The sequence below is a fragment of the Citrobacter youngae genome (assembly GCF_003818115.1).
Taxonomy (GTDB): Bacteria; Pseudomonadota; Gammaproteobacteria; order Enterobacterales; family Enterobacteriaceae; genus Citrobacter; species Citrobacter youngae.
Window position 1 is genome coordinate 230,687 of sequence record NZ_RPOI01000016.1, and the last position, 115,343, is coordinate 346,029.

Genomic DNA, 115,343 nt, shown 5'->3' on the forward strand with positions numbered 1-115,343 from the left:
CAGTACGCGCTCAATCATCCGCCGTTCTTGTGGTGCAAAAATCTGGCCTTCATGATGATCCGCCAACATAGCGGCAGTTTCGGCATCCAGCTCGGCATCTTCTTTTTGACCGCTTATCAGACGCATCACCGCCTCGGCGGTACGCTGGCGTAACGTGTGGTTAGCCGACAGGAAGCGACGACGGTTAAAAATAGCCAACTGGTTCAGGGCTTCTATCATGACCGAGAAGCCGATAGCCGCGTACAGATAGCCTTTCGGTATGCGAAAACCAAAGCCTTCCGCGACCAGGCTGAAACCAATCATCAACAGGAAGCTCAGGCACAGAATAACAATAGTTGGGTGGCTGTTAACAAAGCGGGTCAACGATTTACTGGCCAGCATCATCAGGCTGATGGCAATGATCACCGCCGCCATCATGACCGCCAGATGATCAACCATACCAACAGCGGTGATCACCGAGTCCAGTGAGAAAATGGCATCAAGTACCACAATTTGCGCGACCACGCCCCAAAATTTCGCACCCCGACGTTGGGTGGGATTGTCGCTGTCTTTCCCTTCCAGCCTTTCGTTAAGCTCCATCGTCGCTTTGAATAGCAGGAAGAAACCGCCAAATAGCATGATCAGGTCGCGGGCGCTGAAGCTGAAGTCCCGAATGCTGAACAGAGGTGTGGTCAGCGTCACCAGCCATGATATTGATGCCAGCAGCAGCAGGCGCATAACCATCGCCAGCAGTAGCCCGGTAATACGCGCCTTATCCCGCTGGGATGGCGGGAGTTTCTCCGCGAGGATGGCAATAAAAACAAGATTATCAATGCCAAGAACGAGTTCAATCACGATTAGCGTGACGAGTCCGGCCCAGATTGACGGATCGGCAATCCATTCCATAGTAAATGCTATACCCATAGTTATATGACAATTGTCACAATTCGATCATGGGTAAAACCGACGAAAAATGCAATGGCGAGAAGGGATTTCTCTGCCCTTTATATCAGGACAGAGGCGAGAGAATAGTCGGAAGGTAACTGCAAGAAATGGCTTTATTTATGCAGTTATATTTAGGAAATATCGCAGGCTGGATATTTATATATTAACATTGTCAACATCAATAAAATCCTAAAAATATACATACCTTATGCTTAATATTAATCTTAAAAGGCTACGTTTCAGGGCTTGTTATCTTGCCTGCTATTCGGTTAGCTGCAACAATTCTTCCCGTAATAATCAAAAGAGAAATATGTTGCCAGTATCGCACCATGCTATTACTGATGGGCAGGCGCTATGAATATGATGACAACGGCGAGGATGGTAAAAATATAAATTAATCAGTGCATTGGTAGCCAATAAAGCCAGGGGCGGTAGCGTGCCTGGTCGCCTGATGATAAACCTAAATTATTCTGTCAAGAGACTGCAGATGGATTCATTTTTTTTAGGACTGATGCCAGTTAAATTTCTATTCAATTAACGGCAAGGTGAATGCAAACAGGCGTAATCGCTATTTAAAACGCACGTGATAATGACTCTGCCAAAGTGATAAATAATCAATGATGAAATCCAAACTTAAATTGATGCCAGTATTGGTGTCGGTAATATTGATCAACGGTTGTACCGTGTTTCCGGGCAGCAATATGTCTACCATGGGCAAAGATGTGATTAAGCAGCAGGATGCCGATTTTGATATCAACCGGATGGTGAATGTTTATCCGCTTACCCCTCGACTGGTTGAACAATTGCGTCCGCGACCGAATGTTGCTCAACCTAATATGTCGCTGGATCAGGAGATCTCCGGGTATCAGTACCGGGTCGGACCCGGCGATGTCCTGAATGTCACCGTCTGGGATCATCCCGAACTCACCACGCCTGCGGGACAGTATCGTAGCTCAAGCGATACAGGAAACTGGGTGCAACCTGATGGCACCATGTTTTATCCCTACATTGGCAAAGTTAGCGTAGTGGGAAAAACGTTGGCAGAAATTCGTAGTGATATTACCGGGCGCTTAGCGAAGTACATCGCAGACCCGCAGGTGGACGTTAATATCGCCGCATTCCGCTCGCAAAAGGCATATGTCTCCGGGCAGGTGAATAAATCCGGTCAGCAGGCCATCACCAACGTACCTCTTACTATCCTTGATGCTATTAATGCCGCAGGCGGCCTCACAGAAGCGGCCGACTGGCGCAACGTTGTGCTGACTCACAAAGGGCAGGAGCAACGCATTTCACTGCAAGCGCTAATGCAAAATGGCGATCTGAGCCAGAACCGTCTGCTCTATCCTGGCGATATTCTGTTTGTCCCACGAAATGACGACCTGAAAGTGTTCGTGATGGGTGAGGTGAAAAAACAGAGCACCCTCAAGATGGACTTCAGCGGTATGACACTCACCGAAGCGCTGGGTAATGCGGAGGGCATCGACCTGACCACCTCCAATGCCAGTGGCATCTTTGTTATTCGTCCATTAAAAGGCGAGGGTGGACATAACGGCAAGATAGCCAATATCTACCAGCTTGATATGTCTGACGCGACATCGTTGGTGATGGCGACCTCTTTCCGACTCCAGCCTTACGATGTGGTGTATGTCACGACCGCGCCGGTTGCTCGCTGGAACCGTTTGATCAATCAGTTGCTGCCGACCATTAGCGGTGTTCGTTATATGACGGATACGGCCAGCGACCTTCACAACTGGTAATCGCCATGTTTAACAAAATCTTAGTTGTCTGTGTGGGGAACATTTGCCGTTCTCCGACGGCAGAGCGCTTGTTAAGGCAATTTCATCCGGCGTTGACGGTGTCTTCCGCTGGTCTCGGCGCGCTGGTAGGCAAGGGCGCCGATCCGTGCGCCATCAGTGTGGCGCAGGCACATAACTTGTCGCTGGAAAATCATTGTGCACGGCAAATCTCGGGACGGATGTGTCGGGAGTATGACCTGATCCTGACCATGGAAAAACGCCATATTACGGCGTTGTGTGAAATGGTGCCGGAGATGCGCGGCAAAGTAATGCTGTTTGGCCATTGGGACAGCGAACGCGAAATACCTGACCCGTATCGTAAAAGCCGTGATGCGTTTGATGCGGTGTATGCACTACTTGAGCGGTCTGCCCACCAATGGGCCCAGGCACTGAATGCGGAGCAGGGAAAACAATGACAGAAAAAGAAAAACAGTCTGCCACGTCGGCAACAGGCAGCGATGAAATCGATATCGGACGTCTGGTGGGGACCGTAGTCGAAGCACGCTGGTGGGTACTGGGCATAACCGCTGCATTTGCGCTATGTGCGGCGCTCTACACCCTGTTTGCCACGCCGATCTACAGTGCCGATGCGCTGGTACAAATAGAGCAAAACACCGGCAGTTCGTTAGTTCAGGATATTGGCTCGGCGTTATCCAACAAGCCACCTGCTTCTGAAGCAGAAATTCAGCTTATTCAGTCACGGCGGGTATTGGGCAAAACGGTAGACGATCTTAATCTGGATATTTCCGTCACTAAAGATTCATTTCCTCTTTTTGGTGCCGGCTGGGACCGTCTGATGGGCCGCCAGAATGAAACGGTCAATGTAACGACTTTCGCCTTGCCAACGTCAATGAATGAACAGACCTTCACGTTGAACGTACTGAACGACAAAAGTTATCAACTGGCGAGTGACGGCGGCTTTAGCGCTCGTGGCCAGGTTGGGCAGTTACTGAACCATGACGGTGTAACGATGCTGGTTGAGGCGATTCATGCCAGTCCGGGTAGCGAATTTACCGTCAGTAAGTTCTCCACGCTTGGCACGATCAACAATCTGCAAAATAACCTGATGGTGACGGAAACAGGTAAAGATACCGGGGTGTTGAGTCTGACCTTCACGGGGGAAGATCGTGAACAAATCCGCCAGATCCTTGACAGTATTACCCGCAACTATCTGCAACAGAACGTGGAGCGTAAATCTGAAGAGGCCGCTAAAAGCCTGGCATTTCTGGCAAAACAATTACCGGAGGTGCGCAACCGTCTGGACGTTGCCGAAAACAAACTGAATGCATTTCGTCAGGATAAAGACTCCGTCGATTTACCGCTGGAGGCCAAAGCGGTGCTGGACTCGATGGTAAATATTGATGCTCAGTTAAATGAACTGACCTTTAAAGAAGCTGAAATCTCCAAACTGTTCACCAAAGCGCACCCGGCGTATCGCACGTTGCTGGAAAAACGCCAGGCGCTGGAAGATGAAAAAAACAAGCTTAACGGGCGCGTGACGGCGATGCCGAAAACGCAGCAGGAAATTGTCCGCCTGACGCGTGACGTGGAGTCCGGCCAGCAGGTCTATATGCAACTGCTGAATAAACAGCAGGAGCTGAAGATCACGGAGGCCAGTACGGTTGGCGATGTGCGCATTGTCGATCCTGCCATTGCCCAGCCTGGTGTCCTGAAACCGAAAACGGCGCTGATTATTCTCGGCAGTATCCTACTTGGTTTGATGCTTTCAGTGGTTGGCGTGCTGCTACGGTCGCTGTTCAATCGCGGTATTGAAAGCCCGCAGGTGCTTGAAGAGCACGGCATCAGCGTGTATGCCAGCATTCCCCTGTCAGAATGGCAAAAAGCGCGTGATAACGTTCAGACCATCAAAGGTGTGAAACGCTACAAGCAAAGTCAGTTACTGGCTGTGGGGAATCCGACCGATCTCGCGATAGAAGCGGTGCGCAGCCTGCGTACCAGCCTGCACTTCGCCATGATGCAATCACGTAATAATGTGCTGATGCTTACCGGGGTCAGCCCGTCGATCGGCAAAACATTTGTCTGTGCCAACCTGGCTGCGGTTATCAGTCAGACCGACAAGCGCGTACTGCTGATCGACTGTGATATGCGTAAAGGCTATACCCATGAGCTGCTCGGGACCAATAACGTCAACGGTCTGTCTGAGATCCTTAGCGGCAAGGGTGACATTCCCTCCTGCGCAAAACCAACTTCAATTGCACATTTTGACCTGGTCCCTCGCGGGCAGGTTCCCCCTAATCCTTCAGAACTGCTGATGAGCGAGCGCTTTGGCGAGTTGATGACCTGGGCCAGTGCGAACTATGACCTGGTGCTGATCGATACGCCGCCAATACTGGCCGTGACCGATGCGGCTATCGTTGGTCGCCACGTCGGAACCACGCTGATGGTGGCGCGTTACGCGGTCAATACGCTGAAAGAGGTGGAAACCAGTCTGAGTCGTTTCGGGCAAAACGGAATTCAGGTGAAAGGGGTGATCCTCAACTCCATTTTCCGGCGCGCCAGCGGGTATCAGGATTACGGTTACTACGAATACGAATACACGTCGGATTCGAAATAGATAACTAACAGCAACGCATATCGAATGTAGGCCTGATAAGCGTAGCGCCATCTGGCAACTTTATCTGGGACAAAAAAATGACGACAGACAACCCGCTAATTTCTATTTATATGCCCACCTGGAACCGCCAGCAGTTGGCTATCCGGGCGATTAAATCGGTGCTGCGCCAGGACTATAGTCACTGGGAAATGATCATTGTCGATGATTGCTCTGCCGAGTATGAGCAGCTGCAACAGTTTGTTGAGGCGTTAAACGATCCACGCGTGAGCTATACGCATAACGAGATGAACTCCGGCGCGTGCGCAGTACGCAATCAGGCCATCATGCAGGCCAGTGGGCAGTACATTACGGGGATTGATGATGACGATGAGTGGACGCCGAATCGCCTGAGCTCATTCCTTCAGTCTCGTCATCAACTGGTAACGCATGCTTTTCTATACGCTGATGATTATGTCTGTGAAGGTGAGGTTTATTCACAGCCAGCCAGTCTGCCGCTGTATCCAAAATCGATGTACTCACGTCGCCGATTTTATAAACGCAATATCATTGGTAATCAGGTCTTTAGCTGGGCCTGGCGTTTCAAAGCATGCCTGTTTGATACGACGTTAAAAGCCGCGCAGGATTACGACATTTTTCTGCGCATGGTCGTGGCCTACGGTAAACCCTGGAAGGTGAAAGAGGCGACGCAGATCCTGCATGTGAATCACGGCGAGATGCGTATTACCTCATCCCCACATAAGTTCTCCGGTTACTTCCAGTTCTATCGCAAACACAAAGGTAAATTTGACCGGGCGAGTAAAAAATATCAGCTGTTTACTCTTTATCAGATCCGTAACAAGCGGATGAACTGGCGCACATTGCTGACGTTGCTTTCCATCCGTAACGGCAAACGCCTGGCTGACGGTCTGCGAGGACGTTAAGTATGCTGAGTCAACATGTGAGAGCAAAGGTAATGCAATGAATATTCTGCAATTTAATGTTCGGCTTGCCGAAGGCGGGGCGGCCGGGGTCGCGCTGGATTTACACCTGCGCGCGCTGGAAAAAGGGTGGGTGTCGCGGTTTGTATACGGTTATGGCAAAGGAGGCAAGAGAAGCGCCAGTCACGGAAATTATCCGCACGTGATTAAACATGCGCCGCGTTTGACGTCGGCGGCGAATATTGCCCTGTTTCGCCTCGCAAATCGCGATCTGTTTGGCAACCTCGACAGTATGTATCGCACAATCATCCGCACCGCGGGCCCGCTGGTTCTGCATTTCCATGTGCTGCACAGTTACTGGCTGAACCTCGAAGAGGTAGTGGCGTTTTGCCAAAAGGTGAAGGCACATAAGCCCGATATCACCTTTGTGTGGACGCTGCACGATCACTGGAGTGTTACCGGACGCTGCGCCTTTACCGATGGCTGCGAAGGCTGGAAAACGGGCTGCCAGAAATGTCCAACGTTAAGCAACTATCCCCCGGTTAACGTTGATAAAGCGCATCAGCAGCTGCCCGGGAAACGTCAAATGTTTCGTACGATGCTGGCGCTTGGCTGCCAGTTTATCTCGCCCAGTCAACATGTGGCGGAAGCATTTAACAGCCTGTACGGTGCCGGGTGTTGTCACATCATCAATAACGGTATCGATGTGGCGACGGAAGCGATTCTTGCTGACTTGCCGGTTCAGCATGAGCCGCTGGGCAGACCGAAAATTGCCGTGGTGGCCCATGATTTGCGCTATGACGGCAAAACAAGCCAGCAACTGGTCCAGGCGCTTATCGCGCTCGGTGACAAAATAGAGCTGCATACCTTCGGTAAGTTTTCCCCGTTTGCCGGAGCAAACGTCATCAACCATGGGTTTGAAAGTGACAAACGAACCTTGATGGGGGCGCTAAATCAGATGGATGGGCTGGTGTTCAGTTCGCGGGTTGATAACTATCCGCTAATCTTGTGCGAAGCGCTTTCTATCGGTGTACCGGTTATCGCCACGCACAGTGAGGCGGCACAGGAAGTGCTGGCAAAATCAGGCGGCAAAACATTCAGTGAAGCGGATGTTCTGCATCTGGTACAACTGAAAAAATCAGAAATTGCACAGGCGGTATTTGACACCTCGCTGGCTACCTTTAGCCAGCAGAGCCGGACAGCATACAGCGGACAACAGATGCTGGAGGAATATGTCTCGTACTATCAGGGTCTGTAGCTATCTGGTGTTGCCGCTGCTTTATCTGCTGGTTAACGTCAAGCTTGCGCAACTGGGTGAAAGTTTCCCTGTCACCGTTGTCACTTTCTTACCACTGTTGCTACTGCTGTTTGTTGACCGTATCAATATTAAAAAGCTGTTGATTGCGTTGGGAGTGGGTGGGGGGCTGGCGGTGTTTAACTACCTGTTTGGCCAATCGCTGGATGCCAGCAAGTATGTAACATCTGCCATGTTGTTTATCTATACCGTGATCATTATTGGCATGGTGTGGAGTATTCGCTTTAAAACCATTTCGCCACATAACTATCCTAAAATTTTGCGTTTATTCTGGCTGGTGGTGGGGTTAGTGGTCGGTGTGGCTGCCATTGAAATGGCACAGATCATTCTCAGCGGTGGCAGCAGTATAATGGAAGCTATTTCGAAATATCTTATTTACAGCAATAGCTATGTGCTGAACTTTATTAAATTTGGTGGGAAGCGTACCACCGCACTCTATTTTGAGCCTGCATTTTTCGCTCTGGCGTTAATCTCAATTTGGCTCAGCATCAAACAGTTTGGTATCAAAATGCCCAAGACCGATGCTATGATTCTGGCAGGGGTGATATTGTCAGGATCGTTTTCAGGGGTGATGACATTTATTTTGTTTTACCTGCTGGAGTGGGCGTTTCAGTATCTGAATAAGGATGCGATAAAAAAGAAGTTACCCTTGGCAATTATTTCGCTGAGTGTGTTTATGGTGGGCGTGATATTTGCCTTCCCCTACATCACGACGCGTCTTGGTGATTTAGGTACTGAAGGCTCTTCATCTTATTATCGCATAGTAGGACCGTTGGTCATGGTTGGCTATTCATTACTGAATGTCGATGGTGTAGTGAGATTTGGCTCACTTTATGAATATGTTGCATCATTCGGAATCTTTAACGGTGCAGATGTAGGTAAAACGATAGACAATGGTTTGTATTTGTTAATTATCTATTTTTCGTGGTTCGCCGTAATATTATCCCTGTGGTACATGGGAAAAGTAACGAAAATGATGATGAATGCGTTTGGTGATAATCAGAATTATCGGGTGCAGCTTTATCTTTTTACACCGTTGTCGCTGTTTTTCACCGGTTCAGTATTTAGTCCGGAATATGCGTTTTTAATTGTATGTCCGTTTATTTTGCGCAAGGCGCTGAATATCGCGAGGTAATTTACATGCTGCTGAGTATTATCACCGTCGCTTTTCGCAATCTGGACGGGATCGTCAAAACCCATGCGTCACTGGCGCATCTTGCGCAGGCGAGCGATATCAACTTTGAGTGGATTGTTATCGATGGGGGGTCAACAGACGGTACTCCGGCGTTCCTGGAAAATCTCAATGGAGAGCACCAGTTACGTTTTGTCAGCGAGCCTGATAACGGTCTCTACGATGCAATGAACAAAGGTATCGCTATGGCGCGCGGGCGCTTTGCACTCTTTCTCAACTCTGGAGATATTCTGCATGCCGATTCTGCACATTTTATCCGCCAGTTAAAAACGCAGAGTGATAAAGCGATGGTGATTGGCGATGCTTTGCTGGATTTTGGTAATGGTAAAAAAATGACGCGCCGGGCTAAACCGGGTTGGTATATCTACCACAGTTTGCCAGCCAGTCATCAGGCAATATTTTTTCCGCTGACGGGGCTGCAAACCTGGCATTATGATTTGCAATATAAAATATCATCGGATTATGCGCTGGCAGCAAAATTATACAAGTCCGGGTTCGCGTTTAAAAAACTGACTGGTTTAGTGTCGGAGTTTTCCATGGGCGGCGTATCGACTACGAATAATCTGGAATTGTGTCGGGATGCCAAAAGAGTCCAACGTCAAATATTGCGTATGCCCGGTTTTTGGGCTGAATTTTCTGAATATATACGTCTGCGTACAACCGGTAAGACAAAACACTTATATGGTAAAACGTAAGGTCACACTATGCAGGATTTAAACGGCTTCGCGGTGCCGAAAGGTTTTCGCGGCGGTGGTGCAATTAAAGTGCAATTATGGTGGGCGGTACAAGCAACATTATTTCACTGGTCACCACAGGTGATGTACCGCTGGCGTGTTTTTTTATTAAGGATATTTGGCGCAAAAATAGGAAAAAACGTAGTTATTCGGCCTTCAGTAAAAATTACTTATCCGTGGAAATTAACACTGGGTGATTACGCCTGGGTAGGGGATGACGCGGTTTTATATACGCTGGGTAATATTACGATTGGGGCTCATACGGTTATTTCGCAGAAAAGCTATTTATGCACCGGAAGTCATGATTATGCCAGCCAACACTTTGATATTAGTGCCACGCCAATTGTGATTGGCGAGAAATGCTGGCTGGCGACAGATGTTTTTGTCGCGCCTGGCGTGACGATAGGCGACGGCACCGTCGTGGGTGCACGTAGCAGCGTTTTTAAATCGTTGCCGGCCAATGCCATATGTCGGGGTAACCCCGCAGTAGTTACGCGTAAACGCGTCGAGAACGTTACTCCCTGAAGGGAAATTTTAAGAGGTAATAACATGTCAAAAGTTGCTCTCATTACTGGCGTAACCGGGCAGGATGGTTCTTACCTGGCAGAGTTTCTGCTGGAAAAAGGTTATGAAGTTCATGGTATTAAGCGCCGGGCCTCGTCATTTAATACCGAACGGGTAGACCATATTTACCAGGATCCACATGCGGGTAATCCCAAATTCCATCTGCATTATGGTGATTTGACGGACTCCTCTAATCTGACCCGCATTTTGAAAGAGATTCAGCCGGATGAAGTCTATAACCTGGGCGCAATGAGCCACGTGGCGGTGTCGTTTGATTCGCCAGAATATACTGCTGATGTTGATGGGATCGGCACGCTGCGTTTGCTGGAAGCGATTCGCTTCCTGGGTCTGGAAAAGAAAACCCGTTTCTATCAGGCCTCCACCTCTGAACTGTACGGTCTGGTTCAGGAGATCCCACAGAAAGAAACGACGCCGTTCTATCCGCGATCGCCCTATGCTGTCGCCAAACTGTATGCCTACTGGATCACCGTCAATTACCGTGAATCTTATGGCATATATGCCTGTAACGGCATTCTGTTTAACCATGAATCTCCGCGTCGTGGCGAAACCTTCGTCACACGCAAAATTACCCGTGCAATTGCCAACATCGCCCAGGGGCTGGAGTCCTGTCTGTACCTCGGCAATATGGATTCGTTGCGTGACTGGGGACATGCCAAAGACTACGTCAGGATGCAGTGGATGATGCTGCAGCAGGAACAGCCGGAAGATTTCGTGATCGCCACTGGCGTGCAGTATTCCGTCCGTCAGTTTGTGGAAATGGCTGCTGCCCAACTCGGTATTAAGCTGCGCTTTGAAGGTGAGGGCGTGAATGAAAAAGGCATTGTGGTTTCGGTGACTGGGCATGATGCGCCAGGGGTGAAACCGGGGGATGTGATGATCGCCGTCGACCCGCGCTATTTCCGTCCTGCAGAGGTTGAAACGCTGTTGGGCGATCCGACAAAGGCACACGAAAAACTGGGCTGGAAACCGGAGATCACATTGCGCCAGATGGTTTCTGAAATGGTTGCTCACGATCTGGAAGCAGCGAAGAAACATTCACTGCTGAAGTCCCATGGTTACGATGTTGTTATTGCACTGGAGAGCTAATGATGATGAAGAAGAAACGTGTTTATATTGCGGGACATCGGGGAATGGTGGGCTCTGCTATTTACCGACAACTTGCACAACGTGAAGATGTCGAGTTAATCATCCGTAACCGTGAACAGCTCAATTTATTAGACACAACGGCGGTTAATGATTTTTTTACCAGTGAAAATATTGACCAGGTTTATCTTGCCGCGGCAAAAGTTGGCGGGATTATGGCTAATAATAATTATCCATCTGATTTCATTTATGAAAACATGATGATGGAAAGTAATATCCTTCATGCGGCTCATAATTCAAATGTCGGGAAGTTATTATTTTTAGGCTCATCATGTATTTATCCTAAGTTTGCGCAGCAACCAATCAAAGAGAGCGAGTTGTTGCAGGGATCACTGGAGCCGACAAATGAGCCCTATGCCATCGCTAAAATTGCAGGAATAAAACTGTGTGAGTCCTATAACCGGCAGCATCGCCGGGATTACCGTTCAGTGATGCCGACGAACCTGTATGGACCTAACGACAATTTCCATAAAGATAATTCCCATGTGATCCCTGCGCTATTGCGTCGTTTTCATGAAGCCACCCAACGGGATGACAAGTATGTTGAGGTTTGGGGTAGTGGAAAACCCATGCGTGAATTTTTGCATGTCGATGATATGGCGGCAGCAAGCATCCATGTGATGGAGTTAGACAATGAGGTTTGGCAGGAAAATACAGAGCCAATGCTTTCTCATGTCAATGTAGGCACGGGTGAAGATTGCACTATTCGTGAACTATCCGACGCCATTGCAAAAGTTGTTGGTTTTCGCGGTGATATTATTTTTGATGCTTCTAAACCTGATGGGACACCACGAAAACTGCTCGATGTCAGTCGCCTGAGAAGACTCGGTTGGCATCATGAAATAGGACTTGAACAGGGGTTGGTTAATACTTATCGCTGGTTCCTTGATAATCAGCAGCGGTATCGGGGTGAGTAATGTTTCTCAATAATGAAGACTTCGCTAATGCGGTGCGCACGACGCCGCTGATCTCTCTGGATTTTATCATTGAGAATGAGTTTGGGGAGTTTTTAGTTGGGAAAAGAACTAACAGGCCTGCTCAAGGATATTGGTTTGTGCCCGGCGGCAGAGTATTAAAAGATGAAACGCTGGAACAAGCATTTATGCGTTTAACGGAAGAAGAATTAGGTCAGCAGTTTCCCATAACACACGGTCAGTTTTTTGGTGTCTGGCAGCACTTTTATGAGGACAATTTTTCTGGTTCTTCATTTTCAACGCATTATGTGGTGCTGGGTTTTCGACTGAAGATTAATACCAGTACATCAATGTTGCCGTCAAAACAGCATGATACCTGGCGTTGGGCTAAAACAGATGAGCTGATTGCCGATGGGAATGTGCATAAGAATACGCAGGCATATTTCTACCCGGCGATGAAAGATCGGGTGCCCGGGATATGAGAATTCTGGTTTATGGCATCAATTACTCTCCCGAATTGACCGGAATTGGTAAATACACGGGAGAGATGGTGGAGTGGATGGCGAGCCAGGGGCATGAGGTTCGGGTGGTCACGGCACCCCCTTATTATCCGCAGTGGCAAGTCGGCGAACCTTATTCTTCCTGGCGCTATCGTCGGGAAGTTGGTATCACCACTGTCTGGCGCTGTCCATTATATGTACCAACTCAACCTTCAACGTTAAAGCGGTTGTTACATTTGGGCAGTTTTGCCCTGAGCAGTCTTTTTCCCCTATTGGCTCAGTATCGGTGGAAGCCTGAATACATTATCGGCGTGATACCCACGCTATTCTGTACACCAGGGATGCGTTTGCTGGCAAAACTGTCTGGCTCTCGCACCGTGCTGCATATTCAGGATTATGAAGTTGATGCGATGTTGGGGCTGGGATTGGCGGCAACCGGAAATTCCACAATGATTGCGCGAATAGCCAAAGCATTTGAGCGTAGCAGTTTGTTGAATGTGGATAATGTTTCCACGATCTCCCGCTCTATGATGCAAAAAGCGCAGGAGAAAGGCGTTGCTGCAGAAAAACTTATCTTTTTCCCGAACTGGTCCGAAGTGGAAAGATTTAGCAAGGTGGATAGTGCTGATATAGAGCAAATTCGTCAGCAGTTTGATTTGCCAACCGATAAAAAAATTATTCTGTATTCCGGCAATATTGGTGAGAAACAAGGCGTTGAAAATATCGTTGAGGCTGCAAGCCAGACTCAGGATAAACCATGGATATACGTTATTGTGGGTCAGGGAGGGGGGAAATCCAGGATGGAACAAATGGTCAAGGAACGAGCCCTAACGAATGTTAAGTTCTATCCCTTGCAACCATACGAAATGTTGCCAGCGTTATTAAGGTTGGCAGATTGCCATTTAGTCATCCAAAGACGTGGCGCTGCAGATGCGGTCCTTCCTTCTAAGTTAACGAACATATTGGCGGTCGGGGGAAATTCCGTGATTACAGCAGAGATCCACACCGAACTGGGGCAGCTTTGCCAGAAACATCCCGGTATTGCTATCTGTATTGAGCCAGAATCAGTTGAGATGCTTGTGGCCGGAATTACAGATGCAATCACTATGCCTGAATACAATATGATTGCACGTTCCTATGCAGAGTCTGCACTTGAAAAAGATAATGTCTTAAATCAATTTATTAATCATTTGAAGGGTTGACTTATGAGTCAGAATAACATTCATCCGGTAATTATTGCAGGTGGGTCCGGTAGCCGTTTGTGGCCATTATCCAGAACATTATATCCAAAGCAGTTCTTGTGTCTGGATGGGAAAAATACAATGTTGCAATCGACAATTTGTCGCCTTGATGGATTGGATTGTTCACCACCGCTGGTAATATGTAATGAAAAGCATCGATTTATTGTTGCTGAACAATTGCAAGAAATCGATAAGCTAACGGGGAATATTATTCTTGAGCCACAAGCCAGGAATACCGCACCAGCAATCGCGCTGGCAGCAATCGCAGCATGTAACAATAATTCCGATCATAACCCGTTGTTGCTGGTCCTGGCAGCTGATCATATTATCGAAGAAAATAAATTCTTCCACGATGCAGTGACCTCAGCCATTCCGTTAGCCGAAAATGGCAAGCTGGTAACATTTGGTATCGTCCCGGATGCACCGGAAACAGGGTACGGTTATATTCGACGCGGTGAAGTCAGTAGTACCCAGATTCAAGTTGATTCTGTTGCTTTCAATGTTGATGCTTTTGTGGAAAAACCTGACCTTGAAACAGCCGAAAAATATATTTCTGCTGGTGAATATTACTGGAATAGCGGTATGTTTTTATTCCAGGCCCGACGCTATCTTGAAGAGCTTGAAAAATATCGCCCGGATATTCTACAGGCCTGCTTGTTAGCGATGGATAACGCTGAACTGGACAATGATTTTATCCGTGTCAGTCGGGACGATTTCCAGGCTTGCCCAGAGGAATCGATCGACTATGCCGTGATGGAGAAAACCACGGATGCCGTAGTCCTGCCGATGAACGTTGGCTGGAGCGATGTGGGGTCATGGTCATCACTTTGGGAAATCAGCGATCGTAACGACGAGGGCAATGTTTATCATGGCGATGTCATTGACCATAATACAGAGAACAGTTATGTCTACGCCGAGTCGGGATTGGTAGCAACCGTCGGCGTAAAAGATCTGATTGTCGTCCAAACTAAAGATGCAGTATTAATCGCAAATAAAACGGATGTACAAGATGTAAAAAAAATCGTTGCGCAAATTCAGGCGGATGGTCGCTCGGAACATCATATTCACCGTGAGGTTTTTAGACCCTGGGGAAAATATGATTCTATTGATGAAGGTGATCGTTATCAGGTTAAAAGGATAACCGTAAAACCCGGGCAGGGCTTTGCATTACGTATGCACCATCATCGCGCTGAACACTGGATTATTGTTGCGGGAACGGCAAAGGTCACGATCTGTGATGAGGTCCAATTATTAAGTGAAAATCAATCAGTGTATATTCCTCAGGGTACTATTCATTGTCTTGAAAACCCAGGAAAGGTTCCGCTGGAGATGATTGAAGTTCGTTCAGGAGTCTACCTTGAAGAAGATGATATTGTAAGATTTGGCACACATCATGAGCATATATAGAAATCTATTATTCATTTCTGTTAACTGACTCTCTGCGAACTTTTATGAAATAAAGATAACAGAATCTGGACTTTGTTACTTATTTATTTAGGCAATCAGGCCCGAGCTAACTGTTGCCTGAAGAAGGAGATAACATGAGCCAAATAATCCGCGTTACTACTTGTGATATTTGTTACGGGTCAGTTGGTGATGTACGCCTGAACGTGCGAACGCGCACTCTCCTGGCATTGCTAAATCAGTAATGCTGGTATTTCCCTTGCCCGATAAGGGCAAGTGGTGACTAACAGGAACCACGATGACACATCTAAAAAAGCGCGAACGAGCCAAAACCAATGCGTCGTTAATATCGATGGTGCAACGCTTTTCAGATATCACCATCATGTTTGGTGGATTATGGATAGTCTGCGAACTGAGCGGTTTGCCTTTCCTGTATATGCACCTGCTGGTCGCGTTAATCACGCTGGTCGTTTTTCAGATGCTGGGCGGGATAACGGATTTTTACCGCTCCTGGCGCGGGGTAAAAATTTCAACTGAGTTGGTGCTGCTGCTGCAAAACTGGACGCTGAGTCTGATTTTTTGCGCGGGTCTGATTACCTTTAATAACGATTTTGATAACCGGTTTGCTCTATGGCTGGCATGGTATCTGCTTTCAAGTATTGGCCTGGTGCTATGCCGTGCGTTTATTCGCTACGGGGCGGGATGGTTGCGAAATCGTGGTTATAACACGCGTCGGGTAGCGGTAGCAGGGGACCTTCCTGCCGGACAGGTGCTGCTGGACAGCTTTCGCCATGAGCCGTGGTTGGGGTTTGAGGTCGCGGGTGTTTATCACGACCCCATACCGGGGAAAAACGCCCGGGATTGGGCGGGAAATCTGCAGCAACTTGTGGATGATGCCAAAGCTTCACGCATTCATAACGTCTATATCGCTATGTCGATGAGCGATGGAGCGCGGGTAAAAAAACTGGTACGCGAACTGGCTGATACCACCTGTTCAGTGCTCCTGATTCCTGATGTCTTTACCTTCAATATTCTGCACTCGCGGATTGAAGAAATGAACGGTGTTCCTGTGGTACCGCTGTATGACACACCGCTTTCAGGCATTAATCGTCTGCTGAAGCGCGCGGAGGATATTGTGCTGGCATCGCTAATCCTGCTGCTTATTTCTCCTGTGCTATGCGCCATTGCGCTGATGGTAAAGCTGACCTCAAAGGGGCCGGTAATTTTTCGTCAGACCCGTTATGGGATGGACGGGAAACCGATCAAAGTCTGGAAGTTTCGTTCCATGAAGGTAATGGAAAACGATACGGTGGTTACCCAGGCCACGCAGAACGATCCGCGAGTGACTCGCGTGGGTAACTTCCTGCGGCGGACGTCTCTGGATGAATTACCACAGTTTATAAATGTGCTGACAGGCGGGATGTCTATTGTCGGGCCGCGTCCACATGCGGTGGCGCATAACGAACAGTATCGCCAGTTGATAGAAGGGTACATGTTGCGCCATAAGGTGAAGCCAGGCATTACCGGCTGGGCGCAAATCAACGGCTGGCGTGGTGAAACCGATACGCTGGAAAAAATGGAAAAACGCGTAGAGTTTGACCTCGAATACATTCGCGAATGGAGCGTGTGGTTCGATATTAAAATCGTTTTTCTGACGGTGTTTAAAGGCTTCGTCAATAAAGCGGCATATTAATATGAGTTTACGAGAAAAAACTCTCAACGGTGCCAAATGGTCAGCCATTGCTACGGTAATCATCATCGGTCTGGGGCTCATTCAGATGACGGTGATGGCACGGATTATTGATAATCATCAGTTCGGGTTATTAACCGTGTCGCTGGTGATTATAGCGCTGGCCGATACGCTGTCTGATTTTGGCATCGCCAACTCGATTATTCAGCGCAAAGAGATAGGTTATCTTGAACTAACCACCTTGTACTGGTTAAACGTTGGGCTGGGGATAGTCGTATGTATTGCTATGTTTGCGCTCAGCGAAACAATTGCCAATGCACTTAATAACCCTGAGCTGGTGCCACTGATTAAAACCTTAGCGCTGGCGTTTGTGGTGATCCCGCATGGGCAGCAGTTCCGTGCGCTGATGCAAAAAGAACTGGCCTTCAACAAAATTGGCATGATTGAAACCAGTTCAGTACTGGCCGGTTTTACTTTTACCGTGGTTAGCGCGCATTTTTGGCCGATCGCTATGACTGCCATTGTTGGGTATCTGGTGAATAGTACGCTACGTACACTGCTATTTGGCTATTTTGGTCGCAAAATATATCGACCAGGGCTATGTTTTTCACTTTCATCCGTGTCGCAAAATCTGCGCTTTGGGGCGTGGCTGACGGCGGACAGCATTATCAATTATGTGAATACCAACCTTTCGACGCTGGTGCTGGCCAGAACCCTGGGTGCTGGCGTGGCAGGAGGCTTCAATCTTGCCTGGAACGTGGCAGTTGTACCGCCAATCAAACTGAATCCGATAATTACCCGAGTACTGTTTCCTGCGTTTGCCAAAATTCAGGACGATACCGAAAAACTACGGGTCAATTTTTACAAGCTGTTATCTGTTGTCGGCATTATCAATTTCCCGGCCCTACTGGGACTGATGGTGGTATCAAATAACGTCGTACCGCTGGTGTTTGGCGAAAAGTGGAACAGTATTGTTCCGGTGCTGCAACTGCTGTGCATTGTGGGTCTGCTGCGCTCAGTCGGTAATCCGATAGGCTCACTGCTGATGGCCAAAGCACGGGTTGATATCAGCTTCAAATTCAATATTTTCAAAACCTTTTTGTTTATCCCCGCCATCCTGGTTGGCGGAAATATGGCGGGTGTGATTGGCGTCACGCTGGGCTTTTTACTGGTACAGGTCATAAACACCATCCTGAGCTATTTCGTGATGATCAAACCGGTACTGGGACCGAGCTATCGGCAGTACATGCTCAGCCTGTGGCTACCGTTCTATCTCTCTTTACCCACGCTGGTGGTGAGCTACGCGCTGGGAATGACATTGCAAAATAAATTGCCGTTAAGTGCGTTGCTGAGCCTACAGATAACCGCTGGCGCGCTGGTGTTTGTCGTGATGATTGTGCTGTCGCGTCATCCGCTGGTGGTGGAAATCAAACGCCAGTTCTGCCGTGGTGAAAAAATGAAAGCCTTGTTCCGCGCAGGGTGAATTGCGTTTGTTGTCGTCCGGAGACGGGAAAACCGTCATCCGCACTGATTTTAAGAGGTCATGATGAAATTACTGATTCTGGGCAACCACACCTGCGGTAATCGCGGGGACAGCGCCATTTTGCGCGGTTTGCTGGATGCCATTAATACGCTCCAGCCAGAGACTGAAGTGGATGTGATGAGCCGCTACCCGGTGAGTTCCTCCTGGTTACTAAACCGACCGGTGATGGGCGATCCACTGTATTCACAGATGAAGCAGCATAACAATGCTGCAGGCGTTATGGGCCGCGTAAAGAAAGTGCTGCGTCGTCGCTATCAGCATCAGGTGCTGCTCTCGCGCGTCACCGATTCCGGGAATCTGCGCAATATCGCTATCGCTCAGGGGTTTACTGACTTTGTCCGCTTGTTGTCGCGTTATGACGCCATTATCCAGGTTGGCGGATCGTTTTTTGTCGATCTGTATGGCGTGACGCAGTTTGAACATGCCTTGTGTTCGTTTATGGCTAAAAAACCGCTGTACATGATTGGTCACAGCGTAGGGCCATTTCAGGATGCACAGTTCAATCAGTTGGCGAACTACGTTTTTGGGCACTGCAATGCGTTAATTTTACGTGAATCGGTCAGCCTGGAACTGATGAAACGCAGTGAAATAACGACAGAGAAAGTCGAGTCGGGTGTGGATACCGCCTGGCTGGTAGACAACCATCACGATGACTTTGACCCGGGTTATGCCGTACAGCACTGGCTACAAACGGCTGCAAAGCAGAAGACTGTCGCCATTACATTACGTGAACTGGCGCCGTTTGATAAGCGTCTTGGAACCACACAACAGGCCTATGAGCAAGCCTTTGCCGGCGTGGTTAATCGGATCCTTGATGAAGGTTACCAGGTGATGGCGCTCTCAACCTGTACCGGTATTGATAGTTACAACAAAGATGATCGCATGGTTGCACTGAACCTGCGTCAGTACGTTAACGATCCGGCCCGTTATCACGTGGTCATGGATGAACTAAACGATCTCGAAATGGGAAAAATATTAGGCGCATGTGACCTGACGGTGGGCACACGCCTGCACTCTGCCATTATCTCGATGAACTTTATGACGCCGGCGATAGCCATTAATTATGAGCACAAATCGGCGGGAATTATGCAGCAACTGGGGTTAGCGGAAATGGCGGTTGATATCCGCCATCTGCTGGATGGTAGTCTTGAAGGCAAGGTTGCCGATAACCTGGGACGGCTCGCTGAACTTAACGTCAGGGTGGCGGAGGCGGTTAAGCGTGAACGTGAACACGGTAGGCGTATGGTGCAATCGGTATTAACGCGTATTCAGGAGGGGAAATGAAAGTCAGCTTTTTCCTGCTTAAATTTCCGCTGTCCTCTGAAACCTTTGTGCTGAATCAGATCACCGCGTTTATCGATATGGGGCATGATGTTGAAATTATCGCGTTATATCAGGGCGATCTTGATAACACCCATGCATCCTATATTGACTACCGCCTGGGCGAAAAAACACGATGGTTATTGAAAGAACCGGCTGGCAGGTTGGCAAAGCTGAAATATCGCACTACGACGATTTTACAAGGCATCACCCGAACAGCGACCTGGAAAGCGCTCAATGTTCCACGCTATGGCGATGAGGCGCGTAATCTGATTTTAGCGTCCATCTGTGCGCTAACCCCACGAGCATTCCAGGCCGATGTCTTTATTGCGCACTTTGGATCCGCTGGCGTAACGGCGGCCAAACTACGTGAACTCGGCGTGCTCCGCGGCAAAATAGCCACTGTCTTCCATGGTATTGACGTTTCACATCGGGACATCCTTTCCCGCTATACCCCCGAATATCAGAAGCTGTTTCAGCGCGGTGATTTGATGTTGCCCATCAGCAATCTCTGGGCCGGACGTTTGCGGAATATGGGATGCCCACCGCATAAAATAGCGGTATCGCGTATGGGGATTGATATGACGCGTTTTACACCCCGTGAGGTGAAAGCGCCGGGCACGCCGCTAGAAATTCTCTCCGTTGCACGGTTAACCGAGAAAAAAGGGCTGCATGTCGCTATCGAAGCGTGCCGCCAGTTGAAAGAGCGGGGTATCTCATTTCGTTATCGCATTCTGGGAATTGGCCCTTGGGAGCGTCGATTACGTACGCTTATCGAGCAATATCAACTGGATGACGTGATTGAAATGTCAGGATTTAAACCCAGCCATCAGGTCAAAGAGATGCTTGAGCAGGCGGATGTCTTCCTGTTGCCCTCCGTCACGGGAATTGATGGTGACATGGAAGGGATCCCGGTGGCGTTGATGGAGGCCATGGCCGTAGGGATACCGGTCGTCTCTACTGTGCACAGTGGGATCCCTGAGCTGGTGGAATCTGGAAGGTCCGGTTGGCTGACACCAGAGAATGATGCTCAGGCCCTGGCGGAGCGATTAGCGACGGTCAGCGTGCTAGACAGTGAGCAAGTGAAGCCGGTGGTGGCGTGCGCCCGCGAAAAAATAGCCGCTGAATTTAACCAGCTTGCGATCAACAAACAGCTAGCCAGTCTGCTGCAAACGATGTAAATCGAGGTTGTATGCCAGAGAAAAAACTCTCCCGACGTACTTTTCTGACGGCAGGCTCTGCGCTTGTCGTACTGCATTCTCCCGTTGCCCGGGCGCTTGAATCACCGGGCAGCGTCAACATTCAGGATTACAATCCACAGGATTGGGTGGCTTCCTTCAGGCAGGCGTTTTCAGAGGCGCAAACCGTTGTCGTGCCTGCTGGTCTGGAGTGCAGGAATATCAATACCGCGATCGGGATCCCGCCTGGTAAAACGTTGCATCTGCAAGGCGGGGTCAGTAGCAGCAGTCGTGGGCGCTTTATTCTGCAGGATGGCTGTCGCGTGACAGGGGAGCAGGGGGGGCGCTTGCGAAATATTACCCTTGATGTTCGGGGATCCGACTGTGTGATAAAAGGCATAGCCATGAGCGGTTTCGCCCCTGTGGCACAAATTTATATCGGGGGGAAAACGCCGCGAGCGATGCGTAACCTCACCATTGACGACATTACCGTCGCTGATGCGAATTACGGGATCCTGCGACAGGGGTTTCATAACCAGATGGATGGGGTACGGATAACCAACAGCCGCTTTAGTGATTTACAGGGTGACGCCATCGAGTGGAATGTCGCGATAAACGACAGTGACATCGTGATTTCAGACCATGTTATAGAACGCATCAATTGTACGAACGGAAATGTTAACTGGGGTATCGGTATTGGGCTGGCAGGTAGTACATACGACAACACCTATCCAGACGAACTGGCGGTGAAAAGATTTGTGGTAGCCAATATAACGGGCTCGGATTGTCGGCAGTTAGTCCATGTCGAGAACGGCAAACATTTTATCATTCGTAATATTACCGCGCGAAATATCACCCCGAATTTCAGCAAGAAAGCGGGTATCGACAATGCTACAGTCGCTATTTATGGATGTGATAATTTCGTTATCGATAATATCAATATGAAAAATAGCGCAGGGATGTTGATTGGGTACGGTGTGATCAAAGGACGATATTTGTCCATCCCACAAAACTTTAAGTTAAATAATATTCAACTGGATAACACACATCTCGATTATAAATTACGTGGTATTCAGATTTCCTCAGGTAATGCAACTTCATTTGTGGCCATTACCAACGTGGAGATGAAGCGCGCGACGCTGGAGCTGCACAACAAACCTCAGCATCTTTTCTTGCGAAATATCAAGGTGATGCAGAAATCTACCATCGGGCCAGCGCTGAAAATGCACTTTGATCTGCGCAAAGATGTACGCGGTAAGTTTATGGCCAAACAGGAGACCTTGCTCTCGCTGAACAACATTCATGCAGTTAATGAAGCTGGGCAAAGCTCGGTTGATATTGACAACGTAAACCACCAGGTTGTGAATGTCACGGCAGTGAATTTTCGACTACCGGGCCGGTAATTTTACGACCATTCCTGGCTAAAAATCTACCCGGCTAAGATTATGATTACTGCATTCTGCCGATAAGCGGCGTAACATGCGTCCTAACTGAGCAATGTAATTCATACTGGCTAAAACAAGCTAAAAAGCTATAATTCAGCAACTATTGAATAGGTGAATGACTTAATGATTAATTTGAAAGCAGTTATTCCGGTAGCGGGCCTCGGGATGCACATGTTGCCTGCCACAAAGGCCATTCCAAAAGAAATGCTACCGATCGTTGATAAGCCGATGATTCAATACATTGTCGACGAGATTGTAGCTGCAGGTATCAAAGAAATCGTTCTGGTAACACATGCGTCTAAGAACGCGGTTGAGAACCACTTCGACACCTCTTATGAACTTGAATCGCTGCTTGAACAGCGTGTTAAACGCCAGTTACTGGCCGAAGTGCAGTCCATCTGCCCTCCCGGTGTGACTATCATGAACGTCCGTCAGGCACAATTACTCGGCCTGGGCCACTCTATTCTTTGTGCACGCCCGATAATAGGGGACAACCCTTTTGTGGTGGTCTTACCTGACGTCGTTCTGGATACGGCGAGTGCGGATCCGCTGCGCTACAACCTGGCCGCAATGGTGGCCCGCTTTAATGAGACCGGGCGTAGTCAGGTGCTGGCAAAACGTATGGCTGGCGATCTTTCCGAGTATTCCGTTATTCAGACCAAAGAGCCTTTAGACAACGAAGGTAAGGTCAGCCGCATCGTTGAATTCATTGAAAAACCCGACCAGCCGCAAACCCTTGATTCGGACCTGATGGCCGTAGGGCGCTATGTGCTTTCTGCTGATATTTGGGCAGAAATTGAGCGTACGCAACCTGGTGCGTGGGGGCGTATTCAGCTTACGGATGCTATCGCTGAACTGGCGAAAAAACAGTCTGTTGATGCCATGTTGATGACCGGCGATAGCTACGATTGTGGTAAGAAAATGGGCTACATGCAGGCATTTGTGAAGTACGGACTGCGCAACCTGAAAGAAGGGCCGAAGTTCAGGGATCAAATTTTAAAACTGCTGAGCTAGTGCCATTGCTACCCTCGTTGCCTGTGATTTGAACCGAGTATCGTAGCAGTATATGTAAAGAGTCATGATTTGTCTGATACCCGCAGAATGCTGCTATAAATGTTTTTTTATAAATTTCAAATACTAAAAAAGGTAGATCGGTAAGAAATTACCGGTCCGCCGTAGGACATTTTTCTTGTCTACACAGTGAATAAATAAGAGAATATTCGGTTGAGATATCCCTTATTCGTTGAGGGTTATCAGCAATTTGTTTGCCCAACATAAAATGAGCAGTGCCCTGGTAGCTGTAGAGCCAGTGCGGTAGCGTGCCCATTTGTCATTGAGCGACGATGAAACTTTTTCGTTGGTTTAGTATAACGCATTGATATTTAAGGACCCAAGATGTTACTTCCTGTGATAATGGCCGGTGGTACCGGTAGTCGTTTATGGCCGATGTCGCGCGAGCTCTACCCAAAACAGTTTCTTCGTTTGTATGGACAGCGTTCAATGCTGCAAGAAACAGTGCTCCGTCTGGATGATGTCGATGCACGGGAACCGGTAGTCATTTGCAATCAGGAACACAGATTTCTTGTTGCTGAGCAACTAAGACAAATTAACAAGCTCTCGCATAATATCATTCTTGAACCCGTTGGCCGCAATACTGCGCCAGCAATAGCGCTGGCAGCATTAAGCGCAATAGAGAATGGCGATGACCCAATTCTTCTGGTATTAGCCGCAGATCACATCATTAACAATAAACCGGCATTTCACCAGGCGGTAAAGTCAGCATTTAAATTTGCCATGCAGGGGCGCCTTGTCACATTTGGGATTGTACCAACCGGTGCAGAAACAGGTTATGGCTATATTCACCGCGGTAAGGAAGAAGTTCTTGGTGAGAATATCGCTTACCAGGTTAGCCGTTTCGTGGAGAAACCGAACAAAGAAACCGCGGAAAGTTATTTAGCGTCTGGTGAATATTACTGGAACAGCGGAATGTTCATGTTCCGGGCCAAGAAATATCTTGAAGAACTGGAAAAATTCAGACCCGATATTCTTGAGTCCTGCAAGGCGGCAATCCGCGGTTGCAAAGATAGCGATGAGTTTATCAAGATTGATCGCGATCTGTTTATCGCTTGTCCGGATGAGTCTGTTGACTACGCGGTCATGGAGAAAACGACAGACGCTGTCGTCGTTGGGCTTGATGCAGACTGGAGTGACGTGGGTTCCTGGTCGGCACTATGGGAAGTGAGCCCTAAAGATAAAAAAGGTAATGTCCTGACGGGTGATACCTTCATGCACAACGCAAATAACTGCTATATCAACACTGATGAAAAATTGGTTGCCGCTATCGGTGTCGATAATCTGGTGATCATTAATACAAAAGATGCCGTACTGGTCGTTGATAAAGATCAGGTGCAGGATGTTAAGAAAGTTGTTGAGTATCTTAAAGCTAATCATCGCAGTGAATATAAGCGTCACCGGGAAATATACCGTCCGTGGGGGCGATGCGATGTGGTGGTACAGACCGAGCGTTTTAATGTAAATCGGATCACCGTTAAACCGGGGGCAGCATTTTCGATGCAGATGCATCATCACCGGACCGAACACTGGGTTGTGCTTTCAGGCACGGGTGAAGTAACGATTAAAGATCAAAAATTCCTGCTGACTGAAAACCAATCAACCTTTATTCCCATCGGAGCACAACATCGACTGGAAAACCCAGGCAAGATTCCATTGGAACTGCTTGAGATCCAATCCGGCTCCTATTTAGGGGATGATGACATTATTCGTATTAAAGACCAGTATGGTCGTTGCTAATTTTGAAGGTATAAAGATCTATGTCTAAGCTGACTTGTTTTAAAGCCTATGATATTCGTGGAAAATTAGGCGAAGAATTAAATGAAGATATTGCGTATCGCATTGGTCGCGCATACGGTGAATTCCTCAAGCCTAAAACAATCGTGGTGGGCGGTGACGTACGCTTAACCAGCGAGAGCCTGAAACTGGCATTAGCGAATGGCCTAATGGATGCGGGTACCGATATCCTAGATATTGGTTTAAGCGGGACAGAAGAGATCTATTTTGCAACCTTCCATCTTGGTGTAGATGGCGGCATCGAAGTTACCGCCAGTCATAATCCGATGGATTATAACGGAATGAAACTGGTTCGCGAAAATGCGAAACCTATCAGTGGTGACACAGGACTACGCGATGTGCAGCGTTTAGCCGAAGAAAATAATTTCGCGCCTGTTGATGCCCAACTGCGCGGAAGCTACAAGAAGATTTCTATCCTTGATGCTTATGTCGATCACTTAATGGGCTACATTGATTTCGCGAACTTCACTCGTCCAATGAAGCTTGTGGTTAACTCTGGCAATGGTGCCGCTGGTCACGTCATTGATGCGATTGAAAAACGTTTCGTTGCTGCTAGTGTCCCCGTTTCATTTATTAAAGTTCATCACCAGCCGGATGGCACTTTCCCTAATGGGATCCCTAATCCTCTGTTACCAGAATGTCGCAAAGATACTGCCGATGCTGTTAAAGAACATGGCGCAGATTTAGGGATCGCATTTGACGGCGATTTTGACCGTTGCTTCCTGTTTGATGGGGAAGGGCAGTTTATCGAAGGTTATTACATTGTAGGTCTGTTAGCCGAAGCATTCTTACAAAAAGAACCAGGCGCGAAGATCATCCATGACCCGCGACTGACCTGGAATACCATCGATATTGTGACTAAAGCTGGCGGCATTCCTGTGATGTCTAAAACGGGCCACGCCTTCATCAAAGAGCGTATGCGTAAGGAAGATGCGATCTACGGCGGAGAGATGAGTGCTCATCACTACTTCCGTGATTTTGCATATTGCGATAGTGGGATGATTCCGTGGTTACTTGTTTCTGAGATGCTGTGTGTGAAGAAACTATCTCTTACCGATTTAGTTAGACAACGCATGCAGGCTTTTCCTGCTTCCGGTGAAATTAACCGTAAACTTGAAAATGCTAATACTGCGATTCAACGTATTTCCGATATATATAAGTCAGAAGCACTAAATATTGACCATACTGATGGCATTAGCATTGAATATGATGATTGGCGTTTCAACCTTCGTTCGTCAAATACTGAGCCTGTTGTAAGATTAAATGTAGAGTCAAAAAATAATATTGCATTAATGCAAATGAAAACAGATGAAATTTTAGCGTTAATGGCAGAAAAATAAATGAAAGATTTGCTGCTGATTATATATAAATATCGTTGGTTTATACTTGGAAGCGTTAAGCGAGAATTCCAGGTAAAGTATAGAACAAGTATGCTAGGTGCTATGTGGCTGATATTGCAGCCACTAGCTATGATATTGGTATATACACTGGTATTTTCCCAGGTTATGAAAACCAGGTTGCCTGGTACTGGGGGAGTATATATGTATAGTATATATTTATGTATTGGTATAATTACATGGGGATTGTTCGCTGAGATCGTAACTCGTTGTACGAATATATTTATTGAAAGCGCAGCTCTTTTAAAGAAACTTAATTTTCCAAGGATTTGCTTGCCAATAATAGTAACATTCTCAGCAATAATTAATTTTGTTATTATTTACACATTATTTGTTTTGTTTTTACTATTTACAGGAAATCTTCATCCTCTGAATATAATTCAAATAATACCTCTTTTAGTGGTTCAAATTATATTTTCAGTAGGGCTTGGTATGGTTCTTGGTATTCTTAATGTATTCTTCAGGGATATCGGTCAGTTTGTTGGCATCTTATTACAATTTTGGTTTTGGTTCACACCGATAGTATATGTGCTTGATGCACTACCGGAAAAAGCACGGGAAATATTAAGCTATAATCCATTAGCAATTCTTGTTGAAAATTATCAACGCATTTATATTCACCAGCAGCCAATAGATTGGATGAGTATTTTACCTGTTTTGATATCAGGTGGAGTATTATGCGTATTGGGACTTTCATTGTTTAGAAAACACGCATCTGATATGGTGGATGAATTATAATGGCAAAGATTGTAGTGCAAAATGTGAGTAAAGCCTATAAGGTTTACCGCACCAGATTTAGTCGCTTGCTTGAATGGTTTTCACCAACAAATGCTATTCGACATGATAAAAAATGGATATTAAAAGGCATTAACTTCGTCGTGCAGCCTGGTGAGGCTGTTGGTATTATTGGCATCAATGGCGCAGGCAAAAGCACACTTCTCAAGCTCATTACTGGTACGATAAAACCGACGACTGGTAAGATCGAACTTACTGGTAGGGTTGCTGCATTACTTGAGTTAGGTATGGGATTCCATCCTGATTTCACCGGCCGACAAAATGTTTACATGTCAGGGCAACTATTAGGACTCAGTAATGAAGATATCGAGCGTTTGATGCCTGAAATCGAAGAATTTGCAGAGATTGGTGATTATATCGATCAACCAGTAAGGGTGTACTCTAGTGGTATGCAAATGAGGCTGGCATTTAGCGTAGCAACTGCTGTTAGACCAGATATTTTGATTATTGATGAAGCGTTGTCAGTGGGGGATTCTTATTTTCAGCATAAGAGCTTCGATAGAATCCGTCAGTTCAGGACTGAGGGGACGACGTTGTTAATTGTTTCGCATGATAAACTGGCAATACAGTCTATATGCGATAAAGCCATTCTCTTAAATGCTGGTGAGATTGAAATTCAAGGAGATCCAGAAACGGTAATGGATTACTACAATGCCATGTTATCGGAGAAGTCAACATCGGCAAAAAATATCAAACAAGAAGTCGAAAATGGAATAACAAAAACCATATCTGGAACCGGCGAAGCTAAGATTGAAAGTGTTTCTTTGTTGAATAAAGAAGGCAAAGAGGCTGAGATTTTAGGTGTGGGTGAAAAAGTAACATTAGATATATCTGTAACCATACATAAGGATATTAAAGAGTTAGTTCTGGGTTATATGATTAAAGATAGATTAGGGCAACCTGTGTATGGAACTAACACTTATCACAATAATAAGCAGTTGAAAAACCTTCAGGCGGGACAAAAATTTAAATACCGTTTTGACTTTGATCTAAATATAGGGGAAGGCAGTTATTCTGTTGCGATAGCATTACATGATAAAGACACACATATAGGTAATAACTACGAATGGAGGGACCTGGCATTAGTATTTAATGTAATTAACTTTAGTCAAAGTCCATTTGTTGGGGTTGCGTGGTTACCACCCGAGGTACAGGTAGATGAAAGATAGCTTCTATAGTTCGTTCGAAGGGATGCATCGAGGTGATAGGGAAGATATTAAAAATCGCTTGCGCGTTTATCTTCCCTTTATTAAGCCCTTCTCAGTAACATCAAGAGATCCTGTGCTGTTGGATCTTGGATGCGGTAGAGGCGAATGGTTGGAACTTGTCACTGACGTGGGGTTTACTGCCAAAGGGGCTGATTTAGATGAGGGCATGCTGTCATACTGTACTGACCTTGGCCTTGATGTTGTTCAAGATGATGCAATTAGCTTTCTAAAGCAATTTCAGGATAATTCTGTCGATGTTGTCTCCTCGTTCCATGTTGTAGAACATATCGGGTTTGATAATGTTAAATTACTTATCCACGAGTCACTACGCGTACTTAAGCCTGGTGGGATTCTTATTCTGGAAACACCAAACCCTGAGAATATTGTAGTTGCATCAAGTAGTTTTTATTTAGACCCAACTCATATACAGCCAATTCCAAACCAGCTATTGTCATTTTTAACTGAATATATAGGTTTTGCAAGAACAAAAGTATTAAGACTTCAGGAAAATAAAATACTGTACAGCAAAGAAAATATTGAGCTAATCGATGTCATTGCAGGTGTAAGTCCCGATTATAGTGTCGTTGCACAAAAGAAATCTGATGATTCTGTAATGGCTTATTTTGATGAGGCATTTAATTTAGAATATGGGTTGTCATTTAATGCTCTTGCCAATAAATTTGACTCAGGTTTAAATAATAAATTCCATAAGCTCTCAATCGAAATTGATGCGCTCAAACGAGAACTTAATTTAATTTCAGAAGCATGCAGTATACTTAGAGAAACAAACTCTGAATTGCAATCTCAGATTGTGAGACAAGTTTCAGAAATTACAAGACAAAATTTAGAAATTTCCAGGCAAGGCTCTGAAATTAATGAGATTAGACATTTAATAAGTAGAAGTATTTTTAATAGGATTAAGTCAAAAATAAGGTCGATTAGGCGTTAGAAATACTTCAAAATCAGGTGCGGATCAATGAAAATAATTTTGTCAAGAATCATTATGCGATTATTTAGAATTATTAACTCGAATGAAAGGTTAAGGGAACGAATCATTAGGCTTTTGTTAAAATCGAATTTATATGATTCGCTGAAGAGAATTCATGCCAAAATTAGTAAGTCAGTCTATGTTCATAAAACCCCTGAGTCTCAACCTTCATTAGCCATGAGGAAAAATGTTGTAATTGAATATAACTTGTCTGAGCAAACACAGCGGATGTTCGAAATTTTAAAAAATAATAAAGAGTAGTGATATATGCGTATTGTAATCGACATGCAGGGATTGCAGGCAAGCAACTCAAAAAGAGGGATTGGCCGATATATCTTAAACTTTGTGAAATCATTTGTTCAGCAAAATAAAGATAATAATATAATTTTGCTATGCAATGGAATGCTACAGGAGTCTGTTGGCGCTATTAAAGATGAGTTTTTCGAACACGTTGATGACATATCATTTCGTGTATGGTATTCAACACCAGGCGTTTCATATATTAATATAGAGAATAAATCTAAGATTGAAATCGCTGAAAGAATTCGTGAAAACTATATATCCAGACTCGAACCCGATTTAGTAATTTTAACTTCACTATTTGAAGGCTTAGTTGATGATGCAGTAACAAGCATCAATACCTATGAAAAGCCGGTGAAAACTGCCGTTATTCTATATGACCTCATTCCATTAATTCATGAAAATATCTATTTAGAGAATCCAGTTGTTAAAGACTGGTATCTTAAGAAAATAGTAAATCTTAAAAGAGCAGACTTTGTTCTTTCTATATCGCAGTCGTCAGGTAAGGAAGCTGTAGATTACCTACATTTTGATGCTAATAAAGTATTTAATATTTCTACTGCAGCCTCATCATTTTTTGAAAAGCATGTTTATTCAGAGGGTGATATCAATGATTGGAAAATTAAGTTTAATATAACACGGAAGTATATACTTTACACTGGCGGTATTGATTTTAGAAAAAATATTGAAAGGTTAATTGAAGCTTATGCATTGTTAAGTTTTGTTCAACGCAAAGACTATCAATTGGCAATTGTTTGCTCAATTACAGAACAAGACCTTACAAGATTGAAGAAGCTCTGCAAAAAGGTCGGTTTGAATCATGATGAGGTTATCTTCACTGGTTATATTAGTGAAGATGATTTGCTAATCTTTTATAATTTATGTGAGTTTTTTGTATTTCCTTCATGGCACGAAGGATTTGGATTACCTATTCTGGAAGCTATGCAGTGTGGAAAGGCTGTAATCGGTGGGAAATACTCTAGCATTCCAGAAGTAATAAATAATAAACAAGCATTGTTTGACCCTTATGACATTGCAGATATCTGCTCAAGTATGTCAAATTTAATTAATGACAATTGTTTTCGGGAAGAACTTGAAAAACACTCCAGTAAACAATGTGAATGTTTTTCATGGGAACAAACTGCTAATTTAGCATGGGCTGCAATTAATAATAATATCAACTCAACTAAACTGAATGCGACTGCTTTTGTCGAAAGCAATAGGACATTAAAAAAACTTGCATATTTTTCACCGCTTCCACCGATGAAAAGTGGCATCGCACATTATAGTGCAGAACTGTTAAGAGAACTGACTGCCTTTTATCATATAGATTTGATCACCATATCTGGTGAAGAAATTAATGATCCTTTTCTTCATTCAGTTTGTGGTATTCAGACTATTGAATGGTTTAAAGCGAATGCCGAAACGTATGATCGAATAGTATATCATTTTGGCAACTCGAGTTTTCACTGGCATATGTTTGAACTCTTGAGAAACTATCCTGGCGTTGTAGTATTACATGATTATTACTTATCCGGAATAGTTGCTCATATGGATCTGCATCTACATCATACAATTAATGGGTGGGAGAAGGAGTTATTCAAATCAAGTGGCTGGCCAGCTGTTTCTATGCGCTATAAATCCGAAGATACTGCTGATGTGATTTATAAATATCCATGCAATATATCAGTCCTTCAAAATAGTTTAGGTGTAATAACTCACTCGGAATACTCTAGACAATTAGCCATCAAAGAGTATGGCGCCAGCTCGTTACCAAAATGGGAGACGATACCCCTCTTACGTATTCCAGCTAAAAATTTTAGCAAAGCAGATTCGCGTAAAGTCTTAGGTCTTGATTCTGAAGCATTGATCGTCTGTAGCTTTGGACTCATGGGACCTACGAAATTAAATAAAGAACTAATTCAGGCTTGGATTGATTCCCCTCTATCAAAAGACAGTAAATGTTGTTTGGTTTTTGCAGGCGAAAAACCGGGTGATCGATATGGTACAATTATTGATAAGCTGATTAATAATTGCAAATGCAATATAAGAGTAACTGGCTGGCTAAGCAATGAAGAGTACAGCCACTGGCTGTCAGCAGCAGATATTGGGGTTCAATTAAGATCAAACTCCCGTGGTGAATCTTCTGCTGCAGTATTGGATTGCATGAATTATGGGCTTGCAACGATTGTAAATGCGAATGGGTCAATGGCCGAGCTGAAACGTGATTGTGTTGAGATGCTACCTGATTCTTTCGATAACGAGGAGCTTGTTCAAGCATTAAGCAAATTATACACTGATCCTTCTTATCGTTCGAAAATATCTAACTCTGCATTTGCTGAATTGCGAAAATATTACCATCCAAGGGTATGTGCTGAAAAATATGTGTCTGCAATTGAAGATTTCTATCGTAAGCCTTCACCACAACCACATCATATAATACATGCTGTTACTAAGTTGTTAGGAAGTAACGATAATGATTGTTTAAGTGTTTGTGAGAGCATAGCCAAGAACTTTGTGCCGACGCCAAGAAAGAAAAAATTATTTGTAGATATCTCAGAACTGATTCAAAGAGATGCAAAGAGTGGTATTCAGCGGGTTGTAAGAGAAGTTATAAGTAGTTTGCTGACTGAATCACCTAGTGATTATAATGTTGAGTTAGTCTATGCAACAAATGAATCAGAAGGTTTCTTTAATGCTAGAAAATATGGATGCAAACTTTTAAATATTCCAGCTAACTGGGCTGAAGACAACCCAATTGACTATTATGAAGGTGATGTTTTTTTAGGTCTGGATTTGCAGCCGGAAATAGTGAAGTCACAATATAAAAAGCTGAAGGAAATGCAAAATGGTGGAGTGCATATTAGCTATGTAGTATATGATTTATTGCCGGTGAATCAACCGCAACACTTTTTCCCCGGCGCTAAAGAAGCATATAACGAATGGTTTTCAAGGATTACAACATTTGATTCTGCAATTTGCATTTCTAATACAGTTGCAAATGAACTTAGAGAGTGGGTTGCAGAAAATAAACCAGATAACTTAAAACGTCTGTCTATTGATTACTTTCACCTAGGTGCTAATCCTGCTGTTAAGCCTCCAGTTCATAAAAACAATGATGATCTTTATAACGCCATTAGCAGTCTTAAAAATAAAAATACATTCCTTGTTGTTAGCACTATAGAACCACGCAAGCAACATGCAGAAATTCTGAAAGCATTTGAGCAATTATGGCTCGATAATTTAGATGTAAATTTAGTGTTTGTTGGCAAAGAAGGGTGGATGGTAGAAGGTCTTGTGAACAAGATTAAAAATCATCCTCAGCTTAATAAACGTTTTTTCTGGTTTTCAGGTATTGATGATAATCTTTTAGCTGAGATTTATGAAATGTCCACTTGTCTAATTTGTGCTAGCACTGGTGAAGGGTTTGGGTTGCCAATAATAGAAGCGGCACAACATAATTTACCTGTCATCGCCAGGGATATTCCTGTGTTCAGGGAGGTCGGCGGTGATGCAGTTTATTATTTTTCAGGGAATTCATCTCAAATTGCAGTGGCTATTAAAGAATGGATTTTGCTGAAAGAAAATCATAAAATACCAAAGATTAAAAATCTCAATTGGCTAACATGGTCACAAAGTACTAAGCAATTGATTAATGCTGTACTTAAAAATGTTCAACAGTTAAACGGTGAGTAAGAATAACATGGCTAAAAAAACTGCAATTATTACTGGCATTACTGGTCAAGATGGTGCCTACCTTGCTGAGTTGTTACTAGGAAAGGGCTACGTCGTATACGGAACTTACCGCCGTACAAGTTCTGTCAACTTCTGGCGTATCGAAGAATTAGGTATCAAAGATAATGCGAACCTCCACTTAGTTGAATACGATCTTACAGACTTGTCTGCAAGTATCCGATTGATGCAAACAACTGGTGCTACAGAAGTTTATAACCTCGCGGCGCAAAGTTTTGTAGGCGTATCATTTGACCAGCCGGTGACCACTGCTGAAATTACAGGTATTGGACCGGTCAACTTGCTCGAAGCTATTCGTATTGTAAACCCTGAGATTCGTTATTATCAGGCATCAACGTCTGAAATGTTCGGTCTCGTTCAGGCGGTACCGCAGAAAGAAGATACTCCATTTTATCCGCGCAGTCCGTATGGCGTTGCAAAACTGTATGCTCACTGGATGACCGTGAACTACCGTGAAAGCTATAATATTTTTGCATCAAGCGGGATTCTGTTTAACCACGAATCACCATTACGTGGCCAGGAATTTGTAACGCGTAAGATCACTGATTCTGTTGCTAAAATCAAACTTGGCAAACTTGATGTCCTTGAACTTGGTAATATGGACGCCAAGCGTGATTGGGGCTATGCAAAAGAATATGTCGAAGGTATGTGGCGTATTCTGCAGGCAGAAAAACCCGATACCTTTGTGCTCGCAACTAATCGTACAGAGACCGTGCGTGACTTTGTCAGCATGGCTTTCAAAGCAGCAGGATTTACGCTGCGCTTCGAGGGGAAAGACGAGCAAGAAGTGGGTATTGATGTTGCGACAGGGAAAACATTAGTTCGCGTAAATCCTAAATTCTTCCGTCCTGCTGAAGTGGATTTGCTGATTGGTAACCCTGCCCGTGCAAAAGAAATTCTGGGCTGGGAGCCAAAAACCTCGTTAGAGCAGTTATGCCAAATGATGGTTGAAGCTGATTTACGTCGTAACCAGCAAGGGTTTTCTTTCTGATGTTCGGCGCCGGCAAACATGCCCTGGTAACAGGGATTAATGGTTTTACCGGCCGCTATGTGGCAGCGGAGTTATCCGCTGCCGGATATCGGGTATTCGGTATTGGTGCAATGCCTTTTGATGGGCCTGATTATTATCAGGTTGATCTAATGGATACTGCGAAGTTGCAGGATATTGTGGAGCGCATACAACCAAACGTTGTTGTCCATTTGGCCGCTATCGCATATGTCGGGCATGGTGATGCAGATGCTTTCTACAATGTTAATTTACTTGGTACGCGTAATTTGTTGCAGGCTTTGAGTACCTGCAGCACCATCCTGGATGGTGTGCTTCTCGCCAGTAGTGCAAACATTTATGGAAATGGTACCGCAGGGCAACTGAATGAATCTGCGACAGCAAATCCAGCGAACGATTATGCCGTCAGCAAGTTAGCCATGGAATATATGTCTCGATTGTGGATGGATAAACTACCCGTATTCATTACGAGACCATTTAACTATACAGGTGTTGGTCAGGCGGAAAACTTCCTTCTGCCAAAGATAGTTAAACACTTTAAATCAAAATCACCGACGATCGAGTTAGGAAATATTGATGTTTGGCGTGATTTTACAGATGTTCGTGCATTAAGCCATGCTTATGTCAAGTTATTACAGGCGAAACCAGTTGGTGAAGTTATTAACATCTGCTCTGGCCGCACATATTCACTGAGAAAAGTTATTGAACTTTGTGAAAAAATAACCGGACACCATCTGACCATCCAGATTAATCCAGAATTTGTCCGGGCAAATGAAGTTAAGACACTTAGTGGGGATCCATCTAAATTACAATCATTTATTCCAGATTGGAATGTCCCACCACTCGAAGATACTCTGCGCTGGATGTTGGAAAACGAGTAATGAAAGTCATATTTGGAACTGATGCAATAAAATACCCATTAACAGGTATCGGTCGCTATGCATTTGAGTTGGCTAAATGTTTATCTGATGATCCAGAAATATCCGAATTACTTTTTTTAAATGGGCATCGACTTACTCAGCAAATGCCCGTGGCTAAAGAAAATAGCTCTTCAACAGAGGGGCTTAAAAGTTTAATAAAAAAGAGTCGACTGGCTTCGGAAGTATATAGGCTCACAGCTCCGTGGTTGAAGACTAATGTCTTGAGAAATCATAAGGATACGATTTATCATGGGCCGAATTTTTATCTGCCACCGAAGGTAGAGCGCTGTGTTGTCACGTTTCATGATCTTTCTGTTTTTACTTTACCGCAATGCCATCCTCCTGAGAGAGTTAGGTATATGCGTAAAGAGCTTTTACAAACGGTAAAGCGTGCATCAGTATTTATTACAGACTCTGATTTTACCAGATTGGAACTGATTAATTATTTTAATATTTCTGAAAGTAGGGTGTTTACTGCAAAGTTAGCATGTAGTGGTGAATTTAAGCCCCGCCGTGAAGAAGATATAACTCCTGTTCTCGGAAAATACGAACTTACCTTTAAAAAATATTCCCTATTTACTGGCTCGATTGAACCGAGAAAGAATATTGCGACATTGCTTGATGCTTACGAGCGTCTGCCACTCTTACTGAGAAAGCAAACCCCACTCGTAATTAGCGGGTTCAAAGGGTGGAATAGTGATACTTTGCATCGTCGATTTGAGCAAGGTGAACGAGAAGGCTGGTTACGTTATTTAGGATTTACGCCTTCAAGCGATTTGCCAGCACTGTATGCCGGCGCGGTTAGCTTCTTATTTCCATCAATTTATGAAGGGTTTGGGCTACCTGTATTAGAGGCGATGGCTTCTGGTACTCCTGTTGTATGTTCAAATAGCTCTTCACTTCCTGAAGTTGCGGGTAGCAGTGCGTTAATGTGTGATGCCATGGATGTTGAGACGCTAACGTCTTTAATTATGAAGAGTCTTACGGATACGGAATGGCAGGGTAGTGCCACTAACAGTGGGCTATCACATGTTAGCCAATTTTCATGGAAACGATGCGCAACTGAAACGGTTGCTGCATATAAACAGGTGAAGTAAGACTAATGTTGAAAGTATTGCACTTTTATAAAACATACTATCCAGATACTTTTGGTGGCATCGAGCAAGTTATCTACCAGCTAAGTGAGTCTGGGGCTGAATATGATGTTGAATCAACCGTACTTTCTCTAAGTAAACGCGGGGATATTGATAATCAAAAAATTGGTAAGCAGCGTGTCTTCTACGCAAAAACTAATTTTGAAATAGCCTCAACACCATTCTCTCTATCTTGCATTAAAAAATTTAAAGAATTAGCAAAGCAAGCAGATATTATTCATTACCATTATCCATTTCCTTTTATGGATATACTTCATTTTTTGTGTCGAATAAAAAAACCAACAGTTGTTAGCTATCATTCTGATATTGTAAAACAAAAGTTTATTTCTCGGTTATATTCACCACTAATGAATCGCTTTCTGAGCTCAGTTGATTGCATTGTTGCTGCCTCTCCAAATTATGCAAAGACTAGTACTGTATTACAGAAATTCGAATCTAAAGTAAAGGTCATCCCTTATGGATTAGATGAAAATTCTTATCCTAATGTCAGTGATGACAGAATCAATTATTGGCGTAAGAAATTCGGAGATAAATTCTTTCTATTTATTGGCGCGTTTCGCTACTATAAAGGGTTACATACCTTATTAGATGCTGTGCATTCTACAACCTTACCAGTTGTTATTGTTGGTGGCGGTGGTATTGAACAAGAGTTAAAGTTAAAAGCTAAAGAGCTTAACTTATCAAATATTCACTTTGTTGGCGTATTAAATGACGAAGACAAAACTGCATTGCTACAACTTTGCTATTCGGTTGTTTTTCCATCTCATTTACGTTCAGAAGCATTTGGTATCACTTTGCTCGAGGGTGCAATGCATGGGAAACCTTTAATTTCTTGTGAAATAGGCACTGGCACAACTTACATCAATATACATGGTGAGACCGGATTAGTTATTCCACCTGATGATTCATGTTCTCTCAGAGAAGCCATGGAGATGTTATATTATGATCAACAACTGGCAAATAATTGTGGGTTAAAGGCATATTCACGGTTCAATGACATATTCACTTCCGAAAAAATGTCGCATAATTATGCAGACCTATATAAGTCGCTGATTGTTAAGGTAAAATAACGATTAACCATTAAATGGTTATGCTTGAATAGAGTTAAAAATGTCAAGAAAAATTAATTATATAGTATTCTTTATTTTATCCCTTGCACTACTTGCAGTAAGTTTAATAAGTAAACCACAACGAAATGGCGATGGTCATGAGTATTCACTTATAGCTAAATCATTTGTTAACCATTTTTCTCCTGATATAACTGCAAATGATGTAACAGATAGAATGAATGATGTTGGTAAATATAAGTCGTCAGATTATAGTTTGCCATATTTAGAAAATATAAAAAATGGTATTCTGGCTAATGAAAAAAATGCAGCTAATATAGGTATTTTTAAAAGCGATGATGGTTCTTATTATGGGTATCATTTTTGGTTTTACCCGCTTTTAACGGCGATCGCTGAGAAAATATTATCTATTTTTAATATAAATCCTCTTAAATCTTTTCAATTAATTAATGCGATTTTTTTAGTGTTTGCATTATATCTAATGGCAATAAGAGACAAGAAGGATGGTATTGCGCAATTTTTGTTTTTGGCTGGTGGTGTGCTATTTTATTTGAAATGGAGCCATCCGGAGGTAATGATCTATACCTTCGTTTTTCTTGCGTTTTATAATTTGATTACTGACAGACCATTACGTGCTGTGGCCTTTATATCTTTTGCATCAATTCAAGTAGTATCGCTCTCTCTTTTATTCATTCTGATTCCTATATATATAGCAAGATTAGAAAAAATAACATTATAGCCACTTCTTTTTATTTATTGAAGCGTTGGCAAGTATGGTTATATGGTGTTATTTCAATAAGTTCTATAATATTTTATTATGCAGAATTCGGAAAGTTTAGCCTAATTGGAAGCCAAGCTAGTAATATTTCAAATATCAACTTTCATCATTTCATATCTTACTATTTTGATCTGGACCAGGGACTTTGGGTTGGTGCGCCATGGGTGGTTTTGTTTATTTTGTTTTTGAAAAAAAAGAATGATCATAAGTTGTTGAATGATCTAATATTCTCATTGGCCTTTTCAATTTTGATTTGCATCCCGTTGATGGCTAATAATGCTATTAATTCAGGTCAGAGTATTTTTCAAAGATATGCTTTGTATTCAATCGCACCAATTGTAGCATGGTGTTGCGTCTATTCTTCAACTGTGCTTGATAGTATAAATAAAAAGACTATTTTGTTTCTCGCTGCGACTTTATACATCTTATTTTGTCGAGGGCATACGAATGAAATAAACACGATAGCTCATAAGCCATGGACTTCATACCTGTTGGAAAATTACCCTCATCTCTATGAACCAGAACCAGATATTTTCATTGTTAGAACTTTTCCCATGGATCAGTGGATGAGTGGGATGAAAGACTCCTATGCTTATAAAAATAGTAATGGTGTTGTTACAAAAATAATTTACCGTGAGACAGACAATAAGCTATTTAGTGATTCATGTAATGGGGAGTATAAGGATTTAAAAACACATAAACCTATCGATCTCAGTACTTCTTCATTTCCAAGATATGGGTGGCGTTACATTACTGGGGAAATGTATTGTGACGGATTTATCCCCTATGATGGACTGAAATACTCTGCATCTAAACCCAACACAATTGATTTTAAAAAAGCTGGTTTTCCAAGTTTTGTTGCAGGTGTTGCAGGTATTGGTCAATATGAGGGATGGGGCCGCTGGAGTGAAGGAAATGATGTTAAATTCTTCCTGGACGTAGAGCTAAATAAGAGTGTGACCTTCTATGTAGAACTTACTACTTTTGGACCAAATATGGATAAGCCACTGCTAATGACAGTTAATAATGTTTCCAGAACTCTGCTTCCACAAGAAGGGAAAAAAAATCAATACGTTGCAAAATTTGAATTTCCTGAGGTAGTGAAAAACCCCGAGATCACTATTAAAGTACCTTCACCTGCATCACCTGCCCAACTAGGTCTGAGTAATGATACAAGGGAGATTGGTCTGGGATTAATAAAAATGCATTGGGAATGATTTATTGATAAAACAGTAAGTACTATTTTGGTTATTTCATTTATTGAAATGACCAAAATATTTTCGTATTAGATGGTTGTTTATTTACTGGTGGGAATAAATGAGTCAAATACTTCACATCATTGCTATGATGTCTGATTTTGTCTTTGACCAACCGAGAATTTCATATGTCAGCGATGTATCAAGTAGAATATCTTTATTAGCTATCCCAAATTGTTTAGGATAAAGTAGTGTAAGGCCTAGTTACTTTCTATGCTGAGCTTATCTCCTTTGGGCCTAATGCATGTGAACCTATTGTTTTAACTATAAATAGTGAGTCCCATGCAATGGAGTCGGTTGAAGGTAATGTAAATAGAACCATTTTAGTTCCATGCATTTTTTGAGATCCTGGCCAAATTGGCCCTGGCCCAAATTCAGTGTAGTGCTAAATCAGAGATCTTCGTCTTTCCGGAGACTTCGGATGAATTCAGCCGGAGTCATGTCATTTAATGATGAATGCGTTCTCTCATGATTATATTCCCCGCGCCAGTTGTCGAGTTTGTCCTGCGCATCTTCCAGCGAGAGGAACCAGTAAATGTTCAGGCATTCATCCCGCAGACTGCCGTTAAATGATGCAATAAACGGGTTATCCTTTGGTTTTCCGGGGCGGGAGAAGTCCATTGTGACACCGTGCTCATACGCCCATTTATCCAGACATTTCGAAATAAACTCGCTGCCGTTATCTGTCTGAATACGTACCGGCAGGCGCTTGCTCAGCGCCCGGAAACGTCGTCCGTTAAACAGGTTATCCGACACGAAATCCATACTCCAGCACTGATCGACACCGGTCAGGACAGGACGTTGCTGACGATGTGCTGCACTGACATGCCTGCGCGGGCGTTTTCTCCGCAAGTTCAGTCCTTCCAGACAATAGATCCTGTGTGTTTTCTTGTGGTTAAGCCGCAGCCTCCCCGTCGTAACTGAATATGAATACGCGGGCAACCGTAGCGGACCCGGGTTACCGCTATTTCCCTGATACGCAGGGTTATCGCCCGATCATCCCGCCGGCTCAGCCAGTGGTAAACGGTTCTGCTCTGCATCAGCAGCCCGCATCCCCGTCAGACACTGATACGGTAAGCCTCCTGCAGAAAATGCACCGCCTGACGCTTCTGAGCCGACCTCAGAACTTTTGCTTCAGTACCTCCTGCAGCATCTCCTTGTCCAGACTCGGGTCAGCCACCAGTTTCTTCAGCCGCTGATTTTCATCCTCCAGTTGCCGCAGACGCCGCAGTTACGTTACGCCCAGACCGGCAAATTTCTTCTTCCAGTTGTAAAAAGCGGCCTCAGAAATGCCCATCTTTCGGCAGACTTCCCCGACGTGGGTGCCGGTTTCGGCCTGTTTCAGCGCAAACGCGATCTGTTCTTCGGTATAACGGGTCTTTTTCATGGCGATGTGCCTCTCTTTGAGATGGAAGAAAGACCAGAGACTTCAGTTTAGCCTGGCACTGTTTACAGGGAGGAGATCAGTTCTCGGATATCGATATTGACAACTTCTTGTCCTTTATCAAGTAACTGTTTAGTTAAAACACTTCCTGTAAAACCGCTTCCGCCAGTGATTATATGACGCATTATGCACTCCTAGAGATAAATACAATTCCGACGCAAATAAGAGACAAGCCAATGAGTCTCATTGTATTTATGTCTTCTTTCAGGAAAAAATAGCCAATTGCAGCAGTGATAATAAAACCAACTGATGAAAGTGGATAAGCCAAGCTTACCTCTACTTTTCCCAGTACAGTCATCCATAAGCCAATACTTATCACATAGCACAACATACCAGCAATAAACCAAGGATTCAGGATTAATTGAATTGCAAATCCTAAATAGCCTGCAATAGCATCAGGAAGAGGTGCTAATGTGAGCATTGTTTTCCGCATTGCAACCTGTGCAAGGGCATTTAGAGATACGCTTGTTAACGCTAGTAATAGAACAATCAAACTCATTTTTCACCACGACTTATAGGTAACTTGCGATCATAAAACCAGCAGTAGCTACAAAACCTAAACAAATACTCGTCCTATCCTTGATCGCGAAAACCACGGGATCATCCGTTAATACTTTCCTATGGCTAAGAAACCATATTCTCATTACCCAAAGAAATACGCATATTGGTTCAAGCAATAGCCATTCAGGAGCACTATAATTTATCTGCACCATTGCTTCCTGAGTCAGGAAAAGCAGCATGATTAAAATTGAACAGATCGCGCTACTTACACCAAAGGCTAAGGTTAATGGCCAGTCTTGATGAGTGTAACCGCGACCACCAATTTTGTTAGTCATTGTTTGATCAGATTTGAGAATCTCAACATGCCGTTTTGCCAGAGCCAGCGAGAAAAATAGCAAGGCAGAGAATGAATTCAACCATGGAGATAGGGGAAGATCATTCAACACCGACCCCATGATTATTCTTAATGTAAAAAGAGCGCCGATGATTGAAACATCTAACATTGGAACTCTTTTTAGTTTGAATGAGTAGCAAAGCGTTAACATTACATAAATTAAAATACAGTATGTTAAACCTATTGATAAATTTATTGATATTATTCCGCCGATTAAGAATAGTATCAACGCACCAATGAGCCCTTGAAATGTGGAAATATTACCAGATGCAAGAGGTCTGTTTCTTTTTGTCTTATGTCGACGATCGGCTTCAAGGTCTGCAAGATCGTTAATAATATAGGTTGCGGAGGCAATTAAACCAAATGCGACAAATGCCAATGTAGTTTTTGCAATAACGTTCGCATCATTTGCGATATGTGCCAGAAATATAGGGATAAAAATCAGTATATTTTTAGCCCACTGATGTAATCTCAGTTGTTTTATCCATTGTTTGAAAATACTTACCTTGGCATCTTCAAAAGCAAGACATGGGATTTCACTTTTTATATCTTTCTTAAACGCATTCCCATTTCCTACAAGAATAACACCTTTAGACTCGTTCCAGATTGTAATATCAGCTTTATGGTCACCTGCATAAATAAAACCCTGCGGGAATCTATCTTTTAGCCATGCTAATTTATTGACTCCTTTTAAATTTAATTGGTTATCAGAACCTTTTACACCATCAAAGATCCCCAGATACTCATTTATAGAGTCTGCAATATTTTGGTTAGAGGCTGTGACAAGATGGATTTCTCTCCCTTTGCGTTTTTCTGTTTTTAAATAATCTATTAGATTATGTCTGTAACAGAATGAGTCTGCATTTTGCGTTACAGTTTCTGTAACAAAGCGTTTAAAAGATGTTTTTCCATCAAATAAGGCCGTAGTTAATCCAAATATTTTAATTGGTTTTTTGAATAATATTGACACAATACCTTCATGTAGTGTGTCAGTTTTAGACAGAGTGCCGTCTAAATCGACAACAAGAGGCACATTTATGTCGATAGCATCAAATGGCTTGGTGGACATTTACATTCCTTGGCTAAGCAGAATCTACATCGATTCTCAATCGAGAGGTATCGAAAACATTATTAACTGATTATTTTATACAAACTTAGTTATATTTTAAAGAAAAAGATAGTCCCTGAGCCAGATTTTACCCAACTGTGCTTGTTGAGATCAGGTTATGGCTTCGATGCAGGGTTTTGCGATAGTATGTTAGAAATTATGCGAGTAATGCATCTGCTCGTTAGATCACCTGACAGGAGTACATAATGTCTAAGCAACAAATCGGCGTCGTTGGTATGGCTGTGATGGGGCGCAACCTGGCGCTCAACATCGAAAGCCGTGGTTACACCGTGTCCGTTTTCAACCGCTCACGTGAAAAAACGGAAGAGGTTATCGCCGAGAATCCGGGGAAAAAACTGGTTCCATACTATACGGTAAAAGAGTTTGTTGAATCCCTTGAAACACCTCGTCGTATCCTGTTAATGGTGAAAGCGGGTGCTGGCACTGATGCTGCTATCGACTCCCTGAAACCTTATCTGGATAAAGGTGACATCATCATTGATGGCGGTAATACGTTCTTCCAGGACACTATCCGTCGTAACCGTGAGCTCTCCGCTGAAGGTTTTAACTTCATCGGAACCGGCGTCTCTGGTGGTGAAGAAGGTGCGCTGAAAGGCCCATCCATCATGCCGGGTGGCCAGAAAGAAGCTTATGAACTGGTAGCGCCAATCCTGACTAAAATCGCAGCGGTTGCTGAAGATGGTGAGCCGTGTGTGACGTATATTGGTGCCGACGGTGCAGGCCACTACGTGAAGATGGTGCACAACGGCATTGAATATGGTGACATGCAGCTGATTGCCGAAGCCTATTCATTGTTGAAAGGGGGTCTGAACCTGAGCAATGAAGAACTGGCCAGCACCTTTACCGAGTGGAATAACGGTGAGCTGAGCAGCTATCTGATCGACATCACCAAAGATATCTTCACCAAAAAAGATGAAGATGGTAAATATCTGGTGGATTTCATTCTGGATGAAGCGGCGAACAAAGGTACCGGTAAATGGACCAGTCAAAGCTCTCTGGATCTTGGTGAACCGCTGTCTCTGATCACTGAATCTGTGTTTGCACGTTACATCTCTTCGCTGAAAGATCAGCGTGTCGCTGCCTCTAAAGTCCTGTCTGGACCTAAAGCTCAGCTTGCGGGTGATAAGGCAGGATTTATTGAGAAAGTACGTCGTGCACTGTACCTCGGTAAGATCGTTTCTTATGCTCAGGGCTTCTCACAGCTGCGTGCCGCATCGGACGAGCATAACTGGGATCTGAATTACGGCGAGATTGCAAAAATCTTCCGTGCGGGCTGTATTATTCGCGCGCAATTCCTGCAGAAAATCACCGATGCCTACGCTAAAAATCCGGGTATCGCGAACCTGTTGCTCGACCCGTACTTCAAGAACATTGCCGATGAATACCAACAGGCACTGCGTGATGTTGTAGCGTATGCTGTGCAGAATGGTATCCCGGTACCGACATTCTCTGCTGCTGTCGCTTATTACGACAGTTATCGTGCAGAAGTATTGCCCGCTAACCTGATTCAGGCTCAGCGTGATTACTTCGGTGCGCATACCTACAAACGTACTGATAAAGAAGGTGTTTTCCATACCGAATGGATGGAATAAGTCTTCTGATAGTCACTGGCCCGGTTCTCTAACCGGGCTTTTTTTTATCTTAAATCTGATTGATTTGCGTTGATTGCTTAATCTTTACTTAATATTTCTGGCGTACCCTGATAAAGAAAATCTGAATTGTTTTAACCTTCGTTGACACAATATTCAACAAAACGTTAAAACATTATTCTCTTATCAGGATGTCCAACATCATGATTAAATATTAAGTTAATACTGAGAGCATGAAATGAAAATTACCATTTCTGGTACCGGATATGTTGGCCTGTCAAATGGTCTTCTTATCGCCCAACATCATCAGGTCATTGCTCTGGACATTGTCCCTTCACGTGTCGAGATGCTAAATAATCGGATGTCTCCGATAGTCGATAAAGAAATTGAACAGTATCTACAATCAAGCAATATAAATTTTAAAGCCACGCTGGACAAGTACGACGCCTATCAGAATGCAGATTTTGTTATTATTGCAACGCCTACAGATTATGACCCGAAAACAAATTATTTTGATACCTCCAGCGTTGAATCAGTTATCAGAGATGTGATTGCAATAAATCCTGATGCACTCATGGTGATTAAATCAACAGTACCTGTTGGTTTTACGCAGACTATGCGACAGAAATTTAACTCGGATAATATTATCTTTTCTCCTGAGTTCCTGCGCGAAGGGAAGGCACTGTATGATAACTTATACCCTTCACGAATTGTCATCGGCGAACGATCTGCTCGTGCTGAGCGTTTTGCTGCCTTATTACAGGAAGGGGCGATAAAGCAGGATATCCCGGTGCTGTTCACTGATTCTACTGAAGCTGAAGCCATTAAGCTTTTTGCAAATACTTATCTGGCAATGCGTGTTGCTTATTTTAACGAACTTGATAGCTATGCAGAAAGCCTGGGGCTTAATGCACGACAGATCATCGAAGGGGTTTGTCTGGACCCGCGTATTGGTAACCATTACAACAATCCTTCATTCGGTTATGGTGGATATTGTCTGCCAAAAGACACGAAGCAATTACTTGCCAACTATCAATCTGTACCTAATAATATTATTTCAGCCATCGTTGATGCTAACCGCACACGAAAAGATTTTATTGCTGATGCCATTCTTTCGCGTAAACCCAAAGTTGTCGGTATCTATCGCCTGATTATGAAAAGCGGCTCAGATAATTTCAGGGCATCGTCTATTCAGGGCATCATGAAACGCATTAAAGCGAAAGGTATCCCGGTCATAATTTATGAACCGGTAATAGCAGAAGAGAGTTTCTTCCATTCACGGGTTGAGCGTGATCTGGCTAAATTTAAACGTGAGGCCGATGTGATTATCTCTAACCGCATGGCAGAAGAACTGCAGGATGTCGCTGATAAAGTGTATACCCGCGATTTATTCGGTAACGATTAAACGCTCGGCGAAATAATGATACCGGCATCATGCCGGTATCAGTCTATTACTGATGGCGCTTGCGTAAATTCTCAATCACTGTCGTCAGATCGAGATCCTGGTCCTGCAGCAGAACCAGCAGGTGATACATCAGGTCCGATGCCTCATTGGTTAACTCGAAACGATCATGCACGGTCGCGGCCAGTGCTGTCTCAACACCTTCCTCTCCAACTTTCTGGGCAATTCGCTTCGTACCGCTGGCGTACAATTTTGCGGTATAGGAGCTGGCGGGATCTGCCGTTTTACGCTGAGCCAGGAGTTGCTCCAGTTGATACAGGAACAACCATTGGTGGCTGGACTCACCAAAACAACTGCTGGTGCCTTTGTGACAGGTTGGCCCAATAGGGTTAACCAGCGCCAGCAGGGTGTCGTTGTCGCAATCAGCGGAAATGCTGACGACATTAAGAAAGTTGCCAGAGGTTTCACCTTTGGTCCACAGGCGTTGTTTAGTACGCGAGAAAAAGGTCACTTTGCCGCTTTCGATCGTTTTATCCAGCGCTTCCGGGTTCATATACCCGAGCATCAGCACCTCACCGGAAACTGCATGCTGCACGACGACCGGCATCATCCCATCGGTTTTTTCCCAGTCCAGCTCGCGGCATTGTTGCTTGGTTAACATATCCTGATCTCCACGCCCTGTGTTGCCAGGTACGCTTTTAATTCGCCAATATTGATAATTTGCTTGTGGAAGACCGAGGCGGCAAGCGCGCCATCGACATCCGCATCCCTGAAGGCTTCGAGAAAGTGCTCCATCGTTCCGGCACCGCCTGAGGCGATCAGCGGAACGTGGCAAACTTCGCGCACTTTTTTCAACTGCTCGAGATCGTAGCCGTTACGCACGCCGTCCTGGTTCATCATATTAAGAACGATTTCACCGGCGCCCAGTTTTTGCACCTCTGTTACCCAGTCGATCGTTTCCCACTGCGTGACGCGGGTACGGCTTTCATCCCCGGTATATTGGTTAACGTGATATTTGCCGGTTTCTGCGTCATACCACGTATCAATGCCCACCACGATACACTGCACGCCAAAGCGATCTGCCAGGCGGGTGATCAACGTTGGGTCAGCCAGAGCCGGGGAGTTGATAGAAATTTTATCTGCGCCGAAAGACAGTATCTTTGCGGCATCCTCTGGTGATTTAATCCCACCGGCGACACAGAACGGAATGTCGATCACTTCTGCCACGCGTGATACCCAGCTTTTGTCCACCACGCGACCATCGCTCGATGCGGTGATATCGTAAAAAACCAGCTCATCTGCGCCTTCATCGGCATAGCGTTTCGCCAGCGGAACGATATCGCCAATAATCTCGTGATTGCGGAATTGAACACCTTTGACAACCTGTCCGTCACGAACATCAAGGCAAGGGATTATGCGTTTTGCCAGCATTGGATGGCCTCCTCAACGGTGAATTTACCTTCCAGCAAGGCTCGTCCGACGATAACACCACGAACACCGGTCCCGCGAAGGGCCGCTACGTCCTCGATTCCACCAATACCACCAGATGACTGAAATGCCACCTGCGGATATTTGGCGCACACTTCTTCATAAAGCGCGACGTTTGAGCCCGCCAGCGTGCCGTCGCGGGAGATATCGGTGCACAGCACGTGCTTCAGGCCGACGTGTAAATAGGTCTCAACCAGTTCTTCCAGTGAAACCCCGGAATCTTCCTGCCAGCCGCTAACTGCAACCTGTTTATTCCCGTGCTCGTCAATCCGCACATCCAGAGCCAGAACCAGCGCGTCGGCACCAAAACGGGCAAACCAGTTCTTGACGACTTCGGGAGATTTTACCGCAGTCGAACCCACCACTACGCGGGCGACGCCAGCGTTAAGCAGCGCTTCAATATCTGCTTCGGTACGTACGCCACCCCCTACCTGCACCGGTACGTTTACGCCAGCAACCAGTGTTTTAATCAGCGGTATTTGCCGTTTCTGCGGATCTTTTGCCCCGGTCAGATCCACCAGGTGCAACACCTTTGCGCCTTGTGCGGCATAGCTTTGTAAACGGGTCAGGGGATCGTTACCGTAATCACGCTGCGTTGCGTAATCGCCCTGATGAAGACGCACAACCGTGCCGTCGATTAAATCTAATGCCGGAATAATCATTACATCTCCAGAAAGTTTTTCAGCAACTTCGCGCCAGCGGCACCTGAACGCTCCGGGTGGAACTGCACGCCAAAGAAATTATCTTTTTGTACCGCTGCGGTGAAGGGCTCACCGTAGTTGCATTGCGCAATAGTCCATGGGTTCACCGGCATGGCGTAGCTGTGTACAAAATAGAAATACGCCCCATCCTCAATGCCCTGGAAAAGGCGGTTTCCGGCCTGTGGATAGACACGGTTCCAGCCCATATGCGGCAACGGCAGACCAAAATCGGTCATTTTGGGTACGTCTTGATCAATAATCCCCAGCAGGGAGACACCGTTACTTTCTTCACTGCGTCGACCAAGCAGCTGCATACCTAAGCAAATCCCCAGTACAGGCTGTGTGCAGGCTTTGATCAGTTCAATCAGCTCACGCTCGTGTAGCTGATCCATTGCCGCCTGGGCGGTACCGACACCCGGCAGAAACAGTTTATCGGCGCGCAGCACAACATCCGCATCGCGGCTAACTACCGGATCGTAGCCGTGGCGTGCGACGGCGGATTTCACCGAGTTCAGGTTGGCACAGCCGGTGTCGAGGATCACCACGTTCATCACAGCACCCCTTTTGAAGAAGGAAGCGTGTCGCCTTCTACGCGAATAGCCTGGCGCAGCGTGCGGCCAAAGGCTTTGAACAGACTTTCCACGCGGTGGTGGTCATTTTTACCTTTGGTTTTAAGGTGTAACGTGACGCCCATGGTGTAAGAGAGCGAACGGAAGAAGTGTTCGATCATCTCCGTACTCAGATCGCCGACGCGCTGGTAGGTAAACTCAGCCCGGTACTCCAGGTGTGGACGCCCGGAGATATCCAGGGCGCAGCGTGCCAGGCACTCGTCCATCGGCAGCACAAAACCAAAACGGTTGATGCCGCGTTTATCGCCCAACGCCAGTTTTAAGGCTTCGCCCAGAGCCAGCCCTGTATCCTCAACGGTGTGGTGATCGTCAATATACAGATCGCCTTTGACGGCTATTTCCATACGAAAACCACCGTGGGTCGAGATTTGATCCAGCATGTGGTCAAAGAAGCCGACGCCGGTATTAATTTTGCTGCGGCCTTCGCGGTCCAGCCAGACTTTAACGTCAATCTGCGTTTCTTTGGTATTACGCTCAACGTGGGCGTAACGATCCCGTTTGGTTAGTTGCTCACCGATCATTGCCCAGTTCAGCGTATCGCGGTGATAGCGTAACCCGGTGATGCCCATGTTTTCCGCCAGTTGAATATCGGTTACGCGATCGCCGATCACGTAGCTGTTCTCGGTATCCAGCGCCTGTTCAATCAGGTATTGCTCGACCAGCTTCACTTTGGGTTTACGACAATCACACGCGTCTGCCGGCAGGTGCGGACAGATCAGTACTTCATCAAATATGACGCCCTGCGAGGTGAAAACTTGCATCATCAGGTTGTGTGGACCGTCAAAATCCGCCTGCGGGAAGCTCTGTGTTCCCAGTCCATCCTGGTTGGTGATCATCACCAGCTTAAAACCAGCTTTTTGTAGTTTTAGCAAGACCGGGACAACCTCCGGCTCAAAGGCAAGTTTGTCGAAGCGATCAACCTGAAAGTCACTGGGCGGCTCGGAAATCAGGGTTCCATCACGGTCAATAAAAAGATACTTCTGGCTCATACTTGCTCCGCACGTAAGGCGTCAATGACGCGCTGGCTCTCTTCACGGGTTCCGACAGTAATACGCAGGCAGCCGCTCAATGAAGGTTGTTTGTTCTGGTCTCGTAAGATAATGCCCTGATCCCACAAAGATTTAAATACGCTGCTTGATGCTGTGAAGCGCGCCAGAACATAGTTGGTTTCAGAATCGAAAACCTGTTCTACGCAGCGGATGGTTTTCAGGCTATCAACCAGGTACTGACGCTCTTGCAGAATCTGTGCCACGCGCTCACGCATGGCGGAAATGCCTTGCGGCGTTAGTGCCTGAGCGGCGATATCTGCCACAGGTGTAGATAGCGGGTAAGGCGCGATCACTTTCAACAACAGGTTGATGACATCTTCATTAGCTAGCGTAAATCCGCAGCGCAAACCGGCAAGGGCAAACGCCTTAGACAGGGTGCGCAGTACCACCAGGTTTGGGTATTCCGATAGCCAACCCGCCAGTGTGGCCTGCGGGCAAAACTCGATATACGCTTCATCGGCGACCACGATGGCTTTGCCCTGCGTCATGTCGAGCAGTGAACGCAGATCCTGCGGGTTAATTAACTGGCCCGTCGGGTTATTGGGGCTGCAAACGTAAACCACTTTCACGCCATCAAGCTTGTCAGCGATGCCCTGTAAATCCAGTTGCCAGTCGGCAAGAGTCGGCACGGTGCGACATTCAACGCCAATGGTTTCCGCACTGACGCTATACATACCATAGGTCGGCGGGCAGTAGAGAATCGCATCTTTACCCGGCTCGCAAAAAGCACGTACCAGCAACTCGATACCTTCATCAGCACCGCGGCTGACCAGTACCTGCTCTGGCTTAACGCCCGCATACTGTGCGTAGTTCTCGATCACCGCCTTCGGCTGGCACTCCGGATAACGGTTCAGTGTTTGCTGAGTTAGCTGGAATTCAACGGCGGTGGGGAACTCATTGGCATTGAGCCAGACGTCGCCATTTCCGCCCAGACGGCGGGCAGACTGATACGGTGTTAGCTCACGGACATTTTTACGGGCTAAATCAGTAACGCTGAGAATGTTGTCAGTGCTCATGCTTGCTCCTTCAGGGCGTTAACGCGCAGGGTAACGGCATTTTTGTGGGCTGTCAGTCGTTCTGCTGCGGCCAGCGTTTCGATGGTTGCGGCCAGGGCAGAGAAACCTTGCGGCGATAATTCCTGTACGGTCATCCGCTTCTGGAAATCGGCCAGTCCAAGACTTGAGCAGGTTGCGGTGTAGCCGTAGGTAGGCAGCACGTGGTTAGTCCCGGAGGCATAGTCACCGGCAGATTCCGGTGACCAGTCACCGAGAAAGACAGAGCCCGCACTGGTGATGTCATCGACAAGTTTGCGAGCATTGCGGGTCTGAATGATCAGGTGCTCCGGGCCGTACGCATTAGAAATCGCTACGCATTGCGCAAGGGAGCGGGTGACAATCAGACGACTGGCGCTTAACGCCTGCCGCGCGGTTTCAGCGCGTGGCAGCGCGGCAAGCTGGCGTTCTACTGCTTCAGCAACCCGGCTGGCCATACCGGCATCCGGCGTCAGCAGGATCACTTGGGAATCGGGGCCGTGTTCGGCCTGCGAGAGTAAGTCAGAGGCAACGAAATCCGGCGTGGCGCCGCTGTCGGCAATCACCAGCACTTCAGACGGACCTGCTGGCATATCGATGGCGGCACCGTCCAGACGCTGACTCACCTGACGTTTGGCTTCGGTCACAAAGGCATTACCGGGGCCAAAAATTTTGTCCACTTTCGGCACGGATTCACTGCCAAATGCCAGCGCGGCAATAGCTTGTGCGCCCCCAACGTTAAACACCTCCTGTACGCCGCAGAGTTGTGCGGCATACAGAATTTCATCGGCGATGGGTGGGGGAGAGCACAACACCACTTTTTTACAGCCTGCAATGCGGGCCGGGGTGGCGAGCATTAACACTGTTGAGAAGAGTGGCGCGGAGCCCCCGGGAATGTACAGTCCAACAGAATTTACCGGGCGGGTAACCTGCTGGCAGCGTACACCGGGCTGCGTTTCAATATCGACTACCGGCAGTTGTTGCGCGTTATGAAACGTTTCGATGTTTTTCACGGCGACTGCCATGGCCTGTTTCAGGTCATTGCCAAGACGTGCGCCGGCGGCGGCAATCTCTTCAGCGCTGACTTTCAGCGCACTCACGTTAGTTTTATCAAACTTTGCGCTGTATTCACGTAGCGCTGCGTCACCGCGCGACTTTACGTTATGCAGAATTTCGCTCACGGTACGGGTGATGCTATCTGACGCCGAGATTGCCGGGCGCATCAGTAATTCACTTTGCTGCTCTTCAGTACAGCTATTCCAGTCGATGATGGTATTAAAGCTCATAATCGTCTTCCTTTTTTTGCCGGATGGCACGTTGTTTATCCGGCCTACGGGTCTTGTAGGCCCGGCTAGCGAAGCGCTACCGGGCAGCATAAGTGGAATTACTCCATCATCTTCTCAATAGGCAGCACCAGGATGGAGCTGGCGCCAAGCGCTTTCAGTTTTTCCATCGTTTCCCAGAACAGGGTTTCGCTGCTAACCATGTGCATTGCCACGCGCTGCTGATCGCCGGCCAGTGGCAAAATCGTTGGGCGTTCAGCGCCTGGCAGCAAGGCGATAACGTCGTCCAGACGTTCACTTGGCGCGTGCATCATGATGTATTTAGATTCGCGCGCCTGAATAACCCCCTGAATACGGGTCAGCAGCTTATCGATCAGTTGTTGCTTAGCATCGGCCATTTCTCCGTCACGCTGAATCAGACAGGCTTTGGAGCGGTAAATGACTTCCACTTCACGCAGGCCGTTGGCTTCAAGCGTTGCACCGGTAGAGACCAGATCGCAGATTGCATCAGCAAGTCCTGCACGGGGAGCAACTTCGACAGAGCCGTTTAACAAACAGGATTTGAACGACACTCCTTTCTGGTCGAGATAGCGTTTGAGCAGGTGCGGATAAGAGGTGGCGATGCGTTTGCCGTTCAGTGCCGACGGACCGTCCCAGGCTTCGTCTACTGGGGTCGCCAGCGAAAGACGACAGCCGCCGAAGTCCAGACGACGTAACGTAAAGTAACGAGGATCTTCACCCTGTGCGCGGCGGTTGAGCAGTTCTTCTTCCAGCACGTTTTCACCGATGATGCCGAGATCAACGACGCCATCCATGACCAGACCCGGGATATCGTCATCGCGTACGCGCAGAATATCAATTGGCATATTTTCTGCCATCGCAATCAGGCGCTGGGTGTGAAGATTAATTTTAATACCACAGCGGGCCAGCAATTCGCGTGAGTCATCGCTTAAACGGCCTGATTTCTGCATAGCTATGCGTAAGCGGGTGTTGTCTAACATTCTCTATTCCTCGTTATCCTGTCTGAATCGGTTTGGGTCACGCACAAAAAAAAGCCCCCGGAAGAAATCTTCCGGGGGCTTTCTCATACGCTCATGCACCACTGGAAGATTTAAATGTCTCCCAGCACACATCGCCTGAAAGACTAGTCAGGATGATGGTGATGATGGTGATTAAATTGAGCGCGTGTCATAAATTTTCTCGATGAATGCTTATTCATTTGATGTCTTTTAACCTAAACCACTTTAGCCACGGAAAGCAAGGGCTTTTTTTGATCATTAATTCATTTCATATTGATACTATGAATTGTCAGCCACCGTGGGCTGGCGTAGCCTTGGGTTATAGGCCAAAAGTCAGGAGAAAAGGCATGAAAAAGGTCGCAATTGTCGGATTAGGTTGGTTAGGCATGCCATTAGCCATGTCTCTGGCGGCCAGGGGCTGGCAGGTTACCGGCAGCAAAACCACATTGGATGGGGTGGAAGCGGCCCGAATGAGCGGTATTGAAAGCTACTCGTTGCGCCTGGAGCCTGAACTGGTCTGTGAACCTGACGATCTCGATGCGCTAATGGATGCGGATGCGCTGGTCATCACCCTGCCTGCACGCCGTAGTGGCCCGGGTGAGTCGTTTTACTTGCAGGCAATGCAGGAACTGGTCGACAGTGCGCTGGCGTATCGTATTCCACGGATTATTTTTACCAGCTCTACCTCAGTTTATGGTGATGTGCAGGGGACAGTAAAAGAGGGCACACCACGCAATCCGGTCACGGCGAGCGGTCGTGCCCTGAAAGAACTTGAAGACTGGCTGCACAATCTGCCGGGAACGTCGGTGGATATTCTGCGCCTGGCAGGCCTTGTGGGACCGGGCAGACATCCCGGTCGCTTTTTTGCGGGTAAAACAGCACCAGATGGACAGCATGGCGTCAATCTGGTGCATCTGGATGACGTGGTTTCTGCTATCACGTTGCTGCTACAAGCGCCTAAAGGGGGACACATCTATAATATATGTGCGCCTATGCATCCGGCACGCAATGTGTTCTACCCCCAGATGGCTCGCCTGTTGGGGATGGAAGCACCGGATTTCCGGGACGGAGTGGATAACGGTAAAGGTAAAGTCATTGATGGCAACCGAATTTGCAATGAGCTTGGGTTTGAGTACCAGTATCCCGATCCGCTGGTGATGCCGATGGAGTGACAGATCAGCAGAGTGTCGCTGTATACCGCCAGGGGGCGAGTATGAAACCACTGCTGGATGTTCTGATCATTCTTGATGCGTTAGAGAAAGAGGGGAGTTTCGCGGCGGCGTCCGCAAAATTGTTTAAGACGCCGTCAGCGCTGAGTTATACCGTCCACAAACTGGAAAGCGATCTCAATATTCAGTTGTTGGATCGCAGTGGACACCGGGCCAAATTTACCCGTACCGGACAGATGCTGCTGGAAAAGGGACGCGAGGTATTACATACCGTGCGCGAACTCGAAAAGCAGGCCATCAAACTGCATGAAGGATGGGAGAATGAACTGGTTATCGGCGTAGACGATACCTTTCCCTTTTCGCTTCTTGCCCCGCTTATCGAATCTTTCTATCAACACCACAGCGTGACGCGTCTTAAATTTATCAATGGCGTATTGGGCGGCTCGTGGGATGCCCTGATTCAGGGCCGGGCCGATATCATTGTGGGTGCCATGCGTGATCCACCCACAGCGAGTGACTTTGGTTTTGCGCGTCTGGGTGTGCTTGAACAGGTTTTTGTTGTTGCCCCCCATCATCCACTGGCGCAGGAACCGGAACCGTTGAGTCGTAGAACGATCAAACGTTTTCGCGCCATTGTGGTCGGCGATAATGTGCATCCCGCGAACGTATCGGCTTCTCAGCTACTTGACGATCAGGAAGCCATCACCGTTTTTGACTTCAAAACCAAACTGGAACTGCAGATAAGTGGTTTGGGGTGTGGTTATATTCCGCGCTATCTGGCACAACGATTTCTGGACAGCGGGGCCCTGATTGAGAAGAAAGTTGTCGCGCAGATTCTGTTTGAACCCGTGTGGATTGGCTGGAACGAGCAGACCGCGGGATTAGCCAGTGCATGGTGGCGGGATGAAATTTTAGCAAATAGTGCTATCGCGGGTGTCTATGTAAAAACGGTTGTCGATAAATCAATCGGTTAGAAAAAAATATTTTTTGACAAGGCTCTCATTCTCTTGTCATTTCGCCCTAATTTAGTGCACAATGCGCCGCTTGCAAAAAATGAGATTAACCGACGTTTTAATACGCGTCGGTTATTTTTTTGCATCAAACCAATCATTCATAAAAGAGGCCGGGCTTCGTACCGGATAGATACTTACTTAAAAATCGACAGTTGTTGTCGCTGAGGATTAACAAAAAATGGGGCAATTTTTTGCTTACGCGACGGTTTCCGCCGTAATGGAGGATAACCATGTCGCATAACGCTACTCCAAACACCTCTCGCGTGGAATTACGTAAAACGCTTACGCTGGTTCCGGTTGTCATGATGGGCCTTGCCTATATGCAGCCGATGACGCTGTTCGATACATTCGGTATCGTATCAGGAATGACCGATGGTCACGTCCCGACAGCTTACGCCTTTGCACTGATCGCCATCCTTTTTACCGCACTGAGCTACGGTAAACTGGTGCGTCGCTATCCGTCTGCAGGCTCTGCCTACACTTACGCCCAGAAATCCATTAGCCCGACCGTTGGCTTTATGGTGGGTTGGTCATCACTGCTGGACTACCTGTTCGCACCGATGATCAACATTCTGTTGGCGAAAATCTATTTTGAAGCTCTGGTGCCGTCGATACCGTCATGGATTTTCGTGGTAGCACTGGTGGCCTTTATGACCGCTTTTAACCTGCGCAGCCTCAAATCTGTCGCGAACTTCAACACCGTGATCGTGCTGTTGCAGGTCGTGTTGATTGCGGTGATCCTCGGCATGGTCGTTTATGGCGTGTTCGAAGGGGAAGGGGCGGGTACGCTGGTGAGCAGCCGTCCGTTCTGGTCAGGTGACGCACACGTGATTCCAATGATCACAGGGGCTACTATCCTGTGCTTCTCGTTCACTGGTTTCGACGGTATCAGCAACCTCTCTGAAGAGACCAAGGATGCTGAGCGCGTGATCCCGCGTGCAATTTTCCTGACCGCACTGATTGGTGGCCTGATCTTTATTGTCTCCACTTATCTGTTGCAGCTGTATTTCCCGGATATCTCTCGCTTCAAGGACCCGGATGCTTCACAGCCTGAAATCATGCTGTACGTAGCCGGTAAGTTCTTCCAGGTCGGTGCGCTGATTTTCTCCACCATTACCGTATTGGCATCCGGGATGGCGGCGCATGCTGGCGTAGCGCGTCTGATGTACGTGATGGGGCGTGACGGTGTATTCCCGAAAAGTTTCTTCGGTTATGTACACCCGAAATGGCGTACTCCGTCCATGAACATCATCCTGGTTGGCGCGATTGCCCTGCTGGCAATCAACTTCGACCTGGTGATGGCGACGGCGCTGATTAACTTTGGTGCGCTGGTGGCGTTTACCTTCGTTAACCTGTCGGTAATCTCCCAGTTCTGGATCCGTGAGAAGCGTAACAAGACGCTGAAAGACCACTTCCAGTATCTGTTCCTGCCGATGTGCGGTGCGCTGACCGTGGGGGCGCTGTGGGTGAACCTGGAAGAGAGCTCTATGGTTCTGGGGCTGATCTGGGCTGGTATTGGTCTGATCTACCTGGCTTGTGTGACCAAGAGTTTCCGCAACCCGGTACCGCAGTACGATGAAGATATCGCGTAATAACCTAATCTGACATCGAAAAACCGGAGACATGTTCTCCGGTTTTTTTATTCCACTGCTTTATTTCCAGCCAATATTAATAACCGTTAGTTCTAAATTAGAGAATTTGGTTATTGGTTCTGAACCCGTTAGTCATTAATAATTTCCTGACTAATATACTTCTGGCTAATTAATTTATGTTTTCAATGATCTTAAGCGGGCTCATCTGTGGCGCGCTGCTTGGCTTTGTCATGCAACGTGGACGATTCTGTCTGACGGGCGGCTTTCGCGATATGTATATTGCGAAAAACAATCGTATGTTCTATGCGCTACTGATAGCCATCTCTGTGCAAAGCGTGGGTGTCTTTGCGCTGATTCAGACGGGTGTACTCAGCTATGATGCCGGCCCCTTCCCATGGCTGGGAACCGTTGTTGGTGGTTATGTCTTTGGTATCGGAATTGTTTATGCGGGCGGGTGTGCTACCGGAACCTGGTATCGTGCAGGAGAAGGGCTTATCGGTAGCTGGATTGCGCTGTTTACCTATATGGTGATGAGTGCGGTGATGCGCTCTACGCATGCGAGTGGGCTGAATCAGGCGCTGAAAACCTACAGTACTGAGCATAACTCCATTGCCGATACGTTGAACCTGTCCGTATGGCCACTGATCGCTATTCTGCTGGCGGTTACAGTGTGGGTGGTAGCGAAAGAGCTGAGAAAACCAAAATTGAAAGTCGCTACGCTACCGCCTCGTCGTACCGGCCTTGCGCATATTTTGTTTGAGAAGCGCTGGCATCCATTTGTTACTGCGGTTCTGATTGGGCTGATTGCGCTGTTGGCATGGCCGCTGAGCGAAGCAACCGGACGAATGTTTGGCCTGGGTATCACGTCACCAACCGCCAATATTTTGCAATTTCTTGTCGCAGGCGACAGTAAGTTTATTAACTGGGGAGTGTTCCTGGTGCTGGGCATTTTTATCGGCTCATTTATTGCAGCGAAAGCCAGTCGCGAATTTCGCGTTCGCGCAGCCGACGCACCCACCACGCTGCGTAGCGGTTTTGGTGGTCTGTTAATGGGCTTTGGTGCCAGCATCGCGGGTGGCTGTTCGATTGGCAACGGTCTGGTTATGACGGCGATGATGACCTGGCAGGGATGGGTTGGCCTGGTCTTTATGATTTTCGGTGTCTGGACCGCGTCATGGATTGTGTATATCAGACCGCAGCGTAAGGCAAAACTAGTCGCTGCTGCGGCAAATTAAGCGTAAGGATTTGATGATGGCAATTAAAAGACTGGATGTGGTCACACAGGTTTGTCCGTTTCCACTGATTGAAGCAAAAGCGGCACTGGCTGAAATGGCAAGTGGTGATGAACTGGTGATCGAATTTGACTGTACCCAGGCAACTGAGGCAATCCCGCAATGGGCCGCCGAAGAGGGGCACGTGATTACTGATTATCAACAGGTGGGTGACGCCGCCTGGAGCATTACGGTGCAGAAAGCGTAACCAGGATCCCTCCGCCGTCTGGCGGAGGGCATTTCATCTTCAGACTATCTCTTGCGCATACTGCCAGAGTGATTTCAGTAGCACCAGCTTCTCTTTATTGTCAGCATATTGCTGACTCAACATCTGCAATTCATTCGCGTAATTTTGCAAAAACTCCGGTGTGAATACCTGACGACGATGATCCAGCCAGCGTTGCTGCTCTCCCTCATCCAAAGTCCCGGGGAAATTGCGTGCGCGATAATTAAACAGCAGTTTTTCAATGCGCTTGTCGACAAAAGTGATGTCCAGTGCGGGTAAATTTCGAGGTTCGGTTTCCAGAACGATCTTCATTGCGGCGCGGTCGGCATCGCTGAAAAAACCGTTGTATAACTGCGCATCTACGTTATCCGATGGCGCAAAGGGTTCTGCTTCGGCAAAGATAGCCACCACTTTATCGCGCACCTGCGGGTTTTCACGCAGGACTTTAAGATTATCCAGGCAATGCTGGCGGTTAATTCCGAGACGATCGGCATCTTCCGGACGTAACGTATTAGCCTGTGCCAGAACCGGGCATTTGTTGATATGCACCAGTTTAACCGGCACCGCTGCGTTATCTCCCAGATCGGCTTTGGCGGTGTAAAGACGTGCGCGCAGGGTGTCGCTATCCAGTTCAAGCAAGGGAGAAATATCACCCGCTAAGTCGACCATAATAACCGCATTACGATTATCCGGATGCCAGGCCAGCGGGGCAACCCAACTGGTGTTACCTCGCCATGCACCGAACATCCCAGATACATGCACTAAGGGCTTCATTTGCGGGACATCAATCAACGCAGCCAGCTTGTGTTTATTGCGGTGACTGTAGAGATAGTCAAACAGACGCGGCTGACGTGACTTTACGAGTTGCGCCATTGCAATGGTGGCATACACGTCTGCCATCGCATCGTGGGCATTAGCATGCTCAATACCGTTGGCGCGGGTCAGGTGCTCAAGGCGGAAACTGGGTAGACCATCGTCGTTTTCTGGCCAGTTGATCCCTTCCGGTCGTAGCGCATAGCAGGCGCGCATTACATCCAGCAAATCCCAGCGAGAATTGTCGTTCTGCCAGCTCCAGGCGTAGGGATCATAAAAATTGCGATACAGGATATTACGTGTCACTTCATCATCGAAGCGCACATTGTTATAGCCGAGGATACACGTTTTCGGCACGGTAAACAGCGCATGGATACGGGCAGCAAAAGCGGCTTCGTTCTCACCCTTTTCACGTGCTTCTTGCGGCGTAATACCGGTTATCAGTACCGCTTCGGGTTGTGGCAGATAGTCGTCGGCGGGCTTGCAGTAAAAGACTTCGGGATCGCCAATGATATTGAAATCGCTATCTGTGCGGATGGCCGCAAACTGTGCGGGTCTGTCCAGTGCCGGATGGGTACCAAAGGTCTCGTAATCGTGGAAGAGAAAACCAGGTTGCTGCTTGCCGTCATTCATTGTTCAGTTATGTCCGGGATCAATTTAGCGCTTATCTAAGAATACCAAAAAGTAGCGCGGTAATCAGCAACGGGATTATCAATGCCCGGCGGTGGCCGCAATAAAATTGCGGTAAACGTGATTAAAATAAAATGAATTAATAGATTTGGGGTTTTAAGGATATTTCATGAAATAAGATAACGTTATTTTGTGAGTGCATAAATAAGCTAATTGAGAACTATTATTGTTATTTTTACGTTTGGTGGTGTGTTCTGGAAACTTTAAAACTCTTTTATAAACAATGAGTTTTATTCTTGCCAGTTAACGGAATTTCATTGTAATGAAATGTGAGTAAGGTTAAAAATTAATAATTTAAAGTCCATATAATCATTGGATATATCTAATAACAGGAGGTTATATGAGCATTAGTCGGCGTAATTTTTTGCGGGGTGTGGGTATTGGCTGCTCGGCCTGTGCAATAGGCAGTTTCCCCCCTGGCGCACTGGCGCGAAATTCACCAGAGAGTATTAAAGGGAAAACATCCCTGACGCCGAGTCTGTGTGAAATGTGTTCCTTTCGCTGTCCAATTCAGGCTCAGGTGATTAATAATAAAACAGTTTTTATCCAGGGAAACCCTAATGCCCCTCAGCAAGGCACGCGCGTTTGTGCTCGTGGGGGCAGCGGTGTTAGCCTGATAAACGACCCGCACCGGATTGTTAAACCAATGAAACGCACCGGGCCGCGTGGCAGTGGCGAATGGCAGGTCATTAGCTGGCAACAGGCGTATAAAGAAATTGCCGAAAAGATGGCGGCAATAAAAAATCAATATGGGCCGCAGGGCGTTGTATTCTCCTCTAAATCTGGTTCGCTTTCCGGCCATTTATTTCATTTGGCGACGGCTTTTGGCTCACCAAATACCTTTACGCACGCTTCAACTTGTCCAGCAGGTAAAGCCATTGCCGCCAAAGTGATGATGGGTGGGGATTTAGCAATGGATATCGCCAATACCCGCTATATGGTCTCTTTTGGACATAACCTCTATGAAGGGATTGAGGTTGCTGATACTCATGAACTGATGACCGCACAAGAGAAGGGCGCGAAGATGGTCAGCTTCGACCCCCGGCTGTCGGTATTTTCCAGTAAGGCGGATGAATGGCATGCGATTAAACCGGGGGGCGACTTACCGGTGCTGATGGCGATGTGCCACGTCATGATTACTGAAAAATTGTATGACGCGGGATTCGTTGAACGCTACACAACAGGTTTTGACCAACTGGCAGAGGCAGTACAAGAGGCCACGCCGGAATGGGCACAAAAGTTGGCCGACGTGCCTGCGGATGTCATTACCCGGGTGACTCGAGAAATGGCGGCCTGCGCCCCCCATGCGATTGTCAGCCCTGGTCACCGTGCGACTTTTTCGCAGGAAGAGATCGACATGCGGCGCATGATTTTCACCCTCAACGTGCTGCTGGGAAATATTGAGCGCGAAGGCGGCATGTACCAGAAAAAAGCCGCTGCAACCTACAATAAGCTGGCAGGAGAGAAGGTGGCTCCGGTGCTGGCGAAACCGGATGCCAAACTCCCTAAGCCAACGGCGCAGCGTATTGACCTGGTCGCGCCGCAATTCAAATACATCGCTGCGGGCGGTGGGGTGGTGCAGAGCATTATCGATGCTGTGTTAAACCAGACGCCTTATCCGGTGAAAGGATGGATTATGTCCCGGCATAACCCTTTTCAAACCGTGACCTGTCGGCCGGATCTGGTCAAAACCGTTGAGCAGTTGGATCTGGTGGTGAGCTGCGATGTCTATTTAAGCGAAAGCGCGGCCTATGCCGATTACCTGTTACCTGAATGCACCTATCTCGAACGCGATGAAGAAGTCTCTGATATGTCGGGGCTGAATCCGGCCTATGCGCTGCGCCAGCAGGTCGTTGAGCCTATCGGTGATGCGCGCCCAAGCTGGCAAATCTGGAAAGAGCTGGGTGAGCAATTGGGTCTTGGGCAGTACTATCCGTGGCAAGATATGCAAGTACGCCAGTTGTATCAGCTCAATGGTGACCATGCGTTATCTGCTGAACTGCGCCAGAAAGGGTATCGGGAGTGGGGCGTTCCACTGTTACTCCGTGAGCCTGAATCGGTACGCCAGTTTACTGCGCAGTATCCGGGAGCAGTGGCCGTTGACAATGACGGTACGTATGGCGAACAACTGCGCTTCAAATCCCCATCCGGAAAGATCGAACTTTATTCCGAAGAACTGGAAACTCTCCTGCCGGGCTATGGTATTCCGCGTGCACGCAATTTTGCGCTCAAGGCCGACAATGAACTCTATTTCATTCAAGGCAAAGTCGCAGTTCACACCAATGGCGCGACGCAATATGTCCCATTACTCAGCGAACTGATGTGGGATAACGCGGTGTGGATCCACCCGAAAACGGCTGGAGAAAAAGGGATTAAAAGCGGCGATGACATCTGGCTTGAAAATGCGACGGGTAAGGAGAAAGGCAAAGCGCTGGTCACTGCCGGTATTCGACCCGACACGCTGTTCGTCTATATGGGATTCGGCGCCAAGGCTGGCGCGAAAACCGCAGCGACAACGCATGGGATCCACTGTGGCAACCTGCTTCCGCATGTAACCAGTCCGGTATCCGGCACAGTGGTCCATACCGCTGGCGTTACGCTTCGTCGGGCATGAGAAAGGAGAACATCATGAATCAGTCAACAAATCCGTATGTCATGCTGCATGACGAGAAACGCTGTATTGGTTGTCAGGCGTGCACAGTTGCCTGCAAAGTTCTGAATGATGTGCCAGAAGGTTTTAGCCGGCTGCAGGTGCAGATCCGCTCACCGGAAAACGAACCTGAGGTGCTGTCTCACTTTCAGTTTGTCCGCGTCTCCTGCCAGCACTGCGAAGATGCGCCTTGTGTCAGCGTCTGTCCGACTGGCGCTTCGTTTCGGGACGAAAACGGCATTGTGCAGGTGGACAAGTCCCGCTGTATTGGCTGTGATTATTGCGTAGCTGCCTGCCCGTTCCATGTGCGCTACCTGAACCCACAAACAGGAATTGCAGATAAATGTAACTTTTGCGCAGACACCCGTCTGGACGCTGGACAATCGCCTGCCTGTGTTTCCGTATGCCCTACGGATGCGCTGAAGTTTGGTCGCCGTGATGACCCTGAAATTCAGCACTGGATTCTTCAAAAAGAGGTTTACCGTCAGCAGGATACGCGTAGCGGCGCGGTGAGTATTTTTCGGCGTAAAGAGATTCATCAGGAGGGAAAAGTATGAATTCTATCTGGGGAGCAGAGCTTAACTATGCGCCAGACTACTGGCCGCTGTGGCTCATTTATGCCGGCGTAGTCATTCTGTTGATGATTGCCGGTCTGGTGATGCATGCACTGCTGCGTCGAATGCTGGCACCCAAAACGGCAGCCGGAGAAGAGCACCGTGACTATCTCTACTCATTGGCTGTCCGCCGTTGGCACTGGGGAAATGCGCTGCTTTTTATCCTGCTTCTGCTCAGCGGTTTGTTCGGCCATTTTTCTATCGGACCGGTAGCGCTGATGGTGCAGGTGCACACCTGGTGTGGATTCGCATTACTGGCTTTCTGGATTGGCTTCGTCATGATCAATGCCACCAACGGCAACGGTAGTCACTATCGTGTGCAATTCAGCGGGTTGATAACGCGTTGCCTGCTGCAAACGCGTTTTTATCTGTATGGGATAATGAAAGGTGAGGCACATCCGTTTGCGGCAACAGCGGAGAATAAATTTAACCCCCTGCAACAGTTAGCCTATCTGGCCATCATGTATGCGTTGGTTCCGCTGTTAATCATTACCGGGTTGCTCTGTCTTTACCCGCAGATTATAGGCGCCGGGCCGGTGGTGCTGGTGCTGCATATGGTGTTGGCGATTGTTGGCATTCTGTTCATTTGTGCACATATTTACCTGTGCACATTGGGTGACACACCGGGGCAAATCTTTCGCAGCATGATTGACGGCTATCACCGTCATCGCAGCCATCATGCAGAAACAGCATCACATAAAGGCTAATCCTGCGCGTATTTTGCAGGGGAAGTCCGTCTGACTTTTTTCTTTAACAGCAAGAAAATGTGCCTTATGTCACATTTTCTTGCAATTTATCCATGTTTGTTCGGCAGAACTTCCGTAAAAAGAACGGCTATTTCTCCTGGTTATGAGGACATGCTGTTGAAACGCCGTTTGTTTATTGCCGCTTCGCTATTCGCGATAAGTTTTTCGTCCGCTTATGCGACTGATGTCGCCAGTTTTGCACCTCGGCCTCCCGCCATCAATGCTGGCGCGTGGGTGCTTATGGATTACACCACGGGCCAAACCCTGACCGCCGGTAATGAACACCAGCAACGCAACCCCGCCAGCCTGACCAAGTTAATGACCGGCTATGTTGTCGATCGCGCGATTGATAGCCATCGCATTAGCCCAACGGATATCGTCACTGTCGGACGTGACGCATGGGCGAAAGATAATCCGGTGTTTGTAGGCTCATCATTAATGTTCCTGAAAGAAGGCGATCGCGTGTCAGTACGCGATTTAAGTCGCGGCTTAATTGTTGATTCCGGCAATGACGCATGCGTCGCGCTGGCGGATTACATCGCGGGTGGACAGCCACAGTTTGTCGCGATGATGAACAGTTACGTTGAGAAGCTGAAACTTAAAGATACACATTTCGAAACGGTGCATGGGCTGGACGCGCCAGGCCAGCATAGCTCGGCCTACGATCTGGCCGTGTTGTCCCGGGCGATTATTCACGGAGAACCTGAGTTCTACCACATGTACAGTGAAAAGAGTCTTACCTGGAATGGTATCACGCAGCAAAACCGTAACGGGCTGCTGTGGGATAAAACGATGAACATCGATGGCCTGAAGACCGGGCACACATCCGGGGCAGGATTTAACCTGATCGCCTCCGCAGTTGATGGACAACGTCGCTTGATTGCCGTGGTCATGGGAGCCGAGAGCGCGAAAGGGCGCGAGGATCAGGCACGCAAACTGCTGCAGTGGGGGCAACAAAATTTTGATACGGTGCAGGTTTTGCGTAGCGGTAAGCAAGTCGGCGTCGAACGAATCTGGTATGGCGATAAAGAAAAAATTAGCCTCGGTACCGAGCAGGATTTCTGGATGGCGCTTCCTAAGGCTGAAGTCCAGAATATCAAAGCAAAATATGTTCTTGATAAGAAAGAATTGGTAGCGCCTATTGCCGCGCATCAACGCGTGGGGGAAATTGAACTCTATGACAGGGATAAGCTGGTGGCGCATTGGCCACTGGTCACCCTGGAATCGGTCAGTAAAGGCGGCGTATTTTCGCGTCTGAGCGATTACTTCCACCATAAGGTGTAATTTTTCACCCATGCTACTGACTGGCAAGAGTGCGAAACTGCTCACATAATAATCACTATTTCCTTGTGGCCGTAATATACAATAATTACACTGTATATAAATACAGTGTAATGACGGAGGTTATATGGAGTACGAGATAAAGCAGGTCGATAAACGCAGGATTGCTGGTTTTCATATGGTTGGACCGTGGGAGCAAACGGTAAAGCAGGGTTTTGAGCAGTTAGTCATGTGGGTGGATGACAAGCAGATAGTGCCGCTGGAATGGATCGCCGTTTATTACGACAACCCGGATGTTGTGCCTGCTGACAAACTGCGCTGCGATACTGTGGTTTCCGTCGCAGAGAATTTCGAGATCCCAGAGAACAGCGAAGGTGTGATACTGACTGAACTGGCCGGTGGTGAGTATGCTATTGCTGTTGCTCGTGTTGAAAATCATGACTTTGCGACGCCATGGTATCAATTTTTTAATCTTCTGCTGCAGGACGCAACATACCAGATAGCCGCCAAACCCTGTTTTGAGATTTATATGAATAATGGCATGGAAGACGGTTACTGGGACATCGAAATGTATGTGCCAGTACAGCCGAAGTAGCTGTTTTTTGTGTAAATCAGGATGAAAGTCCTGGTGATAACGATGATGTTTTCACTAAAAAGCAGGTACAATTCTGTTCTTTGCTATTCCCTGACGGAGTGGATGAGTGCGTGCCGATAAGTCGCTGAGTCCTTTTGAAATTCGTTTGTATCGTCATTATCGCGTAGTGCACGGTATTCGCATTGCGCTGGCGTTTCTTCTTACTTTTCTGTTGGTTCGCCTGCTGGATATTCCTGAAGGTACGTGGCCTCTGATCACGCTGGTGGTGATTATGGGGCCTATTTCATTCTGGGGTAATGTCGTCCCAAGAGCGCTTGAACGCATTGGCGGGACGATTCTGGGCTCAGTACTTGGGCTGGTTGCTCTGCGTCTCGAACTCCTGTCACTTCCGCTTATGCTGATATGGTGCGCAGTAGCGATGTTTCTCTGCGGCTGGCTGGCCTTAGGTAAAAAACCCTATCAGGCGTTGCTGATTGGTATAACGCTTGCCGTCGTCGTCGGGGCTCCTGCGGGTGACATGAATACAGCGTTGTGGCGCGGTGGCGACGTGATTCTGGGATCGTTACTGGCGATGCTGTTTACCGGCATCTGGCCGCAGCGTGCATTTATTCACTGGCGTATTCAACTGGCGCATTGTGTAACGGGGTACAATCGGGTGTATCAGGCCGCGCTCTCCCCCAATTTGCTCGAGCAGCCCCGACTGGAGAAGCATTTACAACAACTACTGAGTGACGTTGTCAAAATGCGTGGACTCATCGTTCCTGCCAGTAAAGAGACCCACATCCAAAAATCCATCTTTGAAGCTATTCAGACGGTTAACCGCAACCTGGTGTGCATGCTTGAGCTGCAAATCAACGCGCTGTGGGCGACACGTACCAGTCACTTTGTGATGCTGAACGCGCATACCTTGCGTGAAACTCAGCTCAGAACGCAACAAGCGCTACTGACGATCACTCATGCGCTATATGAAGGTAATCCGCAGCCGATACTTGTCAATACGGAAAAACTCAATGACACCGTGGCGGAGTTGCGCCAACTCATCGCTGAGCATAAAGGCGATAATGTTGCTGAAACACCTATTCATGGCTATGTCTGGTTGAATATGGAGATGGCACGGCAACTGGAATTGCTCTCACATTTGATTTGTCGCGCGCTGCGCAAATAAAGAGCAGATGAGGGGATTGGTTCTACTGCTGCTTCGATTCAGCAAAGATTAAGGGTATGATACTGAAAAAGGCTAAAACCATTGGTAACTACAATGGCTTTACCCTCGATAATTCAGGTTTCAGCCATGCATTATCAATGCAGATGCAACTTGAAGTATGGCGGGCATGAAAGTAATGTTGACCCACTTTAGCCGTTGTTTTAACGAATCCGAATCTCACATTATCAGGGGTGTAAAAATGGAAACTACCAAGCCTTCTTTCCAGGACGTGCTGGAATTTGTTCGTCTGTTCCGTCGTAAAAACAAACTGCAACGTGAAATTCAGGACGTTGAGAAAAAGATCCGTGACAACCAGAAACGCGTCCTGCTGCTGGACAACCTGAGCGACTACATCAAGCCGGGGATGAGCGTTGATGCTATCCAGGGTATCATCGCCAGCATGAAAAGCGACTATGAAGATCGTGTAGATGATTACATCATCAAGAATGCAGAGATCTCTAAAGAGCGTCGTGATATCTCTAAAAAGCTGAAAGCCATGGGTGAAGTGAAAAACGGCGAAGCGAAAGCAGAGTAATGTTTTATGGCAGTAGGGGGCGCTGCTAAGCGGCGACCCCTACTGTAGTTTTACCCCGCCTGTTACCATCCGCAATAAATGCTGCTCAGGCCAGTGAGTTGTCAGTTTTTTCTGTGCCAGCATCCATTTGATGTAATCAACATCATGACGTTTTCTGTCCAGCATCAAACCCACCACGCTGCCGCTGTGCGCAACATTCACCCCGTATAAATCGCACTCTTCTACCAGCGCCAATAGCGAATCGAAATCCGGTTTTGGCAACAACATTTGGCTGGCGATTGCGCTAAGCGTGGCGGCCTCCCCCATCCGATAGGGATTTTGGCTAATACAGGCTTCCTGTACTTTTTCCCATGCGCGTTTAAGCGCGGGAGCACCGGCCTGTAACCCGGGCTGGCGCGGAATGCGGTGATAATCTGCGGTACGTAATGTTTCCGGGCTTTCCAGAACCAACAGGTCAAGCTGGGGCTGCGCTTCACAGGGAATTTGCGTAGAGGCGTCGTTATGATCGAAAAGGGTTAACTGGTGGAAAACGGTGCTGTCGGTAGGTTCAAGAGAAACGCAAAGCTGTGCCAGTGTAGGTTCATCAAGCTGATGACCCAGAAAATGAGCGGTGGCAAGCGCGGTGGCGGCAATATCTGCGGTGCTACTGGCCATTCCTTTCGCAATGGGAATCGTTGACTGGATATCTATACGAATATCCTGACTGATATGCGCCGGGTAGTGCCAGTGCTGCAATAACCGGTCAACCATCGCTCGCGAGAGTGGGCGTTCATCCACTTGTGGTGAACCCGAACTGACCTCAACGGTGCTATACCATTCAACCGGGCAGGAGACCAGCTTCTCACTGCCCAGAATCCAGCCCTGGATAAGTTCCCCGCACGATGCAGGACATTGCGCAATAGCCACGTCTTCACCTTTGTGATCAGCAATCCTCGGCGCATAGTGTCATGGCGATCGCGCTATTACCATGATTTGCCGCAATTTGCGGTGCGGCAGGATTAAGCTGGAATGCCCAATGTCACAGTTTCTGATATCGCTATACGCATAACATCCTGCGCGATCATCAACTCTTCATTGGTATTTATAACGGCCACTTTGACCAGCGCAGTTTCAGTTTGAATGAAGGTTGCGTTGCGCTGATTTTTTTCATCATCAACAGCCAGACCTAAGAAATTCAGATTGTGGCAAATCGCAGCGCGTGCTCGGGCTGAGTTTTCACCAATTCCACCCGTAAATACCAAAGCATCCAGACCGCCCATCTGCATAATATAGCTGCCTATTGTGGCACGAATTCGCTCTGCAAACAGCGTAAGTGCGAGAGCAGCCTGTGAGTCGCCTTCGTCTGCGGCGCGTTCAACGTCACGATAGTCTGATGAGATACCGGAAACCCCAAGTAATCCTGATTCATTGTTGAGGAGCTGGTTAAGTTGCTGCGGTGTTTTGCCTTCGCGCAGGGCAATCCACGGCAAAATTGACGGGTCAATATCTCCGCTGCGCGTACCCATCATCACGCCAGACTGTGGCGTAAAGCCCATTGAGGTATTCACCGATTTTCCGCCCTTGATAGCACAGATGCTGCTGCCATTACCAAGATGACAACATACGATGCGCAGTGCGCTGAGCGGGACGCCCAGCTTTTCAGCCAACGCGGTACTGACGTATTTGTGGCTGGTACCATGAAAAACGTAACGCCGAATTCCCAGCTCTGAGTAATAGCGCCATGGCAGAGGATAAATAAAAGAAGGCTCAGCCAGCGTCTGATGAAAAGCAGTGTCAAAAACTGCGACGGCAGGTGCTTCGGGTAATAACTGACGAAAAACTGCGATCCCCAGCGCATTAACCGGGTTATGTAGCGGTGCCAGTTCTGCAAGACGCTCGATTTCGGCCAGTGTTTCATCATTGACGAGGGCTGAGTCTTTAAAGGACTCACCACCATGTGCGACGCGATGACCGACGCCATCGATCTCTTCCAGACTTTTGATGATGTTCAGGCTAAGCAGTTTTTCCAGTAACAGAGTTACTGCTTCACGGTGATCGGCAACGGGTAACGTCTGCCGCCATTTCTGTACGGGTGTTTTAAGCGTGACCTGCGCGTCAGACATCCCGATGCGTTCAATCAGCCCCTGGCAGATCATTTCACCCTGCGGCATCGCCAGTAACTGAAACTTAAGCGAGGAGCTCCCCGCGTTAATGGCCATTATTTTGTGAGACATGACGGTTCCTTTGCATTCAGAAAAATGAACATCTCATCGACCCCGGTATTCTCCAGCGCGCTGGTGACAAACACGTTCTGCGCCCCAGCCTGCACCAACCAGCTTTCTATGAGTGAAATCTTCTGAGGGTTAGCTAAATCGGCTTTGGTGACGAGGCCGATAACAGGTCTGTTCATTGGACCCGTAAAACCTGGAGAAAAAGGTGACCATGGGGCGTCGGCATTCAGTACCAGAGCGATAATGTCGGCTTCACAAGCGCTGGCCAGTAACGCACTGTACAGGCAGCGGTTCTCAAGATATTCACCCGGCGTGTCTATTGTCGTTGGCGACCAGACAATCGCCTGAGTTTTCTGGTAATGAAGTGCTTCTCCACGCAAACATTGTGTGAGCGATGTTTTACCGCACTGGCTGGGGCCAATTAGCATGATGCGTTTCATGTGGTTACGTCCGGGTAATAGGGCATGCAGTAAAACGCATCATTTCGCCAAGCGTTCTGGTTACCTGTTTCAGCGCGTACTCAACGGCGGAAACATCGCCCGTCAGTACTACTGCACCGGTAAAACGATCGAGAAAACCAATCTCTACCGCCCCGGACTTTGTGGCGATATCACAGGCGATAATTGAGGCTTCACTGGGCGTAATGGTTAAAATACCAATGGCCGAGACTGAATCCTGCAACCCCAGTTTTTTGAATAAATCCTTACCTGGATTAGCAATAAGGTGCGCCAGCGTGACCTGCTTGCCGGGTACGTATTCCTGGATCATGCGATCCGTCGGCGGTTGTCTGTCCATTATCCTTCCACCATTTGTCGCCACATGCTTTCATGTGGGCGAGGGATGACCGAGCGATAAACCAGCAGACCTTTTTCACCCGCGCTTTCGCTGGCAACCGTCACGGCGTTATTCACATCAGACACGTCGCCTGCGACAACCATGTAGCACTTGCCGCCAATACCAAATGCCATATGGACGCGTACCAGCGTGACGTTGGAGGCTTTAACCGCCCGGTCGGCGGCGCAGATGCAGGCAGCAACGCTCCATGTTTCGACAATACCAACTGCCTGACGCTTATCTACGCTGTTTAGTCCGCTGATTGCGGGGAGTACGCTGGCATGAATGTTGGGGAGTACCAGACTATCAACGAGCATATCGCCAGCCAGAGATGTTCCAGTGGCTATCGCCTGTTGTACGGCACCTACGTCACCACCGAGCATGAGCAGAAATTTTCCCGGGCAGATGGTCTTGCTGACCAGTAAATTCACATTCGCGCTTTTTAACATGGCATCGCCAGCTTCCATTCCTTTGGCAATGCTGGTGAGTTCTAAAATCCCTATAGCCTGAGACATGATTAACCTCTTATTACCGTGATGGATTGCTCAGTGATTTCGCTGACAATACCGTCAATACTGGCGTGAACAGGCGCGCCTAATGCACCGGACGGTACATCGGCAACGCATTGACCGCGAACAACGCGTTCGCCTTGTTCTACACATGGGATGGCGCTGGCACCTATATGCTGGCGTAACAACAGCGTCGTTTTATCTGTGGAATAATCAGTCTCAGCCAGTGGTGCATCGTGATACCAGTCGCTAAGATCCAGTTTGGTAATAAGGCGCTTAACCGGGATCAGCCGGTACTTCGCCATTTCATCCTCAGGATTTAGCGGCCCTTCATAACGATGGTTGAGCGCCCTCAGCTCGCGTTTAAGCATGCGGTTGATGCGCATCGGTGAAATCCCAACCGGACAGGCTACGCTTTCACACACATTGCATTCTGAACAGGTCAGGGCCGTGAGCAGTAGCTGCGGCGTGGCTGCCTGCTGATAATTAACCGCACGAACCAGCAGATGCGGGGATAATTCATGACCGATCAAATGCCTTGGGCACAAATCCGTACACAAACGGCACTGCTCGCAAACGGTTTTTGCAACAGAAAGCACAGTGCGTTCATCCTGCATCCGCCGCTGAATCAACGCATGAGACTTAGGCAAAACCAGCAGGCCCCCGGTGGTCTTGCTGACTGGGGTATCCAGTGACGTAATCAGGCTGCCCATCATCGGACCACCGTTAATAAAGCCGGGATCGTCAACGGTTGCACCCCCGGCCAGCGCCAGAACGTCACGTAAAGACATGCCGATAGGGACTGTGAGTGTGATGGGACTGGCGACTGCGCCGTTAACGGTCAAGGTACGACGGGTAACGGGGTACTGCTGCTCAACTGCTCTCGCGATGTTGAGCACGGTCTGGACGTTATTGACCACTACGCCGACGCTGACCGGCAGCGCGGCAGGCGGAACTCTCCGGCCTGTTGCCATCCAGATGGTCAAAACCTCGTCACCTGCCGGGTAGACATCGGGCAAAATATGTAAGCGGATCCCGGCAGGCAGAAGGGGCGTTAATGCATTGATAGCCTCTTGGTATTTCTCTTTGAGCGCAATAATTCCGGAACTGGCTCCGGTAGCCGTCATGGCATATTGAACGCCGTGGATAAGTCGCTCAGCCTGGACGGCCATCAACTGCTGGTCAACTTTCAGCATTGGCTCACATTCAGCTGCATTGACCAGAAAGGTATCGACCTGCGCCTGTAATTTTACGTGAGCGGGAAAGCCTGCGCCTCCGGCTCCGACAACACCCGCTGCGCGAACGCGTTCGCGAATTGTCTGCGCATCATAGAGCGTGGACTCCGCCGTCTTGGCTGTCTTCATAATAATTCCTCAAGCAGTTCCTGCATGGCACTGGCGTCGGCAACACGAGGATTGGTTTGCAGCGTGACGTCAGCCAGCGCGGCCTGAACCATCGACGGGATACGTTGCGACCAGGCTTGCTTTCCGTCTTTAAGCGCGTCAACTAAAGAAGGCAACGCACACTGTTTTTTGAGTAGCTCGATATGATGAATGAGCGCATTCAATGCCGCTGTATCGTTCGCGTTATCCGGGCATAAATGGCAGGCTTTAGCGAAACGGGCATAGCGCTTCGCGGCCCGCGGATCGCGAGCATTAAAATGAATGACAAGGGTCAGCAGCAGCGCATTGGCAAGTCCGTGTGGCAGATGAAACTGACCGCCCAACTGATGGGCAATCGCATGATTGATCCCCAGTCCAGCCTGACTAAATGCCATTCCCGCGAGCGTTGACGCATTGTGCATTTTCCCTCTGGTTGCCTGGCATTCACCTTTGCTGACGGCGACAGGCAGGTACTGGAAGACGATTTGAGCCGCTTTTTCAGCCAGTGCATCGGTGAAGTCGCTGGCCTTCGTGGACACGTATGCCTCCAGCGCATGCGTTAACACATCCATGCCGGTATTCGCGGTTATGGCTGGCGGTACGCTGACGACCAGCGTTGGATCAAGGATGGCCATGTCTGGATAAAGCGCATTATTAAACAATGGATATTTAATGCCTTTATCCGGATCGCTAATCACGCAGGCGCTGGTTACCTCGGAGCCCGTACCGCTGGTAGTGGGAATTGCGACACAGGTTTCAATTTCAATACCGAACTGTCGGCTGAACCAGACGATGGCTTTTGCGGCGTCCAGTGCTGAGCCGCCACCAAAACCCATCACGACGTCCGGCCGCAGGGACTGCATTTGTGCAATCCCTTGAACTACAGTGCTGATGGTCGGATCGGGGGTGATATCGCTGAAAATGCTGATGCGGTTATCCGCTGGCAGAGCGTTGCGCAGCTTTTCAATCAGGGGAGAACGCGCGAGAAAACCATCGCAAATAATCCAGATATGCTTATTCGTGAAGCGCTTGAGCACATCCAGACTTCCCTGGCCGCTGTACAATCGAGTTTGCAGTGAAAAGCTATTCATAACGGCCCCATTAACGAATAGAAAAACCGTTTGTCAGCACGCAACGACGAGAGCGTGCGAAAGTGCGCGCAGATGTTGTTCCTTCACCGGTTGGCGTCGCAATAGTGAAGGTTGTAAAGCCTTCACCGCCGACACCAATACCGGCGTAAGAGGGGCCATTTTTCACAAATATTGAGGTCTGAAGGGTGCGGGCGGCAAGATTCAGACGTGACACGTTTTGTGAATGCATGATGGCAGTGTGATGCAGTCCCTCTTCAACTTTCAGTGCCAACGCCAGTGCACTGTCAAAATCCTTTACGCTCACGATGGGCAGCATTGGCATCAACTGTTCGCTGGTGACCCATGGATCGTCAGCATTGACGATGCCAATCAACAGGCGAGGTGTTTTTGCCGGAACCGGTATGTCCGCAGCTTCAAGCAGGGCTGCTGGACTCTTTCCAACCAGTTTTTTATTGGCTATGCCTTCAGGTAGACAGGCGGCGCGCAGTTTGTTGACGTCTTCGTTGTGCAGAAGTAACGCGCCAAAAGACTGCATTTGTTGGACCAGTCGTTCAGCAACAGCATCGACAACAATCAGGCTTTTCTCAGCAATACAGGGCAGGTTGTAATCAAACGATGCACCGTTGATGATATCTTCAGCTGCTTTAACCAGGTCGGCAGTTTCATCAACAATACAGGGCGGATTTCCTGCACCTGCGCCAATGACTTTTTTCCCGCTTTTCATACCCATAGCAACAATGCCAGGGCCGCCGGTAATCGCCAGAACTGCGATTTTAGGGTGTGCCATCATCTGCTGGGTAGCCTCAAAAGTGGGTTCTGTGACCGTGACGACAAGATTCCGGATCCCGCAGCAGCGGAAGGCAATATCTTCAATCATGGCAATCAGTTTCAGTGATACTGCTTTTGCGCCAGGGTGCGGGCTAAAATAAACGCTGTTTCCCGCGGCCAGCATACTGATGCTGTTATTGATGATGGTTTCCGTCGGGTTGGTACTTGGCGCAACGGAGCCAATCACCCCAAATGGAGAGTACTCAAACAACACCATGCCACCGTCACCGGTTAGCGCCGTGGTAGTGAGGTCTTCGATTCCCGGGGTGTTGTCCAGCGCGGCTTTGTTTTTGAGGAATTTATCCTCTTTGTTGCCCATACCCGTTTCGGCAGCGCTCTCAGCGGCCAGTGAAGCAAGATGAGGCGTCAGTTCTTCTCGCAGGGCATTGATGATGGCGCTGCGGGTTTTCAATGGACATTGCTGATAACGCAGAAAAGCCTGATACGCGGCATCAATTGCTTCGTTAACGGAAGGAAAAATTCCATTACCCTTAACTTCTGCTTTTGCCGGGGCGAGTTGTTCACTCAAAATGTTACGAATAAGCGTTTCAAGTTCTGAAGTATTCATTGATGTGTTCTCACGTTAATCGCCGCAATGGCCGTTTCTGCAATGTCCATATCCTGCTCAACGCTTCCCCCGCTGATGCCAAGACCCCCAAGGAGTAAACCCTCTCGCCATAATGCGTACCCGCCACCGAAGGTGACGACTTTTCCCTGCATATGGCTTTCCAGACCGTAAAGCGCGGCCCCTGGTTGCACCGCTGATGTCAGCTCGTGCGTGGCGGTTTTCATCGCCACGGCGGTCCAGGCTTTTTTCGGTGCCAGTTCGCTACTGACGAGCAATGCGTCAGGCATGCGCCAGGTCACCGTTTGAGTTCCGTTCGCATCAACAATGCAAATGACGACCGGAACCTGAATTTCTTCTGCTCTCGCCACCGCCGTGCGAGTCAGTTGGTGGAGCTCCTGAAAAGACAGTGACATAGTCGGCTCCTGGGTGGCTGATGTGCGGATGGCTGCGAGATAGCGCTCCGTCACTTTCTGAATAATGTGGTTTTGATGAGCATCATGATCTTCTGCGCGTGCAAGCGCATATAAGCAATCGGACAGGCGATTGATGTAACGCATCAATACATGTCTGACGGAGATCTCTGTGGAGAGTTCGACCAGTCGCCGCTCTGCGCGGCGAGCCAGTGTGCGGGCGAAGTGTAGTCGGCTGGCGGCTTCGCTGCGGCCTGGTAAAATAAAGCTGCGTAGGGGCGGTACTCTCCCCATCGCGGTATCGATGGCGGCTTCCAGTGCAGCAATTTCTTCTGAGCTGATGTAGCGCTGTTCTGGCGTTGGCTGTTCGCTTTCGCTTGCCAGTTCGGCGCTGAACCAAAAAAGCTGCAGCTGAATATTTTCAAGCAACTGGCGGTGCTGCGGGTTTTTCGCCGCGCAAACGCACAGGCTAAGCGCTGCATTAAGCTCATCCAGCGTACCGTAAGCCTCGACGCGCGGATGCGTTTTACTCACGCGTTGTCCGGTAAAGAGAGCTGTTGTACCGGCATCGCCCGTTCGGGTATAAATCGCCATAGTTCCTCCTAGCGAGAAAGCGTGTCGACAATGCCGACGATAGCCAGGTCGATGGCCTCATTCGGGCCGGAGAAAACGTGTCTGGCGCTGGATCCGCTGCTGAGTAACACCAGTTCGCCCGTTCCTGCACCGACTGAGTCAACCGCGACTTCATCACCGGTAGCGGGGGAGGCGGGGAGCTCTCCGTCAGCACTCACCCGACGTACCAGCAAGAGTTTTTTTCCCACCAGTGATGGGGATTTTTGCGTGGAAACCACAACGCCTGTAACCCGGGCCAAATGCATAGCTCACTCCTGCTTAATTAATTGGACATTTCGCGTACCGACAGCTTCCTGAGCCAGAGCCGTCACGACACATCGACGGCGTAGTACCAGTACGCCATCCCTCAATTGGGCGACGTTGGCATAGCTGAGAAGCTTCTCAGGATGCAAAAAGATGATTCGCCCCAGTTCGTCACTGAATTCCAGCGGCAGACGCGCGAGTTTTTTCACGGGGATTGCGGGTAACAATCGGTGTTGTAGTGAAATCTTCACGCGGACTCCGCATGCCAGCGCGTCGTGAATCGTTACCACCGACATGTTGACTGGGCAGCCTTCGGCAATTTGCTCCAGTAATGGCAGGTCTGCCTGAAGGAGGTGCAGTGACGAGTACTGACAACATAATGTCCGGGAATCAATTTCCCGTAACTGTGCGACGCTAAGAGTGAGCGTGCTTTCCGCGCGTTTTTTTAATCGGGAAACAACCTCCTCGATAATGCGTTGCAGCAGTTCGTTGTTCATCGTGAGGTCACCAGTGTGGCGAATGCCTGGGGATTATCAGCGCCTGCAGCATTGGCTTCGTCTGTATCGATATGCATTTCGAGGCGCATATCCGGCGAAACGCGGACGGCGACGTTATCGAAAATCAGTCGGCGTTCATCGCCATTGATTGCCACGGAGACTTTATCTCCATGAGAGACACGCAGTATCAGCGCATCCAGCGGCGACATATGGATATGTCGCTGGGCAACAATAACCCCGGAGGGTAACTCCAGTTCAGCAAAGGGGCTGATAAGACGAATGCCAGGCGTACCCTGAATATTGCCGGACATGCGCAGCGGCGCAGCGATACCTAATGTGCGGGCGTCGGTACGAGATATCTCCACCTGGCTAGTACTACGCAGTGGACCAAGCAGACGCACATTCTTTAACTGACCTTTCGGTCCGACCAGCGTGACGGTCTGATCTGCGGCATATTGTCCGGGCTGCAACAGACCCTTTTTCTCGCTAATCGGCTGATTAGGAAACAGGCGAGTGTAGTCCTCGGCGCAAAGGTGGATGTGGCGATTCGAAATCCCGAGAGGGATAGGGCGTTCACGCATTTCATCCAGTATTTTACTGACCGTTGTTTCCAGTTGCTGTTTATCCATTACGCTTCACCTCGTTTACCAGAGTGCAGACAAAGAGTGCGCGGCTCGCCCTTTTGACGGGGACAGGCAGGGTCAAGACACAGATTGCAGCTAATCAACTCTGCCTGTTGCGCGGCTTCAGGTAATGCAATTTCTGTAGCCATCTCTTCTTGCTCTTGCGATAGATAAGGTATCGGTTCTGGCTCTGGCTGCACGGGCACACTGTGGGAAAGAATGCCTTCTCCGGGCCTGGAAATGACCCTGTGCGCGACCAGTCCATTTCGCAATTCTGCTAAATTAGCACCGGTGGATATAGCCGCCTGAACGGAGGCCACATCCCCGATTATCTTGATCACCGTCCAGCCTGAGCCGTTGGTTTTTTCGAGGCCCACCAGCGTGATGGAGGCGGCTTTCGCCATGACGTCCGCGCAACTGATGGCTAATGCCAGACCACTAACTTCAAGTAATCCCAGTGATTGCTTCACGCTGTGCTCCTTGTTTGCAACGACTTATGCAGATTTAGGTAAAATGGCTTCAACGTCGCTATGCGGACGCGGGATAACGTGGCAGGATTTCACCTCGCCAACGGCGCTTGCTGCTGCGCTTCCTGCATCTACCGCTGCTTTTACGGCGCCGACATCCCCGCGGACCATCACGGTGATCAGGCCTGAACCAATTTTTTCGTAACCAACCAACTGCACGTTTGCGGATTTCACCATGGCATCAGCGGCTTCAATAGCGCCGACAAGCCCTTTTGTTTCAACCAGTCCCAGTGCGTTATTCATACTGCTTTTCTCCTGTGGATTATGAGTGGCATTCGCGGAACGGAATGCCTTTAACCAGCCGCGCAGCGTTATTGCCAATGCTGCGGCGATCATGGCTATTTTGTTGATACGTCAGCGTAAAAAGTGGCGCTGATGTAGGTAAGTTTTTGTAGTGCACGACCAGTTTTTCATGACTGCAGCCAATGCCAACCAGCAATGGTGATTGGCAGGCAGCCAGCCATGCATTGTGGATAACGTCAGTTGAATGGCTCTCCTGAATCACAAAGGGGATCCCTTCTTCCTCAATACCCAGCAGCACGTCATTCCAGACTTCAGCGCAGCCGGTAGTAGTGAAGATAACAATGGCTGGCGTGGTGAGATTACTTTCCATGAGCGAATGCCTTGTACCAGGAGAGAATCAACCCTGTGGCAACCGCATTGCGCGGACCTTCGGTGCCACGAATGTTGCCGCGCCCGGCAACGAGGCGATAATGAGCCAGTGCATCGGTGACCAGTTGCGGAACTTCGAAGTCCAGCGAGGAACCGCCAACCAGCACGACAAAAGGAATGTCCCGAATATTCCCGGTCGGACTTACCTGACGTAGCGCTCTGAGCGCGTTGGTGACGAAAACGCGCTCCTTGGCGCTGCGGCGAATGGCGCGAACTTTCTCCAGCGCCAGTTCGCCCGGCAGTGGCACCAGTTCATCGGGTTTCACCACGCACACGCGGGCAAATACCGTTGGCGGGAGCGGGGTGGGGAAGAACTGGACGCTGCCGTCTTCGTGGCGAAGATGGAACAAGCTTTCAACTTTCGCCAGCGGGTATTTTTTAATCTCTTCAGCGAGATAACGATCATCCAGCCCCAGTTCTCTGGCAATGATCATTGTGACCATATCGCCGGCCCCTGCCAGATGCGTGGCAATAATTTCGCCTTTCGGGTTGATGATAGAGGCGTCAGTAGATCCGGCCCCAAGATCCAGAATAGCCAGTGGACGTGTAGTACCCGGTGTGGTTAAGGCACCCAGAATAGCGGCTTCGGCTTCAGCACCACCAACCTGCACATCAATGTTGAGTTTTTGCGTTATTTCCTGGGCAATCATCGCCATTTGCAGGCGATCTGATTTCACCATAGAAGCAATACCAACAGCCTGTTCCAACGAAAACTCGCCGGCAAGTCCCCCGGTCACGCTGACTGGGACTGAAGTATCAACTGCCAACAGATCCTGAATAAAGATTTCATGACTGGGTTTGTTGGTTAATTCAGCCATTGTCTGGCGTACGTGCTCCAGCATGCCGCCAATATTGGTTCCCGCCTCTCCGGTGACGTTATCCAGTTTCGGGCATTCGCCAACCGCTTTCATAATCGCGTCGGCACCTGCCGCGACGTCGACGCGTACTGTTCGTCCTTGCGATTGCAGTTCCAGGTTTCCGGCAGGTATTGCACGAGCTTTCACATCACCTGACGGCGTTTTCACCACTACCGCAGAGCGGTTGCCAATCAGTGCGCGGGCCATGGGGACAATGTTCCTGGTCTCCTCTGCGCTAAGGCTAAAGACAGTCGCGATTCCGTACGGGTTGGAAAGGGTTTCGATAACCTTGCCTGGAACAGCGACCTCAATGGCAGCCAGCATCCCCAACGGGATACGGTCGATATGAAGGACTTCATCGACGATGGGCAGGGGATGAGTCAAACGATTACTGACCAACACACCATCATCCTGCTGCAAAATAACACCAGTCAACTGGTATCCGGCACGGACGGAGGCATTAATCATCGTAGCAACATCGGCGAAATCAAATGCCGATGACACCACCAGAATATAGGGCGCATCCGCCGGACGACTGAGCAGGTCTTCCGGCGTAATAGTGACGCCCACGCCTAACCCGACACCGCCCGGTGTTTTAGGGTTATGGCCGATCATGGTGGATTCAGTGATGATGGTTTCGGTTATGGTTTCCATCGCCACGTCGCCAATGACCGGGGTGGCTTCGTTAATACGGATGAGCGAAATATCGCTGACATTGATACCGGCGTTTTTTGCCGCCAGCGTAAGGGCCTCCTGAATGCCAAACACATTACGTAATGTGCCCTTAATTCCGGTGGTTTCTACCAGCGCGCTGCCGGTGATGCTCAGCACGCCAGACTCATCCAGAGTAGCCAGAGCGACTTCCGTTGATGAGTTGCCTATGTCAATGCCTGCTATATATCGCATGATCCTGTCCCTGAGTTAGTCGTCGCCTTTGAGTTTTTTACGCTCAACGTACAGCGCTGCCGCTTCACGAACGAAAGCTGCACAGATTTTTGCCTGATAACGATTTTCGAGATCGTCGGCGATAGCCATCAGCTCATCTTTTGTTGAGCGGTACGGGCGCAGCGCGTTGTAGATCTCAAGAATACGATCGTCAGGAACAGCGGTTAGCTCGGCAGCGCGCTCAAAGTTCATTGCCAGCCTGTCACGTCCGGCATCTTTGGCGATTTCCGCCTGGAGGCGCAGTGTTTCAGGGGTGATGCGCATGTCCTGCGCGGTCACTTTGTTGCTCAGAACATTTTCAAGCGTGAAGTCGTCCAGCGTTTTGTTGGTCGCAGTTTTTACCCACTCAGGATGTTTATTCGCGAGAGGGTAATCCGTGACTTTCGCGGTATGTGCTGATGAACTTGCCGCGGGCGGAGTCGCGGACTCGCCTTGCAGGCTGTTCATCCGGCTCAACACATCCCGAACCATCGATTCAATTGCGTCGGTATTCATGGAGGTATCCTTTATCAAAGCGCCACGCGCAGTTCCTGCGGGTTTTTGCCTGTCACAACGTATTTGGTCTCTTTAATGTGCAGAATGGCCGATTTTGCCTGGTACTTAGGACGGGCCATCTGGTCATTCAGAGTCGGGACCGGTTGCGGAGATTCACGCTTGGCATAACGCGCGGCGTTTTTACCGATCTGACGATAGGTTTCCAACGTCAGAAGCGGTGCCTGAGGGAACAGCTCCAGGTTTGAAAGCGGCGGTAACCCCTGCTGGTGGATAACCGTGGTGCCTTTTGACTGGATGCCGATAGAGATCCCGGAACCGCTTAGACGGTTACCCTCAACGGCAACAAACGCCACATCGGAGGATTTAAAGCAGCGGATAACGCGCGCTTTAATGCCTTCTTCTTCAATACCGGCAATCACTTCGCGCAAGATATTCTTATGCGGGATCCCTACAATATTGACGGTTTGCGAGAGCCCGAACGCCGGCCCTACGGCAATAATCACTTCGTCCTGTTGCTGGCCTTGTTTGGCTTCACCAATCTCGGTCAGAAAGCTGTCGCCCTGTGCCGCAGCAGCCTGAGGTGCGCTTGCCGCTGTAGATGCGCGGAAAGAGACGGGTTTGTCGCTGGTCTGCATTTCAGACAACACATCTTCAATTATCTGGCGCAGCAGTTTTTCATTAATTTCCATTTTTCACCCCTTAGCCAAGCTCGTTGGGATCAAGTGCGCCAGGGATGTTTTTGATCTCTTCCCAGCGTTCGCCTTGCAGGCGATAACCTGTTGCCGGACCGGCATAGTCATTGACGTCATTTACTGCGGACAGCACCTGTCCGTCGCCAACGATAATGGCGGAGGTATGCAGATAATCCCCGGTTAACTTGGCTTTCTGGATGTTGAGCATGTCCTGAGCGACATCGGTAAACCCGCCCTGAGCAAGAGCTTTCACCACTTCCAGACCGTTACGGTTTTTATTGATGATCTCTTGCGCAAATTTGATGTCTTCAACGATGTTACGCTCTGGCATATCTTTTGAACCGTGGGCGTGGGTCGCGGCCTCGACTTCTTCGTCGGTGATTGGCGGTAATCCCATCCCGGCGAATACGGCCTGCAGTGCGCGAGCTGCTTTATTGCGAATGGCGATAACGTCTTCTTCTCGCACTGGACGCAGACCACCGTCGACTTTCAGATCGCGCTGGATGACGTTGTAATCGTCAAAATCTTCGGCATCCTCGTTGGAACCGGCGAACATGTTGTCGTAGTTCGGAACAGCGGAATAACCAGATGAAATGAAATCTGTACCCGGCAAGAATTGCATCAGCAGACGAGCAGTACGACGCATATCGGAGTGGGTAAAGGTCTGGTCATTACTGGAGGCACACTCCAGATCCAGTGACGAGCAGATCAGGTTTTCTGCCAGCACCGCGCGAATACCCGATGGCACGGCTGAGGGTACGCCAATGCAACTTACTGAACCGTTTTGCAAACCCTGAACGCCAGCTGCCTTGGTGATGTAAATGCAGCGCGCTTCCAGATAAAGCATCGATTTGCCTTCGGCGTAGCCCATCTGAACTTCTGAACCGGAGCCAGATGTGAAGCGCATTTTCAGGCCGCGTGAAGCGTAAGAAGAGGCCAGAAAACCTTTTGACCATGGCGTGTCGTCACCGTCTGTAAAGACGGGTTCAGTACCGTAGACGGAGATGGTTTCTGCGTAGCAGGTGTGGCCCAACATGCCGAGTTTCAGCTCGGTGGCTTCTTCCAGAGAACACTGAGTTAACACACCTGGGCGTCCAACCTGCGAACCTACCAGCAGTGCAATCGCGTTAAACGGCGCGTAACGTGCAACAGCAACGGTCGTTTCCTGCTCATCAAAGCCACGCCAGGCACCCTCTGCAGCATCGGCGGCAATCTGTACCGGGTTATCTTTGACGTTAGTCACGTGCGCTTGTTGAGATGGGGTACGGCGGGCACGCATTTTCTGCATGGCCATCATCATCTCAACGACGTTCATGTGCGAAACCACTTCCACAATTTTCGCTGGCGTCATTGCCGTGGTCAGAGGAACAATGTCCATACGCTTGACGTTGGGGTCGCAAAGCATATTGGCGAGTTTAACCGAGTCCATCGCCATCACCTCTTCAGCGCGAGCCAGGTTAATGCCGTAGCGCGCGATGAAGTGGTCAATCAGATCAAATTCACTGGCGGATTTGCCGTCCAGTTCAGTGACCATCCCGTTGACGATTTTAATCGACGGCTTAGGGTCGTTTGGGCTTTCCATCGCAATGAAGCCTTCTTCGATCCACTCCTTAACGAAGCCGTCCTGATTCACAGGGCGTTTCGCCAGTGCTTCAAATCTTTTCGATCTCATGAATCAGCCTCACTGATATCAGATATAGGACGGACGGTCGTTTTTGGGTTCTGAGCCGAGGGTCGCCAGCACGGTTTTACCGATTTCACGGGCTGAGATAACAGCCTGACGCACGGCCCCTGAGTCACCGGAAATGACCAAAATGGCTTCGTTGCTGAAACTGGTGCCATGGGCGGGGGAGCTGTAGGCCACCACTTCAACATTGGCGGATTTCAGCGCCGTATCGGCCATCAGGACACCTACGGATGCGGGTGCGCCGACGATGACGCCACAGGCACGACCAATCGGTGCGCCAAAGGCTTTTTCCAGCGCGTAGCTGGCGCGTGCGGTGTATTGCATCTCGATGTGACCGGCTTCGTTGGCATAAACGTCGCCAAAGGTGCGATCCAGCTCTTTCAGCGCAACTTCAATCCCGCGCTTCACGTCAGAAACGTCGTTACCGCCGAGAATTATTAGCGAACCATGACCAGCGCCGCCTTTGGTATCACGCGGCAACTCGATGCTGACGACTTCAGTATTTGTGGCTTTCACCGCTTCATCAGCAGCCATGATGTGTGGACCCGCACCAGTACGTGCGCCAAGGATGCCAATGGAGCGATAACGCTTTTCAAGTTTCATCGCGTCCAGTAAGGCGCTATCTACGTTGGCGATCACCAGACCGACGGTGTCGCCAATCGCAGTACCGACAAATTCCGTTAAACTGCAGCTCTTCTCTGCCATAGCCGTTTCTCGTGTTGGAGGATTATTTTCAGGGATAGCCTGCTGTTCTGGCGTTGCCACACGAGCAATCACCTGCGCCATGATCTGTTCAACCAGCTCATTGCTGCTCATTAGCTAATTCCCTTCGGTAAGATTTTTTCGACATCGGTATGAGGACGTGGAATGACGTGTACGGCTTTCACTTCTCCCACGTTACGGGCCGCGGCGGCACCGGCATCTGTTGCTGCTTTAACCGCGCCGACATCACCGCGGACAATGACTGTTACCAGTCCCGAACCAATTTTTTCGTAGCCGACCAGCATTACATTGGCTGACTTCACCATTGCATCTGCGGCCTCTATGGCTGCAGTTAAGCCTTTGGTTTCTACCATTCCTAACGCTTCTTGTTGCATAAAGACCTCGCCTGGGTTGTCCCGATTTTCATGACTATAAAAAGAAGCGAGGAAAAAGAATGGCTGACTTGAATGTATGAGAGAAAAAATAGTGAGGAACTGGTGATATAAAATTGCTGTTAATTATTTTATTATGTTGTTTTTATTGATTATTTTTAGATTTGTTGATGTGATTATTTGGTTATGTTAATTCCATATTTACACTTTTGAACGTGACAGGTGAAATATCATTTGCTATGCGGGGAAAATGAATTTGTGACGGTTATCTGAAAACAAGATTATGCTATTGGCAATATTTTATTATTTCTAAAATGTACAAATAATAGAGAAATTCCCCGTCATCTGGCTTTGTTTAATAAAAGTGATGGCAAGAATTTGCTATCGCAACACGATTTTTAAAGTCATACCGCCCGCAGATTGCCAACAATTTGCCGACATGGCTTTTTATAGTAAGCCTCGAAGTATTCTACTTGCCAGCAAGGAGTCCGCTGGTAAAGACACGAACTCTGCTTAGAAGGTGTCACAATGAACGATTCACTAAAAGCGCAATGCATTGCCGAGTTTTTGGGGACCGGGTTGTTTTTGTTTTTTGGCATTGGATGCCTGAGCGCCCTGAAAGTAGCCGGTGCCAGTTTAGGGTTATGGGAGATCTGCATTATATGGGGACTGGGGATCTCTCTGGCAGTTTATCTGACAGCAGGGATCTCAGGTGCACATCTCAATCCCGCTATCACCATCGCACTGTGGTTGTTTGCCTGTTTTCCAGGTCGTAAAGTGTTGCCGTACTCCATTGCTCAGGTGGCTGGTGCCTTTGGTGGCGCTCTGCTCGCCTATTTGTTGTATGGCAGTTTGTTTATCGAGTACGAAACCGCCCACCACATGGTGCGGGGTAGCCTCGAAAGTTTGCAGCTTGCCAGCATATTTAGCACTTATCCTGCCGCTGCACTCAGCGTCTGGCAGGCTGCACTGGTGGAAGTTGTGATTACCTCCATTCTGATGGGGATGATCATGGCGCTCACCGATGATGGCAATGGGATTCCCCGGGGGCCGTTGGCACCACTACTGATCGGTATTCTGGTTGCCGTTCTTGGGGCATCGACCGGACCGCTTACCGGATTTGCCATGAATCCGGCTCGTGATTTTGGGCCAAAATTGTTCGCATGGATGGCGGGCTGGGGGGATGTCGCGATGACTGGGGGGCGTGATATTCCTTACTTTATTGTCCCGATCGTGGCACCTATCATTGGCGCTTGTGCGGGGGCAGCAATTTATCGTTACTTTATTGGCAAAAACTTACCGTGTAATAGCTGTAAGCTGGAGGAAAATGAGCGTTAGCTTCACGGAAAATGTTTATTTTTGAAATGTAATAACTGTTTTCGTGATCAGGTTTCCTGAACCGCTTAAAAAGTCTCCCAAGAATGGGAGACTTTTGTTATGTTCGAATACGCCTTTTATCATTGCTCTGGATAGCGAGATGAAAAGCAGATGTAAATAATGTGTTTTATTTATAACAATAAATTAACTGAGAGGTTTTATCATGATTTCTGCGAGTGCCCTGAACTCAGAACTCATTAATAAAATCGCACAGGATTTTGCGCAGGCCACCAGTCTGGCTGTTGTGGTTGTCAATATTCACGGTGATGAAATTTCTGAGCTTTTTAATTTCACTCCTTTTTGCCAGTTGATGCGCCAGCATCCTCAGCATAGTACACGATGTCGTATGAGCGATCGCTGTGGGGGACTGGAAGCTTCAAAATCCGATCAACCCTGCATTTATCGCTGCCATGCCGGACTTACCGACTTCTCCATTCCGCTGGTCATTGCGGGACATCTGGTCGGGTTTGTCTTATGTGGTCAGGTGCGCCTAAGCAATGACGTGGGGCTGGTGGATATTCTGAACGTGGACGACCGTTGGCAAGCCGATCCCGAACTGGTGAGTGAATTTCGTAATGTACCGGAAATGGACTATTCGCGGGTTATTGCTTCCGCGGATTTGCTAAAGCTCATTGTAGAAAATTGTCTTAAAAAACAACTGAATTTCGTCGTAATCAAAGACAATCCGCAGCAGTCAGAACCGGTACGCGCTAACCGCAGTACCAATCCGCATGACAGTAAAATGAAGAAAGCCTTGCGCTATATTGATGCGCATTTATCAGACGAGCTGCGTCTGGAAGATGTTGCCTCTCACGTTTATCTCAGTCCTTACTATTTCAGCAAATTGTTCAAAAAATATCAGGGGATAGGGTTTAACGCATGGGTAAATCAACAGCGAATGGCGAGTGCCAAAGAGTTGCTTTGTCATAGCGACTGGAGCATCGCCAGTATTGCGCGAAATTTAGGCTTTTCACAAACCAGTTATTTTTGCAAAGTATTCCGTCAAACGTACCAGGTTACGCCGCAGGCTTTCCGTCAGCAAATAAATGTCACCTCATCTGAAGAGACAGCTTAAATAGCAATAATTTGCTATTGCCGATTTTTGATATCGTACGCTATGTCAGTCATTATAAAATGAAAAATAACTACAGCAGTCAATAAATTGTCATAGCGCAACAAAATAATAGTATTTGAGGGATAAACTGCACCAGTTTTTATTTTTGTGATGAGATACAGTGTCTGTGTGAAAGACTTTCTTTATTCTTTAATGACGCTTTCATTCAAAAAATGAACATATGAATAAACGGGTTGAGGCCATAACATTGGTTGAATGTACCCGGCAAGATATTAAATTGAATTATTGTCATGAGGTCGTGAATTTGCCTCAAGACACAGAGCCAAATTAAATCGGCTCTTGAACTGACAGGTTTGCCACATTTGTGGTAGGGAAGGGGGTGAGAATCCCCCGCAGCCCCCGCTGCTGTGATGCTGACGACCCCGTATAGACCACTGATCGCAAGATTGGGAAGGACGGGCGAGGACGACGCTAAGCCAGAAGACCTGCCTGTCGGTGACTACCAACAACTTCGGTGGGAAGTGGGTTGCGCAGATGCATACAGTCGAGAGACTGGGTATCTATACACCCCTACCACCCTGAACAGGATCAGGGTATGGCGGCCAGTTTTCACGCATTTGTTCTTGCAGGTACCGGTAGCGGCTGTGGCAAAACCACGGTGACGCTGGGCTTGTTGAGCCTGATGAAAAAGCGCGGTTTACGCGTCCAGCCATGCAAAGTCGGTCCTGATTACCTTGATACTGGCTGGCACACCGCGGTGTGCGGCACGGCTTCCCGTAATCTTGATAGCTTCATGCTACCCACCTCTACACTGAATGCCTTATTTTGCGAGCAGATGCAGCACGCGGATATTGCCGTTATCGAAGGCGTTATGGGGTTGTATGACGGCTATGGTACAGACCCTGATTACTGCAGTACTGCGGCGATGGCGAAACAGTTAGGTTGCCCGGTCATCTTGCTGGTTGATGGTAAGGCGGTTTCCACTTCGATAGCCGCCACGGTGATGGGATTCCAGCATTTTGATCCCAGTCTGAACATTGCAGGCGTGATTGTTAATCGGGTCAACAGCGAAACACATTACCAGCTACTCAAAGTTGCCATTGAGCGTTACTGCTCCGTGCCTGTATTAGGCTACGTTCCCCGCATGGAGGGCGTCGCGCTTCCTGAACGTCATCTGGGTTTAGTTACCGCTCGTGAGTCAGTTATCAACCAGCAGCCGTGGCAGGATTTTGCCGCGACGCTGGAACAGACGCTGGATATCGACGCGTTGTTGGCATTAAGCCAGTTAAACACCCTTCCTGTTGGCGAATGGCCCGCGCTACCGGCAGCAGACGCAGGAGCAGGGTTAACGCTGGCCATCGCCGATGACGAAGCGTTCAACTTTTACTATCCGGACAATATTACGCTGCTGGAGCGCACGGGCCTCAATATTGTTCGTTTTAGCCCGCTGCATGATACCTGTTTACCAGACTGTCAGATGATTTGGTTAGGCGGCGGATATCCGGAACTGCATGCTGCGGCCCTGGCCCGTAATGTCACCATGCTGGAGCAACTGCGAGCGGCGCATCAGCGTGGCGTCGCTATTTATGCAGAGTGCGGAGGGTTGATGTATCTCGGTAGCTCGCTGGAGGACAGCAACGGCGATTGCTGGCTAATGGCGGATATCATTCCTGGGCACAGCAAAATGGGCAAACGGCTGACCCGGTTTGGCTACTGCGAGGCACAAGCCACACAGCAAACATTACTGGCAACGGCCGATGAAGTCCTGCGCGGGCATGAATTCCACTATTCCGACTTTACCCCTGAAACCCCGGCGGTGATGAATTGCCGCAAGGTGCGTGATGGCAAAACGCTGCAAGCCTGGTCCGGCGGCTGGCAGGTCGGAAACACCTTCGCCAGTTATCTGCACGTTCATTTTGCCCAGCGCCCCGAAATGCTCAATCACTGGCTGGCCGCTGCGAGGAATGCGCTATGACGATACTCGCATGGTGCGTTGCCTGGCTGCTGGATTTTATCATTGGTGATCCGCAGAACTGGCCTCACCCGGTGCGCTGGATCGGCAACCTTATCTCCGCAATCCAGCGCGTCATTCGGCGTTATTGCCATAGTGATAGCACGCTGAGAATCGGCGGTGCCGTGATGTGGCTCGTGGTGGTTGGTGTGACATGGGGCGTTTCCTGGGGGGGGTTGACACTGGCGAATTCCATTCACCCGTGGCTGGGATGGGGCGTAGAGGTGTGGATGATCTTTACCGTGCTGGCGGGGCGTTGTCTGGCAAATGCTGCGCTGGATGTAGAGCGTCCATTGCGTGCCAATAATCTTGCCGAAAGTCGGGAAAAACTCTCCTGGATTGTGGGACGTGATACCTCACAGCTGCAACCAAAACAGATCAACCGCGCCGTGGTGGAAACCGTGGCGGAAAACACCGTTGACGGCATCATCGCGCCGTTGTTCTTCCTCTTACTGGGCGGTGCGCCACTGGCGATGGCCTACAAAGCGGTGAATACCCTCGATTCAATGGTGGGGTACAAACATGAAAAGTACCGTGCTATCGGCATGGTCAGCGCCCGTCTGGACGATGTCGCTAACTTTATTCCGGCAAGACTGAGCTGGCTGTTGCTGGGTGTGGCGGCGTTTTTATGCCGCCAGGACGGCGTACGCGCTTTGCAGATTGGCTGGCGTGATCGCTACAACCATAGCAGTCCAAACTGCGCATGGTCGGAAGCTGCTGTGGCCGGCGCATTAGGTATTCGCCTGGGAGGGCCCAATGACTACTTCGGCGAGCGCGTTGAAAAACCGTGGATTGGCGATCAACAACGAGACATTTCTGTAGACGACATTTCCCAAACGATTCGATTGATGTGGGTAGCATCGACCCTGGCACTGGCGCTTTTTATTGCGCTGCGCTGGCTGTGGCTCGGTGTCGCCTGAGGACAACAAAATGCACTATATCCAGCAGCCTCAAGCAATTGAGGCCAAAAGTTTCGACATCATTGGCGAGATTATCAGTGAAACCCGCCCGGACTATCAGTTTTCCAGTCCGTTGCATGAAGCCATCATCAAGCGGGTGATCCACACCACCGCGGATTTCGACTGGCTGGACATTCTCTGGTTTTCCAGCGATGTGCTGGAACAGTTTTGCGCTGCATTGAGTCGCCCGAGCGTGATTTATACCGATACCACGATGGCGCTTTCCGGGATCAACAAAAACCTGCTGGCAAAATTCGGTGGCGAATGCCGCTGTTACATCAGCGACCCACGTGTGGTGCGGGCAGCAAAAGAACAGGGGATCACTCGTTCAATGGCTGCAGTCGACATTGCCGTGAAGGAAGAGGGCGAAAAACTGTTTGTCTTTGGCAACGCGCCAACCGCGTTGTTCCGACTGCTGGAACATGATGCACCTGTCAGCGGTGTGGTTGGCGTACCGGTAGGATTTGTTGGCGCGGCGGAGTCGAAGGACGCACTGACACAAAGTCATCTGCCCGCCATTGTCGCATTAGGTCGCAAAGGTGGCAGTAACGTCGCCGCCGCTATCGTCAACGCCATGCTTTATCACATGCAGGGGGTGCGATGAGCGACCAGTCCTTCGACACGCCAGTGTGGCACAACGGTAAAGCGCTGCGTAAAGGATACACCACGGGATCGTGTGCGACGGCGGCGGCAAAAGTCGCTGCGTTGATGGTGCTGCGCCAGCATCTGATCCATCAGGTTTCCATTGTGACGCCTTCCGGGGTGACGTTATGCCTGAACGTGGAGTCACCGCATATCGAAGGGCAGCAGGCGATTGCCGCCATCCGCAAAGATGGTGGCGATGATGTGGACGCCACGCATGGGATGCTGATCTTTGCCCGCGTGACGTTAGACGATAGCAAAGAGATCGTCTTACAGGGCGGTGAAGGTGTCGGTACGGTGACCCGTAAAGGGATTGGTTTGCCGGTGGGCAGTTCGGCGATTAACCGGACACCTCGTCAGACCATTGAGTCCGCAGTACGTGAAGCGATTGGACCAAATCGCGGGGCAAAAATTGAGATTTTTGCGCCTGAAGGTGAAGAACGGGCGCAAAAAACCTACAACTCGCGGCTGGGGATTCTGGGCGGTATTTCGATCATTGGTACCACGGGCATTGTTACGCCGATGTCAGAAGAGAGCTGGAAACGTTCGCTATCGCTGGAGCTGGAGATCAAACGCGCGGCAGGGCTGGATCGCGTAGTACTGGTACCGGGTAATCACGGCGAACGTTTTGTGCGTGAGCAAATGGGGATCGACACACAGGTTGTGGTCACTATGAGCAACTTTGTCGGTTACATGATTGAAGAAGCGGTACGCCTGGGATTCCGCCAGATCGTGCTGGTCGGCCACCCCGGCAAACTTATCAAAATCGCGGCAGGGATCTTCCATACCCACAGTCATATCGCTGATGCCCGCATGGAAACGCTGGTGGCTCACCTCGCATTACTTGGCGCGCCGTTGGAACTGCTGACGCTGGTCAGCGACTGCGATACCACCGAGGCGGCGATGGAACACATCGAAGCGTATGGTTTCCAGCACATTTATGACCATCTGGCCAGGCGCATCTGTATGCGCGTCCTGCAAACGTTGCGTTTTACCAAAAATCCCCCGACCTGCGACGCCATCATGTTCTCTTTTGATAACCAGGTGCTGGGGAGCAATCGCCCGATCGCCGAGATCGCTGAGGAGATGCAATGTTAACCGTTGTAGGGATGGGGCCCGCAGGGTTGCATTTGATGACGCCGGTGGCGCGCGATGCGGTTGCAATGGCCGATGTGCTGATCGGTGGCAAGCGACATCTGCAGCAGTTCCCGGATTTTGCCGGTGAGCGGTTTGCTCTTGGCGCCAATATTCCAGAGCTATTGAACTGGATAGGCGAACATCAGGCGCAAAACGTGGTGGTGCTGGCATCCGGCGACCCGCTGTTCTACGGCATTGGCACGCGGATGGTGGCGCATTTTGGTATTGAAAATGTGCGCATTATTCCCGGCATTAGCGCGGTGCAGTATCTGTGTGCGCAAGCGGGTATTGATATGAACGACATGTGGCTCACCAGTAGCCATGGTCGCAGCGTCTGTTTCGATGAACTGGCGCGACATAACAAGGTTGCGATGGTGACCGACGCGCTGTGTGGTCCGCGTGAAATTGCACAGCAGTTGGTTGCCAGAGGCAAAGGACATCGCTGGATGGTGATTGGCGAAAACCTGGCGATGGACAATGAGCGTATCCACTGCCTGCCTGTGAGCAAAATTACAGCCGACTATGACATGAATGCAGTGGTGATACTCGATGAAAGATGAGCTTTTTCTACGTGGAGAGAAAGTGCCGATGACCAAAGAAGCGGTACGCGCACTTGCCCTCTCAAAACTTGAATTACACCGCGCCAGTCACCTGATTGATATTGGTGCCGGAACCGGCAGCGTGTCGATAGAAGCCGCGCTGCAATACCCAGGATTACGCGTGACGGCAATTGAGCGTAATCCGGATGCGCTCAGGCTGCTGGACGAAAACCGTCAGCATTTTGCCTGCGCAAATATCGACATTTTTCCAGGTATCGCGCCGATGACTATCGCGGAAAAAGCCGATGCCATTTTTATGGGCGGCAGCGGCGGCCATTTGACCGAACTGATTGACTGGTCAATGCGTCAATTGCATCCCGCAGGGCGGTTGGTGATGACATTTATCCTTCAGGAAAACCTCAACACCGCGCTGGCTCATCTGGACCGTCCTGGCGTACAGGGCGTGGATTGCCTGCAACTGCAGGTTTCCTCACTTACCACGCTGGGTAGTGGTCACTATTTCAAACCGAATAACCCCGTATTTGTTATCGCCTGTCAGAAGGAAGGAACCCATGTCTGAGATTTTTGATCCCCGTAGTGTGTGGTTTGTTGGCGCAGGTCCTGGCGATCGCGAGCTGATTACCCTCAAAGGGTACCGGTTGCTCCAGCAGGCACAGGTAGTTATCTATGCCGGATCGCTGATTAACACTGAATTACTGGAATATTGCCCGGCCGGAGCGGAATGTCATGACAGCGCCGAACTGCATCTGGAGCAGATCCTTGATCTGATGGAAGCGGGTGTGAAAGCCGGTAAAACCGTCGTGCGTTTGCAAACCGGTGATGTTTCCTTATATGGCTCCGTGCGTGAGCAAGGCGAAGAGTTGACTAAACGCGGGATCGACTGGCAGGTGGTGCCTGGCGTTAGCGCATTCCTGGGTGCGGCTGCGGAGTTGGGCGTCGAGTATACCGTACCGGAAGTGTCGCAGAGTTTGATCATTACCCGTCTGGAAGGTCGCACGCCGGTACCGGAACGTGAACAACTGGAGTCGTTTGCCAGTCACCAGACATCGATGGCGATTTATCTTTCCGTCCAACGTATCCACCGGGTTGCTGAGCGTCTGATTGAAGGCGGTTACCCGGCGGCCACGCCAGTGGCGGTGATCTACAAGGCAACCTGGCCGGAAAGTCAGACCGTGCGCGGTACCCTGGCAGATATTGGCGACAAAGTTCGCGACGCAGGGATCCGTAAAACGGCGCTCATTCTGGTCGGTAATTTCCTGGGCTCGGAGTATCACTACTCCAAACTCTATGCGGCGGATTTTAGCCATGAATACCGTAAAGCCTGAATCACTTGCGCTATTTTGCCTGACCCCCGGCGGCGTTGTGCTTGCTAAACGTCTGGCGGCGATGCTGCCGGTAACCTGTTTTACCAGTGAAAAGCTGCTGGAGGAAGGGTTTATTCCCTTCGAAAACGGCTTTGCTAATACCGCCCGCGAAGCGTTTGCGAATTACTCGGCGCTGATTTTTATCGGGGCGACCGGCATTGCGGTGCGCGTGCTGGCCCCGCTGGTCAACGACAAATTTTGCGATCCGGCAGTGGTGGTCATTGATGAACGTGCCCAGCATGTCATTAGCCTGCTCTCCGGTCATGCGGGAGGAGCTAATGCTCTGGCGCGTTATCTGGCGGGGATGCTGGGGGCCGACCCGGTCATTACCACCGCGACGGATGTTAACGATATGGCGGCGCTGGACACGCTGGCGTTTCAGTTAAATGCCCGTATGAATGATTTCCGCTCGGCGGTCAAAATTGTTAACCAGATGCTGGTCAGCAACAAACGGGTTGGTCTGTGGTGGGACGACGAACTGGCACAGGACGTCAGCCATTGCGACCGCCGTGGATTTATCACGGTGACCGACCTCAATCAGCTTCCTGAACTGGATGCGCTGATTTGTATTACCTTGCGCAACAATCTGCCTGAGCTGCCAGTTGTGCACTGGAAGCTGGTACCGCAGCGAGTGGTTGCCGGAATTGGCTGTCGTCGGGATACGCCGTTTCCACTGTTAGCAGCGCTACTGGCACGTCAACTCGAAGCACAGCGCTTCGACCCGCTGGCGTTAAAAGCCATTGGCAGCATCACGCTGAAAAAAGACGAACAAGGGCTTATCCAGTTGGCCTCCTGTTGCCGCGTGCCTTTCGAAACCTTTACCGCTGACGCGCTGCGTGAGCATGAACACCGTTTTCCGGCCTCATCGTTTGTTCGCAAAACGGTGGGTACAGGAAGCGTTTCCGGTCCTGCAGCCTGGCTGCTGAGCCACGGACAACTGTTAGGCGAGACCCTGCGAGAACAGGGCGTCACGATCACTTTGGGAGTTTCACACTGATGTTAAGCGTAATTGGAATTGGCCCTGGCTCGCAGGCAATGATGACCATGGAAGCCGTTGAAGCATTGCAGGCAGCGGAAATCATCGTGGGTTATAAAACCTACACCCATCTGGTAAAAGCGTTCACAGGCGACAAGCAGGTGATCAAAACCGGGATGTGCAAAGAGATTGAACGCTGTCAGGCGGCGATCGAACTGGCGCAGGCGGGTCACAACGTGGCGTTGATCAGCAGCGGTGACGCTGGGATTTATGGTATGGCCGGGCTGGTACTCGAACTGGTCAGCAAGCAAAAGCTGGACGTTGAGGTCCGGTTGATACCTGGCATGACCGCAAGTATTGCCGCCGCTTCTTTGCTGGGTGCGCCGCTAATGCACGACTTCTGCCACATCAGCTTAAGCGATCTGTTAACGCCATGGCCGGTTATCGAAAAACGCATTATTGCTGCCGGTGAAGCTGACTTCGTTATCTGTTTCTACAACCCACGCAGCCGGGGTCGCGAAGGACATCTGGCGCGTGCATTTGAACTGCTTTCCGCCAGCAAGAGCGCACAAACGCCGGTTGGTATTGTGAAGTCAGCCGGACGTAAAAAGCAGGAAAAATGGCTGACCACGCTCGGTGATATGGATTTTGAACCGGTGGATATGACCAGTCTGGTGATCGTGGGCAATAAAACAACCTATGTTCAGGACGGCCTGATGATCACGCCACGAGGTTATGTGCTGTGAATTATGGTGATGTGCTGGTCATGGGCGGCACCAGCGACGCGCGCATGCTGTGCCAGCAACTGGATGCGGCAAACGTGGCTTACACCCTGTCAGTTGCGACCCCGACGGGAAAGCAGCTTGCGGGAGACATCAAAGGTCAGGTGCGCTGCGGGCGTCTGGAACGTGAGCAAATGATTGCCTGGCTTCAGGAAAATCGGACGCGCTGGGTGATCGATGCCTCGCATCCTTACGCCGAGGTGGTGAGCCGCAACATCATGAATGCCTGCGAAGCGGCGGGCGTACTGCTGAGTCGCTATCAGCGCCCTGAACAGTTAAGCGGTTTAACCCACCCGCACTTGTATACCGTACAGAGCATTCAGCAAGCCAGCGAGGTTGCGCGGCGCTTCGGTGACCGCGTGCTGCTGACGACCGGCAGTAAAGATCTGGCCATCTGGCGCGAAGAGTTGCCTGAAAAAACGTTGCTGGCGCGCGTCCTGCCTGTACCCGAAGTCATTCAGCAATGCGCGGACCTGGGATTTGGCGTCGGTGAGATCTTTGCGCTGTGCGGACCGTTTAGCGCCGAGTTCAACGCTGCGTTTTATCGCCAGTGTCAGGCTGATGTGGTGATCACTAAGGCATCAGGCGCGGAAGGGGGTTATCAGGAAAAAGTGCAACCCTGTCTGGATGCCGGTATCCCCTGCATCGTGATTACACGCCCGGCACCGTTGGTGACGGGAGAAGAATTACTGGAAAGTCAGGCTGCCTTTGCGGCGCGTTTAACGCGCTGGCTGGCCGCGGCTTAAGGAGTTAGAGATGAAAAAGGCGCTTCTGGTGGTCAGCTTTGGCACCAGCTATCACGACACCTGCGAGAAGAATATTGTGGCCTGTGAGCGCGATCTTGCAGGCAGTTGCCCTGACCGCGACCTGTTCCGGGCGTTTACCTCAGGGATGATTATCCGCAAGCTCAAGCAGCGGGACGGCATTGAAATCGACACGCCGCTGCAGGCGCTGCAAAAGCTGGCGGAGCAGGGGTATCAGGATGTCGCGATTCAGTCGCTGCACATCATCAACGGCGACGAATACGAAAAAATTGTCCGCGAAGTACAAAGTATGCGCCCGCTGTTTTCTCGCCTGACGCTGGGTGTACCACTACTGAGCAGCGTTGAAGATTACGCACAGCTGATGCTGGCGCTGCAACAGCAGATGCCGGCGCTTGGCGAAAATGAAAAAGTGGTCTTTATGGGGCACGGGGCCAGCCATCACGCCTTTGCTGCCTATGCCTGTCTTGACCACATGATGACGGCGCAGCGCTTCCCGGCTCGCGTAGGTGCAGTGGAAAGCTACCCGGAAGTTGAGGTGCTGATCGAAAGCTTAGGTCAGGAAGGCGTGACGGCGGTTCATCTAATGCCGCTAATGCTGGTTGCAGGCGACCACGCTATCAATGATATGGCCTCCGATGAAGAGGATTCGTGGAAAACGTTGTTTAACGCAGCAGGCATTCCAGCTACGCCATGGCTCAGCGGTCTGGGTGAGAATCCGGCGGTTCGTGCCATGTTCGTCGCCCATTTACAGCAAGCGCTGAACGTAGCGTTGGAGGAAGCAGCATGAGTGGCAAATTGTATGCACTGAGCACCGGGCCTGGTGCTGCCGATCTGATAACCGTGCGCGCAGCACGCACGCTTGGGGCGCTGGATATTCTTTATGCGCCAGCCGGGCGTAAAGGTGGCGATAGTCTGGCGTTGTCGATTGTGCGGGAGTATATCGGTGAGCAGACCGAGGTTCGCTGCTGCCATTTCCCGATGAGTGCCGACAGTGCTGAAAAAGAGGCCGTCTGGGATGAGGTCGCTGCTGCGTTGGTACAGGAAGTGGAAGCGGGTAAACAGGTAGGTTTTATTACCCTCGGCGACGCCATGCTGTTCAGCACCTGGGTCTTTTTACTGCAGCGCATTGGTTCGCCTGACTGGTTAGAAATCGTCCCGGGCGTGACCTCTTTCGCTGCGATTGCCGCGCGTTCGAAAACTCCGCTCGCCATGGAGCAACAATCGCTGGCAGTGGTCTCCTGTACCGCGCCGGAAGCTGAAATTCAGCAGGCGTTAAAGCAGCATGACAGCCTGGTGCTGATGAAAGTGTACGGTCGTTTTGCGCGCATCAAAGCGCTGCTGCAACAAGAAGGCTTGTTGGACTGTGCACTGATGATGTCTGAAGCCACGCTGCCGGGCGAGCAGTGCTGGCGCCATCTCGACGAGGTGAGCGACGATCAGCCGCTGCCTTATTTCTCGACCATTCTGGTCAACAAACAGTGGGAGTATGCACAATGAAGCTTGAACAACAGCTAAAACAGCTGTCTTTCAGCGGGTTGGCAGCGGCGCTATTACTGATGATTGTTCCTGAGCAAGCGTTCGCGATGCACATTATGGAAGGTTTTCTGCCGCCAATGTGGGCGCTGGCATGGTGGCTGCTGTTTTTACCCTGCCTGTGGTACGGGCTGGTGCGCCTGCGCCAAATCGTGCAGGAAGATAATCACCAGAAAGTTTTACTGGCACTGTGCGGCGCCTTTATTTTTGTGCTGTCGGCGCTGAAAATTCCTTCCGTTACCGGAAGTTGTTCACACCCTACCGGCGTAGGCCTGGCGGTTATCCTGTTTGGACCAGGCGTAGTGGCCATCCTCGGGGCAATCGTTTTGCTGTTCCAGGCTCTGCTGCTGGCGCACGGTGGTTTGACGACGCTTGGCGCTAACGGTATGTCGATGGCGGTAATCGGCCCGGTTGTTGGGTATATGGTGTGGAAGTTGGCCTGTCGTGCGGGGTTCCGCCGTGATGTTTGCGTCTTCTTGTGCGCGATGCTGGCGGATCTTGTCACCTATTTCGTCACCTCAGTGCAACTGGGCGTGGCGTTCCCGGATCCGTCTGCTGGCGCTACCGGTTCAATCATTAAGTTCATGGGAATTTTCTGTCTGACGCAGATCCCCATCGCGATTGCGGAAGGGTTACTCACCGTGCTGATTTACGATCAGCTAACCAAACGCCAGTTAATAACCGCACAAGGACATTAACGATGAAAAAGACGCTGATTATATTGGGCATGGTAGTAGCGCTGGTGATCCTGCCGTTCTTTATCAACCACGGTGGTGAATACGGCGGCTCGGATGGTGAGGCGGAGAGTCAGATTCAGGCTATTGCCCCGCATTATGAGCCGTGGTTCCAGCCGTTATATGAACCGGCAAGCGGTGAGATTGAAAGCCTGCTGTTTACGCTCCAGGGATCGCTGGGCGCAGCCGTAATTTTCTACATATTGGGTTATACCAAGGGCAGGCAACGTCGTGATGACCGGGCTTGACAGGCTTAGCTATCAAAGCCGCTGGTTTCATGTCTCACCGGTGCGGAAATTTCTGCTCTGGCTAATGATGATGATTCTGGCCTTTACTCTGCCCCCGCTGGGGCAGGGTATCGAGATGTTGCTGATAGCGGCGCTCAGTTGCTGGCTGCTGCGGGTTTCTTTCTGGCGCTGGTGTCGCTGGATGGCGCTACCATTTGGCTTTCTGCTGGTGGGCGTCGTGACGATTTTGTTTAGCGTCAGTCGCGACCCGCATACCTTACTGGCCAGCGTACCCGTGGGCAGCTACTGGTTGGGCGTTAGCGCCCCAGGACTTGTCACCGCCAATGAAACCTTCTGGCGCAGCCTGGCTGCGCTGGCGGCAACGTTCTGGCTGGTGCTGAATTTACCGTTTCCGCAGTTAATTATCCTGCTCAAACGTGCACATGTCCCACGACTGATGACCGAGCTGATTCTGCTGACCTGGCGCTTTATTTTTATCCTGTTAGACGAGGCACTCGCCATTCATCGCGCACAAACGCTGCGTTTTGGTTATCGTAGCTTGCCATTAGGCTATCGCTCGCTGGCGATGCTGGTGGGATTATTGTTTACCCGCGTGTTGATCCGTTATCAGCAAATGACCACCACACTGGATATCAAACTGTATCAGGGTGATTTTCACCTGTAAGGAAAAGTATGCTTGCCACCTCAGCGCTTTGGTTTCGCTACCAGGATGACCCGATTCTCAAAGGGCTAACGCTGGACTTTTCTCAACATGCCGTCACCGGACTGGTGGGGGCCAATGGCTGTGGGAAGTCCACGCTGTTTATGAACCTGAGCGGTTTACTGCGCCCACAACAGGGGGCGGTGATGTGGCAAGGAAAACCACTGGATTACAGCAAGCGCGGCCTGCTGGCGCTACGTCAGCAGGTGGCAACGGTATTTCAGGACCCCGATCAGCAAATCTTTTATACCGACATCGACAGTGACATCGCCTTTAGCCTGCGTAATCTTGGCGTGGACGAGGCTGAAATTGCCCGTCGGGTGGACGATGCCTTGACGCTGGTCGACGCCCAGCATTTTCGCCATCAGCCGATTCAGTGCTTAAGTCACGGGCAAAAAAAACGCGTAGCGATAGCCGGGGCGCTGGTGCTGCAAGCGCAGTATCTGTTACTGGATGAACCCACCGCCGGTCTCGACCCATCAGGGCGTACGCAGATGATCGAGATTATCAAACGCATTGTAGCGCAAGGAAATCATGTGGTTATTTCCAGCCATGATATTGATCTCATCTATGAAGTCAGCGATGCGGTGTATGTTTTACGTCGCGGAGAAGTGCTGACGCACGGCACGCCGGGGGACGTTTTCGCCCGTACCGATCTTATTGAACAAGCCGGGTTAACTCAGCCATGGCTGGTGAAATTGCACACCGAGCTGGGCTTCCCGCTGTGTAAAACAGAGGCTGAATTTTTTAGTTGTATGCGAGAGAACGCACTGAAGGAGGCGTCATGACGCAGGCGATAATGTTGCAGGGAACGGCATCTGATGTGGGTAAAAGCGTGTTGGTCGCCGGGCTGTGTCGAATTTTTTATCAGGATGGGCTGCGTACCGCGCCGTTCAAATCGCAAAACATGGCGCTGAACTCTGGTATTACGCCAGAGGGCAAAGAGATGGGCCGCGCGCAAATTTTTCAGGCTGAAGCCGCTGGCATTACGCCAGATGTGCGTATGAATCCGGTGCTGCTTAAACCGACCAGCGACCGTAAAGCGCAGGTTGTGCTGATGGGCAAAGTGGCAACCGATATGGATGCGGTCAGTTACCACGAGTACAAACCGCGTCTGCGGGATCAAATCCTGTCAGTTTATAACAGTCTGGCGCAAGAGTTCGATGTGCTGGTGCTGGAGGGGGCGGGAAGCCCGGCCGAGATTAACCTGCGCGATCGCGATATCGTCAATATGGGCATGGCTGAAATGGCGCAATGTCCTGTCATTTTGGTGGCGGATATCGACCGTGGCGGGGTGTTTGCCTCCATTTACGGCACGCTGGCGCTATTGCACGATCATGAACGCGCCAGGGTCAAAGGGGTGATCATCAATAAATTTCGCGGCGATGTGGCGCTGCTCTATTCCGGTATTGAGCAAATTGAAGCGCTGACCGGGGTGCCGGTACTGGGCGTCATGCCATGGCTGGATGTGGATCTGGAAGATGAAGATGGCGTTGCGCTGCAAAAGGGCAAATATTTGCGCACTGATAAACGCGACATCGACATCGCCGTTGTGCAAATCCCGCACATTTCTAACTTTACTGATTTCAATGCGCTTGCCGCACAGCCGGATGTGCGCGTGCGCTATGTGCGCCAGCCTGAAGAACTGGCGGGGGCCGATCTGGTGATTCTGCCCGGCAGCAAAAATACGCTGGGCGATCTTGTGTGGCTGCGTGAGAGCGGAATGGCGCACGGCGTCGTGCAATTGCATCGTAATAACGTGCCGGTGGTGGGGATTTGCGGCGGCTATCAAATGCTCGGCGATACGATCATCGATGAAGTGGAGTCAGGGCTTGGCACGCTGCCGGGTCTGGGCTTGCTCAATACCGTCACCCATTTTGCCCAGCACAAAACCACCACTCTGGTTGAGGGAAAAATGTCCTCCTCGCTGCCTGACTGGCTGGCGGGCGCGGCGGGGTTATCCGTTCGTGGTTACGAAATCCATATGGGCGAAACGACGTTAACCGAAGAATGCCGGTCGGTGATGACGCTGCGCAAAGACGGAGGCAATGTGGCTGACGGCGCGGTTACGCCGGATGGCCTGGCGTTTGGTACTTATCTTCACGGTCTGTTCGACAGCGATGAATTTACCCGGGCGCTGGTTAATGGCCTGCGCGTACGTAAAGGGTTAGCACCGCTGGATTCCACCTTCCATTACGCGCAATATAAATCGCAGCAGTTTGATCTGCTGGCGGATGCGATGCGGCAACACATCGATATTGAGAAAATTTATACCATCATGCAGCAACACCGGGAGCCCGTATGATGATTCTGGTTACCGGCGGTGCGCGTAGCGGCAAGAGTCGACATGCGGAAGCGCTGATCGCGGATTCTCCAAACGTTTTGTATATCGCGACTTCGCAGATCTTTGATAAGGAGATGGCGGCGCGAATTCAGCATCATCGCGATGGACGCCCTGCGCACTGGCGTACAGCTGAACGCTGGCAACATCTCGATGAACTGATAACGGCAGAAAACGATCCGCAGGAAGCCATTTTGCTGGAGTGCATTACCACGATGGTGACCAATCTGCTGTTTGCACTGGGCGGTGACAGTGACCCGGATAGCTGGGATTACGCGGCGATGGAGCAGTCGATCGAGGATGAGATCCGTTCGCTGATTGCTGCCTGTCAGCGCTGCCCGGCAAAGGTTGTGCTGGTGACCAACGAAGTGGGAATGGGGATTGTTCCGGAGAACCGTCTGGCACGGCATTTTCGCGATATTGCAGGACGCGTGAATCAGCGACTGGCGGCAGCAGCCGATGAGGTCTGGCTGGTGGTATCAGGAATTGGAGTCAAAATTAAATGAGTAAGTTGTTCTGGGCAATGCTCTCTTTTATCAGTCGCTTGCCCGTTCCTGCTCGCTGGTCGCAAGGACTGGATTTCGAGCACTATTCACGTGGCATTGTGATGTTCCCGCTGATTGGCGTGGTGCTGGGCGGGCTTACGGGGCTGGTCTTTATGGCGCTACAGGCCTGGTGCGGTATCCCACTGGCGGCGCTGTTTGCAGTGTTGACCCTGGCGCTACTGACCGGCGGTTTTCATCTTGATGGCCTGGCGGATACCTGTGACGGTATTTTCTCTGCCCGTCGACGCGAACGGATGCTGGAGATCATGCGCGACAGCCGGCTGGGAACCCACGGCGGACTGGCGCTAATTTTCGTGTTGCTGGCAAAAGTGCTGGTAGTGAGCGAACTGGCTTTGCGTGGCACACCGATGTTGGCGGCGCTTGCTGCGGCTTGTGTCGCCGGGCGGGGCTGTGCTGTTTTGCTGATGTATCGACATCGTTACGCGCGCGAAGAAGGGCTGGGCAACGTCTTTATCGGCAAAGTCTCCGGGCGTCAAACCTGCGTCACGTTGGGATTTGCGGCGATCCTTGCCGCCGTACTGCTTCCCGGTATGCGTGGTGTGGCAGCACTGGTCGTTACGTTGGTGGCGATCTTCATTCTTGGGCAGTTATTAAAACGCACGTTAGGTGGGCAAACCGGCGATACGCTGGGTGCGGCCATTGAACTTGGCGAGTTGGTTTTCCTGCTGGCTCTGCTTTGAGTCAGTCAACATACTGGAACCCTTATGCAGACTTTATCCTCTTTACTTCACGCGATCCCTTCTCCCGATAGCGCTGCAATGTTGCGCGCGCAGCAACATATTGATGGCCTGCTTAAGCCGCCGGGAAGTCTTGGGCGACTCGAATCTCTCGCTGTGCAACTGGCCGGTATGCCAGGCCTGAAGGGTGTGCCGCATGTGAATGGCAAAGCGATGCTGGTGATGTGTGCCGATCATGGCGTGTGGGATGAAGGGGTTGCCGTTTCGCCTAAAATCGTCACGGCTATTCAGGCTGCTAATATGACGCGTGGGACGACCGGCGTTTGCGTGCTGGCTGCTCAGGCGGGGGCAAAGGTACATGTGATTGATGTCGGCATCGATGCTGAACTCATTCCCGGCGTGGTGAATATGCGCGTGGCGCGCGGCTGCGGTAATATTGCTCAAGGCCCGGCAATGCACCGTTCTCAGGCCGAGGAACTGTTGCTGGAAGTTATTCGTTATACCCATGAGCTGGCCAGGGATGGCGTAACGCTGTTTGGCGTCGGTGAACTTGGTATGGCCAATACGACCCCCGCGGCGGCAATCGTCAGCGTATTGACCGGCAGCGATGCCGAGGATGTGGTCGGTATCGGCGCTAACCTGCCGCTCTCGAGGGTAGGCAATAAGGTTGATGTTGTACGGCGAGCCATTGCCGTCAATCAGCCGGATCGCAATGACGGTATTGATGTGCTGGCAAAAGTGGGTGGTTTTGATCTTGTCGGTATGGCGGGGGTGATGTTAGGTGCGGCGTCTTGCGGTCTGCCGGTTATCCTGGATGGTTTCCTGTCTTATTCGGCGGCACTGGCTGCCTGTCAGATAGCGCCGGAGATTAAACCTTATCTGATCCCGTCGCATTTCTCCGCCGAGAAGGGCGCTCGTACTGCACTGGCGCACCTGGAACTGGAGCCGTATCTCAACATGGGAATGCGTTTAGGCGAAGGCAGTGGTGCCGCGCTGGCGATGCCCATTGTTGAAGCGGCCTGCGCGATGTATAGCAATATGGGGCAGTTAGCTGCCAGTAATATTGTATTACCGGATGGCAAAGAAGCGTAGCCGCTCACGACCCCGCTTTATGGCGGGGGTTTTTATGTGCATTCTCGTCGTAACCCCCTAAAACAGATAAAAAAGCTATACTTAATGGATATCTGCTGCGACGAAGGAAAGGAAAAAGATGCGTCGTGTAAAACTGCTGTGTGCTCTTGTTATGCTGCTCGCGAGTCAGGGATCGCAGGCGGTGAGCTACCCATTGCCTCCTGAGGGCAGCCGTCTGGTGGGAAGCCCTTTGACGATAACGATTCCCGCTGGTAATACTCAGCCCCTGGAGGCTTTTGCCGCACAGTATGGACAGGGATTGAGCAATATGCTCGAAGCCAATCCTGGTGTGGACGTATTTCTGCCAAAGTCGGGTTCCACACTGGTGGTGCCACAACAATTGATATTGCCTGATACCGTACGTGAAGGCATCGTCATCAACGTCGCAGAAATGCGGCTCTACTATTACCCTGAGGGTGCTAATACGGTAGAGGTATTACCTATTGGTATTGGGCAGGCCGGGAGGGAAACTCCGCGCAACTGGGTCACGGCGGTCGAACGTAAACAGGAAGCACCAAGCTGGACGCCCACGGCAAATACCCGGCGGGAGTATGCTGCTCGTGGGGAAAGCTTACCGGCGTTTGTGCCTGCCGGGCCTGACAATCCGATGGGACTGTACGCTATCTATATCGGCAGGTTGTACGCCATCCATGGTACTAATGCCAACTTCGGTATTGGGCTACGCGTGAGCCAGGGCTGCATCCGTCTGCGTAATGACGACATCAAATACCTGTTTGATACTGTGCCAGTTGGCACGCGTGTTCAGATTATTGACCGACCGGTAAAATTCAGCACCGAGCCAGACGGTAGCCATTGGGTTGAGGTTCATGAACCGCTGTCCCGCAATCGCTCCGAATATGAATCTGACAGAAAGGTTCCGCTGCCCATCACCCCCGTTTTGCGTACTTTTATCAGCGGGAATGACGTGGATGTGAATCGTGGGAATCAGGCGCTGGAACGCCGTTCCGGGATGCCGGTGAATATCAGTCTGGTGCAGACACATTAGCGATGCCACTACGCGGCTCTTTCTTAGCCCTGACTATGGTGGGCCGCTTTTTTAAGCTGATACTGACCCATTTTCACAAAACCGATATGGTCCGCCATCAACTGAGCTTCGTGCTCGCTGTGGGTAACCAGCAGCGCGGTCTGGCCTGCGGCGCGTAAAATATCCCGAACCTCATTACCAAGGCGCTCGCGTGTGCGCTTATCCAGGCTGGAGAAGGGCTCATCCAGCAGTAAAATTTCTGGGTGTGGTGCCAGCGCGCGGGCTAACGCGATGCGCTGCTGCTGCCCGCCAGAAAGTTCATGAGGGTAATGGTTAGCATGACTGTGCAATTCCACCATTTTCAACAGCTCCGTCACTCTGGCCTGTTGCGCTTCACGTGGCATACGCCGTAAACCGAAGGCGACGTTTTGTTGTGCGGTCAGATGGGGAAATAAGGCGTATTCCTGAAAGACCATGCCGACATGACGTTTTTCCGGGGGCAAATGAACGCCGGGGCCAGCGATACGCCGCTCTGAGACATAGATCTCTCCACACTGCAGTCGTTCAAAACCGGCAACTGCACGCAACACCGTTGTTTTCCCGCAGCCTGAAGCGCCAAGCAGACAGGCAATTTCTCCTTTGCGTACCGACATTGAGAATCCGCTCAGGACCGGTTGCTGGCTGTTGCCGTAGGCAACGTGCACGTCCTGGAGTCGTAATGCGATTTCTGACATTGTTGCTCTCTTAACCACGGCGAGTCATCTGGTGACGCACCAACAATATAACGGGCAGTGTACCTGCTAAAACAATCATTAGCGCGGCGATAGCACCTTCTTCATAGGTCCCGCGGGCCGCTTCTGCATACAGCAGAGTGGCCAGCGTTTCGAAATTTACCGGGCGCAACAGCAGCGTTGTTGGCAGTTCTTTCATCGCATCGGCAAAAACCAGCAATGCGCTGCTCACTAATGCCGGACGCAGTAACGGAAAATGAACGCGGGCAAATGTTCCGGCACCGTTTTCGCCGAGCAATCGTGAAGCCTGTTCGAGTGACGGCGGGATGCGACCCAGACCGGAGTCCAGCGCGCCGATGGCAATTGCCTGGAAACGCATCGCGCAGCAAATGACCAACAAAATACCGGCAGACATCAGCGGTAACCCGCGAATATCCAGTAAGTCGGCCAGCCAACGATCGACAGCCATCGCTGGTGGCAAAAAACCAATCGCCAGAATCGTTCCGGGCACCGCATAACCGAGGGAGGCCAGACGCATCACGCCACGACGAAAGCCAGGCATCGCGTTGTCTGCTGCGCTATGGCGTGCGCTCCAGGCCACCAGCAAGCTGACGCAAATCACCACCAGCGTGGTGCCTGCTGCCAGCAAGAGCGTATTTTGTAATGCTGAAAGCAACGAGGCGGAAAGGGGGCTCGTGTCCCCTAAGCGTTTGGCACTTTCCCACATCAAAAAGAGAACCGGGGCCACAAAGCCCAATATAACCGGTAGCGAAATGACCGCGCCGAGTAGCCAGCCACGCCAGCCGGGCACGCGAGTGGGTTGGATTTCCCGCAGGCTGCGGCTGCTGAATCCTTGCTTTCTGCGTCCGTAAAATTCCAGCGTCAGAATGAAGAAGATAAACATCAGCATCATGCAGGCGATTTGTGCGGCGGCGGATAAATCAGAGCGAGAGATCCACGTGGTGTAGACGGTAACGGTTAACGTTTGTACGCCGAGGAACTCCGATGCACCAATATCGTTGAGCGTTTCCAGAAGTGCCAGACTGATGCCGACAGCCAGTGCCGGGCGCGCCATTGGCAGGGCGACCCGGAAGAACGTCCCGGCAGCGCTGCATCCCAGCGTGCGGGCAGCCTCAAGTAAATGGGCCGGTTGACTGATAAAGGTGGCGCGGGTCGTCAAGTAGACGTAAGGATAGAGCACTAAACCGAGCAAAATAATCGCGCCGGAAAGCGAACGCAAATCCGGTAGCCGGAACTGTCGTGGACTGTCAAAGCCCAGCAGGAAGCGGATAAAGGTTTGCAGAGGGCCAATCGGATGCAGTAGATCGAGCCAGGCAAAGGCGACGATGTAGGTTGGCATCGCCAGCGGCAGCAGCAACGCCCAACTGAGGATCTTACGTCCAGGAAAGTCCCATGCTGTGATGGCCCAGGCGCTGCCTACGCCAATCACGCCAACCAGCACGGCCACGCCGGCTAACAGCAGTACGGTATTTTTTAATGCTGCAGGCAGCACAAACGTAATGAGATTGTCCCAGTGCGATAAATCCGACTGGGTAGCTTGCCAGATAAGCGCAAGGATGGGAGTCAGGACGCCAAGCGCAATGCAAAGCGCCCCAAGGTGCAACGGCGTTAATAATGACTGCGGCCCGGAAACCAGGCCGCGTAACGTCGGAAACTGTAGAAGTTTATTGATCGAATCCAACTTTATCTACCAGCAGACTTGCTTGTTTACGGTATTTCACGATTTCGGTTAACGGAATTTTATCGACATCGATCTCACCAATTGTGGCGTTGATCACCGGATCGAGAGTGACACCTTTCAGTACCGGGTATTCGAAGTTCGCTTTTGCGTACTGCTGCTGGGCAGGTGCGGAAACCAGATATTCCATCAACTTAACGGCATCGGCTTTATTGGGGGCATAGCGTGCTACTGCCGCGCCGCTGATATTGACGTGCGTGCCGCCATTTTCAAAGGTTGGCTTAACGACTTTAATTGCATCGCCCCACTGACGTGCATCGCTGCCTTCTTTGGCGTTTTTCATATGGCCGACGTAATAGGAGTTCGCCAGGCCAATATCGCAAATACCCCCGAGGATATCGCGGGCAACGTCACGGTCGCCGCCAGTCGCTTTACGTGCCAGATTCGCTTTCACGCCACGCAGCCATTCTTCCGTTTTTGCTTCGCCGTGATGGGCAATCATCGCGGCGATCAGCGCCGTATTGTACGGATGCTGACCGGAACGAATACAAACCTTACCTTTGTACTCGGGGCTGGCGAGCTGTTCGTAATGCCAGTTATCGATTGGCATTGACTTCTCGGCGTACAACACTCGCGCACGCATTGACAGCGCAAACCACTGATTATCCGCACCGCGGAGATTGGCCGGAATAGCCGCTTTCAGTGCTTCTGACTCCACGGGTTGTGTCACACCCGCTTCGACTAAATCGATAAGGTTCCCGGCGTCAACGGTCATCAGCAGGTCGGCAGGGGAGTTTTTACCTTCCGCTTTAACACGCTCAAGCATGCCGTCCTTGATATAGACCGTGCTGACTTTTATACCGCTGGTTTTCGTCCAGCTATCAAGCAGGGGCTGAATCAGGCCCGGTTCACGGGTGGTATACAGCGTTAACGCATCCTGGGCGAAAGCCGGCAGGCTGACAGAGAGGACGAGAGCAGAAGCAAGCGTGATACGGCGCAGTCCAGTGCGAGGCAGAGCATTCATCGTTTATATCCCAGCGTAATTGGAACGTACAGTGACCCGGGCAGGGGCTCATTTTTTGCCTGCGTACAATAAATGATAATCACTAGCAATTACAATCATTGCAAAGTGTAAATAATTTACATTTACATAACTTTAATCAACGGTGTGAAGTGGCCTGTCCCTGTTATGGATAAGATATTTAGCATCCATGAATACACTGGGTTGCCGGCTGCCTGGCGTTACCAGACGTAATCACTTAAGCCCGCGTAATAAACGAGACAAAGTGATTAAGTACCCGGCTGACTTCGCGGCTTTTTAGCCATATCATCATGGTGTTCACTTTACCTATCTGTGGCGTAATCATATGACTGCGGACAGGGAAGTTATTCTCATACTGTCTGACAACATTTTCTGGCAACAGCGCAATCCCCATCCCGGCACTCACACAGCCAAGGATCGCCTGAAAAGAGCCAAATTCCAGAGGATCGGCGTAATCGATCCCCTGTAGGCGCAGCCATTCTCCCAGGCGGGAGCGATAGTTGCACCCTTTAACAAAAACCAGCGGCCTTGTCACCTGGAGGTCAGCGCCAGTAATGACATTCTGGTGCTCTGCCGCTGTTACCAGTACCAGCGTTTCCTGACATAACACGTGTGATTGCAGGGGCGAATTTTCCATATGCAGTCCCTGATGATCGGCAACGAATGCGATTTCCAGTTCATTGTTCAGAATGTGTTGCACCAGCGCCTCAGTAGGGGAGGTTTTCAGGTTTAACTCAATGGAAGGCATTTCGCGGTGGAAATTCGCCAGTATCGAAGGGAGACGTACCGCTGCGGTCGTTTCCATTGCACCAATTCGCAATGGTCCCGCCACTTTTGTTCCCAGCATCGACAATTCTGCTTCCTCTAACAACGCCAAAATTTTGTTGGCGTAGCGCAGAAGCAGTTCGCCCTCAGGGGTAATGTAGAGTCGATTTTTCTCGCGCACAAACAGAGAGACATCAAGGCTGGCTTCCAGCTGTTTAAGGCGGGTTGTGACATTCGAAGAAACGCAGTTCAGACTACGTGCAGCAGCGGATATGGAGCCCGTTTCCGCCACCGTTTTAAACAAGTTCAGAGAGGTACTGTTCATAGAAGCATCACTCAAAGTGAATGTTTTCGTTATTTTTATTAACTTTTTATTATCATTTCCTTGTGTAAGATAACAATCAAACTTAATTCGTCTTTTGAGGCCAAAATATGGATCTCGATCACAGTGCTGTTGGCCTCCGTCAGTTGAGTACTGCTGTATTTGGTATGATCGTCTTGACCTTAGGAATGGGCATTGGGCGCTTTTTATATGCGCCTATGCTCCCGCTTATGCTTCATGAAGGACTGTTTACCTTTTCACAATTATCCATAATTGCCAGCGCCAACTACGCAGGTTACCTTGTTGGCAGCCTCCTTTTCTCTTTTGGTATTTTTAGCGCTGTCAATAAGTTAAGAGTGTTGTTACTGGTCTCAGCACTACTTACCGTCGTGCTGATTTTTTTGATGGCAAAAGTGACCCAGCCAGAAATTATTTTGTTAATCAGGTTCCTCGCAGGTGTGGCAAGCGCGGGAATGATGATATTTGGTTCAATGCTGGTCCTTCAGCATACTCATAACCCTTTTGTTATCGCCTCTTTGTTTTCGGGCGTAGGAATGGGCATTTTTATCGGCAATGAATATGTCATTGCTGGCGTATCCTACGCCTTAAATTCACATGTGTTGTGGATTGGCGCAGCCATAATTTCAGCGATACTTTTCGTCATACTGACGATGCTATTGCCGAAAGATAAGTATATGATCTCCTCAGTAAAAGCTGCCGCAGGCGCGGAGTCGGATATCCAGTGGTGGAATTTAGCCTTACTGTATGGCCTGGCGGGGTTCGGTTATATCATTGTCGCCACGTATTTGCCGTTAATGGCCAGGGGGGGTGGCAACACTTTTTTAGCCGACCATATCTGGTCTATTGTCGGCCTTGCTGTTATTCCTGGCTGCTATGGCTGGCTCTGGGCTGCTCGCAAATGGAATATATTATCCTGCCTGAGCGTTAACTTAATTGTGCAAGCGAGTTGCGTAGTCATGGCCATATTTATTAACTCGCCACTGCTGTTAACCATTAGTTGTATTGGATTTGGCGGCACATTTATGGGTACAAGCTCTTTGGTCATGCCGCTGGCTAGAAAAATAAGCGCACCCCAGAAGATTAATCTCCTCGGTCTTGTTACGCTGACATATGGGATAGGGCAAATCCTCGGCCCATTAGTTGTCAGTGTCTTTCAGAGTAATAAAAATGGGATGACCTACTCCATATTGCTGGGGGCCGCCTCGTTATTTATCGCAGCAGCGATTAGTTATTGGCAATACAACAAAGTTAAATATTCTGGAAAATAATGATAATAGTTATATTTCAGCTAATAACCTTAATAGTTCTTGCGGCAGAACTCGTTTTCAAAAGCAGTATGACTCTGTTCTGCTGTTTAACGGGTTTGCGCTCTTCTCTCTGTGCGCATTTCCCATAATTATCTGGTTTACAGGAGTTTTTATGCCCTATGTAAATATTAAGATCACCAATGAAGGTGTTACCGATAAACAAAAGAAACAGCTGATGGAAGGTGTTACTCAGCTACTGGTGGATGTGCTTAACAAAAATCCTGACACCACTATTGTGGTTATTGACGAAGTCGATACTGATAACTGGGGAATTGGTGGCGTACCGGTGACCGAATTGCGTGAAAAAGCCAGTAAAGAGTGAATCTGATGGCGGGGGGCGTGGGCTCCTCGCCTCATATCAGTTTGTGATAGAACAATTGACCTGGAGAGGGCGTCGATGAGAGTGTTGGCAGGTATTATCCTCTGTTTTCTCGTCGGGCAGGGATTCACGTTCTGTAATGTTCCACTGGGTATGATGTTTGGTGCCCTCTTTACCGTGATTATACTTAAGCGGGTTGGGATCTCCGTAACCTCAATGCCGGGGAGTATAACGGTCATCCAGCTTTCTCTCGGTATCTCAATCGGGATGATGTTTAGGGATTTTTCATATGGTGAACATCGTCAGTTCAGTCTTTTTTTTGCTCTGTTATTACTCTGCTTATCTTTGCAATTTACCTTGAGCTACTTCTGGTGTGTGCGGCGGTTGGGCTGGAGTAAAGAAGAGGCGCTTTTGGGTGCGGTGCCCGGAGCGATGGCGGCGGTGCTGGCGCTAGCCTCCCATATTAAGACTCCGCCACAAAAGATTGTTATCTCGCATTCTCTGCGTCTCATTACCCTGACGTTTCTGGCTGTCTACTTACAGCCCGACTGGAAGCCATTCTGGCCTGATGTTTTAGTCGCAATTCCATAATAACAAAAAGCCCGCTCAAGTTTCCTTAAGCGGGCTTCTTAAATATGGCTCCTCTGACTGGACTCGAACCAGTGACATACGGATTAACAGTCCGCCGTTCTACCGACTGAACTACAGAGGAATCGTGTGAACGGGGCGAATATTAGCGATGCCTGTCTGCGTTGTCAAAGCCTGAATGGATATTCGCGATCGTTTGCTGAAATATTCTTCATTTCGTCGTTTATTCAGACGTAGACGGTTGTTTTATACACTTTTCACGTTCAGAACGTGGGTATTTCCACAGCCAACGGCCTGTGACCATTCGCCAGTAAAATAACGCGGCCCGTACTGCCCAGTCGAAGAACATCCCCATCCAGACGCCAACGACACCCCATCCTAATACGATCCCGAGGGTGTAGCCGGCGACAACACGACAGCCCCACATCCCCAACATGGAGACCCACATAGCGAAACGGGCGTCACGTGCACCTTTAAATCCAGCAGGAAGAACCCATGATGCTGCCCATATCGGCATAAATGCCGCGTTCAGCCAAATCAGGATGACAATGACCTCTTTTACATCCTGATCGTGGGTGTAAAACGAAGCCATCACGCCAGCAAACGGGGCGGTTAGCCAGGCGATGGCGGTTAATCCGATTGTGGAGAGCCAGAATACATGCCGCAACTGGATTTCCGCCTGAGCAATCTGTCCATTTCCCAGACGTCTGCCGGTAATGATAGTAGACGCGGAACCTAAAGCGTTTCCCGGCAGGTTGATCAGTGCCGCTATCGAAAAGGCAATGAAGTTACCGGCAATTACGCTGGTACCCATACCCGAAACAAACATCTGCGTAAGTAACTTGCCACCGTTAAACAGGACTGACTCTATACTGGCAGGAATACCAATCCCCATGACTTCCCAGATGATGGCAAGATTCAGCGGTTTAAAATAGCTCTTCAGGGGAATGCGCAGCGCTGGGTTAAATCCAATCATCAGCACCCATATAATGGCGATGGCACCAATGTAACGTGAAATCGTCAACCCCAGACCTGCGCCGACGAATCCCAGCCCTTGCCAGGAAAAAATGCCGTAGATCAGGATGCTACTGATAATAATGTTCAGGATATTCATACCACCGTTAATCAATAACGGTATTTTGGTATTTCCGGCACCGCGCAGTGCGCCGCTGCCAATTAACGCAATTGCCGCAGCAGGGTAGCTGAGCACTGTTAATTCCAGATAGGTAAGTGCCAGTGCTTTTACATCAGGGGTGGCTTCTCCTGCAACGACATCAATAATCTGCTCACCGAAATAGTGAATCACCGCCGCCAGTACGACAGCAAATATCGTCATGATAACCAGTGATTGTCTGGCTGCGGCTCTGGCGCGTCGGCGATCGCGCTTTCCGAGACTAAAAGCAACCACCACCGTCGTGCCAAGGTCGATGGCGGCGAAAAATGCCATGATGACCATGTTGAAGCTGTCGGCGAGTCCGACGCCTGCCATAGCTTCTTTACCCAACCAGCTCACCAGGAAGGTGCTCAGTACTCCCATCAAGAGTACACAGGTGTTTTCCAGAAAAATGGGGACAGCAAGCGGGGTAATTTCGCGCCAAAAGAGAACTTTATAACGCTTGCGTTTGGCATACCAGGGCGTGCGGGATGCGACCTGGCGTAAGGCTGCGGAGACGTTCAAAGTGGACCTTAATGAAGAAAGTTGAAACCTCATTTCAAATGATGAGGGAGAATCAAAAAAGCTGCAAAGTTTTTTCCATTTAAAATGTCTGTAAATGCAACAAACTGTCGAGAGAAGCACCAATTGATCCCCAATGTAGGAATTGGGGTTTGACAAAAGTTTTTTCGCCGCTAAGATAAGCCTCCACAACGATTCCTCTGTAGTTCAGTCGGTAGAACGGCGGACTGTTAATCCGTATGTCACTGGTTCGAGTCCAGTCAGAGGAGCCATATTTAAGAAGCCCGCTTAAGGAAACTTGAGCGGGCTTTTTGCTTTTTAGCTTTTCAGTAAATCCACCCGACATGCAGGTGGATACTTTACAGACTGGGTATTATCAGAACTGGTAGCTGGCAGTGAGGCTGACGTTACGCGGCTCACCATAGACGATAGAGCCTTCGACATTGGTATCGTAGGTTTTATCGAACAGGTTATTGATATTGCCCTGGAGGGCGAAATTCTTCGTTACCTGGTAGCGAGTGAATAAATCCACCAACGCGTAGCTTCCCTGTTCTGCACGGAACGTGCCGTATGGCGTCACGGTATCGCTATACACTCGATTCTGCCAGTTAACTCCGCCCCCCACGGTCAGTGCCGGCAGGGCAGGCAGGTTATAACGGGTGAACAGTTTTACTGTAGTACGCGGCAGGTTCGGATTGACGGCATTGCCGTCGTTGTCATCCGCAACGTACCGCGTTGCGCCGAAAGTCATCTGCCAGTTATCCGTGATCGCACCGTTCACTTCGAATTCAACGCCTTTGCTGACCGTTCCATCCATCGCTTTAAAGGCCGTATCCCCATTGCTACCGGCGATTGGTACGCCGGTTGATTGCGCCACGTTATCCTGCTCAATGCGGAATACGGCGAGGGTGGTGGTTAAACGGCTGTTCATCCAGTCTGATTTCAGACCAACCTCGTAGTTGTTGCCGGTAATCGGGGAGAGATATTTACCGGAACTGTCGCGTTTGTTCTGCGGCTGGAAGATAGAGGTATAGCTGGCGTATGTGGACCAGTTATCATCGATGTCATAAACCAGACCCGCATAGGGCGTGGTGTGGTTTTGTTCCATGCTGTAGGTCAAGGTGTCGATACGCCAGTTGGTATAGCGCGCGCCGACGATCAAATGCAATGGGTCGGCCAGAGAAATGCGTGTCGCGGCGTACAGCGATTTCATGTGCGTGGTATCGTCCTGAGCCAATGACTGCGGGTTCCAGTTGGTTTCCGGGAAGTTACCATTGTAGGTATAGAAGCTGCCGATTTCGTTGGGGAAAACGTTCGCCCACGAGCTCTCATAACGGTTATTTTGCTTGCTGTAACTGCCGCCCAGCATCAGGTTATGCTGACGACCAAACAGGTCGTAGCCACCATCGGCAAAGAGATCGACGGCATCGACTTTACGCTTGCCGCTATTCCAGCCTGTTCCACCCACGTAATCATAGCCCGGTCCATAGTTGCCATAGGGACCGATCAGTGTGCCGTCAGCTTTATTAACGTAAGCGTCGACGTACATCA

At 49.2% G+C, this 115,343-nt stretch carries 113 protein-coding genes, 2 tRNA genes, 2 pseudogenes, 1 riboswitch and 1 other annotated feature (2 of these 119 running past the window's edge); of the genes and pseudogenes, 73 read left to right on the forward strand and 44 right to left on the reverse strand.

The features are described from left to right. Positions 1 to 885, reverse strand: the 5' portion of a protein-coding gene (locus tag EHN13_RS14190) for a TerC family protein (RefSeq protein ID WP_048212046.1). It extends 699 nt beyond the left edge of the window; the window shows 885 of its 1,584 coding nt (coding positions 1-885); its start codon is at positions 883 to 885; its stop codon lies beyond the left edge, outside the window. Positions 886 to 1,541: 656 nt separating this feature from the next. On the opposite strand from EHN13_RS14190, the gene EHN13_RS14195 reads away from it, so the two are divergent. From EHN13_RS14195 to EHN13_RS14345, 31 genes are all read left to right on the forward strand, one after another. Beyond that, positions 1,542 to 2,681 carry a polysaccharide export protein gene (locus EHN13_RS14195; RefSeq protein WP_048212045.1) on the forward strand — a complete coding sequence of 380 codons (1,140 nt, stop codon included), beginning with the start codon at positions 1,542 to 1,544 and terminating at the stop codon, positions 2,679 to 2,681. A gap of 5 nt (positions 2,682 to 2,686) precedes the next feature. Continuing rightward, the gene (wzb, locus tag EHN13_RS14200; RefSeq protein ID WP_115602254.1) at positions 2,687 to 3,136 is read left to right on the forward strand and encodes a low molecular weight protein-tyrosine-phosphatase Wzb; all 450 of its coding nucleotides are present in this window, start codon (positions 2,687 to 2,689) and stop codon (positions 3,134 to 3,136) included. Then, positions 3,133 to 5,295, forward strand: coding sequence for a tyrosine-protein kinase Wzc (gene wzc / locus EHN13_RS14205; protein ID WP_124021612.1), 2,163 nt, complete (start codon positions 3,133 to 3,135; stop codon positions 5,293 to 5,295). The genes wzb and wzc overlap by 4 nt, the downstream gene beginning before the upstream one ends. 77 nt (positions 5,296 to 5,372) lie before the next feature. Next, positions 5,373 to 6,215 carry a colanic acid biosynthesis glycosyltransferase WcaA gene (gene wcaA, locus EHN13_RS14210; protein WP_005128312.1) on the forward strand — a complete coding sequence of 281 codons (843 nt, stop codon included), beginning with the start codon at positions 5,373 to 5,375 and terminating at the stop codon, positions 6,213 to 6,215. 37 nt (positions 6,216 to 6,252) lie between these two features. Beyond that, entirely contained in the window at positions 6,253 to 7,470 is a 1,218-nt protein-coding gene (wcaC, locus tag EHN13_RS14215) for a colanic acid biosynthesis glycosyltransferase WcaC (RefSeq protein ID WP_048212042.1), read from the forward strand. Then, on the forward strand, positions 7,445 to 8,662 hold the full coding sequence (gene wcaD / locus EHN13_RS14220; RefSeq protein WP_124021613.1) for a colanic acid polymerase WcaD: 1,218 nt from the start codon (positions 7,445 to 7,447) through the stop codon (positions 8,660 to 8,662). Before wcaC ends, wcaD begins: the two co-directional genes overlap by 26 nt. A gap of 5 nt (positions 8,663 to 8,667) precedes the next feature. Next, positions 8,668 to 9,414, forward strand: coding sequence for a colanic acid biosynthesis glycosyltransferase WcaE (gene wcaE, locus EHN13_RS14225; RefSeq protein WP_124021614.1), 747 nt, complete (start codon positions 8,668 to 8,670; stop codon positions 9,412 to 9,414). Positions 9,415 to 9,423: 9 nt separating this feature from the next. Further along, positions 9,424 to 9,978, forward strand: coding sequence for a colanic acid biosynthesis acetyltransferase WcaF (gene wcaF, locus EHN13_RS14230; protein ID WP_061067676.1), 555 nt, complete (start codon positions 9,424 to 9,426; stop codon positions 9,976 to 9,978). A gap of 24 nt (positions 9,979 to 10,002) precedes the next feature. After that, positions 10,003 to 11,124, forward strand: a complete 1,122-nt coding sequence (gmd, locus tag EHN13_RS14235; protein ID WP_124021615.1) for a GDP-mannose 4,6-dehydratase — start codon at positions 10,003 to 10,005, stop codon at positions 11,122 to 11,124. 5 nt (positions 11,125 to 11,129) lie between these two features. Continuing rightward, positions 11,130 to 12,098, forward strand: a complete 969-nt coding sequence (fcl, locus tag EHN13_RS14240) for a GDP-L-fucose synthase (RefSeq protein WP_115602422.1) — start codon at positions 11,130 to 11,132, stop codon at positions 12,096 to 12,098. Beyond that, positions 12,098 to 12,577: a GDP-mannose mannosyl hydrolase gene (locus EHN13_RS14245; protein ID WP_124021616.1), complete on the forward strand. Its 480-nt coding sequence runs from the start codon at positions 12,098 to 12,100 to the stop codon at positions 12,575 to 12,577. The genes fcl and EHN13_RS14245 overlap by 1 nt, the downstream gene beginning before the upstream one ends. Then, positions 12,574 to 13,797: a WcaI family glycosyltransferase gene (locus EHN13_RS14250; protein ID WP_124021617.1), complete on the forward strand. Its 1,224-nt coding sequence runs from the start codon at positions 12,574 to 12,576 to the stop codon at positions 13,795 to 13,797. The genes EHN13_RS14245 and EHN13_RS14250 overlap by 4 nt, the downstream gene beginning before the upstream one ends. A gap of 3 nt (positions 13,798 to 13,800) precedes the next feature. After that, positions 13,801 to 15,243, forward strand: coding sequence for a mannose-1-phosphate guanyltransferase (cpsB, locus tag EHN13_RS14255; RefSeq protein ID WP_124021618.1), 1,443 nt, complete (start codon positions 13,801 to 13,803; stop codon positions 15,241 to 15,243). Between the two features lie 295 nt (positions 15,244 to 15,538). Continuing rightward, a complete protein-coding gene (gene wcaJ / locus EHN13_RS14260; RefSeq protein ID WP_061067681.1) occupies positions 15,539 to 16,933 on the forward strand; it encodes an undecaprenyl-phosphate glucose phosphotransferase in 1,395 nt (464 codons plus the stop codon). Position 16,934: 1 nt separating this feature from the next. After that, positions 16,935 to 18,413: an MOP flippase family protein gene (locus tag EHN13_RS14265; RefSeq protein ID WP_101741474.1), complete on the forward strand. Its 1,479-nt coding sequence runs from the start codon at positions 16,935 to 16,937 to the stop codon at positions 18,411 to 18,413. Positions 18,414 to 18,476: 63 nt separating this feature from the next. Continuing rightward, positions 18,477 to 19,757, forward strand: coding sequence for a colanic acid biosynthesis pyruvyl transferase WcaK (gene wcaK, locus EHN13_RS14270; RefSeq protein WP_124021694.1), 1,281 nt, complete (start codon positions 18,477 to 18,479; stop codon positions 19,755 to 19,757). After that, positions 19,754 to 20,974 (forward strand): colanic acid biosynthesis glycosyltransferase WcaL, encoded by a 1,221-nt coding sequence (wcaL, locus tag EHN13_RS14275; RefSeq protein ID WP_124021619.1) that lies wholly within the window; start codon positions 19,754 to 19,756, stop codon positions 20,972 to 20,974. Before wcaK ends, wcaL begins: the two co-directional genes overlap by 4 nt. An 11-nt stretch (positions 20,975 to 20,985) precedes the next feature. Then, complete coding sequence (wcaM, locus tag EHN13_RS14280) at positions 20,986 to 22,374, forward strand: colanic acid biosynthesis protein WcaM (RefSeq protein ID WP_124021620.1); 1,389 nt, start codon at positions 20,986 to 20,988, stop codon at positions 22,372 to 22,374. A gap of 165 nt (positions 22,375 to 22,539) precedes the next feature. Beyond that, positions 22,540 to 23,430: a GalU regulator GalF gene (gene galF / locus EHN13_RS14285; protein ID WP_061067685.1), complete on the forward strand. Its 891-nt coding sequence runs from the start codon at positions 22,540 to 22,542 to the stop codon at positions 23,428 to 23,430. A 381-nt stretch (positions 23,431 to 23,811) separates the two neighbouring features. Continuing rightward, positions 23,812 to 25,227, forward strand: coding sequence for a mannose-1-phosphate guanylyltransferase/mannose-6-phosphate isomerase (locus EHN13_RS14290; RefSeq protein ID WP_061067686.1), 1,416 nt, complete (start codon positions 23,812 to 23,814; stop codon positions 25,225 to 25,227). Positions 25,228 to 25,247: 20 nt separating this feature from the next. Further along, positions 25,248 to 26,624, forward strand: a complete 1,377-nt coding sequence (gene cpsG / locus EHN13_RS14295; protein WP_101741470.1) for a phosphomannomutase CpsG — start codon at positions 25,248 to 25,250, stop codon at positions 26,622 to 26,624. Next, positions 26,625 to 27,419 (forward strand): ABC transporter permease, encoded by a 795-nt coding sequence (locus tag EHN13_RS14300; RefSeq protein WP_101741469.1) that lies wholly within the window; start codon positions 26,625 to 26,627, stop codon positions 27,417 to 27,419. Continuing rightward, the gene (locus tag EHN13_RS14305) at positions 27,419 to 28,645 is read left to right on the forward strand and encodes an ABC transporter ATP-binding protein (RefSeq protein ID WP_101741468.1); all 1,227 of its coding nucleotides are present in this window, start codon (positions 27,419 to 27,421) and stop codon (positions 28,643 to 28,645) included. Before EHN13_RS14300 ends, EHN13_RS14305 begins: the two co-directional genes overlap by 1 nt. Next, positions 28,635 to 29,633 carry a class I SAM-dependent methyltransferase gene (locus EHN13_RS14310; protein WP_124021621.1) on the forward strand — a complete coding sequence of 333 codons (999 nt, stop codon included), beginning with the start codon at positions 28,635 to 28,637 and terminating at the stop codon, positions 29,631 to 29,633. Before EHN13_RS14305 ends, EHN13_RS14310 begins: the two co-directional genes overlap by 11 nt. Positions 29,634 to 29,939: 306 nt before the next feature. Beyond that, positions 29,940 to 33,668, forward strand: coding sequence for a glycosyltransferase (locus EHN13_RS14315; protein ID WP_124021622.1), 3,729 nt, complete (start codon positions 29,940 to 29,942; stop codon positions 33,666 to 33,668). Positions 33,669 to 33,675: 7 nt separating this feature from the next. Beyond that, positions 33,676 to 34,716 (forward strand): GDP-mannose 4,6-dehydratase, encoded by a 1,041-nt coding sequence (gmd, locus tag EHN13_RS14320; RefSeq protein ID WP_101741464.1) that lies wholly within the window; start codon positions 33,676 to 33,678, stop codon positions 34,714 to 34,716. Beyond that, positions 34,716 to 35,612, forward strand: a complete 897-nt coding sequence (locus EHN13_RS14325) for a GDP-mannose 4,6-dehydratase (RefSeq protein WP_124021623.1) — start codon at positions 34,716 to 34,718, stop codon at positions 35,610 to 35,612. The genes gmd (EHN13_RS14320) and EHN13_RS14325 overlap by 1 nt, the downstream gene beginning before the upstream one ends. Next, positions 35,612 to 36,748 (forward strand): glycosyltransferase family 4 protein, encoded by a 1,137-nt coding sequence (locus EHN13_RS14330; protein WP_124021624.1) that lies wholly within the window; start codon positions 35,612 to 35,614, stop codon positions 36,746 to 36,748. The genes EHN13_RS14325 and EHN13_RS14330 overlap by 1 nt, the downstream gene beginning before the upstream one ends. Before the next feature lie 5 nt (positions 36,749 to 36,753). Next, entirely contained in the window at positions 36,754 to 37,875 is a 1,122-nt protein-coding gene (locus EHN13_RS14335; RefSeq protein WP_124021625.1) for a glycosyltransferase family 4 protein, read from the forward strand. A 40-nt stretch (positions 37,876 to 37,915) separates the two neighbouring features. Then, on the forward strand, positions 37,916 to 38,611 hold the full coding sequence (locus tag EHN13_RS14340; RefSeq protein ID WP_124021626.1) for a hypothetical protein: 696 nt from the start codon (positions 37,916 to 37,918) through the stop codon (positions 38,609 to 38,611). Positions 38,612 to 38,628: 17 nt separating this feature from the next. Continuing rightward, positions 38,629 to 39,867: a DUF7024 domain-containing protein gene (locus tag EHN13_RS14345; protein WP_124021627.1), complete on the forward strand. Its 1,239-nt coding sequence runs from the start codon at positions 38,629 to 38,631 to the stop codon at positions 39,865 to 39,867. 429 nt (positions 39,868 to 40,296) lie between these two features. Here EHN13_RS14345 and EHN13_RS14350 read toward each other — a convergent pair. The 4 genes and pseudogenes from EHN13_RS14350 to EHN13_RS14365 all read right to left on the reverse strand — a co-directional run bounded on the left by EHN13_RS14350 (position 40,297) and on the right by EHN13_RS14365 (position 43,314). Further along, positions 40,297 to 41,293, reverse strand: a pseudogene (locus tag EHN13_RS14350) (integrase core domain-containing protein). Between the two features lie 62 nt (positions 41,294 to 41,355). Then, the gene (locus tag EHN13_RS14355) at positions 41,356 to 41,475 is read right to left on the reverse strand and encodes a GDP-mannose 4,6-dehydratase (RefSeq protein WP_124021628.1); all 120 of its coding nucleotides are present in this window, start codon (positions 41,473 to 41,475) and stop codon (positions 41,356 to 41,358) included. After that, positions 41,475 to 41,849 (reverse strand): SMR family transporter, encoded by a 375-nt coding sequence (locus tag EHN13_RS14360; RefSeq protein ID WP_124021629.1) that lies wholly within the window; start codon positions 41,847 to 41,849, stop codon positions 41,475 to 41,477. Before EHN13_RS14360 ends, EHN13_RS14355 begins: the two co-directional genes overlap by 1 nt. Positions 41,850 to 41,862: 13 nt before the next feature. Further along, positions 41,863 to 43,314, reverse strand: coding sequence for a UbiA family prenyltransferase (locus tag EHN13_RS14365; RefSeq protein ID WP_124021630.1), 1,452 nt, complete (start codon positions 43,312 to 43,314; stop codon positions 41,863 to 41,865). A 245-nt stretch (positions 43,315 to 43,559) separates the two neighbouring features. Here EHN13_RS14365 and gndA point away from each other — a divergent pair, with 245 nt between their 5' ends. Continuing rightward, positions 43,560 to 44,966, forward strand: coding sequence for an NADP-dependent phosphogluconate dehydrogenase (gndA, locus tag EHN13_RS14370; RefSeq protein ID WP_101741457.1), 1,407 nt, complete (start codon positions 43,560 to 43,562; stop codon positions 44,964 to 44,966). A gap of 235 nt (positions 44,967 to 45,201) precedes the next feature. Next, on the forward strand, positions 45,202 to 46,368 hold the full coding sequence (gene ugd, locus EHN13_RS14375; protein ID WP_124021631.1) for a UDP-glucose 6-dehydrogenase: 1,167 nt from the start codon (positions 45,202 to 45,204) through the stop codon (positions 46,366 to 46,368). Between the two features lie 46 nt (positions 46,369 to 46,414). Here ugd and hisIE read toward each other — a convergent pair whose 3' ends face one another. The 9 genes from hisIE to hisL form a co-directional block, all read right to left on the reverse strand. After that, positions 46,415 to 47,026 (reverse strand): bifunctional phosphoribosyl-AMP cyclohydrolase/phosphoribosyl-ATP diphosphatase HisIE, encoded by a 612-nt coding sequence (gene hisIE / locus EHN13_RS14380; protein ID WP_124021632.1) that lies wholly within the window; start codon positions 47,024 to 47,026, stop codon positions 46,415 to 46,417. Next, entirely contained in the window at positions 47,020 to 47,796 is a 777-nt protein-coding gene (gene hisF, locus EHN13_RS14385) for an imidazole glycerol phosphate synthase subunit HisF (protein ID WP_048212022.1), read from the reverse strand. Before hisF ends, hisIE begins: the two co-directional genes overlap by 7 nt. Continuing rightward, a complete protein-coding gene (gene hisA, locus EHN13_RS14390) occupies positions 47,778 to 48,515 on the reverse strand; it encodes a 1-(5-phosphoribosyl)-5-[(5-phosphoribosylamino)methylideneamino]imidazole-4-carboxamide isomerase (protein WP_124021633.1) in 738 nt (245 codons plus the stop codon). The genes hisF and hisA overlap by 19 nt, the downstream gene beginning before the upstream one ends. Then, positions 48,515 to 49,105 (reverse strand): imidazole glycerol phosphate synthase subunit HisH, encoded by a 591-nt coding sequence (hisH, locus tag EHN13_RS14395; protein WP_005128083.1) that lies wholly within the window; start codon positions 49,103 to 49,105, stop codon positions 48,515 to 48,517. Before hisH ends, hisA begins: the two co-directional genes overlap by 1 nt. Beyond that, complete coding sequence (gene hisB, locus EHN13_RS14400; protein WP_048212019.1) at positions 49,105 to 50,172, reverse strand: bifunctional histidinol-phosphatase/imidazoleglycerol-phosphate dehydratase HisB; 1,068 nt, start codon at positions 50,170 to 50,172, stop codon at positions 49,105 to 49,107. The genes hisH and hisB overlap by 1 nt, the downstream gene beginning before the upstream one ends. After that, positions 50,169 to 51,248 (reverse strand): histidinol-phosphate transaminase, encoded by a 1,080-nt coding sequence (gene hisC, locus EHN13_RS14405; RefSeq protein WP_061067700.1) that lies wholly within the window; start codon positions 51,246 to 51,248, stop codon positions 50,169 to 50,171. The genes hisB and hisC overlap by 4 nt, the downstream gene beginning before the upstream one ends. Continuing rightward, entirely contained in the window at positions 51,245 to 52,549 is a 1,305-nt protein-coding gene (gene hisD, locus EHN13_RS14410; protein ID WP_124021634.1) for a histidinol dehydrogenase, read from the reverse strand. The genes hisC and hisD overlap by 4 nt, the downstream gene beginning before the upstream one ends. A gap of 98 nt (positions 52,550 to 52,647) precedes the next feature. Further along, positions 52,648 to 53,547 (reverse strand): ATP phosphoribosyltransferase, encoded by a 900-nt coding sequence (gene hisG, locus EHN13_RS14415; protein ID WP_005128078.1) that lies wholly within the window; start codon positions 53,545 to 53,547, stop codon positions 52,648 to 52,650. 45 nt (positions 53,548 to 53,592) lie between these two features. Next, positions 53,593 to 53,715, reverse strand: a sequence feature (His leader region). Continuing rightward, a complete protein-coding gene (gene hisL / locus EHN13_RS14420) occupies positions 53,691 to 53,738 on the reverse strand; it encodes a his operon leader peptide (RefSeq protein ID WP_101741515.1) in 48 nt (15 codons plus the stop codon). It overlaps the preceding feature by 25 nt. A 174-nt stretch (positions 53,739 to 53,912) precedes the next feature. Between hisL and EHN13_RS14425 the strand changes: the two genes are divergently transcribed. The 6 genes and pseudogenes from EHN13_RS14425 to tsuB all read left to right on the forward strand — a co-directional run bounded on the left by EHN13_RS14425 (position 53,913) and on the right by tsuB (position 58,818). Beyond that, positions 53,913 to 54,737 carry an SDR family oxidoreductase gene (locus tag EHN13_RS14425; RefSeq protein WP_124021635.1) on the forward strand — a complete coding sequence of 275 codons (825 nt, stop codon included), beginning with the start codon at positions 53,913 to 53,915 and terminating at the stop codon, positions 54,735 to 54,737. Between the two features lie 41 nt (positions 54,738 to 54,778). Further along, positions 54,779 to 55,763, forward strand: a pseudogene (locus EHN13_RS14430) (LysR substrate-binding domain-containing protein). A 162-nt stretch (positions 55,764 to 55,925) separates the two neighbouring features. Further along, positions 55,926 to 55,988 carry a membrane protein YoeI gene (gene yoeI, locus EHN13_RS24575; RefSeq protein ID WP_101741514.1) on the forward strand — a complete coding sequence of 21 codons (63 nt, stop codon included), beginning with the start codon at positions 55,926 to 55,928 and terminating at the stop codon, positions 55,986 to 55,988. Continuing rightward, positions 55,978 to 57,339, forward strand: a complete 1,362-nt coding sequence (plaP, locus tag EHN13_RS14440; protein ID WP_040231916.1) for a putrescine/proton symporter PlaP — start codon at positions 55,978 to 55,980, stop codon at positions 57,337 to 57,339. Before yoeI ends, plaP begins: the two co-directional genes overlap by 11 nt. A 176-nt stretch (positions 57,340 to 57,515) precedes the next feature. Then, on the forward strand, positions 57,516 to 58,574 hold the full coding sequence (tsuA, locus tag EHN13_RS14445; protein ID WP_101741451.1) for a thiosulfate utilization transporter TsuA/YeeE: 1,059 nt from the start codon (positions 57,516 to 57,518) through the stop codon (positions 58,572 to 58,574). Positions 58,575 to 58,590: 16 nt separating this feature from the next. Continuing rightward, complete coding sequence (tsuB, locus tag EHN13_RS14450) at positions 58,591 to 58,818, forward strand: thiosulfate utilization sulfurtransferase TsuB/YeeD (protein ID WP_048212013.1); 228 nt, start codon at positions 58,591 to 58,593, stop codon at positions 58,816 to 58,818. A 39-nt stretch (positions 58,819 to 58,857) separates the two neighbouring features. On the opposite strand, the gene sbcB is transcribed toward tsuB, so the two are convergent. After that, positions 58,858 to 60,282 (reverse strand): exodeoxyribonuclease I, encoded by a 1,425-nt coding sequence (gene sbcB / locus EHN13_RS14455; RefSeq protein WP_115602234.1) that lies wholly within the window; start codon positions 60,280 to 60,282, stop codon positions 58,858 to 58,860. Between the two features lie 397 nt (positions 60,283 to 60,679). On the opposite strand from sbcB, the gene phsA reads away from it, so the two are divergent. From phsA to EHN13_RS14490, 7 genes are all read left to right on the forward strand, one after another. Continuing rightward, complete coding sequence (phsA, locus tag EHN13_RS14460) at positions 60,680 to 62,953, forward strand: thiosulfate reductase PhsA (protein WP_061067703.1); 2,274 nt, start codon at positions 60,680 to 60,682, stop codon at positions 62,951 to 62,953. A gap of 14 nt (positions 62,954 to 62,967) precedes the next feature. After that, positions 62,968 to 63,546, forward strand: coding sequence for a thiosulfate reductase electron transport protein PhsB (gene phsB, locus EHN13_RS14465; protein WP_005128061.1), 579 nt, complete (start codon positions 62,968 to 62,970; stop codon positions 63,544 to 63,546). After that, a complete protein-coding gene (phsC, locus tag EHN13_RS14470) occupies positions 63,543 to 64,310 on the forward strand; it encodes a thiosulfate reductase cytochrome B subunit (RefSeq protein ID WP_124021636.1) in 768 nt (255 codons plus the stop codon). Before phsB ends, phsC begins: the two co-directional genes overlap by 4 nt. A 150-nt stretch (positions 64,311 to 64,460) precedes the next feature. Beyond that, complete coding sequence (gene dacD, locus EHN13_RS14475) at positions 64,461 to 65,633, forward strand: serine-type D-Ala-D-Ala carboxypeptidase DacD (RefSeq protein WP_105242165.1); 1,173 nt, start codon at positions 64,461 to 64,463, stop codon at positions 65,631 to 65,633. A gap of 124 nt (positions 65,634 to 65,757) precedes the next feature. Beyond that, positions 65,758 to 66,225, forward strand: a complete 468-nt coding sequence (gene sbmC, locus EHN13_RS14480; RefSeq protein WP_005128054.1) for a DNA gyrase inhibitor SbmC — start codon at positions 65,758 to 65,760, stop codon at positions 66,223 to 66,225. A gap of 106 nt (positions 66,226 to 66,331) precedes the next feature. Beyond that, positions 66,332 to 67,390 carry an FUSC family protein gene (locus EHN13_RS14485; RefSeq protein ID WP_048212010.1) on the forward strand — a complete coding sequence of 353 codons (1,059 nt, stop codon included), beginning with the start codon at positions 66,332 to 66,334 and terminating at the stop codon, positions 67,388 to 67,390. 238 nt (positions 67,391 to 67,628) lie between these two features. Next, positions 67,629 to 67,964 carry a DUF496 family protein gene (locus tag EHN13_RS14490; RefSeq protein WP_005128046.1) on the forward strand — a complete coding sequence of 112 codons (336 nt, stop codon included), beginning with the start codon at positions 67,629 to 67,631 and terminating at the stop codon, positions 67,962 to 67,964. A 39-nt stretch (positions 67,965 to 68,003) separates the two neighbouring features. Here the strand turns inward: EHN13_RS14490 and EHN13_RS14495 are convergent, their stop codons facing one another. The 21 genes from EHN13_RS14495 to pduA all read right to left on the reverse strand — a co-directional run bounded on the left by EHN13_RS14495 (position 68,004) and on the right by pduA (position 84,764). Beyond that, positions 68,004 to 68,870 carry a GHMP family kinase ATP-binding protein gene (locus EHN13_RS14495; protein ID WP_101741447.1) on the reverse strand — a complete coding sequence of 289 codons (867 nt, stop codon included), beginning with the start codon at positions 68,868 to 68,870 and terminating at the stop codon, positions 68,004 to 68,006. Positions 68,871 to 68,962: 92 nt separating this feature from the next. Then, positions 68,963 to 70,177: an acetate/propionate family kinase gene (locus EHN13_RS14500; RefSeq protein ID WP_124021637.1), complete on the reverse strand. Its 1,215-nt coding sequence runs from the start codon at positions 70,175 to 70,177 to the stop codon at positions 68,963 to 68,965. Beyond that, positions 70,162 to 70,614, reverse strand: a complete 453-nt coding sequence (gene pduV / locus EHN13_RS14505) for a propanediol utilization protein PduV (RefSeq protein WP_061067705.1) — start codon at positions 70,612 to 70,614, stop codon at positions 70,162 to 70,164. Before pduV ends, EHN13_RS14500 begins: the two co-directional genes overlap by 16 nt. Before the next feature lie 4 nt (positions 70,615 to 70,618). Continuing rightward, positions 70,619 to 70,969 carry a propanediol utilization microcompartment protein PduU gene (gene pduU, locus EHN13_RS14510; RefSeq protein WP_048212006.1) on the reverse strand — a complete coding sequence of 117 codons (351 nt, stop codon included), beginning with the start codon at positions 70,967 to 70,969 and terminating at the stop codon, positions 70,619 to 70,621. After that, positions 70,969 to 71,523 (reverse strand): propanediol utilization microcompartment protein PduT, encoded by a 555-nt coding sequence (gene pduT / locus EHN13_RS14515; protein WP_003030201.1) that lies wholly within the window; start codon positions 71,521 to 71,523, stop codon positions 70,969 to 70,971. Before pduT ends, pduU begins: the two co-directional genes overlap by 1 nt. A 2-nt stretch (positions 71,524 to 71,525) precedes the next feature. Next, entirely contained in the window at positions 71,526 to 72,881 is a 1,356-nt protein-coding gene (pduS, locus tag EHN13_RS14520) for a cobalamin reductase PduS (protein WP_124021638.1), read from the reverse strand. Beyond that, positions 72,878 to 73,990 (reverse strand): 1-propanol dehydrogenase PduQ, encoded by a 1,113-nt coding sequence (locus EHN13_RS14525; RefSeq protein ID WP_124021639.1) that lies wholly within the window; start codon positions 73,988 to 73,990, stop codon positions 72,878 to 72,880. Before EHN13_RS14525 ends, pduS begins: the two co-directional genes overlap by 4 nt. 10 nt (positions 73,991 to 74,000) lie before the next feature. Further along, positions 74,001 to 75,386 (reverse strand): CoA-acylating propionaldehyde dehydrogenase PduP, encoded by a 1,386-nt coding sequence (gene pduP / locus EHN13_RS14530; protein ID WP_124021640.1) that lies wholly within the window; start codon positions 75,384 to 75,386, stop codon positions 74,001 to 74,003. Beyond that, on the reverse strand, positions 75,383 to 76,390 hold the full coding sequence (gene pduO, locus EHN13_RS14535; RefSeq protein ID WP_124021641.1) for a two-domain cob(I)yrinic acid a,c-diamide adenosyltransferase PduO: 1,008 nt from the start codon (positions 76,388 to 76,390) through the stop codon (positions 75,383 to 75,385). The genes pduP and pduO overlap by 4 nt, the downstream gene beginning before the upstream one ends. An 8-nt stretch (positions 76,391 to 76,398) precedes the next feature. Beyond that, complete coding sequence (locus EHN13_RS14540) at positions 76,399 to 76,674, reverse strand: EutN/CcmL family microcompartment protein (RefSeq protein ID WP_048212000.1); 276 nt, start codon at positions 76,672 to 76,674, stop codon at positions 76,399 to 76,401. A gap of 3 nt (positions 76,675 to 76,677) precedes the next feature. Then, positions 76,678 to 77,169, reverse strand: a complete 492-nt coding sequence (gene pduM / locus EHN13_RS14545; protein ID WP_124021642.1) for a microcompartment protein PduM — start codon at positions 77,167 to 77,169, stop codon at positions 76,678 to 76,680. Next, a complete protein-coding gene (locus EHN13_RS14550) occupies positions 77,166 to 77,798 on the reverse strand; it encodes a phosphate propanoyltransferase (protein ID WP_048211998.1) in 633 nt (210 codons plus the stop codon). The genes pduM and EHN13_RS14550 overlap by 4 nt, the downstream gene beginning before the upstream one ends. Further along, positions 77,798 to 78,262, reverse strand: a complete 465-nt coding sequence (locus EHN13_RS14555; protein ID WP_124021643.1) for a BMC domain-containing protein — start codon at positions 78,260 to 78,262, stop codon at positions 77,798 to 77,800. Before EHN13_RS14555 ends, EHN13_RS14550 begins: the two co-directional genes overlap by 1 nt. Before the next feature lie 24 nt (positions 78,263 to 78,286). After that, positions 78,287 to 78,562 (reverse strand): propanediol utilization microcompartment protein PduJ, encoded by a 276-nt coding sequence (gene pduJ, locus EHN13_RS14560; RefSeq protein WP_001057752.1) that lies wholly within the window; start codon positions 78,560 to 78,562, stop codon positions 78,287 to 78,289. Between the two features lie 19 nt (positions 78,563 to 78,581). Then, a complete protein-coding gene (locus EHN13_RS14565; RefSeq protein WP_048211996.1) occupies positions 78,582 to 78,932 on the reverse strand; it encodes a glycerol dehydratase reactivase beta/small subunit family protein in 351 nt (116 codons plus the stop codon). Continuing rightward, positions 78,922 to 80,754 (reverse strand): diol dehydratase reactivase subunit alpha, encoded by a 1,833-nt coding sequence (locus EHN13_RS14570; RefSeq protein ID WP_124021644.1) that lies wholly within the window; start codon positions 80,752 to 80,754, stop codon positions 78,922 to 78,924. The genes EHN13_RS14565 and EHN13_RS14570 overlap by 11 nt, the downstream gene beginning before the upstream one ends. Before the next feature lie 15 nt (positions 80,755 to 80,769). Then, entirely contained in the window at positions 80,770 to 81,288 is a 519-nt protein-coding gene (pduE, locus tag EHN13_RS14575) for a propanediol dehydratase small subunit PduE (protein ID WP_003030243.1), read from the reverse strand. Positions 81,289 to 81,302: 14 nt separating this feature from the next. Further along, positions 81,303 to 81,977, reverse strand: coding sequence for a propanediol dehydratase medium subunit PduD (gene pduD / locus EHN13_RS14580; protein WP_003844241.1), 675 nt, complete (start codon positions 81,975 to 81,977; stop codon positions 81,303 to 81,305). 10 nt (positions 81,978 to 81,987) lie between these two features. Next, positions 81,988 to 83,652: a propanediol dehydratase large subunit PduC gene (pduC, locus tag EHN13_RS14585; protein ID WP_124021645.1), complete on the reverse strand. Its 1,665-nt coding sequence runs from the start codon at positions 83,650 to 83,652 to the stop codon at positions 81,988 to 81,990. An 18-nt stretch (positions 83,653 to 83,670) separates the two neighbouring features. Continuing rightward, entirely contained in the window at positions 83,671 to 84,483 is an 813-nt protein-coding gene (pduB, locus tag EHN13_RS14590) for a propanediol utilization microcompartment protein PduB (RefSeq protein ID WP_005128019.1), read from the reverse strand. Continuing rightward, entirely contained in the window at positions 84,483 to 84,764 is a 282-nt protein-coding gene (gene pduA, locus EHN13_RS14595) for a propanediol utilization microcompartment protein PduA (protein ID WP_003030255.1), read from the reverse strand. Before pduA ends, pduB begins: the two co-directional genes overlap by 1 nt. A 525-nt stretch (positions 84,765 to 85,289) precedes the next feature. Between pduA and pduF the strand changes: the two genes are divergently transcribed. From pduF to ldtA, 23 genes are all read left to right on the forward strand, one after another. Continuing rightward, a complete protein-coding gene (gene pduF / locus EHN13_RS14600; RefSeq protein WP_048211992.1) occupies positions 85,290 to 86,099 on the forward strand; it encodes a propanediol diffusion facilitator PduF in 810 nt (269 codons plus the stop codon). Positions 86,100 to 86,301: 202 nt separating this feature from the next. Then, positions 86,302 to 87,213 carry a transcriptional regulator PocR gene (gene pocR / locus EHN13_RS14605; protein WP_048211991.1) on the forward strand — a complete coding sequence of 304 codons (912 nt, stop codon included), beginning with the start codon at positions 86,302 to 86,304 and terminating at the stop codon, positions 87,211 to 87,213. Between the two features lie 332 nt (positions 87,214 to 87,545). Then, positions 87,546 to 87,720: riboswitch (cobalamin riboswitch) on the forward strand. 88 nt (positions 87,721 to 87,808) lie between these two features. Next, positions 87,809 to 89,188 (forward strand): cobyrinic acid a,c-diamide synthase CobB, encoded by a 1,380-nt coding sequence (locus tag EHN13_RS14610; RefSeq protein ID WP_124021646.1) that lies wholly within the window; start codon positions 87,809 to 87,811, stop codon positions 89,186 to 89,188. Continuing rightward, positions 89,185 to 90,144, forward strand: coding sequence for an adenosylcobinamide-phosphate synthase CbiB (cbiB, locus tag EHN13_RS14615; RefSeq protein ID WP_124021647.1), 960 nt, complete (start codon positions 89,185 to 89,187; stop codon positions 90,142 to 90,144). Before EHN13_RS14610 ends, cbiB begins: the two co-directional genes overlap by 4 nt. A 10-nt stretch (positions 90,145 to 90,154) precedes the next feature. After that, on the forward strand, positions 90,155 to 90,787 hold the full coding sequence (locus EHN13_RS14620; RefSeq protein WP_124021648.1) for a cobalt-precorrin-8 methylmutase: 633 nt from the start codon (positions 90,155 to 90,157) through the stop codon (positions 90,785 to 90,787). Beyond that, the gene (gene cbiD, locus EHN13_RS14625) at positions 90,784 to 91,923 is read left to right on the forward strand and encodes a cobalt-precorrin-5B (C(1))-methyltransferase CbiD (protein WP_048211987.1); all 1,140 of its coding nucleotides are present in this window, start codon (positions 90,784 to 90,786) and stop codon (positions 91,921 to 91,923) included. Before EHN13_RS14620 ends, cbiD begins: the two co-directional genes overlap by 4 nt. Next, positions 91,917 to 92,522: a cobalt-precorrin-7 (C(5))-methyltransferase gene (locus EHN13_RS14630; protein ID WP_048211986.1), complete on the forward strand. Its 606-nt coding sequence runs from the start codon at positions 91,917 to 91,919 to the stop codon at positions 92,520 to 92,522. The genes cbiD and EHN13_RS14630 overlap by 7 nt, the downstream gene beginning before the upstream one ends. Next, positions 92,512 to 93,081 carry a decarboxylating cobalt-precorrin-6B (C(15))-methyltransferase gene (locus EHN13_RS14635; protein ID WP_048211985.1) on the forward strand — a complete coding sequence of 190 codons (570 nt, stop codon included), beginning with the start codon at positions 92,512 to 92,514 and terminating at the stop codon, positions 93,079 to 93,081. Before EHN13_RS14630 ends, EHN13_RS14635 begins: the two co-directional genes overlap by 11 nt. After that, positions 93,074 to 93,847: a cobalt-precorrin-4 methyltransferase gene (locus EHN13_RS14640; RefSeq protein WP_005123046.1), complete on the forward strand. Its 774-nt coding sequence runs from the start codon at positions 93,074 to 93,076 to the stop codon at positions 93,845 to 93,847. Before EHN13_RS14635 ends, EHN13_RS14640 begins: the two co-directional genes overlap by 8 nt. Beyond that, on the forward strand, positions 93,828 to 94,883 hold the full coding sequence (cbiG, locus tag EHN13_RS14645) for a cobalt-precorrin 5A hydrolase (RefSeq protein ID WP_061067717.1): 1,056 nt from the start codon (positions 93,828 to 93,830) through the stop codon (positions 94,881 to 94,883). The genes EHN13_RS14640 and cbiG overlap by 20 nt, the downstream gene beginning before the upstream one ends. Then, positions 94,883 to 95,608 carry a precorrin-3B C(17)-methyltransferase gene (locus tag EHN13_RS14650; protein WP_048211983.1) on the forward strand — a complete coding sequence of 242 codons (726 nt, stop codon included), beginning with the start codon at positions 94,883 to 94,885 and terminating at the stop codon, positions 95,606 to 95,608. The genes cbiG and EHN13_RS14650 overlap by 1 nt, the downstream gene beginning before the upstream one ends. Further along, positions 95,605 to 96,390 carry a cobalt-precorrin-6A reductase gene (locus tag EHN13_RS14655; RefSeq protein ID WP_048211982.1) on the forward strand — a complete coding sequence of 262 codons (786 nt, stop codon included), beginning with the start codon at positions 95,605 to 95,607 and terminating at the stop codon, positions 96,388 to 96,390. Before EHN13_RS14650 ends, EHN13_RS14655 begins: the two co-directional genes overlap by 4 nt. A 10-nt stretch (positions 96,391 to 96,400) precedes the next feature. After that, the gene (cbiK, locus tag EHN13_RS14660) at positions 96,401 to 97,195 is read left to right on the forward strand and encodes a sirohydrochlorin cobaltochelatase (RefSeq protein WP_124021649.1); all 795 of its coding nucleotides are present in this window, start codon (positions 96,401 to 96,403) and stop codon (positions 97,193 to 97,195) included. Further along, entirely contained in the window at positions 97,192 to 97,905 is a 714-nt protein-coding gene (locus EHN13_RS14665; protein ID WP_005123035.1) for a cobalt-factor II C(20)-methyltransferase, read from the forward strand. Before cbiK ends, EHN13_RS14665 begins: the two co-directional genes overlap by 4 nt. After that, positions 97,902 to 98,639: a cobalt ECF transporter S component CbiM gene (gene cbiM / locus EHN13_RS14670; RefSeq protein ID WP_048211980.1), complete on the forward strand. Its 738-nt coding sequence runs from the start codon at positions 97,902 to 97,904 to the stop codon at positions 98,637 to 98,639. The genes EHN13_RS14665 and cbiM overlap by 4 nt, the downstream gene beginning before the upstream one ends. A gap of 2 nt (positions 98,640 to 98,641) precedes the next feature. Then, the gene (locus EHN13_RS14675; protein WP_003030289.1) at positions 98,642 to 98,923 is read left to right on the forward strand and encodes an energy-coupling factor ABC transporter substrate-binding protein; all 282 of its coding nucleotides are present in this window, start codon (positions 98,642 to 98,644) and stop codon (positions 98,921 to 98,923) included. Beyond that, complete coding sequence (locus EHN13_RS14680) at positions 98,910 to 99,587, forward strand: energy-coupling factor ABC transporter transmembrane protein (protein ID WP_048211979.1); 678 nt, start codon at positions 98,910 to 98,912, stop codon at positions 99,585 to 99,587. Before EHN13_RS14675 ends, EHN13_RS14680 begins: the two co-directional genes overlap by 14 nt. Positions 99,588 to 99,595: 8 nt before the next feature. Next, positions 99,596 to 100,411, forward strand: a complete 816-nt coding sequence (locus tag EHN13_RS14685) for an energy-coupling factor ABC transporter ATP-binding protein (protein WP_061067720.1) — start codon at positions 99,596 to 99,598, stop codon at positions 100,409 to 100,411. After that, positions 100,408 to 101,928: a cobyric acid synthase gene (locus EHN13_RS14690; RefSeq protein ID WP_061067721.1), complete on the forward strand. Its 1,521-nt coding sequence runs from the start codon at positions 100,408 to 100,410 to the stop codon at positions 101,926 to 101,928. Before EHN13_RS14685 ends, EHN13_RS14690 begins: the two co-directional genes overlap by 4 nt. Beyond that, a complete protein-coding gene (cobU, locus tag EHN13_RS14695) occupies positions 101,925 to 102,470 on the forward strand; it encodes a bifunctional adenosylcobinamide kinase/adenosylcobinamide-phosphate guanylyltransferase (protein WP_048211976.1) in 546 nt (181 codons plus the stop codon). Before EHN13_RS14690 ends, cobU begins: the two co-directional genes overlap by 4 nt. Further along, positions 102,467 to 103,210 (forward strand): adenosylcobinamide-GDP ribazoletransferase, encoded by a 744-nt coding sequence (gene cobS, locus EHN13_RS14700; RefSeq protein WP_061067722.1) that lies wholly within the window; start codon positions 102,467 to 102,469, stop codon positions 103,208 to 103,210. Before cobU ends, cobS begins: the two co-directional genes overlap by 4 nt. 24 nt (positions 103,211 to 103,234) lie before the next feature. Continuing rightward, positions 103,235 to 104,299 carry a nicotinate-nucleotide--dimethylbenzimidazole phosphoribosyltransferase gene (gene cobT, locus EHN13_RS14705; protein ID WP_124021650.1) on the forward strand — a complete coding sequence of 355 codons (1,065 nt, stop codon included), beginning with the start codon at positions 103,235 to 103,237 and terminating at the stop codon, positions 104,297 to 104,299. 118 nt (positions 104,300 to 104,417) lie between these two features. Next, on the forward strand, positions 104,418 to 105,344 hold the full coding sequence (gene ldtA, locus EHN13_RS14710; RefSeq protein ID WP_048211973.1) for a L,D-transpeptidase: 927 nt from the start codon (positions 104,418 to 104,420) through the stop codon (positions 105,342 to 105,344). Between the two features lie 23 nt (positions 105,345 to 105,367). On the opposite strand, the gene EHN13_RS14715 is transcribed toward ldtA, so the two are convergent. The 4 genes from EHN13_RS14715 to EHN13_RS14730 all read right to left on the reverse strand — a co-directional run bounded on the left by EHN13_RS14715 (position 105,368) and on the right by EHN13_RS14730 (position 109,885). Then, positions 105,368 to 106,057: an ABC transporter ATP-binding protein gene (locus tag EHN13_RS14715; RefSeq protein WP_061067724.1), complete on the reverse strand. Its 690-nt coding sequence runs from the start codon at positions 106,055 to 106,057 to the stop codon at positions 105,368 to 105,370. A gap of 10 nt (positions 106,058 to 106,067) precedes the next feature. Next, positions 106,068 to 107,756 (reverse strand): ABC transporter permease, encoded by a 1,689-nt coding sequence (locus EHN13_RS14720; protein ID WP_124021651.1) that lies wholly within the window; start codon positions 107,754 to 107,756, stop codon positions 106,068 to 106,070. Next, positions 107,740 to 108,777: an extracellular solute-binding protein gene (locus EHN13_RS14725; RefSeq protein WP_048211970.1), complete on the reverse strand. Its 1,038-nt coding sequence runs from the start codon at positions 108,775 to 108,777 to the stop codon at positions 107,740 to 107,742. Before EHN13_RS14725 ends, EHN13_RS14720 begins: the two co-directional genes overlap by 17 nt. 235 nt (positions 108,778 to 109,012) lie before the next feature. Further along, on the reverse strand, positions 109,013 to 109,885 hold the full coding sequence (locus EHN13_RS14730) for a LysR family transcriptional regulator (RefSeq protein ID WP_061067726.1): 873 nt from the start codon (positions 109,883 to 109,885) through the stop codon (positions 109,013 to 109,015). A gap of 107 nt (positions 109,886 to 109,992) precedes the next feature. On the opposite strand from EHN13_RS14730, the gene EHN13_RS14735 reads away from it, so the two are divergent. The 3 genes from EHN13_RS14735 to EHN13_RS14745 all read left to right on the forward strand — a co-directional run bounded on the left by EHN13_RS14735 (position 109,993) and on the right by EHN13_RS14745 (position 112,120). Continuing rightward, positions 109,993 to 111,171 (forward strand): MFS transporter, encoded by a 1,179-nt coding sequence (locus EHN13_RS14735; RefSeq protein WP_124021652.1) that lies wholly within the window; start codon positions 109,993 to 109,995, stop codon positions 111,169 to 111,171. A gap of 151 nt (positions 111,172 to 111,322) precedes the next feature. After that, complete coding sequence (locus EHN13_RS14740; protein WP_061067728.1) at positions 111,323 to 111,532, forward strand: tautomerase family protein; 210 nt, start codon at positions 111,323 to 111,325, stop codon at positions 111,530 to 111,532. Between the two features lie 75 nt (positions 111,533 to 111,607). After that, complete coding sequence (locus EHN13_RS14745) at positions 111,608 to 112,120, forward strand: AbrB family transcriptional regulator (RefSeq protein ID WP_124021653.1); 513 nt, start codon at positions 111,608 to 111,610, stop codon at positions 112,118 to 112,120. Between the two features lie 45 nt (positions 112,121 to 112,165). Here the strand turns inward: EHN13_RS14745 and EHN13_RS14750 are convergent. From EHN13_RS14750 to EHN13_RS24580, 3 genes are all read right to left on the reverse strand, one after another. Beyond that, positions 112,166 to 112,241: transfer RNA gene (locus EHN13_RS14750), tRNA-Asn, on the reverse strand. Positions 112,242 to 112,340: 99 nt separating this feature from the next. Then, positions 112,341 to 113,828, reverse strand: a complete 1,488-nt coding sequence (locus tag EHN13_RS14755) for an EmmdR/YeeO family multidrug/toxin efflux MATE transporter (RefSeq protein ID WP_225807936.1) — start codon at positions 113,826 to 113,828, stop codon at positions 112,341 to 112,343. A 46-nt stretch (positions 113,829 to 113,874) separates the two neighbouring features. Then, entirely contained in the window at positions 113,875 to 113,982 is a 108-nt protein-coding gene (locus tag EHN13_RS24580) for a DUF5951 family protein (RefSeq protein WP_353622658.1), read from the reverse strand. A 6-nt stretch (positions 113,983 to 113,988) separates the two neighbouring features. Between EHN13_RS24580 and EHN13_RS14760 the strand changes: the two genes are divergently transcribed. Beyond that, a tRNA-Asn gene (locus tag EHN13_RS14760) sits at positions 113,989 to 114,064 on the forward strand. A gap of 104 nt (positions 114,065 to 114,168) precedes the next feature. On the opposite strand, the gene fhuE is transcribed toward EHN13_RS14760, so the two are convergent. Continuing rightward, a protein-coding gene (gene fhuE / locus EHN13_RS14765) for a ferric-rhodotorulic acid/ferric-coprogen receptor FhuE (protein ID WP_115602219.1) crosses the window boundary here: on the reverse strand, positions 114,169 to 115,343 show its 3' portion. 1,012 nt of this gene lie beyond the right edge of the window; the window shows 1,175 of its 2,187 coding nt (coding positions 1,013-2,187); its start codon lies off the right edge, out of view; the stop codon is at positions 114,169 to 114,171.

Bases quoted from the DNA above. Each gene is read 5' to 3' on its own strand.
- wcaL (WP_124021619.1), top strand. From the start codon at position 19,754: ATGAAAGTCAGCTTTTTCCTGCTTAAATTTCCGCTGTCCTCTGAAACC.
- EHN13_RS14365 (WP_124021630.1), bottom strand. From the start codon at position 43,314: ATGTCCACCAAGCCATTTGATGCTATCGACATAAATGTGCCTCTTGTT.
- pduF (WP_048211992.1), top strand. From the start codon at position 85,290: ATGAACGATTCACTAAAAGCGCAATGCATTGCCGAGTTTTTGGGGACC.
- cbiB (WP_124021647.1), top strand. From the start codon at position 89,185: ATGACGATACTCGCATGGTGCGTTGCCTGGCTGCTGGATTTTATCATT.
- EHN13_RS14265 (WP_101741474.1), top strand. From the start codon at position 16,935: ATGAGTTTACGAGAAAAAACTCTCAACGGTGCCAAATGGTCAGCCATT.
- sbcB (WP_115602234.1), bottom strand. From the start codon at position 60,282: ATGAATGACGGCAAGCAGCAACCTGGTTTTCTCTTCCACGATTACGAG.
- hisIE (WP_124021632.1), bottom strand. From the start codon at position 47,026: ATGTTAACCAAGCAACAATGCCGCGAGCTGGACTGGGAAAAAACCGAT.
- wcaD (WP_124021613.1), top strand. From the start codon at position 7,445: ATGTCTCGTACTATCAGGGTCTGTAGCTATCTGGTGTTGCCGCTGCTT.
- pduC (WP_124021645.1), bottom strand. From the start codon at position 83,652: ATGAGATCGAAAAGATTTGAAGCACTGGCGAAACGCCCTGTGAATCAG.
- EHN13_RS14685 (WP_061067720.1), top strand. From the start codon at position 99,596: ATGCTTGCCACCTCAGCGCTTTGGTTTCGCTACCAGGATGACCCGATT.
- cbiG (WP_061067717.1), top strand. From the start codon at position 93,828: ATGAATACCGTAAAGCCTGAATCACTTGCGCTATTTTGCCTGACCCCC.
- EHN13_RS14490 (WP_005128046.1), top strand. From the start codon at position 67,629: ATGGAAACTACCAAGCCTTCTTTCCAGGACGTGCTGGAATTTGTTCGT.
- wcaM (WP_124021620.1), top strand. From the start codon at position 20,986: ATGCCAGAGAAAAAACTCTCCCGACGTACTTTTCTGACGGCAGGCTCT.
- EHN13_RS14675 (WP_003030289.1), top strand. From the start codon at position 98,642: ATGAAAAAGACGCTGATTATATTGGGCATGGTAGTAGCGCTGGTGATC.
- EHN13_RS14525 (WP_124021639.1), bottom strand. From the start codon at position 73,990: ATGAATAGCTTTTCACTGCAAACTCGATTGTACAGCGGCCAGGGAAGT.
- wcaF (WP_061067676.1), top strand. From the start codon at position 9,424: ATGCAGGATTTAAACGGCTTCGCGGTGCCGAAAGGTTTTCGCGGCGGT.
- cbiD (WP_048211987.1), top strand. From the start codon at position 90,784: ATGAGCGACCAGTCCTTCGACACGCCAGTGTGGCACAACGGTAAAGCG.
- EHN13_RS14360 (WP_124021629.1), bottom strand. From the start codon at position 41,849: ATGAGTTTGATTGTTCTATTACTAGCGTTAACAAGCGTATCTCTAAAT.
- pduB (WP_005128019.1), bottom strand. From the start codon at position 84,483: ATGAGCAGCAATGAGCTGGTTGAACAGATCATGGCGCAGGTGATTGCT.
- pduS (WP_124021638.1), bottom strand. From the start codon at position 72,881: ATGAAGACAGCCAAGACGGCGGAGTCCACGCTCTATGATGCGCAGACA.
- cobT (WP_124021650.1), top strand. From the start codon at position 103,235: ATGCAGACTTTATCCTCTTTACTTCACGCGATCCCTTCTCCCGATAGC.
- pduT (WP_003030201.1), bottom strand. From the start codon at position 71,523: ATGTCTCAGGCTATAGGGATTTTAGAACTCACCAGCATTGCCAAAGGA.
- EHN13_RS14425 (WP_124021635.1), top strand. From the start codon at position 53,913: ATGAAAAAGGTCGCAATTGTCGGATTAGGTTGGTTAGGCATGCCATTA.
- wcaK (WP_124021694.1), top strand. From the start codon at position 18,477: ATGAAATTACTGATTCTGGGCAACCACACCTGCGGTAATCGCGGGGAC.
- EHN13_RS14500 (WP_124021637.1), bottom strand. From the start codon at position 70,177: ATGTCTCACAAAATAATGGCCATTAACGCGGGGAGCTCCTCGCTTAAG.
- pocR (WP_048211991.1), top strand. From the start codon at position 86,302: ATGATTTCTGCGAGTGCCCTGAACTCAGAACTCATTAATAAAATCGCA.
- EHN13_RS14250 (WP_124021617.1), top strand. From the start codon at position 12,574: ATGAGAATTCTGGTTTATGGCATCAATTACTCTCCCGAATTGACCGGA.
- hisG (WP_005128078.1), bottom strand. From the start codon at position 53,547: ATGTTAGACAACACCCGCTTACGCATAGCTATGCAGAAATCAGGCCGT.
- EHN13_RS14755 (WP_225807936.1), bottom strand. From the start codon at position 113,828: ATGAGGTTTCAACTTTCTTCATTAAGGTCCACTTTGAACGTCTCCGCA.
- EHN13_RS14195 (WP_048212045.1), top strand. From the start codon at position 1,542: ATGATGAAATCCAAACTTAAATTGATGCCAGTATTGGTGTCGGTAATA.
- pduE (WP_003030243.1), bottom strand. From the start codon at position 81,288: ATGAATACCGACGCAATTGAATCGATGGTTCGGGATGTGTTGAGCCGG.
- EHN13_RS14325 (WP_124021623.1), top strand. From the start codon at position 34,716: ATGTTCGGCGCCGGCAAACATGCCCTGGTAACAGGGATTAATGGTTTT.
- pduO (WP_124021641.1), bottom strand. From the start codon at position 76,390: ATGGCGATTTATACCCGAACGGGCGATGCCGGTACAACAGCTCTCTTT.
- hisD (WP_124021634.1), bottom strand. From the start codon at position 52,549: ATGAGCTTTAATACCATCATCGACTGGAATAGCTGTACTGAAGAGCAG.
- EHN13_RS14745 (WP_124021653.1), top strand. From the start codon at position 111,608: ATGAGAGTGTTGGCAGGTATTATCCTCTGTTTTCTCGTCGGGCAGGGA.
- EHN13_RS14290 (WP_061067686.1), top strand. From the start codon at position 23,812: ATGTTACTTCCTGTGATAATGGCCGGTGGTACCGGTAGTCGTTTATGG.
- EHN13_RS14540 (WP_048212000.1), bottom strand. From the start codon at position 76,674: ATGCATTTGGCCCGGGTTACAGGCGTTGTGGTTTCCACGCAAAAATCC.
- EHN13_RS14650 (WP_048211983.1), top strand. From the start codon at position 94,883: ATGTTAAGCGTAATTGGAATTGGCCCTGGCTCGCAGGCAATGATGACC.
- EHN13_RS14610 (WP_124021646.1), top strand. From the start codon at position 87,809: ATGGCGGCCAGTTTTCACGCATTTGTTCTTGCAGGTACCGGTAGCGGC.
- EHN13_RS14730 (WP_061067726.1), bottom strand. From the start codon at position 109,885: ATGAACAGTACCTCTCTGAACTTGTTTAAAACGGTGGCGGAAACGGGC.
- EHN13_RS14715 (WP_061067724.1), bottom strand. From the start codon at position 106,057: ATGTCAGAAATCGCATTACGACTCCAGGACGTGCACGTTGCCTACGGC.
- cobS (WP_061067722.1), top strand. From the start codon at position 102,467: ATGAGTAAGTTGTTCTGGGCAATGCTCTCTTTTATCAGTCGCTTGCCC.
- EHN13_RS14635 (WP_048211985.1), top strand. From the start codon at position 92,512: ATGAAAGATGAGCTTTTTCTACGTGGAGAGAAAGTGCCGATGACCAAA.
- cpsB (WP_124021618.1), top strand. From the start codon at position 13,801: ATGAGTCAGAATAACATTCATCCGGTAATTATTGCAGGTGGGTCCGGT.
- pduU (WP_048212006.1), bottom strand. From the start codon at position 70,969: ATGGACAGACAACCGCCGACGGATCGCATGATCCAGGAATACGTACCC.
- EHN13_RS14735 (WP_124021652.1), top strand. From the start codon at position 109,993: ATGGATCTCGATCACAGTGCTGTTGGCCTCCGTCAGTTGAGTACTGCT.
- phsB (WP_005128061.1), top strand. From the start codon at position 62,968: ATGAATCAGTCAACAAATCCGTATGTCATGCTGCATGACGAGAAACGC.
- wzc (WP_124021612.1), top strand. From the start codon at position 3,133: ATGACAGAAAAAGAAAAACAGTCTGCCACGTCGGCAACAGGCAGCGAT.
- EHN13_RS14565 (WP_048211996.1), bottom strand. From the start codon at position 78,932: ATGGAAAGTAATCTCACCACGCCAGCCATTGTTATCTTCACTACTACC.
- EHN13_RS14665 (WP_005123035.1), top strand. From the start codon at position 97,192: ATGAGTGGCAAATTGTATGCACTGAGCACCGGGCCTGGTGCTGCCGAT.
- phsC (WP_124021636.1), top strand. From the start codon at position 63,543: ATGAATTCTATCTGGGGAGCAGAGCTTAACTATGCGCCAGACTACTGG.
- hisC (WP_061067700.1), bottom strand. From the start codon at position 51,248: ATGAGCACTGACAACATTCTCAGCGTTACTGATTTAGCCCGTAAAAAT.
- EHN13_RS14690 (WP_061067721.1), top strand. From the start codon at position 100,408: ATGACGCAGGCGATAATGTTGCAGGGAACGGCATCTGATGTGGGTAAA.
- wzb (WP_115602254.1), top strand. From the start codon at position 2,687: ATGTTTAACAAAATCTTAGTTGTCTGTGTGGGGAACATTTGCCGTTCT.
- EHN13_RS14335 (WP_124021625.1), top strand. From the start codon at position 36,754: ATGTTGAAAGTATTGCACTTTTATAAAACATACTATCCAGATACTTTT.
- dacD (WP_105242165.1), top strand. From the start codon at position 64,461: ATGCTGTTGAAACGCCGTTTGTTTATTGCCGCTTCGCTATTCGCGATA.
- ldtA (WP_048211973.1), top strand. From the start codon at position 104,418: ATGCGTCGTGTAAAACTGCTGTGTGCTCTTGTTATGCTGCTCGCGAGT.
- EHN13_RS14310 (WP_124021621.1), top strand. From the start codon at position 28,635: ATGAAAGATAGCTTCTATAGTTCGTTCGAAGGGATGCATCGAGGTGAT.
- wcaA (WP_005128312.1), top strand. From the start codon at position 5,373: ATGACGACAGACAACCCGCTAATTTCTATTTATATGCCCACCTGGAAC.
- gmd (WP_101741464.1), top strand. From the start codon at position 33,676: ATGGCTAAAAAAACTGCAATTATTACTGGCATTACTGGTCAAGATGGT.
- wcaC (WP_048212042.1), top strand. From the start codon at position 6,253: ATGAATATTCTGCAATTTAATGTTCGGCTTGCCGAAGGCGGGGCGGCC.
- sbmC (WP_005128054.1), top strand. From the start codon at position 65,758: ATGGAGTACGAGATAAAGCAGGTCGATAAACGCAGGATTGCTGGTTTT.
- cpsG (WP_101741470.1), top strand. From the start codon at position 25,248: ATGTCTAAGCTGACTTGTTTTAAAGCCTATGATATTCGTGGAAAATTA.
- hisB (WP_048212019.1), bottom strand. From the start codon at position 50,172: ATGAGCCAGAAGTATCTTTTTATTGACCGTGATGGAACCCTGATTTCC.
- EHN13_RS14300 (WP_101741469.1), top strand. From the start codon at position 26,625: ATGAAAGATTTGCTGCTGATTATATATAAATATCGTTGGTTTATACTT.
- pduD (WP_003844241.1), bottom strand. From the start codon at position 81,977: ATGGAAATTAATGAAAAACTGCTGCGCCAGATAATTGAAGATGTGTTG.
- EHN13_RS14315 (WP_124021622.1), top strand. From the start codon at position 29,940: ATGCGTATTGTAATCGACATGCAGGGATTGCAGGCAAGCAACTCAAAA.
- wcaJ (WP_061067681.1), top strand. From the start codon at position 15,539: ATGACACATCTAAAAAAGCGCGAACGAGCCAAAACCAATGCGTCGTTA.
- EHN13_RS14305 (WP_101741468.1), top strand. From the start codon at position 27,419: ATGGCAAAGATTGTAGTGCAAAATGTGAGTAAAGCCTATAAGGTTTAC.
- hisH (WP_005128083.1), bottom strand. From the start codon at position 49,105: ATGAACGTGGTGATCCTCGACACCGGCTGTGCCAACCTGAACTCGGTG.
- gmd (WP_124021615.1), top strand. From the start codon at position 10,003: ATGTCAAAAGTTGCTCTCATTACTGGCGTAACCGGGCAGGATGGTTCT.
- phsA (WP_061067703.1), top strand. From the start codon at position 60,680: ATGAGCATTAGTCGGCGTAATTTTTTGCGGGGTGTGGGTATTGGCTGC.
- EHN13_RS14620 (WP_124021648.1), top strand. From the start codon at position 90,155: ATGCACTATATCCAGCAGCCTCAAGCAATTGAGGCCAAAAGTTTCGAC.
- pduA (WP_003030255.1), bottom strand. From the start codon at position 84,764: ATGCAACAAGAAGCGTTAGGAATGGTAGAAACCAAAGGCTTAACTGCA.
- hisA (WP_124021633.1), bottom strand. From the start codon at position 48,515: ATGATTATTCCGGCATTAGATTTAATCGACGGCACGGTTGTGCGTCTT.
- pduV (WP_061067705.1), bottom strand. From the start codon at position 70,614: ATGAAACGCATCATGCTAATTGGCCCCAGCCAGTGCGGTAAAACATCG.
- pduP (WP_124021640.1), bottom strand. From the start codon at position 75,386: ATGAATACTTCAGAACTTGAAACGCTTATTCGTAACATTTTGAGTGAA.
- ugd (WP_124021631.1), top strand. From the start codon at position 45,202: ATGAAAATTACCATTTCTGGTACCGGATATGTTGGCCTGTCAAATGGT.
- fcl (WP_115602422.1), top strand. From the start codon at position 11,130: ATGAAGAAGAAACGTGTTTATATTGCGGGACATCGGGGAATGGTGGGC.
- tsuB (WP_048212013.1), top strand. From the start codon at position 58,591: ATGGCAATTAAAAGACTGGATGTGGTCACACAGGTTTGTCCGTTTCCA.
- hisF (WP_048212022.1), bottom strand. From the start codon at position 47,796: ATGCTGGCAAAACGCATAATCCCTTGCCTTGATGTTCGTGACGGACAG.
- galF (WP_061067685.1), top strand. From the start codon at position 22,540: ATGATTAATTTGAAAGCAGTTATTCCGGTAGCGGGCCTCGGGATGCAC.
- cobU (WP_048211976.1), top strand. From the start codon at position 101,925: ATGATGATTCTGGTTACCGGCGGTGCGCGTAGCGGCAAGAGTCGACAT.
- EHN13_RS14740 (WP_061067728.1), top strand. From the start codon at position 111,323: ATGCCCTATGTAAATATTAAGATCACCAATGAAGGTGTTACCGATAAA.
- EHN13_RS14570 (WP_124021644.1), bottom strand. From the start codon at position 80,754: ATGCGATATATAGCAGGCATTGACATAGGCAACTCATCAACGGAAGTC.
- pduM (WP_124021642.1), bottom strand. From the start codon at position 77,169: ATGAACAACGAACTGCTGCAACGCATTATCGAGGAGGTTGTTTCCCGA.
- EHN13_RS14245 (WP_124021616.1), top strand. From the start codon at position 12,098: ATGTTTCTCAATAATGAAGACTTCGCTAATGCGGTGCGCACGACGCCG.
- wcaE (WP_124021614.1), top strand. From the start codon at position 8,668: ATGCTGCTGAGTATTATCACCGTCGCTTTTCGCAATCTGGACGGGATC.
- EHN13_RS14640 (WP_005123046.1), top strand. From the start codon at position 93,074: ATGTCTGAGATTTTTGATCCCCGTAGTGTGTGGTTTGTTGGCGCAGGT.
- EHN13_RS14680 (WP_048211979.1), top strand. From the start codon at position 98,910: ATGACCGGGCTTGACAGGCTTAGCTATCAAAGCCGCTGGTTTCATGTC.
- EHN13_RS14550 (WP_048211998.1), bottom strand. From the start codon at position 77,798: ATGGATAAACAGCAACTGGAAACAACGGTCAGTAAAATACTGGATGAA.
- EHN13_RS14630 (WP_048211986.1), top strand. From the start codon at position 91,917: ATGTTAACCGTTGTAGGGATGGGGCCCGCAGGGTTGCATTTGATGACG.
- pduJ (WP_001057752.1), bottom strand. From the start codon at position 78,562: ATGAATAACGCACTGGGACTGGTTGAAACAAAAGGGCTTGTCGGCGCT.
- EHN13_RS14725 (WP_048211970.1), bottom strand. From the start codon at position 108,777: ATGAATGCTCTGCCTCGCACTGGACTGCGCCGTATCACGCTTGCTTCT.
- gndA (WP_101741457.1), top strand. From the start codon at position 43,560: ATGTCTAAGCAACAAATCGGCGTCGTTGGTATGGCTGTGATGGGGCGC.
- tsuA (WP_101741451.1), top strand. From the start codon at position 57,516: ATGTTTTCAATGATCTTAAGCGGGCTCATCTGTGGCGCGCTGCTTGGC.
- EHN13_RS14355 (WP_124021628.1), bottom strand. From the start codon at position 41,475: ATGCGTCATATAATCACTGGCGGAAGCGGTTTTACAGGAAGTGTTTTA.
- cbiK (WP_124021649.1), top strand. From the start codon at position 96,401: ATGAAAAAGGCGCTTCTGGTGGTCAGCTTTGGCACCAGCTATCACGAC.
- EHN13_RS14340 (WP_124021626.1), top strand. From the start codon at position 37,916: ATGTCAAGAAAAATTAATTATATAGTATTCTTTATTTTATCCCTTGCA.
- plaP (WP_040231916.1), top strand. From the start codon at position 55,978: ATGTCGCATAACGCTACTCCAAACACCTCTCGCGTGGAATTACGTAAA.
- EHN13_RS14330 (WP_124021624.1), top strand. From the start codon at position 35,612: ATGAAAGTCATATTTGGAACTGATGCAATAAAATACCCATTAACAGGT.
- cbiM (WP_048211980.1), top strand. From the start codon at position 97,902: ATGAAGCTTGAACAACAGCTAAAACAGCTGTCTTTCAGCGGGTTGGCA.